Raw genomic sequence first — 115,343 nt, forward strand, 5'->3', positions numbered from 1 at the left:
CCAGGGTCGGGTTGCGGGTGCCGTTTTCCAGGCCGGACAGGGTCGCCTTGCCGACGCCGGCGCGTCGGGACAGGGCGGAGAGGGAGACGCCCCGCGCCTCCCGGAGTTCGCGGACCCGCCGGCCGACCTCGGCGCCCTCGCCGCCTCCGTCGACCGCCGGTCGGCGGCTTGTACGACGCGAATCCATCCGGCTATGGTGCATGACCGGAGCGTTCCGTTTGCGGAACGGCCTGGTCATGGGGAGGACCGTCGATGGAACGCCTGGCGCAACCGGTGCTGGCCGGTGTGGTGACCGCCCTCGTCGGCTTCGCCAGCTCTTTCGCGGTGGTGCTCGCCGGGCTGCGCGCCGTGGGCGCCACCGAGCGACAGGCCGCCTCCGGTCTCTTCGCCCTCTGTGTGGTGATGGGGCTGGTGGCGATCTGGTTGAGCCTGCGCCACCGGCTGCCGATCAGCGTCGCCTGGTCCACCCCGGGGGCCGCCCTGCTGGTGTCGACCGGGGCGGTCGAGGGCGGGTTCCCGGCGGCCGTGGGCGCGTTCCTGGTCTCGGCGCTGCTCATCGTGGCGGCGGGCCTGTTCCCGGCACTCGGGCGCTGGATCGCCGCCATCCCGCAGCCGATCGCCAGTGCCATGCTGGCCGGCGTACTCCTCAGCCTCTGCATCGCCCCGGTCCGGGCGCTGATCGACGTACCGCTGATGGCGGCGCCGGTGATCCTCACCTGGGCGCTGCTGACCCGGTTCGCCCGCCGGTGGGCGGTGCCCGCCGCGCTCGTCGTGGCCGTCGCCGCGATCGCGGTGTCCGGCCCGCCCGGCGGCCTGACCGGGGCGGCCCTGCTGCCGGTCCTCGAGTTCACCGCGCCGACCTGGAACGTGTCCGCCCTGGTCAGCGTCGCCCTGCCGCTCTTCGTCGTCACGATGGCCTCGCAGAACGTGCCCGGCATGGCGGTCCTGTCCAACTACGGCTACCGGGCGCCGCTGCGCCCGATCCTGGTCGGCACCGGGATCGCCAGCGGCCTGACGGCGCCCGCCGGTGGTCACGTCATCAACCTCGCCGCGATCACCGCCGCCCTGGTGGCCGGCCCGGACGCCCACCCCGACCGGGACCGCCGGTGGATCGCCGCGATGACGTCGGGCGTCGGCTACGTCGTACTCGGGCTGACGGCCGGGCTGGCCACGGCGTTCGTGCTGCTCTCCCCGCCGGTGCTGGTCGAGGCGGTGGCCGGGCTCGCGCTGCTGGGTGCGTTGGCCTCCGCCCTCGCCGCGGCGGTGGCCGCGCCCGAGGGGCGGGAGGCGGCGGCGGTGACCTTCGTGGTGACCGCGTCCGGCCTGTCGGTGCTGGGGATCGGGGCGGCGTTCTGGGGGCTGGTCGCCGGTGGGTTCATGCTGTTGCTGATGCGTAGCCGCAACCGCGTCGCCGCCGAGCCGCCCGCGCCGACGCCGACCACGACGCCGGAGCGCACCGAACCGCAGCCGCTCAGCGTCCGGACGTCAGCTGATCCGTCCTGACCTTGAGCAGTACGACGTCGCCGGTCACCTCGGCGATCTGGTCGGCCGCCACGTAGTGGTCGGGAGTGCCGTCGACGCGCAGGTATCCGGCCCGGAGCAGGCGGGCGGCGGCATCCGGCGGCACATCCGGCGCCGCCGGTGTCTCGACCTCGGACAGGCCCTCACCGGCGCCGTCCGGCGGCGCCTGCACCGTCACCGCGTTGGGGTCGCCGGGCCGGGACGCGGCGACCCGGCCGATCTCCGCCCCGGTCGCGTCGACGACGCGCATTCCGGACTCGACCTCGGCGAACGGCGGATCGACTGGTGCTCGCATGGCGCCTCGGTACCCCGGGCGGATGCCGCCAAACCCGGCGGCCGCGCCCGCCGGGCCATTCCCTTCACCGAGCCGTCCCGTTCACCAGGCGGTCGGGCGGGCGGAGAGTTCCCGCCAGGTGCCGGGACCGTCGAGCAGGGCGCGTACGGCGTCGAGGGCGTCGTCCTCGCTGTCGAACTCGTAGAAGCGGGAGACGCCCTCGGCGCCCCCCGCGCGCTGCTCCACGTGCCACCGGTCGCCGTCGGCGCGAAGGTAGACGTCACGCCGGGCAAGTCGTCCCCACTTGCCGTTCCACCAGTGCTTTCGCTGCTCCATGCGCGGACCCTATCGAACAGGTGTTCGACAATGGTCGGCGCCCCGGCGTCAGCGCTGGGCCGGCGGCTGCTCCCGGTTGATCAGGCGGTCGAGGGCGTCGCCGTCGCGGCCCGGCACCCGGCCGGCGGCGACCAGGGCGTCGCGGATCTCGGTGAGGAGCTTGACCTCCTCGCTCGGCGCCGCGGGCGGCGGCTCCTCGCCCCGCTTGCGCCGCTCGGCGAGCTTGTTCATCGGCATGACCACCAGGAAGTAGAGCACCGCGGCGGTGAGGAACAGGGTGATCGCCGCGTTGATGAACGCCGGCCAGTCGAACGGGATGCCCCGGAACTCGGGCGCGGTCTGTTCCAACCCGTCCCCGCCGGTGACCAGCAGGGTGACCACCCGGATCAGTGGTTCGAGGAACGACTTCGTGAACTGCGTCACCACCGCGGTGAACGCGGCGCCGATCACGATACCGACCGCAAGGTCGACGACATTGCCGCGCAGGATGAAGTCCTTGAAGCCCTTGAGCATTCCCAACCTCCGGGGAAGATTGCCGCTGTCGATCGACAACCTATGCCCGCAGTGGGGTCTCCAGGAAAGCACCCGCCTCGCGCGTCGCCCCTTCGGTGTCGCCGGCCCGGATCGCCTCGACCAGTGCGGAGTGGTCGACGTACCGGTCGGGGTGCAGCTCCGGCCCGATCGCCTCGGTCAGCGTGGCGCGCATCGCCGTACCGAACGAGGCGTACAGCTCGGCCAGCATCGTGTTGTGTGCCGCGGCCACGATCGTCGTGTGCAGGGCCGCGTCGGCGGCCACGAAGACCTCCGGCCGGCCGGACTCCCACGCGGCCTCCCGCGCCGTCAGCGCGGCGTCGAGTGCGGCAAGGTCTTCCGGCGTACGTCGTAGCGCCGCGAGCCGGGCCGCCTCGACCTCGAACGCCCGGCGTACCTCGACGGCCTCGGCGGCCCGGGCGGCCCGGACGACCTCCGGGGCCGCGGTGGGGGCCAGCCGGCGGGCGACCACACCGGACAGTTCGTCGGTCGAGGTGACGTAGGTCCCCGAGCCCTGCCGGCACTCCAGAACGCCGGCGTGCACGAGGGCCCGGACCGCCTCGCGGACCGTGTTGCGGCCCACGCCGAGCGACTCCACGAGCTGTGGCTCGGTCGGGATCTTGCTGCCGAGTGGCCACGCGCCGCTGGTCACCTGCTCGTTGAGCTGGTCGATGACCTGGCGGACGAGGGTCTGCCGGGCGCCGGCACGCGGCCCCGCCGGCGGCAGTGTCATCGGTTACAGCCTCGGCCGAAAATCATCCCATGATTGTATGGTCGCCGGTATGACCCCGCCACCCACCTCGCTCGCCGTGCCGGCCGCCCCTCGCGTGGAACCGCCGCCGACCGCCGTCGCCGGCCCGCCCGCCGACGGCAGCACCGGGAGCGGGCCGGCGGTCCGGGGCGGTCTGGTGATCCTGGTCGGCATCCTGCTCGTCGCGCTCAACCTGCGTACGGCGGTGACCAGCCTGGGCGCGCTCCTCGACGAGGTCCGGGTCGGACTCGGCGCGTCCGGGGCGATGGCCGGCCTGATCACCACCATGCCGGCGATCGCCTTCTCCGTCCTCGGCGCGACGACCCCGTGGCTGGTCCGCCGGATCTCGCCGGCCCGGCTGCTGGCCGTCGCGATGGCCGTCCTCGCCGCCGGGCAGGTGCTGCGGGTCCTCACCGGCAACCCGTACGCCTTCGTGGTGCTGACCGCCGTCGCGCTGGCCGGTGTCGCCATCGCCAACATCCTGTTGCCGATGCTGGTGAAGCAGTACTTCCCGGCCCGGGCCGGGCTGGTCACCGGGGCGTACTCGATGTCGCTGACCGTCGGCACCGCGACCGCGGCCGCGGCCGCCGTGCCGGTCGCGCACGCGTTCGGCTCCTGGCGGGTCGGGCTCGGCGCCTGGGCGCTCCTCGCCGCGGTCGCGCTTCTGCCCTGGCTGCCGGCCGCGTTGCGGCGTACCCGGCCACCGGCCGCGACCGGCGCGGCCCCCACCGGCCGGATCCGGCCGGCCCGGACCCGGCTCGGCTGGGCCATGGCGCTCTACTTCGGGGTGCAGTCGCTGGGCGGGTACGCGGCGATGGGCTGGCTGGCGCAGATGTTCCGGGACGCCGGCTACTCGGCGCAGTACGCCGGTCTGCTGCTGGCGCTGGTCACCGCCTTCGGTATCCCGGTGGCGCTGATCATGCCCTCGGTGGCCACCCGGCCGGGGGCGCTGCGACCGGCGGTCCTGCTGCTGTCGACGGCGATGGCGGCCGGCTACCTGGGGCTGGCGTTCCTGCCGTACGAGGGCGCCCTGCTCTGGGTGGCCCTGCTCGCCATCGGACACGGGGCGTTCCCGTTGGTGCTGGCGACGATCGGCCTGCGGGCACGGACGGCCGAGGGCACGGTCGCGCTGTCCGCGTTCGCGCAGAGCACCGGGTACGCCATCGCGGCGCTCGGCCCGCTGCTGGTCGGCATGCTCTACGCGGCGACCGGCGGCTGGCACCTGCCGATCGCACTTCTGCTGGTCGCGGTGGTCGTGCAGACGCTTGCCGGGCTGGCGCTGGCCCGGCCCCGCTTCCTGGAGGACGAGCCCGGCGCCGTGGCCGCCCGACCGCGGTGAGCGGCGGTCAGCCGGCGGCGGGCTTGGCGGTGCTGCCGTCGGCGACCGCCTCGGCCACCGTCGGATAGGTCTGGAGCACCTCGACCAGGCCACTGACCTCGAGGATGCGCAGCACGCCGCGCTGCGGCGCGGCCAGCCGCACCACCCCACCGGTCTCGTCGCAACTGTTCTTCGCCCGAACGAAGACCGACAGGCCGGTCGAATCGCAGAACGAGACCTCGGCGAGGTCGAAGACCAGCCGGTTACGGCCCTTGTCGAGCAGATCGGTGATCTGGTCCTGCAGTTGCGGCGCCGTCGCCATGTCGAGTTCGCCCGCGACCGACACGACGACCAGATTGCCCTGTTGCTCCGTGTGCACCGTCAACGACATCCGCGACCTCCCGCTTATCGTCCGAACGTTACTCCACGATCGGCCATCCGTCCCAGATGGGGCGGGGCGTCCGGCGGGGCGGAAGTGACCGGTGATCACGTCCGCAAAATCATTGATGTGTAGCAACTAACGCCGCAGGGTGCGGTGATAGAGTCCGCCCGGTCCGACCCGGCCGTTCGTCGGCGGGTGACCCAGGGAGCGAGGGAGGCACCGATGGCACTGGACGCGGACGCGAGTGGCCGGCTGGCCGCCCTGCTCACGCAGCACACCGAGCAGATCGTCAACCGCTGGACCGAACTGGTGTCCGCCTCGCTGCGCGGGCGGCAGAGCCGGGCCGAACTCCATCGGCAGGTGGAGGATCTGCACCGAGGCCTCCAGACCACGCTCGGCGCCGGCGGCGTCGACCTCGGCGCCGAATCCGCCGGCGAACTGCGGGCCGTGCTCGCCGACCTGTCCCGCAGCCGGGCCCGCCAGGGCTTCAGCGCCACGGAGACGGCGGTCAGCGTCTTCGCGCTGAAGGAGGTCCTGCTCGACCTGATCGACGTCCAGAACGCGGATCCGACCAACCTGCGGGACTACGTCGCGTTCGGCACCTTCGTCGACCAGATGGGGCTGTTCACCTTCGAGACGTACGCCAAGGCGCGCGAGGAACTGATCGCCGACCAGGCCGAACAGTTGCTCGAACTGTCCACCCCGGTCGTCAAGCTCTGGGAGGGCGTCGTCGCGGTACCGCTGGTCGGCACCCTCGACTCGGCCCGGGCCCAGGTGGTGATGGAGCGGCTGCTCCAGACGCTGGTCGACACCGGCTCGCCGTACGCGATCATCGACATCACCGGCGTTCCGGCCGTCGACACCCAGGTCGCCCAGCACATCCTCAAGACCGTCGTCGCCGCCCGGCTGATGGGCGCGGACTGCATCATCTCCGGCATCCGCCCGCAGATCGCCCAGACGATCGTGGCCCTGGGCATCGAGTTCGGCGACATCGCCACCAAGGCCACCCTCGCCGACGCCCTGCGACACGTGCTCCGGCTGACCGGGATCGAAGCCGGCCGCCGTGCGGCGCGGAAGGCACACTGACGTGGAACGCGTACCGGTTCTGAAGATCGGCGACATCCTGCTGGTCTCGATCCAGATCGACATGCAGGACCAGACCGCCGTCCAGCTCCAGGAAGACCTGGCCGAGCGGATCGTGCAGACCGGCTGCCACGGCGTGATCATCGACATCACCGCCCTGGACATCGTCGACTCGTTCGTCGGCCGGATGCTCGCCACGATCGCGTCGATCTCCAAGGTGCTCGACGCCGAGACGGTCGTGGTCGGTATGCGGCCCGCCGTGGCGATCACCCTCGTCGAGCTGGGCCTGTCGCTGAACGGGATCCGCACCGCGCTCAACGTCGAGCGCGGCATCGAACTGCTCGCCCGGTCCGACGACGAACTCGAGTACGACGACGAGGACATCGACTCGACCGAGGCCGAGCCGGTGGCGAAGTCGCCATGACCGCCGGGCTCGAGACCGGCCAGACCCAGACGCAGACGATCGCCGCGGACGAGGACGTCGTACGTGTCCGGCAGTTGGTGCGTACGGTCGCGGTGGCGGTCAAACTCTCCCTGGTCGACCAGACCAAGCTGGTCACCGCGGCGAGCGAACTCGCCCGCAACACCCTGGTCTACGGTGGCGGCGGCGCGGTGTCGGTCACCGTGGTCGACAACGGCCGCCGGCGTGGAATCCAGATCGCCTTCGCCGACGAGGGGCCGGGAATCACCGACCTCGACCTGGCACTGACCGACGGCTACACCACCGGCGGCGGGCTGGGCCTGGGCCTCAGCGGCGCCCGCCGGCTGGTCGACGAGTTCGACATCGAGACCGCGGTGGGCCGAGGCACCCGCGTCACGGTGACCAAATGGTCCCGCTGATCGGAGCAACCGTGGCGAACCCGGAGAGACTGGGCGACGAGGGTGTCTGGTTCCGCGTCGAGGAGGCCAGCAGCGCCAGCGCCGTACGGCGGGCCGCCGAACGGCTCGCCGGCCAGATCGGCCTCGGCGCCGGCCCTACCGCCGCGCTGGCCATCGCCGCCGCCGAACTGACCAGCAACCTGGTGAAGCACGCCGACGAGGGTGTGCTGCTGCTGCGCCCGGTACGCGCCGACGACGCCGCCGGGATCGAGATCATCGCGGTGGACTCCGGGCCGGGCATGGCCGACCTGGCCCACTCCGCCCGCGACGGCCACTCCACCGCCGGCACGCTCGGCATCGGCCTCGGTTCGATCGCCCGCCAGGCGAGCTGGTTCGACGCCCACAGCGTGCCCGGGCGCGGCACGGTACTCGCCGTACAGGTGTGGCCCGGGCCGGTGCCGACCCCCGCCTGGGCCGGTGGCGTCATCCGGCCGCTGACCGGCGAGACGGTCAGCGGAGACGGCTTCGCCGTCCGGGTCATACAGGGGCGGCACCAGCTCCTGGTCTGCGACGGGCTCGGGCACGGGCCGCTCGCCGCGGCCGCCACCGCCGCCGCGATCTCCGCCTTCCACACCGCACCGGCGGTGCCGCCGGCCGCGCTCGTCGAGCATCTGCACCGGGCGATCGGGCACACCCGTGGCGCCGCGGTCGCCGTCGCCGAACTCGACGCCCCGACCGCCGTCGTCCGCTACGCCGGGCTGGGCAACATCGCCGGTGTGGTCATCGACGGGAGCAGCCGCCGGGGGATGGTGTCGATGCCCGGCATCGCCGGTCACCAGCGCCGCGTCGTCCGTGAATACGAGTACCCGCTGCCGCCCACCGGGGTGGTGATCATGCACTCCGACGGGGTCGCCGACCGGTGGCGGGTGGACGACTATCCCGGCCTGCTCACCCGGGCCCCGCAGCTCATCGCCGCGACCATGCTGCGCGACGCCGGCGTACGGCGGGACGACGCCTGCGTACTCGTCGCCCGGACACCCTGATGAGCGGCCCGGACGCCTGGACGAACGGCCCGGACAGCGCGGGGTCGCCCGGGGCCGACGCCACGCTGATCCTGTCGATGACACTCCGGGTCGAGCAGGACATCTTCGTCGTACGTCAGCGCGGCCGTGAGGTGGCCGACGCCGTTGGATTCGAACACCAGGACCAGATCCGGATCGCCACCGCGCTCAGCGAGGTGGGCCGGCTCCTGTTGTCGTGCGGCAGTCCCGCCGACGTGGCATTCTTCGCCCAGACAGGAGATCTTCGACCGGTACTGCGGATCGAGGTGCGATCGGCCGCGACGGTACGGGTCGGCGACCTGCCCGGCGGGCACCTCGCCGCGGTCGGACGATTGGTGGACACGTTGGAGATGGACGACGACGAGACGACCGCGGTCGTACGGATGTCGCGCCGCTTCCCGACCACCGCGCCGCCGCCGACCCCGGAGCGGATCGCGGAGTTGCGTGCCGAACTCGAGGGCAGCCTGCCGGGGACCCCGCTCGACGAACTGGCCGTACAGAACGAGCAGTTGCTTGCCGCGCTCGAGCAGGTACGCACCCACCGCGACCACCTGGCCCGGCTCAACGAGGAACTGGAGGAGACCAACCGGGGCGTGATGGCGCTGTACGGGCAGCTCTCCGAAGAGCTGGAGGAGACCAACCGCGGCGTCGTCGCGCTCTACGCCGAACTGGACGAGAAGTCGTCGCAACTGCGGGCCGCCAGCGAGGCGAAGAGCCGGTTCCTGGCCAACGTCAGCCACGAACTGCGGGCACCGGTCACCGCGATCATCGGGCTCGGGCGGCTGATGGCCGATCCGGCCTCGGACCCGCTGACCCCGCAGCAGGCGACCCACGTGGAACTGATCCGGTCGTCGGCGGCAGACCTGCTGTCGCTCGTCAACGACCTGCTCGACCTCGCCAAGGCCGAGTCCGGCCGGATCGAGCCCAACTGGTCCGACATCGACCTGCGGATGGTGTTCGGCCAGTTGCGCGGCACCCTGCGGGCACTGACCACCCCGGACGTACGGCTGGAGGTCGAGGACCCGCCGGCACCGTCGGTCATCCGCTCCGACGAGGTGCTACTCACCCGCGTACTGCGGAATCTGCTGCACAATGGGCTGAAGTTCACCGAGCGTGGCGAGGTCCGGATGTGTGCCGAGACGGTGGCCGGCGGCTGGCGGGTGTCGGTCGTCGACACCGGCCCGGGCATCCCTGCCGAGCTGCACCAGCGGATCTTCGAGGAGTTCTACCAGGTGCCGGGCACTGCGAAGCCGGGAACAGGCCTCGGCCTGCCGTACGCGCGGCGGTTGGCGACCCTGCTCGGCGGATCGCTGGAGCTGACCAGCGAACCGGGGCACGGCAGCACCTTCACCCTCTTCCTGCCCACCGTCGGCGACGGGGCCTGACCGGTGGACACCGAAGCGGCGACCGTGCTGGTGGTCGACGACAGCGTCACCAAGCGCTACCTGCTGGTCAACTGGCTGACCCGGGCCGGCTACCAGGTCGTCGAGGCGGAAACCGGCGGCCAGGCGCTGGCCATGGTCGGCGAGCTACCGATCGACCTCGTCGTGCTCGACGTACGGCTGCCGGACATGAACGGGCTCGACGTCTGCGAGAAGATCAAGTCTGATCCGCGGCATGCCGCCCTGCCGGTCATCCACGTGTCCGCGCACGCCGTCGACGTCGCCGACCGGGCGCAGGGGCTGACCCGGGGCGCCGACGCCTATCTCGCCGAACCGATCGAGCCCGAGGAACTGGTCGCCACCGCCCAGGCGGTGCTGCGCTACTACCGGGCCCGGCAGCGGGCCGAACTGCTCGTCCGCCGGCTCAGCCTGCTCGCCGACACGACGCTCGCGGTCAACTCCGCGTCCACGCTGCTCCAACTGCTGGAGGCGGCCGCCGCCGGGGCCGCCCGGATCTACGGCTCGCCGGCACTGGTCGCCGCCGAGAGCGGCGACGGGGAATGCCTGGCCGCAGTCACCACCGGACCCGGCTCGGAGCCGTGGGTGCGTCCCTGGAAGGTTCAGGAACCGGACATCGCGGTCGGCTCCAGCGTGCGCGAGGAGCCGTGCGACCGGTGGGCGGTGCTGGACTGGCCGGAGGAGAAGGTGGCGGTCGCCTCGGCGCGGCTGCGGGCCGACCGACCCCCGCTGTACGTCGTGGTGCCGGCGAGCGGGCCGTTGCCCGGTGTGCCGGTGCTCGGCCAGCTGGCGCAGGCCGTCGCGGCCGCGGTCGAGGCGCAGCGGTCGTACGACGAGGAACACCGCATCGCGATCACCCTCCAGCGCAGCCTCCTGCCCCGCCACATCCCCGAGATCGCCGGCCTGGACCTCGCCGTACGGTACGAGCCGGCGAGCGCGCAGACCGAGATCGGTGGCGACTTCTACGAACTGGCGATGATCGGCGGGCAGTTGCTCGTCGCGATCGGCGACGTCGCCGGACACTCCCTGCACGCCGCCACGGTCATGGCCGAGGTACGGCACGCCGTCCGGGCGTACGCGGTGGAGGGACACCAGCCGGGGGCCGTCCTCGAACGCGTCGACGAGTTGCTACGTACCCTGCTGCCGGGCGAACTGGCCACGATCTGCCTGCTGCTGCTCGACCCGGAGACCGGGCGGATCCGGATGGCCAGCGCCGGTCACCTCCCGCCGCTGCTGGTGACCGACGGGGGCGTCGACTACCTGGAGCGGCGGGCGCCGCTGCTCGGCGTACGGGCCGGACGCCCCGACGACCTGGAGTTCACCCTGCCGCCCGGGGCGACCCTGGTGCTCTACACCGACGGGCTCGTCGAGCGGCGCGACGCCGACATCGACGAGGGGATGCGGGCGTTGGCGGCCTGCGCGACGACGGTCGAGCCGGACCTCGACCGGTTCTGCGACCGCCTGCTGGTCGAGCTGGCCGCTCCCGAGATCCACGACGACATCGCGGTCGTCGCCGTCCGCCGGCACTGACGTCACTCGGTACGGACCGTGACCCCGGGCGAATCCTTCGAGCTGTGCAGCCGGAGGCGGACGATCCGGGCGTCCGGCGGGATGTCGTAGACGAGCACGCCGGTGACCTGGTTGCCGGGATTCAGCGGGCCGGGGAGGACCTGCTGGTCGATGCTGGCGAGCGCGCCGGCACTACTGTCCGCGCCGAACTGCTTGTCCGTCGGACCGTACGCCTTCTGGAGGCTGTCGGAGAACGTGGCCGGGCGGTCGCCGACGTTGCGTACCACCAGGTCGACGAGGCAGAACTGGCCTGCGGCGCTCTGGCTGACGAACAGGTCGCCGATCCGCCCGATGCCGCATTCCAGGCCGGTCACCCGGAACTCCAGGTCGCCGTCGCGTACCGGCTGGTTGATGCCGACCGTACGCCCGCCACGGTCGCGCGCGTCGTCGTAGATGTCGCGTCCCCAGATCAGCGCGCTCACCACCACCCCGACACAGCAGCAGAGGAGTACGACGGCCACGATCGTGATGATCAGGGCGAGCCGGCCGCGGCGTTCCGGGGGCGGCTGGTGGGGTTGGCCGTACGGGGGTGGCAGGTCGGGGGGTGGGGGAAGGTCGGGCGGCGGGAGCGGGGGCGGGCCGCCGCCGAGTGGTGGTGCGGTGGCCGCGGTCTCCGGTGTGGACCAGTCCGGTGGCCGGTTCGGTCCGGCCGGACCGGGTACGGGCCCGGACGGGCTGCCGCCGGTCGGGCCGGGGCCGGGCTGGCCGGTCGCGGACGGGCCGGGCTGGCCGGGGGCGGGGCCGGACGGGGTGGTCGGCCCCGGCCCGTCGGCGGGCCGGGATTGGTCGCCTGGCCCGGGACGGCTGGCCTGCCCCGGGTCGGTCGGGTCGCTGCCGGCCGGATCGTGCCTGCTCATCGCGGTCCCCCGAATCGCGCGCTTTGCCCGATTCTAGGCTCAGGTGGTCCGGCTATCCCGTGAAACGGTTCCAAGGCGGCGGCACGGTCCACGCGGGCCGGACTGGACCGCGCGCCGGCCCGGCGGGCGCCCGCATAGTGGTGGGCATGCGACTGGTGACCCTCGACGAGATCAGAGCCGCGGCCACGTCGGTCGACGGCGTGACCCTGCGTACCCCGCTCGTGCCCTGCCGGTGGGACGACGGCCTGGCGCTGAAGGCCGAGAGCTTGCAGCCGGTCGGGTCGTTCAAGCTACGGGGCGCGACCCACGCCGTCGCCTCGCTGACCCCCGACGCCCGTGCCCGCGGGGTGGTCACCCACTCGTCCGGCAACCACGGCCAGGCCCTCGCCTATGCCGCCCGGGCCGCCGGGGCACCCTGCACCGTCGTCATCCCCGACGGCGCCCCGGCGATCAAGATCGACCAGGTGCGCGCCCTCGGCGCCACCGTGGTGATCGTCCCGCCGGCCGAGCGGCTCACCGAGGCCCGGCGGCTCGCGGCGGAGGGCGGGCTGACGCTCGTCCCGCCCTTCGACGACCGGTCGGTCATCGCCGGCCAGGGGACCGTCGGGCTGGAGATCCTCGAGCAGGCGCCCGACGTGGAGGTGGTGCTCGTGCCGGTCGGCGGCGGCGGGCTGGCCTCCGGGGTCGCCACCGCCGTCAAGGCGCTGGCCCCGCACGTCGCCGTGGTCGGCGTCGAACCCGAGTACGCGGCGGACGCCCGCGACTCGCTCGCCGCCGGCGAGGTCGTCGTCTGGGACCTCGCGGACACCTACCGGACCAGCGCCGACGGGCTGCGTACCAACCTGTCCGAACTCACCCTCGCCCACCTGAGCCGGCATCTCGACGGGATCGTGACCGTCACCGAGGACGAGATCCGGACGGCCAACGCCCGGCTGGTGCGCGAGGCGCGCCTGGTGGTGGAGCCGAGCGGGGCGGTGACCACGGCGGCCCGGATGTTCCGGGCGGACGAACTGCCCGGTGGCCGTACGGTCGCGGTGGTCAGCGGCGGCAACATCGACCCCGCTCTTCTGGCCACCCTGGCCACCCTCTGAACGCCCCGCGATCTTGCACTTGTCGCCCGACAAACAGGGCGAACGGGGGAGACAAGTGCAAGATCGCGGGGGAACCGTCAGGCCGGCGGGAGCAGGTGGTCGAGGATCCAGGCGTTGACGAACGCCTCTTCCTTCCACGCGTCGTAGCGGCCGCTCGGGCCGCCGTGACCGGCACCCATCTCGGTCTTCAGCAGGTAGGAGCCTTCCGGCGCGACCGCCCGCAGCCGGGCCACCCACTTGGCCGGCTCGTGGTAGAGCACCCGGGTGTCGTTGAGGCTGGTGACCGCCAGGATCGCCGGATAGTCCACCGCCGCCACGTTCTCGTACGGCGTGTAGGACTTCATGTAGGCGTAGACCTCCGGGTCCCGCAGCGGGTTGCCCCACTCCTCCCACTCGGTGACGGTGAGCGGCAGCGACGGGTCCAGGATGGTGTTGAGCGCGTCGACGAAGGGCACCTGCGCGACGATGCCGGCGAAGGCGTCCGGCGCCAGGTTGGCGATCGCGCCCATCAACAGCCCACCGGCCGAACCGCCCCGCGCCACCAGTCGGGCGCTCGACGTCCAGTCGCTCTTCACCAGGTGCCGGGCCGCCGCCACGAAGTCGGTGAAGGTGTTCTTCTTGGTCAGCATCTTGCCGTCCTCGTACCAGCGACGGCCCATCTCGCCGCCGCCGCGCACGTGCGCCACCGCGAAGATGACCCCACGGTCGAGCAACGACAGCCGGGCCACCGAGAACCACGGGTCCATGCTCGCCTCGTACGAGCCGTAGCCGTAGATCACGCACGGCGCGGACCCGTCGCGCGGGGTGCCGGCCCGGCAGACCAGCGAGACCGGGATCCGGGTGCCGTCGTCGGCGAGGGCCCACTCGCGGTGCTGCTCGTAGTCGGCCGGGTCGTACGGCCGCCCGTCCGGGCCCGGCAGCACCGGCTTGCGCCGGCGCAGGGTCAGCCGGCGGGTCACCAGGTCGTAGTCGTAGATCGAATCGGGGGAGACCAGCGAGGTGTACGACAGCCGGACGGAGTTGGTGTCGTATTCCGGGTTGGCGGACAGCCCGACGCTGTAGAGCGGCTCGGGGAAGTCGATGTCGAAGGTGTCGGTGCTGCCGATCGGCAGCACCCGCAGCCCGGTGAGGCCGTCCTTGCGCATCGAGACGACCAGGTGGTTGGCGAAGGCGTCGACCGACTCCAGCCGGGTGCCGGGGGAGTGCTCGATCATGGGCGCCCAGTCGCCGGGCGCGTCGGCCGAGGTGTAGGCCAGCGCGAAGTCCTCGGCGCCGTCGTTGTGCAGGATCAGGAACCGGTGCCCGTGGTGCTCGACGGAGTATTCGACGCCCTGCCGGCGCGGCGCGACGACGATCGGCTCGCCGGTCGGGTCGCTCGCCGGGATGACCCGTACCTCGCTGGTGAGCTTGCTGTGTACGTCGATGACGACGAACTTCTCCGAGCGGGTCAGTTCGATGCCGACCCAGAAGCGCTCGTCGGTCTCCTCGTAGACGACGACGTCGTCGGCGGCGGGACTGCCGACCGCGTGCCGCCAGACCCGGTGCGGCCGCCACGCGTCGTCGACGGTGATGTAGAACAGCGTGGAGCCGTCGGCCGACCAGGCGCTGCCGTAGAACGTGTCGGGCACCTCGTCGGGCAGCACCTCGCCGGTCCGCAGATCCTTGATCCGCAAGGTGAACCGCTCGTCGCCGGCGAAGTCCGTCGAGTATGCGAGCAGGTTGCCGTCGGGGCTGAGGTCGAAGGTGCCGAGCGCGAAGAAGTCGTGGCCTTCGGCGAGGGCGTTGCCGTCGACCAGGATCTCCTCGCCGTCGAGCGGCGCCCCGTCGTCGGGCATCGGCGGATCGGTTTCGCCGTCGCGGATCGCCCGGCGGCACTGGATGCCGTACTGCTGGCCCTCGACGGTGCGGGTGTAGTACCAGTACCCGCCCTTGCGGGTCGGCACCGACAGGTCGGTCTCCTGGGTGCGCTGCCTGATCTCGGCGAACAGCGTCTCGCGCAGGGCCGCCAGGTGGGCGGTGCTGGCCTCGGTGAACTCGTTCTCCGCCTTCAGGTAGGCGATCGTCTCCGGATCGTCCTTGCGGGCGAGCCAGGCGTATTCGTCGATGACGGTGTCGTCGTGGTGGGTGCGCTCGGTGGGCACCCGCTTGGCGACGGGGGCGGCGGTGGCGGGCGTCTCAGTCGTCACGACGGCCACGTTACCGCCCGCCGTCGCCACCACACGTGCCGCGCACGCGGGCCCCACGCGTTCGCCCCGGCGGACGCACGTCCGTTGCGACTCGTTCGAACATGTGTACGATCGGTGGTGGTTGATTCGGTCGTCCCGCCACCCACTCCCGGTCCACGTCACGTGCCACCGGTGTGCGGGCTGACGAGGCGTTGCGGGGGATGACGAGGCGTTACGGGGATGAGGTCACGATGACACCGGCGAGCGGTCCCGATCTGGTGCGGCGGTTGGGCGACATCTGCGGAGCCCGGTTCGCCCGGCCGGCCGGACCGGCCGATCTGGTGGCCGGTGCCCCGGCCCGGTGGGTGGCGGCACCCGGATCGGTCGACGACGTGGCCGCCGTGCTGCGGATCGCGGCGCAGGAAGACCTGTCCGTGGTCGCCCGCGGGGCCGGTTCGAAGATCGACTGGGGAGCGCCGGCCGCTCCGGTCGACATCGTCCTCGACACCGGCCGGCTCGCCGGCATCCGGCACGGCACCCCCGACGAACTGGTCGCCGAGATCGGCGCCGGCACCCCGCTGCGGGCGGTGCAGGCCGCACTCGACCGGGTCGGCCAGCGACTGCCGCTCGACCCGCCGTCACCCGGCGCGACGGTCGGCGGCGTGGTCGCCGCCGACGAGGCCGGCCCGCTGCGCCAACTGCACGGCACCCCGGCCGACCAGTTGGTCGGACTCAGCTATGTGGACGCGTCCGGCGCGGTCACCCGCTCGGAGGGCTGGTCGGCGGCGTGGACGCCGGGGCCCGACCCGGCCCGGCTGCTCTGCGGTTCCCTCGGCGCGCTCGGCGTCGTGGTGTCGGCCACCCTGCGGGTCCAGCCGACCCCGGCCAGCCGGGTCTGGGTGTCCCGTTCGGTCTGGACACCGCTGGAGATGCACGACGTGGTGCGCGACGTACGGGAGGCCGGGCTGGCGCCGGCCGCGATCGAGGTCGACCTGCGCCCGGCCACGCCCGCGCTCGGCGCCGGAAACCGGCCGGCCCACCCGCCGGCCGGCCCCGGCACCCTGTCGATGCTGGTCGAAGGCGGCCCCGCCGAGGTGGCCGAGCGGGTCGCCGAGTTGGTCGCGGTCGCCGGTGGGGACGCGCAGGCCTACGGTGGGCCGCCCGACTGGTGGCGGCGCTACCCGTTCGGTCCGGGCGACGTGGCGCTGCAACTCGACGTGCCGGTCGGCGACCTCCACGCCGCCATCTACGCGCTGCGCGACGCCGCCGGCTCCGCCGTGCCCGTACGCGGTTCGGCCGGGGTCGGGGTCGTGCACGCGGCCCTGCCCGGCCGGCTGCCGCCGGAACGGGTGAGCGCGATCCTGGCCGCGGTGCGCGGAGTGCTGCTCGGCCGGGGTGGCACCTGCGTGGTGGTCGCCGCGCCGACGCCGATCAGGGAAGCCGTCGACCTGTGGGGCGACCTGGCCACCCTGCCCCTGCTGCGACGGATCAAGCACCGCTTCGACCCGCACGCCCGGCTCGCCCCCGGCCGCTTCCCCGGCAGCCGCTGATCGGGAGGTTGCCGGCTAGCCGGGCGGCGGCGGGCTCGTCCCGTGCGCCGGGGCGCACCCGTCCCGCGGGGCCAGCAGGGTGTCGATCAACGTCCGGGCCAGCCATCTCTCGTATTCGGCGGCGCTCCAGTCGCAGATCCCGGTGAGGCGCTCGAAAACCTCGATCGAGGTCAGCGCGTAGATGTGGGCGGCCGCGCGGTCGACGGTCAGCCCCTCGCGGAGAGCGCCCACCTGGGACAGGTGGTCGGCCGGCCCCCGGCTGCCGACCAGCCTCTGCCGCTCGGTGTCGGTCAGCAACTCGTCGATGCCGGCGTCGCCCGGCCCGGCACCCGCGGCCGCCCGCAGCACGCGGTGCACCGCCCCGATCCGCTGGAAGATGGCCGTCGCCATGGCGGCATAGAGCTCCAGCTTCCGGCTCGGGTCGGGCTCGGCGATGATCGCGTGCACCTGCGGTCGGTCACTCTGTGGCACCGGCTGGGCGTCACCGGCCAGGGTGACGTCGTAGACGAGCCGGGCCAGGCCCGGCTTTCCGCCCGGGCAGGACGAGTACAGCGTCTGCACGGCCACGCCGGCGGCGCGGGCCACGTCCGCCATGGTCGTGCCGGCGTATCCGTGCTCCAGCATCAACTCGCGGGCCGCTTCGGCGATTCGCTGCCGGGTCGCGGCGGCCTGCTCCTGGCGCAGGTCGCTGGTGTAGCGCCGCTTCGTCTCCTTGCGCACCGCCCCATCCTGTCAAAGAGTTGATTAGATCTACCTCTAATGAAAGTATGTTGTTCCTGTTAATTGGTGGGTGGAGGGCGGAACCCGTGAGCCTGTTGGCCATCGCGCGCACCGCGGCGGCACTGCTACTCGGCCTGTTCGCAGGCGGCCTGATCTTCGCCGTGCTCGCCCCGTCCCTGCGCGAGCTGCCCGGACCCGCGTACGTCAGGTACTGGCAGGCACTCAACGGCGACTACGGCAGGGCCATGCCGGTGCTGCTGCTGACCTGCGTCGCCCTGCTGGTGGCGACCTCCGCCCTGTCCTACCGGCGCGGCGGGCTCACCTTCGTCCTGAGCCTCGCCGCCACCGGGTTGACGATCGGCGTCATCGTCCTGACCGTGACCTGGCTGGAACCGCTCAACGACATCGCGGACTCGTGGCACCCCGACGAGCCTCCCGGCACCTGGTCGGACCTGCGCGACCGCTGGTGGTCCCTGCATCTGGTCCGGACGGTGTTGGCGCTGGCGGCTTTCGCCTGTCTCCTGCTCGCGCAGGCCGTCGACCAGCCCCGGGCAGCGTCCGACGGCGCCGGCGTCAGCCCGAGGACCCACCCGCCGCGACCCGACGGCACTGAACCCGAATCCCGCGAACGGTCGAGGGTTTCGAATCATCCGGCCGACCGGCCGACGGATCAGGCGGTGCCGTCGTTGCGGATGACCAGGATCGCGATGTCGTCACGCGGCGACTCGACCGAGAAGCCGAGCGTCGCACTGCGCAGCCGGGCCGCCACCACGTCGGCGGAGTATCCGGCGAGCGGCCCGGCGGCGTCGCGCAGCCGTTCGGTGCCGAACAGTTCCCGGCCGCGCCGCCGCTCGGTCACCCCGTCGGTGTAGAACACCAGCGCGTCGCCGGGGCGCAGCGGCACTCCGACCGACGGCGAGGCGATCGTGTCGAGCAGCCCGAGGGCGGTGCCGCCGGTGCCGACGAACGAGGCCCGGCCGTCGGTGCGTACGAGCACCGGCCGGTCGTGACCGGCCAGGTGCAGCGACACGTCGAGCAGTCCGTCGCCGGCCCGGCCGACCGCCGCGAGGGCGAGCGTGCAGTAGCGTCCGCCGCCGCGCTCGACCAGGGTCTTGTTGAGCCGGGCCAGCGCCTCGGGCAGCGGCTTGCCGTCGCCGACGAGCACCCGGATGACGTCCCGGACGAGCCCGGTCACCGCAGCGGCCTGTACGCCCTTGCCGGACACGTCGCCGATGACCACCAGCCAGCGACCGTCGGGCAGCGGTACGACGTCGTAGAAGTCGCCGCCGACGGCGGCGGTGTCGCCGGTCGGGACGTATTCGGCGGCGAAGCCGATGCCCTCGACCACCGGCAGCACCGGCGGCAGCAGCGACTGTTGCAGGGTGTGCGCGATGCGGCGACGCTCGTCGTGGATCCGCGCGTTGTCGATGGCCAGCGCGGCCCGCCGGGCCACGTCTTCGAGGACGGCCACCTCGTCGGGGTCGTGCCGGTGCCGCTGGTGCCGGCCGACCGCGAGGGTGCCGAGCCGCTGGCCCCGGGCGATCAGCGGTACGGCGATCCCGTCCATCGGCGCGCCGAGCGGCACCTGCGAACCGGACCGCGACGCCTCGCGCAGCCGCCCGTGCAGCGAGTCGGAGCCGTTCTCCTTGAGCAGGTCGTGCAGTTGGGGCAGGACAGATTCGTCGGCGTGGCTGGCGGCCGCCAGGTGCAGCCGTCCCCACTCGTCGGTGGTGTGCACCGCGCACCACTGCCCCAGCCGCGGCACCACGAGCTGCGGGATGAGGGCCATGGTCAGCTCGACGTCGAGCGACTGGGCGAGCAGTTCGCTGGCCTCGGCGAGGAACGTCAACCAGGTCTGCCGGCGTACGTCGGCCCGGCGCAGCCGGTCGTTCTCCAGGTGCAGGGAGAGCCGTTCGGCGACGAGCGCGGCCAGCGGCCGGGCATACCCGGAGGGCGCGGCGTCGAGTTCCAGTTCGCCGGAGTACGGCCGGTTGACCGCGAGCGGGACGCGCACCAGGTCGTCCTCGGGACGCGGGTGCCGGCCGTACCGGGCGAGCAGTTGGGCGCCCGCGCCGTCGCCACGGTCGAGGCGGACCGCCCCACCGGCGGCACCGACCATCTCGGCGACTCGGGCGAGCAGCGCGCCGGCGAAGTCGGACAGCGTGTCGTCGGCGTAGGCGTCGGGGGCGACGTGCATCAGCGCGTTCATCGCGCCGGCGCTCGGGGCGTCGCTCGGTTCCGCGGCGGTGGTGATCGTCGGGGTGGGTGACGGGCCGGGATTGTGCCGGTGGTCGGCCGGCGGCGGATCGGCCGCCGGACCACCCTTGCGGTCGAGCCGGAACCACACGCCCTTGCCGGTCGGCAGGTGGGTGGTGCCCCACCGGCTGGAGAAGTGGTCGACGAGCAGCAGGCCACGTCCCCGCTCCGACACTTCGGATATGTCCGTATGGTCATTTTTCGGAGTGACCCGTACTGTTTCCAGGGGTCCGGCCGCGAAGTCGGTGACCGTCACGGTCAGCCCGGCGGGGTCGGCGACCACCTCGATGTCCAGTTCGGTCTTGGCGTGCATGACCGCGTTGGTCGAGAGTTCGGTGGTCAGCAGCAACGCCTCGTTGAGCAGTTCGTCGAGGTCGGCGTCGGCGAGCACCGATCGCACCACGGCCCGCGCGGCCGCCGGCGTACGCCGGTCGGCGGGGAGCCGAACCCTGCGGACGTGCTCGTCCGCGCCCATCGGGCCCTGTCCGGTCTCCGCTGACACCCCTGCATCCTCCACCGGCGGCCCCTGATCCTCCAAGCCGGGCACCCGACCGGGTACGCCCCAAGCATGGTCACGCTCGCACTCGGCGCCGCAAAGGAGCAATGATGAGGTACCGGCCGGCAAGAAACGGCCGGTGGACGTGCTGCCCTGTCCCAGAACTGAGCGAGGCGCGATGACGACGGCGAAACAGCAGGCCCCGGCCGCCGACCCGACCCGGTCCGAGGAAGCTGTCCTGCTCGACGAGTTGGCCGAGGCGCTGCGCAGGGTCCGCCGGGGCGAGCTGAAGACGAGGCTGCCCCGGCGCACCGGTGTCGGCAGCGAGGTCGTCGACGCCTTCAACGAGGTGGTCGGGCTGCAAGAGCGGCAGAACCTCGACGTACGGCGGATCAGCCGGATCGTCGGGCGGGACGGCCGGCTCACCGAGCGGCTGGACGAGGAGGGCTTCGACGGCGCGTGGGCAGACGGCCAGCGGGCGATCAACTCCCTGATCGACGACCTCGGTCGGCCGACCACCGAGATCGCCCGGGTCATCGTCGCGGTCGCCGACGGCGACCTCTCCCAGCACATGCACCTGGAGATCGACGGCCGGCCGCTGCGCGGCGAGTTCCTGCGCATCGGCCGCACCGTCAACACGATGGTCGACCAGCTCTCGTCGTTCGCCGACGAGGTGACCCGGGTGGCCCGCGAGGTGGGCACCGAGGGCGAGCTGGGCGGCCAGGCCGACGTACGCGGCGTCGCCGGCACGTGGAAGGACCTGACCGACTCGGTCAACACGATGGCCTCCAACCTGACCCACCAGGTGCGGTCGATCTCGCAGGTGGCGACCGCGGTGGCCCGGGGCGACCTGTCGCAGAAGATCACCGTGTCGGCGCGCGGCGAGGTCGCCGAGCTGGCCGACACGATGAACTCGCTGACCGACACGCTGCGGCTCTTCGCCGAGCAGGTGACCCGGGTGGCCCGCGAGGTGGGCACCGAGGGCAAGCTGGGCGGCCAGGCCGAGGTGCCCAACGTCGCCGGCACGTGGAAGGACCTCACCGACAGCGTCAACTCGATGGCGTCGAACCTGACCGCCCAGGTGCGGAACATCGCCCAGGTGTCGACGGCGGTGGCCAACGGCGACCTGTCGCAGAAGATCACCGTGGCCGCCCAGGGCGAGATCCTGGAACTCAAGGACACCGTCAACACGATGGTCGACCAGTTGTCGTCGTTCGCCGACGAGGTCACCCGGGTGGCCCGCGAGGTCGGTATCGAGGGCAAGCTCGGTGGTCAGGCCCAGGTGCGTGGCCTGTCCGGCACGTGGCGCGACCTCACCGAGAACGTCAACCAGCTCGCCGGCAACCTCACCTCACAGGTCCGGAACATCTCGCAGGTGTCGACAGCGGTGGCCAAGGGCGACCTGTCGCAGAAGATCACGGTCGACGCCCGGGGCGAGATCCTGGAGCTGAAGTCGACGGTGAACACGATGGTGGACCAGTTGTCGTCGTTCGCCGACGAGGTGACCCGGGTGGCCCGCGAGGTGGGCACCGAGGGCAAGCTCGGCGGCCAGGCCCAGGTCAAGGGCGTCTCCGGCACGTGGCGCGACCTCACGGACAACGTCAACTCGATGGCGTCGAACCTGACCTCGCAGGTGCGGAACATCGCCTCGGTCACCACGGCCGTCGCCAAGGGCGACCTGTCGCAGAAGATCACGGTCGACGCCCGGGGCGAGATCCTGGAGCTGAAGTCGACGGTGAACACGATGGTGGACCAGTTGTCGTCGTTCGCCGACGAGGTGACCCGGGTGGCCCGCGAGGTGGGCACCGAGGGCAAGCTCGGCGGTCAGGCCCAGGTGCGCGGTGTGGCCGGCACCTGGCGCGACCTCACGGACAACGTCAACTTCATGGCGTCGAACCTGACCGCCCAGGTCCGCAACATCGCCCAGGTCTCCACCGCGGTCGCGCGCGGCGACCTCTCGCAGAAGATCACCGTCGACGCGCAGGGCGAGATCCTGGAGCTGAAGTCGACGGTGAACACGATGGTGGACCAGTTGTCGTCGTTCGCCGACGAGGTGACCCGGGTGGCCCGCGAGGTCGGCATCGAGGGCAAGCTCGGTGGTCAGGCCCAGGTGCGCGGCGTCTCGGGCACCTGGCGAGACCTGACCGACAACGTCAACTCGATGGCGTCGAACCTGACCGCCCAGGTGCGGAACATCGCCTCGGTCACCACGGCGGTGGCCCGCGGCGACCTCGGTCAGAAGATCACCGTCGACGCGCAGGGCGAGATCCTGGAGCTGAAGTCGACCGTCAACACGATGGTGGACCAGTTGTCGTCGTTCGCCGACGAGGTGACCCGGGTCGGCCGCGAGGTCGGCATCGAGGGCAAGCTCGGCGGCCAGGCCCAGGTGCGTGGCGTCGCCGGCACCTGGCGTGACCTGACCGACAACGTCAACCAGCTCGCCTCCACCCTGACCACCCAGCTGCGGGCGATCTCCCAGGTTTCGACTGCGGTGACCCGCGGTGACCTGACCCAGCGAATCGCGGTCGAGGCGCAGGGCGAGGTCGCGGAGCTGAAGGACAACATCAACCAGATGATCGTCACGCTCCGCGAGACGACCAAGAAGAACGCCGAGCAGGGTTGGCTCGACTCCAACCTGGCCCGGATCGGCGGGCTGCTCCAGGGCCAGCGGGACCTCGGCGAGGTCTGCCGGATGATCATGACCGAGGTGACACCGCTCGTCGACGCGCAACTCGGCGCCTTCTTCCTCGCCGACAACGACGAGGCTGTCACCCGGCTGCGGCTGACCGCGTCGTACGGCTACGTCGCCCGCAACCACGACGTCACCTTCGGGCCCAGCGAAGGGCTCGTCGGCCAGGTCGCGGTGTCCCGGCGGATCATCCGGGTCGGCGCCACCGCGCCGGCCGGCCAGCTCACCCTGCGCTCCGGCCTGCTCGAAGCCACCCCACGCGACCTGGTCGTCCTGCCGGTCCTCTTCGAGGGCGAACTGCTCGGCGTCATCGAGTTCGCCTGCGTCGCCGCCTTCTCCGAACTGCACCTGACCTTCCTCGAACGGCTCGTCGCCACGATCGGGATCGCGCTCAACACGATCCAGGCCAACCGGCGTACGGAGGAACTGCTCGCCCAGTCCCAGCGACTGGCCCACGAGTTGCAGGAGCAGTCGGCGGAACTGCAGCGCACCAACGCCGAACTGGAGGACAAGGCGCAACTGCTGTCGGAGCAGAAGGGCAACATCGAGACCAAGAACCGCGAGATCGAGATGGCCCGGATCGGTCTGGAGGAGAAGGCCCAGCAGCTGTCCCGGGCGTCGGCGTACAAGTCGGAGTTCCTCGCCAACATGAGCCACGAGCTGCGTACGCCGCTGAACTCGCTGCTCCTGCTCGCCCGGCTGCTGGCCGACAACACCGAGCAGAACCTCAGCCCGAAGCAGATCGAGTTCGCCCGCACGATCCACAGCGCTGGGTCCGACCTGCTCTCCCTGATCGACGACATCCTCGACCTGTCGAAGATCGAGGCCGGCCGGATGGACGTCGAGCCGACCGAGGTCGGCTTCGCCGACATCCAGGCCTACGTCGAGCAGGCGTTCGCCCCGCAGGCCGAGGAGAAGAACCTCGAGTTCCAGGTGCAGATCACCCGGGACCTGCCGCCGGTGGTCGTCACCGACGCGCAGCGCCTCCAGCAGATCCTGCGCAACCTGCTCTCCAACGCGGTCAAGTTCACCGACACCGGGGCGGTACGGCTCCAGATCGGCCAGGCTCCGGAGGGGATGTACTTCGACGTACCGGCGCTGGCGACCGCCCGCCAGGTGGTGGCCTTCGCGGTGATCGACACCGGGATCGGGATCTCCGACGACAAGCTGTCGCTGATCTTCGAGGCGTTCCAGCAGGCCGACGGCACCACCAGCCGCCGGTACGGCGGAACCGGCCTGGGCCTGTCGATCAGCCGGGACATCGCCCAGTTGCTCGGCGGCACGATCGTCGTCTCGTCCGCGCCCGGGCAGGGGTCGACGTTCACGCTGTTCCTGCCGGACGTGCTCGCGCCGGACGCGGTGGTGACGCCGGGGCCGACCCCGCTGCCGCCGGCCCGCGTCAGCCCGTCGCTGGTGCTGCCGGCCGCCGAGGAGCTGCCGGCCGCGCCGGTCACCCGCCAGCTCGACGGCACCACCGTGCTGATCATCGACGACGACGTACGGAACGTCTTCGCCCTGACCAGCGCGCTCGAACTGCACGGGATGACGGTGCTCTATTCCGACAACGGCGCCGAAGGGGTACGCCTGCTCGCCGAGCATCCCGAGGTCGATATCGTGTTGATGGACGCGATGATGCCTGACCAGGACGGATACGAGACGACCAGGGCGATCCGGCGCAATCACCGGTTCGCGGACCTGCCGGTGGTGTTCCTGACCGCCAAGGCGATGCCGGGTGACCGGGAGTCCGCCCTGGCGGCCGGGGCCAGCGACTACATCACCAAACCCGTCGACCTCGACGACCTGATCGCCCTGATGGCGGACTGGGTCAACGGCGGGGGGCGGGAGGTAAAGGCGTGACCGTCCGGGCGTCCGGGACGGACGCGTACGCAGCCGGCACCACGACGAAGGGCCCCACCCAGTGACCGAAATGGCGAAAGCGCTGCTCGTCGACGACCGGAAGGACAATCTGCTCGCCCTGGAGGCGATCCTCCAGGGACTGCCGGTGCAGTCGGTCGCCGTCGAGAGCGGTGAGGCCGCCCTGAAGCGGCTGCTGGTCGACGACTTCGCGGTGATCCTGCTCGACGCCCAGATGCCCGACATGGACGGTTTCGAGACGGCGAGCCACATCAAGCGCCGGGAACGTACCCGGCACGTGCCGATCATCTTCCTGACCGCCGCCGACCGCGACGCGCAGCTCGCCCTGCGCGGCTACGCGGTCGGCGCGGTCGACTACCTCACCAAGCCGTTCGACCCGTGGGTGCTCCGGGCCAAGGTGTCGATTTTTGTCGACCTGTGGACCAAGAGCCGCCAGCTGGCGGCGCAGTCCGAGGCCGTACGCGCCCGCGAGGCGCAGTGGCGGTCGCTGACCGAGGCCGTCGACGCGGCAACGGCCCAACTGCGCTCCGACGACCCGTCGGCCCGCGAGCGCGCCGTCGAACTGCTGGAGCAGGCCCGCTGGGGAACCGGCGCCTGACGGCTCGCCGCACCGCGGAGCCGGCCGGGTGCCGTTTCCAGCGCTGTCGATGCGGGTAGTTGTCGGGGCATGTCGCAGCGTGAGACGTTCCCCGCGCCCGGTCACCTCGACCCGCTGTACCGGTTCCACACGCTTCCGCGGCCGAGCCCCGGCCGGCGGCGTACGGCGATCCTGCTGGCGCTGCTCAGCGGCCCGATCGCCGGTCTGCTCTGCGTGCTGCTGGCCCACTCGCTGCTGGCCGGCGCCAGCGGCTGGCTGCAGGCCGCCGTCTTCGTGGTGGTCGGGTTCGCCACCGGATCCGCGGTGCTCGGAGCGCTGGCCACGGTCGACGCCGGGGACCGCTGAGCGGCCGGGCGACCGCGCCAGCCGCGAAGACCGCGCCAGCACCGACGACGACGCCAGCCGCGACGACCGCGCCCGGATCAGCCGGCGGACTGCTCGTTTCGCACCATCAGCGCCGAACGCAGGCCGGTGATGTCGAGCACCCGCAGCAGGAAGTCGCCCACGTTGGTGAGGATCAGCGGGCTGCGTGAGTGGCTCGCCTTACGGCTGAGCACGACAAGGGTGCCCAGCCCCTGGGAGTCGCAGAACGTCACACCGGCCAGGTCCAGGACGATCCGGGCCGGTGGATCGATCAACAGTTCGTTCACCGTGCTCGACAGGCGTGCCGCGGTGAGCATGTCGATCTCGCCGACCAGGGTCACCACCGCCTCGTCGGCCGTACGCTGCACCGCGATCGACAGCTCCGGACGCTCCACAAGGCCACCTTATCGCGCTCTCGCCCACCCGGCCCGTCGACCGGACGGCGCCGGTGACCGGTGGGTTCCACCGGGTGACGTTGACTGCCCTCGGCAGGGGTGGCTGCCAGCCAGCGCCGCAGCGCTGTCAGAATGGCAGCACCGTGACCGAAACGCATACCGCCGGTGCCAGCCGATTCCCGGCTGACGCGCCCGCCTCCGAGGCCCTGTTCGACCGCGCCCGACGCATCATCCCGGGCGGGGTCAATTCTCCCGTGCGCGCCTTCCAGGCGGTCGGCGGCACGCCGAGGTTCATGGCCCGCGGCGCCGGCCCGTGGCTCTTCGACGCCGACGGCCGCCGCTACGTCGACCTGGTCAGCTCCTGGGGCCCACTGATCCTCGGGCACGCCCACCCGGAGGTGGTCGCCGCCGTGCAGGAGGCCGCCGCGCGGGGCACCAGCTTCGGCACCCCGACCGCCGGCGAGGTCGAGCTGGCGGCCGAGATCGTCGCCCGTACCCCGGTCGAGCAGGTCCGCCTGGTCAACTCCGGCACCGAGGCGACCATGTCGGCCATCCGGCTGGCCCGCGGCTTCACCGGGCGGTCCCGGATCGTGAAGTTCTCCGGCTGCTACCACGGCCACGTCGACGCGCTGCTCGCCGCCGCCGGCTCCGGCGTCGCCACCCTCGGCCTGCCCGACTCGCCCGGCGTCACCGGCGCCGCGGCCAGCGAGACGATCGTGCTGCCCTACAACGACCCGGCCGCGGTCGCGGCGGCGTTCGCGGCCGACGGCGAGCACATCGCGGCCGTCATCACCGAGGCGGCCCCGGGCAACATGGGCGTGGTCGCCCCCCGCGACGGCTTCAACCAGGAACTGGCCCGGATCGCGCACGAACACGGCGCGCTGCTGATCGTCGACGAGGTCATGACCGGCTTCCGGGTCTCCGCCGGCGGCTGGGCCGGGCTCGACCCGGTCGACGCCGACCTGTTCACGTTCGGCAAGGTCATGGGTGGCGGGCTGCCCGCCGCCGCCTTCGGCGGCCGGGCCGAGATCATGGCCCGGCTCGCCCCCGCCGGCCCGGTCTACCAGGCCGGCACGCTGTCCGGAAACCCGCTGGCCTGCGCCGCCGGCCTGGCCACCCTGCGGCTGGCCGACGCGGCGCTCTACACCCGGCTCGACGAACTGTCCGCCACCGTGGGCAAGCTCGCGTCTGACACGCTGGCCGCCGCCGGTGTCCCGCACCGGCTGTCGTACGCCGGCAACATGTTCTCGATCTTTTTCACCGAGGCCGACGTCGTCGACTACGACAGCGCGCGCACCCAGGACACCGCCGCGTTCCGGGCCTTTTTCCACGCGATGCTCTCGGCCGGGGTCTACCTGCCGCCGAGCGCGTTCGAGTCGTGGTTCGTCTCGGCGGCGTTGGACGACGCCGCACTGGAGCAGATCGCGGCGGCCCTTCCGGCTGCCGCCGACGCGGCCGCGGCCGCGCGGACGCACGGTGGTTGACAGGCGGGGGTGAACGGTGGCTGAGACGGTCGTCCATGTGCTGCGGCACGGTGAGGTATACAACCCGGAGAAGATCCTCTACGGGCGACTACCCGGCTACCGCCTGTCCGAACTGGGCACGCAGATGGCCAAGGCGGCCGCGCAGGCGCTGGCCGACCGGGACATCTCCTACGTCGTGGCGAGCCCGCTGGAACGGGCCCAGGACACCGCCGAACCCATCGCCGCGCAGTTCGGCCTCCAGGTCGCCGTCGACGAGCGGCTGATCGAGAGCGCGAACTGGTTCGAGGGCAAGCGGGTGTCGCCCGGCGACGGCTCCTTCCGTGACCCCCGCAACTGGTGGGTGCTGCGGGACCCGATGACGCCGTCGTGGGGTGAGGCGTACACCGTCATCGCCGAGCGTATGTTCGCCGCCGTGCACGCCGCCCGGGTCGCCGCCGAGGGCCGCGAAGCGGTCTGCGTCTCCCACCAGTTGCCGATCTGGACGCTGCGCCGGCACGTCGAGCGCAAGCGCCTGTGGCACGACCCGCGCAAGCGGCAGTGCGGGCTGGCCAGCCTCACGTCCTTCCACTTCGACGGGGCCAAGGTCGTCGGAATCGGCTACTCGGAGCCGGCCGCGCACCTGGTCGCCATGTCGCCAGGGGCCCGTACGGCCAAGGGCGCGTGACGGCCGTGCAGATCGCAGCCGCGAACGCGGCGACCAGGTCGAGTGCAGCCGCGAGCGCGGTGAAAAGGGCGGGTGCGAGCCGGCCCGGCCGCCTGGCGCTGCTGGTGGTCCTCTTCGCGGCCGTCGCGCTGGCCGGCTGCACCCGCGACAGTGGCCTGGAGCAGGACTGCGACACCACGCCGGACGGCGTGATCGAGTGTGCGCCGGAAAGCCGGCCGGGGCCCCCCGAAGTTGCCGGTGAGCTGCTCGACGGCGGCCGCTACGACCTCACCCAGGACCGGGGCCAGGTCGTGGTGGTCAACTTCTGGGGTTCGTGGTGCCCGCCGTGCCGGGCCGAGGCCGCCGACCTGGAAGCCACCTACCAGGCGACCAAGGACAGCGGGGTGCGCTTCATCGGCATCAACGTGCAGGACGCTCGCGACAAGGCCATCGCCTTCGAGGAGGGCCGGGTCAGCTACCCGAGCCTCTTCGACCCGGCGAGCCGGCTCGCGCTGGAGTTCGAGGTGCTGCCGCCCAACACCGTTCCGGCCACCGTGGTCCTCGACCGCGACGGCCGGATCGCGGTGGTGATCCGCAAGGCGGTACGGCAGGAGACGCTGGAACCGATCGTCGCCCGGATCGCCGCGGAACGGCCGCGGGACCGCTGATGGGTGAGACCTTCGCGGAGATCGCCCAGGGCGGCCCGTTGTTGCTGGCGATCGGCGCGGCCGCCCTGGCCGGCCTGGTCAGCTTCCTCTCCCCGTGCGTGCTTCCGCTGGTGCCGGGTTACCTGTCCTACGTGACCGGGCTGGCCGGCGCCGACCTCGACGCGCGGCGGCCGGCGCCGGCCGTTCCACCGACCGGCGAACCCGACGGCACCGGCGGCGGGGTCGCCGTGGCGACCCGTACGCCGACCGCGGTCCGGGGCCGGATGCTGGCCGGGACGCTGCTGTTCATCACCGGGTTCACCGTGGTCTTCACCGCCACCGCGATCCTGTTCGCCAGCATCGGGCGGGTGCTGTTCGAGTACGAGCGGGCCCTGGAGATCGCCGCCGGGCTGATCGTGATCGTGCTCGGCCTGGCCTTTCTCGGCCTCGTTCCGGGCATGCAGCGCGAGTTCCGCATCCGGCGGCTGCCGTCCGCCGGGCTGCTCGGCGCGCCGGTCTTCGGTGCGGTCTTCGCCCTTTCCTGGGTGCCCTGCGTCGGCCCGACCCTCGGCGCGGTGACGACGATGGCCGCGGTCAGCGGGCAGACCGACCGGGCGGTGGTGCTCGCGGTCGCGTACTGCCTGGGGCTGGGGTTGCCGTTCGTCGCGTTCGGGTTGTTCTTCCAGCGGCTGCTCGGGGTCTTCCGGGCGGTGCGGCGCAACAGCCGCTGGGTGACCCGGATCGGCGGCGCGCTGCTGATCGTCATCGGGCTGGCCCTGCTCACCGGCGGCTGGCAGGACTTCGTGATCTGGCTGCAGACCACCTTCAACGTCGGTGACGTGACGGTGGTGATCTGATGTCCGTCGTCGAGGACCGGGTCGCACCGCCCGCCGCCCCGCCGCCGCGCCGGCCCAACCGGGTGCTGGCCCTGCTGCGCAACTCGTGGCGGCAGCTCACCAGCATGCGTACCGCGCTGGTCCTGCTCTTCCTGCTCGCCGTCGCGGCGATCCCGGGTTCGATCCTGCCGCAGCGTGACGTCAACATCGAGAACGTCGAGGCGTACCGGCGGGCGAACCCCGACCTCTATCCGATCATCGACCGGCTCGGCGGGTTCGACGTCTTCGCGTCGCCGTGGTTCTCGGCGATCTACGTGCTGCTCTTCGTCTCGCTGATCGGCTGCATCGTGCCCCGCCTGCGCGACCACGTACGCGCCCTGCGGGCCGCGCCGCCCGCGGCGCCGCGCCGGCTCGACCGGCTGCCGCAGCACGCGGTCCTGGCCGCGCCGGCCGCCGACCCGGCGCGGATCGCCGCCGTGCTGCGCAAGCGCCGCTGGCGGGTGGTGGTCCGCGACGGTGAGGTGTCGGCGGAGAAGGGCTACCTCAAGGAAACCGGCAACCTGATCTTCCACTTCGCGCTGATCGGCGTGCTGTTCGGCGTCGCGTTCGGCTCCTGGTACGGCTGGCACGGCAACCGCCTGCTGGTCGCCGGTCCGGACACCGCCTTCTGCAACAACCTCCAGCAGTACGCCGAAACCGGGCTCGGCCCCCGGGTCGACGCCGCCGACCTGCCGCCGTTCTGCCTCGAACTGACCGACTTCGACGCCCGTTTCCTGGATACCGGCCAGCCGTCGTACTTCCAGGCCAGCGCGAAGGTCGACGAGGCCGGCGGTGAACCGCGCGACGTCGAGTTCTCGGTCAACTCGCCGCTACGTCTCGACGGCGCCAGCGCCTACCTGCTCGGCCACGGCTACGCCCCGGTGATCCGCTACACCGACCGGCTCGGCCGGGTGCAGACCTCGGTGGCGCCGTTCCTGACCACCGACGGCAACCTCACCGGCGAGGGTGTCGCCGCGTTCCCCGACGTCAACATCGACCCGGCGACCGGGGACCGTGACCCCGACCAGCAGATGGCCTTCGAGGGCATCTACCTGCCGACCGCTCCGGACGCGCCGCCGTACGTCCGCTCGGTGTTCCCGGCCGAGCGGTCGCCGGCGCTGATGCTGATCGCCTACCGGGGCAACCTGGGTCTCGACGCCGGCATCCCCAGCTCGGTCTACGTCCTCGACCAGCGTCAGGTGGAGGCCGGCAAGCTCAAGCAGATCGGCGAGGCGAAGCTGATGCGCCCCGGCGAGAGCTGGACGCTCGACGACGGTTCGACGGTCGAGTTCGTCGGCACCCGCGAGTTCATCACGCTGTCGGTCCGGTACGACCCGGGTGAGCGGATCGTGCTGGTCAGCTCGATCGTCATGCTCGCCGGCCTGATGATGTCGATCTTCGGGAAGCGTCGCCGGATCTGGTTCCGGACCGGGCCGGCGCGGCCCGCCACGCCGGCCGTGGCCGGTACGGAGCCCCCCGCGACCGCTTCCACGACGGGCGGTAGTAGCTTGATGGAGGCCGGTGGGTTGCCGCGCACCGACTACTCCGGGTTCGCCGACGAGTTCAAGCAACTCGTGGCGGCGGTCGAGCGCAGCGAAGGGAAAAGCTGATGGCCGCTCTGTCCGACCAGCTTCTGGTGGTCTCGATCATGGCCTACCTGGTCGCCATGATCTGTCACGCCGTCGAGTTCGCGTTCGGCGACCGCAGCCTGGTGGGTCGGGCCGCCGTCCGGCCGGCCCGCGAACCGGCCCTGGTCGGTGCCGGTGCCGGCGGCGACCAGCCGGCCTTCGAGCCACCGGCCGTCGACGAACCGGCCGCCGACCGGCTCGACCCGCCGTCGTCCGGCCGGGCCGCGCTCGCCGGTCGCATCGCCGTCGTCCTCACCGTCGTCGCCGCCGTACTGCACCTCGGCACCCTGGTCACCCGGGGCATCGCGGCCGAGCGCATGCCGTGGGGCAACATGTACGAGTTCGTGCTCGCGGTCACCTTCGTGGGCATCGCCGCCTGGCTCGGCCTGCTGCTGCGCCGGCCCGGCCTGCGGCACCTCGGCCTGTTCATGACCCTCGTCATGGTGCTCCTGCTCGGCGTGACCGGCCTGGTCATCTACACCCCGGTCGGCCCGCTGGTCCCGGCACTGGACTCCTACTGGTTCTACGTGCACATCTCGGCGATCGGGCTCGCCTCCGGCGCGTTCGTGCTCGGCATCGTGCCGGCGGTGCTCTACCTGCTGCGCAACGGCTACGACCAGGGCAAGCGCGGCTTCCCGTACAGCCTCGCCGAGCGGGTGCCGGCCGCCGACGTACTCGAACGGCTCACCTTCCGGATCCACGCCTTCGCCTTCCCGCTGTGGACGATGGGTGTCATCGGCGGGGCGATCTGGGCCGAGGCGTCGTGGGGCCGCTACTGGGGCTGGGACCCCAAGGAGACCTGGTCGTTCATCTCCTGGGTGATCTACGCCGGCTACCTGCACGCCCGGGCCACCCCGAGCGTGAAGCGGAAGGTCGCCACCTGGATCGCGATCATCGGCTTCCTCAGCATGCTGATGAACCTCTTCGGCGTGAACCTGTTCTTCGAGGGCCTGCACTCGTACGCCTGACCGGGTCGGGCCAACCGACCCCGCGGCCGTACGTCGACCGGAAGGAAAGTCTGCGAAGCATGGCGGCACGTGGGTTCCCGTACCAGGACCTGAAGGACTTTCTCGCGGCGCTGGAGAGCGCCGGTGAGCTGCGCCGGGTGGGCGTACCGGTCGATCCGACGCTGGAGATCAGCGAGATCGTCACCCGTACGGTCCGGGCCGACGGCCCGGCGCTGCTCTTCGAGCGGCCCACCCGGGGCGAGATGCCGGTCGCGATCAACCTCTTCGGCACCGAGAAGCGGATGTCGATGGCGCTCGGCGTCGACGATCTGAACGAGGTCGGCGCCCGGATCGGCGCGATGATCAAGCCGGAGCTGCCGGTCGGCTGGTCCGGCATCCGCGAAGGACTCGGCAAGGTGCTGCAACTCAAGTCGCTGCCGCCGAGAAAGGTCAAGACCGCCCCCTGCCAGCAGGTCGTCTACAAGGGCAAGGACGTCGACCTGAACCGGCTGCCGGGCCTGCAGGTGTGGCCCGGCGACGGCGGCATCTTCCACAACTACGGGCTGACCCACACCAAGCACCCGGAGAGCGGCAAGCGCAACCTCGGCCTCTACCGGCTCCAGCAGCACTCGCACAACACGCTCGGCATGCACTGGCAGATCCACAAGGACTCCACCGCGCACCACGCCGTCGCCGAGCGGCGCGGCGAGCGGCTGCCGGTCGCCATCGCGATCGGCGCCGACCCGGTCGTCTGCTACTCGGCGTCGGCGCCACTCCCCGGTGACATCGACGAATACCTGTTCGCCGGCTACCTGCGCGGCGAGCGGGTCGAGATGGTCGACTGCCTCACCGTCCCGATCCAGGTGCCGGCGCACGCCCAGATCGTGCTGGAGGGCTACATCGAGCCGGGCGAGCGGCTGCCGGAGGGCCCCTTCGGCGACCACACCGGTTTCTACACGCCGGTCGAGCCGTTCCCGGTGATGCACGTCGAGTGCATGACGATGCAGCGCGACCCCGTCTACCACTCGATCGTCACCTCCCAGCCGCCGCAGGAGGACCACGGCCTGGGCAAGGCCACCGAGCGGATCTTCCAGCCGCTGCTCAAGCTGCTGATCCCGGACATCGTCGACTACGACCTGCCCGCCGCCGGCGTCTTCCACAACTGCGCGATCGTCTCGATCCGCAAGCGCTACCCGAAGCACGCCCAGAAGGTCATGAACGCGATCTGGGGCGCCCACCTGATGTCGCTGACCAAGCTGATCATCGTCGTCGACGAGGACTGCGACGTCCACGACTACAACGAGGTCGCCTTCCGGGCCTTCGGCAACGTCGACTACTCCCGCGACCTGCTGCTCACCGAAGGCCCCGTCGACCACCTCGACCACTCGTCCTACCAGCAGTTCTGGGGCGGCAAGGCGGGTGTCGACGCGACCCGCAAGCTGCCGACCGAGGGTTACACCCGGGGCTGGCCGGAGCGGATGACGATGTCGCCGGAGGTGACCTCGCTGGTCGACAAGCGCTGGAAGGAATACGGCATCTCGTGACCACCACCGCCCCCGCACCCGGTCGGGTGAAGGCGTTCCTGCGGCTGGTCGCCATCGAACACTCGGTCTTCGCGCTCCCGTTCGCCTTCCTCTCCGCACTGACCGCCATGCAGGTCGACGGCGGCCGGATCCGCTGGCTCGACCTGTTGCTGATCACGATCGCGATGGTCGGGGCGCGTACCTTCGCCATGGCCGCCAACCGGATCATCGACCGGCGGATCGACGCCCGGAACCCGCGTACGGCGGGCCGGGAACTGGTGACCGGGGCGGTGAGCGTCCGGACGGCCTGGACCGGCGCGGGCGTCGCGATCGTCGTCTTCCTGGCCGCGGCGGCGGCGCTCAACCCGCTCTGCCTGGCACTCGCGCCGCTCGCCGTGGTGCCGCTGGTCGTCTACCCGTACGGCAAGCGGTTCACCGACTGGCCGCACGCGATCCTGGCGGTCGCGCAGGCGGTCGGACCCGTCGGCGCCTGGCTCGCCGTCACCGGCACGTTCGAGGGCTCGGGGCCGGCCTGGCTGCTCGGTGCGGCCGTCGGGCTGTGGATCGGCGGCTTCGACCTGATCTACGCCTGCCAGGACACCGCGGTCGACCGGGAGATCGGGGTCCGGTCGGTGCCGGCCCGGTACGGCATCGGCTGGGCGCTGCACGCCTCCACCGTCGCCCACGTGGTGACGTTCGCGCTCTTCGTCTGGTTCGGTGCGCTGGTCGGCTTCGGCTGGCCGTGGTGGATCGGGCTGGTGCTGACGGCGGCCGCCTTCGCCTACCAGCACGTGGTGGTCACGCCGACCGACCTGTCCCGGGTCAACCGCGCCTTCTTCACCGCCAACGGCTTCGTCGGCATCGCGCTCTTCTTCTTCGCGCTGCTCGACCTGGTCGTGCGGCTCGGCCTGCGCCCCTGACGGGGACGGGCCGGCCGGGCCCGCATCCCTGATGGGGTCGGGTCGGTCGGGCCGGTGTCAGCCGGCCTTGGGGTCCGGGGCGCACGGGGCCGGCTTGCCGGCATCGTGCCCCCGGTAGCGGGCCGACTCCAGCGACCAGTCGATGGTGCCGCGCACCGAGTTGGCCACCCCGTCGAGATACTCCGCCAGCGGCCCGTCGACCGCCCGGCCGAACCGTGGCAGTGCCGCCCGCAGCTCGGTGAACCGGCGCATCGTCGTGCGCCACCGCGTCTCCACCGCCCCGATCGCCTCGGCCACCGGCAGCCGCTCCTCGGCGGCCACCGCCAGCACCAGATTGTGGCCGCCGGCCACCGCCGTGTCGTGCTCGAGCGAGACCACGTCGTTGAACCAGGACAGCAGGTCGTTGGCGGTGGTGGCGATCTCGTGCACCAGCGGGTGCCGGTGGATCCGGTCCGGCAGCGCCGAGCCGGTCGCAAACTCGATCAAGGTGTACGAGACGTACGCCGCGGACGTGGCCCGGCGCAGTTCGACGTATTCGGCGATCCCGGGACGGCGGCCGGTGGCCTTGTTGGCGGCCTCGACCAGCACCCCGTCGAGATGATGGGCGACCGCGTCGACGAACCGGCTCCGGGCCGTCGCCGTCAGCCGTCCGTACGGCTCCCGCCAGGCGTCGACCAGCATCCGGCGCAGCGGTCCGGTGAACAGCGCGCCGGGGCCGGGCGGGGTGGCGGCCCCGGTCCGCAGCACCGTCAGGATCTCGTCGCGTACGGCCCGCAGGTGCTGCTGACCGGGCACCGCCGGTCCGTCCCAGGCGTCGTCGATCAGAAAGAACCAGGTGAACAGCGCGGTCAGGGTGCGCAGGTCGGCGGCCGTCGCCGTCGGGTAGAGACGGCCGGCGTAGCGGGCGAAGCCGCCGGAGGCCAGCCGTCGGGCACCGGTCTCGTCCAGGGGCAGGCCGGTGCCGCGCACCCAGTCGACCAGCCAGCGCTGAACCTCCTCGGCGTACGGGGAGATTCGTGGCGGGATCGGGCACGCCGCGTACATCGGTCGTGCATGATCGATACTCAATGCCCTGCCCTTCGCGCGTACCTGCCCGCTGTCTCGTCACGACCGTCCGGCATCGCACGCCCGATGGGAAGACCGGCATCGGGGGCGAATAGCCGGGTGGGTCGGTGATCAGCCGGCCGTCGTCTCACGAGAGGCTAAACGCTATGCGAAGGCCGTGGGTGATCGGTGTCTCAGGCGCGTCCGGTACGCCGTACGCGGCGGCCGTGCTGCGCGCGCTTCTCGACGCGGGTGAGGCCGTCGATCTGGTGGTCTCCCGGGCCGCCCGGCTCACGATCCTCGACGAGACCGGGCTGCCGTTCCGGGACGGGCGCTGGAAGGACGACCTGGCCCGGTGGCTGGGACGCGACCTGGCCACCGCCGACATCGTGCACTGGGCGGCCGGCGACCTGGCGGCCGGCCCGAGCAGCGGGTCCTATGCGGTGCGGGGCATGGCGGTGGTGCCGGCGAGCACGGCGGCCTGCGCCGGCATCGCGATCGGCCTGTCCAAGGACCTGCTGCAGCGGGCGGCGGAGGTCAATCTCAAGGAGCGCCGACCGGTGGTCGTGGTGCCCCGGGAGACGCCGGTGACCCGCAGCCACCTCGAACACCTGATCACCCTGTACGACGCCGGCGCGGTGGTGCTGCCGGCCAGCCCGGGGTTCTACGGTGCGGGCGCGGCGGCCTCCGCCGGGCAACTGGTCGACTTCGTGGCCGGCAAGGTGCTGGACGCGCTCGGTGTGGAGCACACCCTCTTCCGGCGCTGGGCGGGTGAGTTGGGTGCCGCCCGGGCCGAGGGCTCCTGAGCACCGGCCGGGTCGGTCAGTGCATGCCCATGTTGCCGGCGCCGGCCGGGCCGCCGCCGGGCGGGTTCGCCGGGCCGGCGTTACGGGGCCGGTTCTCGGGGCCCTCTTCGAGTTCGTCGAGGACGCCCTCACCCTCCAGCAGGGCCCGGACCTCCGACTCGCGGAAGCGCCGGTGTCCGCCGGGCGTGCGGATGCTGCCGATCCGGCCGGCCGCGGCCCATCGGGTCACGGTTTTCGGGTCGACGCGGAAAAGCGCAGCCACCTCGCCCGGCGTCAGCAGACGGTCTCCAGTGTCCACGGCCCCCTCCTCGCGTCGACAGAGTCTCCGGGCAGCTCACGCCACCCCCGCGGGGCGTGGGCCGGAGCCTTTGATAGGGACGTACGGTCATTAGAGCACCGCTAGCGTGCCGTGTCCGGGAAACGCGGAAAACGCACTGTGTGGGAAGTTAGCAGGTAGTATTTGCGAACTAAGTTTGTTTTGGTCGATTTCTTTCGACCGGATGTCTCGGACCGCGGGTGCTCCGATTAGGGTCTGATGCCGTGGACGCCATTGATCTGAGCCTGGTCGAACTGCTGCGGGGCAATGCCCGGCTCTCGTTCGCCGAACTCGCCCGACAGGTGGGGCTGTCGGCGCCGGCGGTGCACGAGCGGATCGGCAAGCTGGAGGCCAGTGGCGTGATCCGCGGCTACCGGGCCGACGTCGAGCCGGAGGCGGTCGGGCTGGGGGTGACCGCACTCATCGGGGTCGTCGAGGACTCCGGCGGCGACACCGACGACCTGCTCGCGGCGTTCCGTGCCATTCCGGCGATCGAGTCGTGCTATTTCCTGGCCGGTGTCGAGTCATTCCTGTTGAAGGCGCGGGTCGGCACCATCGCCGAACTGGAGCAACTGATCGTCCGGGTGAATCGGACGCCGGGCGTCGCGTCCACCCGTACCGCGATCGCGCTGTCGACCAAGTGGGAGAACCGCCCCCAGCCAATCCCCGGCGAGCGCTGATCATGGAGAAGTTGGCGGACAATCGGCGCGAAGCGGGCGCGGCTTGTCCTTGATCGACGGGAGAGTGGGGGCGGTGGCCGGCCCTGTTACCGTCGGCGGATGGAACACCTGGACCGATGCGACGCCGCCGACCGGGCCTGGGTCACCGAAGCGGTCGCGATGGTCGAGGCCGACGCCAACCGCTCCGCCGACACCCACCTGCTGCCGTTCCCGCTGCCCCGCGAGTGGGGCGTCGACCTCTACCTGAAGGACGAGTCCGTCCACCCGACCGGCTCGCTCAAGCACCGGCTGGCCAGGTCGCTGTTCCTCTACGGCCTGTGCAACGGCTGGATCGGGCCGCGTACCACGATCGTCGAAGCGTCGTCGGGCTCGACCGCCGTGTCGGAGGCGTACTTCGCCCGGATGCTCGGGCTGCAGTTCATCGCGGTGATGCCGGCGTCGACATCACCGGAGAAGATCGCGCTGATCGAGTTCCAGGGCGGCAAGTGCCACCTGGTCGCCGATCCCGCCGCCGTGGTGGTCGAGGCCCGCTGGCTGGCGGACGACCTCGGCGGCCACTTCATGGACCAGTTCACCTATGCCGAACGGGCCACCGACTGGCGCGGCAACAACAACATCGCCGAATCGATCTTCACCCAGTTGGCCCTGGAGCGGCACCCCGTACCCGCCTGGATCGTGATCGGCGCCGGCACCGGCGGCACCAGCGCGACCATCGGCCGGTACGTCCGCTACCAGCGGCACCCCACCAAGATCTGCGTCGTCGACCCGGAGAACTCCGCCTTCTACCCGGCGTGGCAGGCGGCGGACTGGACGGTCCGGACCGGCCGCGGCTCCCGCATCGAGGGGATCGGCCGGCCCACGGTCGAGGCGTCGTTCCAGCCGTCGGTCGTCGACCGGATGGTGAGCGTGCCGGACGCGGCATCGCTCGCCGCGATGCGGGCCGCCTGTACCGTCCTCGGCCGCCGGGTCGGCGGATCGACGGGCACCAACCTCTGGGGTGCGTTCGGACTGATCGCCGGGATGCGCGCCGCCGGGGAGACCGGCTCGGTGGTGACCCTGCTCTGCGACGGCGGCGAACGGTACGCCGACACCTACTACGCCGACGACTGGGTCGCCGCGCAGGGACTCGACCTGGCGCCGTACCGGGCGACGGTCGAGCGCTTCCTGGCCACCGGCACCTGGCCGTCCTGACCCGCGCCGGCGCGGCGCGGCCCGGCCGGGCTGTGTGGGGCCGGCCGTCTCAGGGACGGCTGGCCAGGCCCGGATAGCGGGTCACGTACCCGTCCGCGTCGACGTCGATCTCGGCAGTGAACCCCTCGCTCTCGAAGCGCACCCGGCCACCACCGAGCGCCGTGTACGACTGCTCGGCCGGGATCACCTCCAGACCCGGCAGCAGCACCCAGGCCACGGTGACCTCGTACGTGGTGCCGGGGGCCGCGGTCAGCAGGCCTAGCCGCCGGATCGGCAACGTGTTGAACAGCGGATTTCCGCTGACGTCGACGTCGAGCGCCGACTCGAGACTGTCCGGGTCCTCGGTGCCGGGCAGCCCTGCGCCCGGGTGGCCACCGGCCCGCAACACCGAGTCGAGATCGCCCTGCTCACCCGTTGCCGCCCGCCACCGTCCGGCCGCCCGCTCCAGCCGCAGCGTACGCCGCCAGCCGCTGCCCTCGACGGTCAGTTCCAGCCGGCCGGTCCGCCACGCCTCGTCGGTCGACAGCTCGTATTGGCAGGTGTAGGCGATCGGATCGACCGCCAACGCCACCCCTTTGACGGCCAGGCCACGCCGGTCGTCGACCAGGGCGTGTTCGGCGCCCGGCACGTCGGTACGGGTCCAGTACAGCGACTTCGGCATCGTCGACATGGACCGGACGTTACCGCCGTCCGCCGCCGCCCGTACGCCGGACACGGCGCGGGCCGGCGGTGTCGACACCGCCGGCCCGTCGGACGTGTGGGATCAGTGGGTACGGCTCGGACGGCCGAACCGGCGGTCGCCCTGCCGGCGGTCGTCGCGCGGCCGGTCGTCCCGGTACGGCCGGTCGTCGCGCGGGCGACCGTCGTGGGGACGGTCGTCCCGGGGGCGGCCGTCGTGCCGGAACCCGCCACGTCGGTCGGTGGCCCGCCAGTCGCTGCCCCGCTCGGCGCGGCCCGCGCCGTCACCGAACCGGCGTTCGCCGCCCGGCCGGTCCGAGGCGGGCCGGTCGCCGCCGCGGAAGCGCCGCTCGCCCTCGGGGCGGTCGCCGAACCGGCGGTAGCCACCGGCCGGCCGGTCACCACGGGAACGCTCGGGCCGGCGCGGCGCCGGCTCGTCGACCACGGGTACGCCACTGGGCTCGCGCGCCCCGGTCAGCTCCGCCAGTGCCGGCTCACCGGCGCGGGTACGGGTCTCGACCGGCTCGACGCCCGCCTTGGTCAGCATCGCCAGCGTCGTCCGCCGCTGCTTGGGCAGCACCAGCGTGACCACCGCACCGGACTCGCCGGCCCGGGCGGTGCGCCCGGCCCGGTGCAGGTAGTCCTTCGGGTCCTTCGGCGGGTCGACGTGCACGACCAGCGAGACGCCGTCGACGTGGATGCCACGGGCCGCCACGTCGGTGGCGACCAGCACGTTCATCCGGCCCTCTTTGAACTCGGCGAGCGTACGGGTGCGTACCCGCTGGGTCTTGCCGCCGTGCAGGGCGCCGGCCCGTACGCCGACCGCGGCGAGCTGGCCGACGAGCCGGTCCACCCCCATCTGTGTGCGGGCGAACATCATGGTCCGGCCGGCGCGGGCGGCGATCGACGCGGCAACGGCGAACTTGTCGTGCGGCGGGATCAGCAGCAGGTGATGGTCCATCGTGGACACCGCAGCGGTGGGCGGCGCGGTCGAGTGGGTGACCGGGTCGGTCATGAAGCGCTTGACCAGCGCGTCGACGTCGCCGTCCAGGGTGGCCGAGAACAGCAGCCGCTGGGCGTGGGCCGGGGTCTTGGCCAGCAGTTCGGTCACCTCGGGCAGGAAGCCCATGTCGGCCATCTGGTCGGCCTCGTCGAGCACGGTGATCTCGACCTCGTCGAGGTTGCAGACCCCGCGCGAGATCAGGTCACCGAGCCGGCCGGGCGTGGCCACGACGATCTCCACGCCCCGACGCAGCGAGTCGATCTGGCGGTCGTACGGCACCCCGCCGACGGCGGTCTTCAGGAACACCCCGAGAGCCCGGCCGAGCGGCATCAACGCGTCGTTGACCTGCATCGCCAGCTCACGGGTCGGCACCAGGACGAGGGCCCGGGGGTGCAGCGGCCGGGCCCGGCCGCCGGCGGCGACCCGGGCCAGCATCGGCAGGCCGAAGGCCAGGGTCTTGCCCGAGCCGGTCTGACCACGGCCGAGCACGTCCCGGCCGGCGAGCGCGTCGGGAACGGTCGCCTGCTGGATTTCGAACGGGGTGGTGATGCCCTCCCGGTGCAGCGCGCGCACGAGCGGCTCGGGCAGGCCGAGTGCGGCGAAGTCGCGGATCTGCGTCGGGGTGCCGGCGGAAGTGGTCTCGACCGGCTCGACCGGGGTTTCGAAGACGGATGGAAACGTGCTGGGATCAGCGAAGACTGTCAAGAAAACCTCTCAGAGCGGGGCGCTTCTTCGCGAATGGCCCGCCACGGCTGTCAGAGTGCCGTTGAACTGCCCGCAAGATCGCCCATGGACATGCTCGTGGGCATGCCAGGTCAGTAATCGTCAACAAGTGTACGACCAGTTGCCGCACCGTGCCGCGCGGCGCTCCCAGGGGTGGGCTGGCTCACCCGGAGAGCATCGCCCGGTCACGGTCAGCCGACCAGAAGCCCGTCGAAGAGGGTGCCGAAGATGTCACCGGCCCCGAGCGCCACGATCAGCCCGACGGCGATCAGGATCCCCAACCCGATCACCAGTACGACGACGACCTTCGCGGTGTTGCCCCTCGTGACCGGCTCGTCCAGCCGCCCCTGAGCGAGGATGTGGCCGGTGAGCGACCCGGTCTGCTCGATCGACTGGCCGCCGGGAACCGCGACCGTCATCTGGCCGGCGCCCGGACCGTCGCCGCCGTACACCGTGCCGCCGGCCCGCTGCCCACGGGCCCACTGGCCGTACTCCGGCGAGGTGGGCACCTCGGTCCTGGGGGCGGGACCGGCCGGCGCACCGCTGGTCGGTGCCGGGCCGCCGGGCGGGCCGCCCGCCCCGGGTACGCCGTACGGCGTGCCAACGGCCGGCAGGTGCGGCGGGGCGGTCGCACCGTACGGCGCACCGCTCGTGGGTGGCGGGCCGTGGGGTGCGCCACCGGTCGGCGGGCCGTACGGCCCGCCGCTTGTCGGAGTGCCGACCGGCGGGGCGGTGAAGGGGGCGGCGGCCGGTGGCCCGCTCGTCGGTGTGGTCGGCGGAAGCGTGTACGCCGGCAGTGACGGCGGTGGCGGGTAGACCGCTGCCGGCGGTGCGGCGGCCCGGCTGGCCGGATCGGGCGGGCTGGCGGCCCGGCGGTTCGGGTCGGTCGGGTTGGTCGGCGCGGGCCAGGCCGGCAACGCCGGGGCAGGTACGACCACCGGCGGCGACGCGGGCCCGGCACCTGGCGTCGGCCACGCCGGCGTGCCACCCGCGGCGGCGGCCGGCGGGGGTGGGAAGGGCGGGGCCGGGTTGGGACCCGGCTGCGGTGTCGGGGGCGTGGGTGGGATGGGACCGGGTTCCGGTGCGGGTGGGACGGGCCCCGGGACCGGACCGGGTGGAACGGGCCCCGGCCCCGGCGGGACCGGCCCCGGCAGCGGGCCGGGCGGCGGTGCCGGCACCGGTGGCGTGGGCGCCGGGCCGGGGTGCTCGGGATCCGGCCGGGGCGGCGGGGACGGCTGGGACGGTTCGCCGGGGGTGGACGGTTGCGCCGGATCGTGGGGCCGGGCCGGCGGATCGGTGCGGTCGGGGGCCGCCCGGTAGACCCCCGCCCTGGCCCGGTTGGTCGCGACGGCCGCCTCGACCTCCGCGGCGCTGACGCGTTGCAGGCCCGGAACGGAGACCCGGGCGCGCGCGGCGTCACCGGACTCCGGTGCCCGCTGCGCCGGCACGAGCGGCGGAGCCGAGCTGAACGAGCTCTCGAACGGCGGCGTGCCCGATCCGGTCGCCGTCGCGGGTGCCGCCGATGCGGCCGCCGGCGCCGGACCGGTTGCCGGTGGTGTTTCCGCCGGGTTCGCCGACTCGGACCAGCCGCTGGCGAACGCCGACCACGGCGAGTCGGCTTCGGGGGCTTTCGGCTGCCGGCGCTGCAACGGTGGCAGAGCCGACGGGCCGGCCTCCGGAGCCGCTGGGGCCGGGTCGGCCGCCGGCGGGGTGCTGGCCGCGGCCGGCTGTGGCGGCAGGCTCGCTCCCGTCGGCGGGGCGGCGGGCTCGGCCCGGCTTTCGGCGGCGGCCGGCCGCAGGTCGCCGGCACGGTAGGTGCGTCCGGGCTGGACCGGTGTGGCCAGCCGGGCGACCTCTTCGGCCGACGCGGCGGTGCCGGCCGAGACGGTGGCCCGCCCGACGACGGCCCGGCCGGCGGACCGCTCGACCATCGGCCGTTCGGCGGTCGCGGGTACGGGTTCTGCGGGCTGGGGCGTCGCCACCGGAGCCGCCGGAGCGGAGGTGACGGGCGGCGCGGAGACAGCGGGGGGTGCGGAGACAACGGGGGGTGCGGAAGCGACCGGTGGCGCGGAAGTGACGGGCGGTGCGGGAATGACCGGTGGCGCGGTAACGACGGGCGGTGCGGAAGTGACGGGGGGTGCGGAGACCGGGGGCACTGCGGCGACGGGCGGCGTGGATACCGCCGGCGGACCCGAAACCGGTGGCGGCACGGCGGTGACCTGCGACGGGACCGGCTCCGGTGCGGCGAGGCCCGGCCACAGCGCGCCCGTCGGGGGCGGCGGTGGCGGCTCGTACAGGTCGGGCAGCTCTTCGGCCGGTGCGTCGGGCAGCGCGGTGCCGACCGGCGGCGGTGGGGGCAGGGGCGGCAGGTCGGCGGCTGGTGTGGCCGCCGGTTGCTCAGGGGCGTCGGCCGCCGCCGGGCGGGGCCGGTCCGCGTACGGCGGAACCCGCTCTTCGTCCATCAGTGCCTCCCGCGCCCACGCCCTGCCCAGCTCCAGACGCCGGCAGCAGAGCGAACCTCACCGTCCACCGTGCCACATCACGGCGAACGAGCACAGCCGGAGTGCGACGGACCTGTCAGCGACCCGACGTCGAACTCGGCGTCGGCGAGCCGCCGGACGGCGCCGCGCTGACCCGCTGGCTCGCCGAAGCGGTCGCCGAGGCGCTGCCGCTGGCCGAGGCGCTGGTGCTCGCCGACGCGGACGTTCCCGCGCTGGCCGAGGCCGAGGTGCCGGCGGTCGGCTCCGGGTTGGTAGTCGGTCCCGGGTGGGTCGTCGGCTCGGCGGGCTCGGTCGGGCTGGGCGGCGTGGACGGGCTCGGCGTGGTCGGGTTCGGCGTCGGGGTGGTCGGACCCGGGGTCGGGGTGGTCGGACCCGGGGTCGGGGTGGTCGGCCGTGGCGTCGGCGTGGTCGGACCCGGGGTGGGCGTCGTCGGGCGCGGAGTCGGACTCGGCGACGTCGGGGGCTTGTTCGGTGCCGGCAGCGCGTCGAAGACCCGGGTGGCGCCGAAGAAGCGCGACCACCAGACGGTCGAGACCTTGACCACGTCGCCGGTGGTCGGCGAATGGACCATCTTGCCGCCGCCGATGTACATGCCGACGTGGTGGATGTCCTGCCACCTGTTGCTGCTGGAGAAGAAGAGCATGTCGCCGGGGAGGAGCTGGGTGCGGGCCACCGGCTTGTTACGGGTGCCGTAGTACTGGTCCTTGGCGACCCGGTTCAGCGTGTGGCCGACCGACCGGTAGGCGGCCCACATCAGCCCGGAGCAGTCGAAGCGGTGCGGCCCCTCGGCCGCCCACTCGTACGGCTTGCCGCGCTGGGCCAGGGCGTAGTTCACGGCGCCGACCGCCTTGGGGTTGGCGACCTTGCCCGCGACGCTTCCGCTGCCGTCGTAGCCGGGTGCGAGCTGCTGCTCCTGGGCGTCCCGCTGCTGTTCGGCGAGCAGGACCTGGGCCTGGTTCTGCTGCATCAACGACTGCAGCGTGGATTCCTGCTGGCGGTGGGTCGTCGCGAGGGTGTTGTATTGCCCGACCAGGCCCTGCGCGACGGTGTTGGCGGCCAGGTAGGCCTGATTGGCGGCCTGCTCGGCGGCGCGGGCGCGGGCGACCTCGCGGGCCGCGGCGCCGGTGTCGGCGCCGGTCTGGGCGCCCTTCTGGATCCGGGAGAGCGCGCCGAGGCCGTGCAGGTCGGTGCCGAAGGTGCCGGGCGGCATGGCGGCCGCGTCCTTGAGCGCGTCGGTCGCGCTCTGGTCGGCCAGCCCCTCGGCCCTGGCGAGGTCTTCGCGGGCGGTGCGCAGGGTGGCTTCGGCATTGGTCAGCGTGGTGGTCGCGGCGTCCCGGTCGATCTGGAGCTTGAGGAGCTGGTCGCTGATCCGGCCGTATTCGATCTGCTTGGCCATGATGTCGGCGGCCAGCGGACCGTTGACGGTCGGCACCGTCGGGGTGCCCGTGCCGCCGCTCGGGGTCGTGGTGCCGGGCAGTTGGAAGGGGCCGGTCGGCAGCGGCCGGCTGCCGCTGTCCGGGATCGTCGTCGGCAGGGGCGGATCGGCGTACGCGGGTGCGGCGAGCGCCATCGTCGCGGCGGCGGCGAGAAGAGCGGACCAGGCCACCGGTCGCAGAACGAAGCTGATCGTGCCGTCCTGTCGGCGGTGCCGCCTGGAGTTCTTCTTGGCCATCCCTGCCCCGTCCGGTGGGTAACCGCCCCGCTGGTAGCGGGGCGAGGTGTGACGCCGCGCGGTCGTGGCGTCCCAATTTTTCTTACCGCACCGGCGCCACTCCTGTCGATTGGGTCACGGGTAACAGGTACCTGAGAAGTTGGTGAAGTGGGTCGCTGCTCACCGGCCGACGGTCGGCGGATCCCCCGTCGGGACGTAGGCTCTGACCGGGAAGTTGGCCGGAAGGGGCGTTGCGGGCATGGATGTCGGACGAAAGCGCGAGCTGGAGGAGAAGGTCTACGCGGGGGAGCGACTGACCCGCGAGGACGGCGAGGCGCTCTACGACAGCGACGACCTGGCCTGGCTCGGCCGGCTGGCGCACCACCGACGTACGGAGTTGAACGGCGATCGGGTGATGTTCAACGTCAACCGGCACCTCAACCTGACGAACGTCTGCAGTGCCTCCTGCGCCTATTGCTCTTTCCAGCGCAAACCGGGCGAGAAGGATGCGTACACGATGCGTATCGAGGAGGCGGTCCGCAAGGCCAAGGAGATGGAGGACGAGCAGCTCACCGAGCTGCACATCGTCAACGGCCTGCACCCGACCCTGCCCTGGCGCTACTACCCGAAGGTGCTGCGCGAGCTGAAGGCCGCCCTGCCGAAGGTCAAGCTCAAGGCGTTCACGGCGACCGAGGTCCAGTGGTTCGAGAAGATCAGCGGCCTGCCGGCCAGCGAGATCCTCGACGAGTTGATGGACGCCGGGCTGGAGTCGCTGACCGGTGGCGGTGCCGAGATCTTCGACTGGGAGGTCCGGCAGCACATCGTCGACCACGCCTGCCACTGGGAGGACTGGTCGCGGATCCACCGGCTGGCCCACGAGAAGGGGCTGCGTACGCCGTCGACGATGCTCTACGGCCACATCGAGGAGCCGCGCCACCGGGTCGACCACGTGCTGCGGCTGCGTGAGCTGCAGGACGAGACGGGCGGCTTCACGGTCTTCATCCCGTTGCGCTACCAGCACGACTTCGTCGACTCCGCCGATGGCAAGATCCGCAACCGGATCCAGGCCCGTACGACGATGGCGTCCCCGGCCGAGTCGCTGAAGACCTTCGCCGTGTCCCGGCTGATGCTCGACAACATCCCGCACCTCAAATGCTTCTGGGTGATGCACGGCCTGTCGGTGGCCCAGTTGTCGCTCAACTTCGGCGTCGACGACCTGGACGGTTCGGTGGTCGAATACAAGATCACCCACGACGCCGACTCGTACGGCACGCCCAACACCATGCACCGCGACGACCTGCTGCACCTGATCTGGGACGCCGGCTTCCGGCCGGTCGAGCGGGACACCCGCTACAACGTGGTCCACGAGTACGACGCCCCGCCGTCGCTCGCCGAACGGCGGGCCGAGCCGCAGCAGGTCTGGGCCTGACGCACCGTCCCACCCGCCCGTGACCTGCCGGTCCGGGCGGGTGACCGGACGCCGCCCCGGCCCGGCTACCCTCGACTGGTCATGAGTGAGCGAATCGGTCGGCCCAGGCTCGTCCGTGACGGCTGCGGGCGGCCGTCATGACCGAGGAGAAGACCACCTATCCCCGGCGGGACGCCGAGGGCCGCATAGAGCATCTACCCGACCTGCTCGGGGTGGCCCTGGCGGGCCTGGTCATCGGCGTGCTCGCGCTGGTGGTCTTCGACGCCGGGTTCGCGCTGATGGGGCTGGGCGAGTTCGGTCGGGCCAACGGCTGGCTGGCGATCATCCTGCCGGCGTGGATCTTCGTCGAGGAGTTCCGGGCATGGTCGTACGGGCCGGCCCGGATCGCGGCGGCCCTGGTCGCCGCCGCCGTGTCGATCACCGCCGGGCTGCTGGCCGCCGGCCTCGCCGAGGAGTTGCCGGCACTGGCGTCGGGTTCGCTCGCGGCCGGGGTGTTCGCGCTGGTCTACTCGTTGATCTGGTTCTACGGCATCCGGTGGCTGGCCCACCGGGTCGGCTGATCGAAGTTGTCATGAGCGGGCGCGAGGCGAGGAGTTGTCATGAGTGAGCGTGGCGAGCGAATCGGCTGGCGCAGGGTGACTCATGGCAAATGTGAGCGAGGCGAGGAGTTGTCATGAGTGAGCGTGGCGAGCGAATCGACTGGCGCAGGGTGACTCATGGCAAATGTGAGCGAAGCGAGGAGTGGTCATGAGTCCCGGGGTTAAGTACACGCTGGGCCGGCTCGGGTTGTTCCTGGCGGTCGCGCTGGTGCTGTGGCCGGTTCCCCTGAACCTCTTCGTCAAGCTCATGCTGGCGGTGATCATCTCGGCGGCGCTGGCCTTCTTCCTGCTGCGCGGGCTGCGCGACCAGATGGCGGAGCAGTTGTCCGACAGCGTCACCCGGCGTCGTACCGAGAAGGAGAAGTTGCGTTCGGCGCTGGCCGGTGACGACCAGGCGGCCGGCAGCACGTCCGCGACCGGCGACGCCTCGACCGACGACGCGGCCGCCGGCAAGCGGTCGCCGGACGCGGACCGCTGACGTACGGCGGGTCCGGCGCGGGCATCGTCGACCGCGCCGGACCCACCGGGCTCACCAGTTGGTCGAGCCGGCGACCTTCGGCCAGGGCTTCCACCAGGGCTTGATCAGGTAGGCGATGCCGCCGGAGCCGCCGGAGACGCCACCGCTGGCGTTGATCCGCTTGGTGCGCAGCCAGATCTGCTCGAACTGCTCGCGCTGGTAGACGTTGCGTACCTCCGCGTTCGTCGACGACGCGGGGTCGTTGACGATCACGTCGCCGTCGGCGGTGAAGCCGACGATGGTGAACAGGTGGCCCGACGTGCCGTAGTTGGAGCCGTCGAGTTCGTTCGCGAGGAACGACTGCGAGGTGACCACCGGCAGGCCCGCCTTGATGAAGTGTTCGACCTCGTCGAGGGAGTGCAGCCGGGTGACCCGGGCGTCGATGCCGGGGAAGGTCGCCGCGTACGCGGTGTTGAACGGCCAGTTGCCGGCGCCGCCGTACGCGTAGTCCCAGGTCATCCGGGCGGCGTGGGCGACCTGCGGGTCGGTGTAGCCGGGCGTGATCCAGGACATGTCCGAGGTGGACGGTCCGCGGCCGTGGTATTCCAGCACCATCGTGGTGGACGTGGGGCTGCACCAGACCTGCCCGCCGCCACCCCACTCCGGGTAGTTGCCCCGGTGGATCATCTGCGACCGGGGTGGCACGGCGAGTTCCCGGCCCCAGGCGATGCCGCCGGCGCTCGGCGTGACGGTGAACCGGTCGGGAACGTACGAGCTCATCGCGCCGAGCATGAACACCCGCGGCGACTGCCACTGGCCCGGCGCCCGGTAGAGGGTCAGCCGGAACTGGTAGGCGGTCAGCATCACGCCGTTCGCGACGTCGTCGATCGAGAACGTGTCGGTCCAGATCGTCGACCAGGGGTCGCCCTGGCGGTTGACGCTGGTCCGCTTGATGTCCTCGTCGCCGGAGGCCCAGCGGCCCATCACGTACCAGGGGGTCTGGTTTCCGGTGTTGTAGGTGCCCTGCAGTTCGATCTGGATCCAGGTGCCCTCGGGGGTGACGGCGTTCCAGGACGGAACGAGTTCGCTGGCCGCGAAGCCGACCTGGGTCACCGGTGAGGTCCAGGTGGAGTATTTCCAGGTCCGGGTCTCGCCGCTGTGCGGATCGGCGTATTCGGTGGTGCCGGCGGGGTTGAGCATCGTGATGCCGGTGCGCGGGCCGGGCAGGGCGACGGTGCCGCGGTGGGTGCCGCCGCGCCAGTCGCGGAAGCTGGACCACTCCTGGTAGGTGATCTGCTCGTCGTGGCTGGTGGGGGGCCCGGTGGCCAGCGCGGGGGCGGCCGGGACGAGGAGGGCGGACGCGGTGACGCCGGCGACGGCGACCGCGCGGAGACGTGGTCTGACCATGAGGGCTCCGCATTTTGTCGGGGGTCGATATCTGCCCGCCACTATCCCGCTTGGAGAGATTTTTCGCCAGACCCCAATGGTCGGAAAGTCTTTGCCGGCGTGACGATCACTCTGGCATGGAACGGAGAGTGAGTCATGTTGATATGACCATGTGAAGGGTGGTGCAGTGATGCATCGACAAGCGGGATCCTCCGCACTCTCAGGAGGTTTGTATGCCGTTGCGCACCCCCGGATCGACCCGGCGGGCCACCACCCTCGCCACCGCCCTCGCGGTCGGCCTGTTCGCGGTGGTCAGCCCGGTGTCGGCCGATCCCCGACCCGATGCCGCCACCGGCGGCACCACCGAATACCGGGTCACCGGCCCGCACGACCTCGCCGACCGCAACGCGGTCGCGCGTACCGGCGCCTCGATCGACTACGTCGAGCACGGCCGGCTCCACGTGTCGGCCACCCCCGCCGAGGCCGAGGCCATCGCCGCCCTCGGCTTCAAGCTCGAAGCCGTACCGGCACCACCCGCGCGGGGCACCGGGGCCAGCACCAACGCCTTCCCGCCGGCCGACTCCAACTACCACGACTACGCCGAACTCATCGCCGTCGTGAACAAGGTGGTCGCCGACCACCCGACCATCGCCCGCAAGAGCAGCATCGGTACCTCGTACGAGGGCCGGGACCTGCCGGTGATCAAGATCTCCGACAACGTCGCCACCGACGAGAACGAGCCGGAGATCCTCTTCAACTCCCAGCAGCACGCCCGCGAGCACCTGACCGTCGAGATGGCGATCTACCTGCTCAACCTCTTCACCGACAACTACGGCACCGACTCGCGGATCACCAACATCGTCAACAGCCGGGAGATCTGGATCGTCCCGACCGTCAACCCCGACGGCAGCGAGTACGACATCGCCACCGGCTCCTACCGCTCGTGGCGCAAGAACCGCCAACCCAACAGCGGATCCTCGTACGTCGGCACCGACCTCAACCGCAACTGGGGCTACAACTGGGGCTGCTGCGGCGGCTCGTCCGGCTCCACGTCGTCGGACACCTACCGCGGCCCGTCCGCGTTCTCCGCGCCCGAGACCGCGGCCCTGCGCAACTTCGTCAACAGCCGGGTCGTCGGCGGCGTCCAGCAACTCAAGGCCAACATCGACTTCCACACCTACTCGGAACTCGTCCTCTGGCCGTTCGGCTACACCACCGCCAACACCGCACCCGGCCTCAACGCCGACCAGCAGGCCGTCTTCCAGACCATCGGCCAGCAGATGGCGGCCACCAACGGCTACACCCCCGAACAGTCGTCCGACCTCTACATCACCGACGGCGACAGCATCGACTGGATGTGGGGACAGCACGGCATCTGGGCGTACACCTTCGAGATGTACCCCGGCTCGGCCGGCGGCGGCGGCTTCTACCCGCCCGACGAGGTCATCCCCGCCCAGACCTCCCGTAACCGGGAAGCGGTGCTGATCCTCGCCGAGTACGCCGACTGCCCGTACCGGGCCACCGGCAAGCAGGACCAGTACTGCGGCGGAGGCGGCGGCACCACGGTCTGGTCCGACACCTTCGAGACCGCGACCGGCTGGACCATCAACCCGGACGGCACCGACACCGCCACCTCCGGGCAGTGGGAACGCGGCACGGCCCAGCCGACCAACTCCTCCGGCGCCAAGCAGCTCGCCCCGTTCGCCGGCAGCAACGACCTCGTCACCGGACGGCTCGCCGGCACCGCCGCCGGTGACTACGACATCGACGGCGGGGTGACCAGCGCCCGGTCCCCGGCGATCACGCTGCCCGCCAGCGGGACGCTGAGCCTGCGGCTCAACTGGTACCTGGCGCACGGCTCCAACTCGTCGTCGGCCGACTACTTCCGGATCAGCGTCGTGCACAACGGCGGCACCACCCAACTCCTCAACGTCAACGGGGCGGCCAGCAACCGCAACGGCACCTGGACGGCGGCCAACCTCAACCTGACCCCGTACGCCGGACAGTCGGTGCGGATCCTGGTCCAGGCCGCCGACGCCTCCGGCGCCAGCCTCGTCGAGGCGGCGGTCGACAACGTGACTGTTACTGCTTCATGAGGAGGTGGTGCCGGAGGGCTTCGCCCGCCGGCACCACCTCAGGTCAAAACCCGGACGGGCAGGGCGGGCATACCCCGCCCACCCAGCCCTTGGGGAGTTCGCGCGGGCAAAGGGCGCCCGCGCGAACTCCCTCTGGCCTTGTCACCCTGGTCGGGATCGGCTTTGCCTTGTCACCGTGGTCGGGATCGGTTTTGCCTTGTCACTGTGGTTGGGATCGGCTTCGGCCTTGTCACTGTGGTTGGGATCGGCTTTGGCCTTGTCAGCGTGGTTGGGGCCGGTCTTGGCTTGTCAGCGTGGTCGGGATCGGTTTTTGGGTGGTTGCCCTGGTCGTGGGTGGGTTTCCGGTCTGTGGGGGTGAGTTGCTGGACACGGTTCTGGGGCGGGTCAAGGGGTTTGCGCTACCGTGCTAGCGACCGTCCGCAGCGAAGCCGGTGTGATTCCGGCGCTGTCCCGCAACTGTGATGCCCCCTACGCGGGGACGAGCCAGGTCGCCTGCGCCGGTCGCGAACCGCGCTCTCGAGGAAGGGTGCCTCGCGGGCGGGGCGCCCAACGAACCCTGTCGGCGATGCAACACAACCTCGACCGACAGGAGGAACGATGTCCAGACGTACCCGGATGTTGGCCACGGCGTTCGCCGCCGCGGTCGCCGTGACCCTCGGCGCCTGCGCCGGCGGCTCCGGTGCCGACGAGCCCGCCGGCCAGCCGAGCGAAAGCGCCACCTACCCGGTCACCGTAGGCACCGTCACCCTCGACCAGCGGCCGGAGAAGATCGTCTCGCTGTCGCCCTCGGCCACCGAGATGCTCTACGGGATCGGCGCCGGGTCGCAGGTGACCGCCGTCGACGACAACTCGAACTACCCGCCCGAGGTACCCAAGAGCGAACTGTCCGGATTCAACCCCAACGCCGAGGCGATCGCCGCCGAGGCGCCCGACCTGGTGGTGCTCTCCAACGACACCAACAAGATCGTGGACCAGCTCACCCGGCTCCAGATTCCGGTGTACGTCGCGGCGGCCGCGACCACCCTCGACGACACGTACCGGCAGATCCGCGAACTCGGCACGCTCACCGGACACCCGGACGCCGCCGACGACCTGGCCACCCGGATCGCCGACGAGATCGCCAAGCTGGTCAAGGACGTACCGCAGCGGTCGGAGAAGCTGACCTACTACTACGAGCTCGACCCGACCTACTACACGGTGACCAGCAAGACCTTCATCGGCTCGCTGTTCGGCCTCGTCGGTCTGGACAACGTCGCCGATCCGGCCGACCCGGACGGCGCCAACGGCGGCTACCCGCAGCTCGGCCTCGAAGCGCTCTTCAGCGCCGACCCCGACTTCGTCTTCCTCGCCGACGTCAAGTGCTGCCAGCAGTCGGCCGAGACGGTCAAGGCGCGGCCCGGCTGGGCCGACCTGACCGCGGTCAAGAACAACCAGATCGTCGCCCTCGACGACGACATCGCGTCCCGCTGGGGCCCGCGCGTCGTCGACCTCGTACGCGCCATCGTCGACGCGGTCAGCAAGGTCCCCGCGTGACGTTGCGCCCTCCGGCGGATTCCGCCCGGCCCGCGACCGCGGGCCGGGCGAAGTCCATTCGGATGGGGCGCGCCGGCCCCGACCGGGCATCGGGTGTGGCCCGGCCCGGCTCCCCGGCATCCGGCCCGCGCCCGGCGGGGCTGCGTCCGGGCTGGCTGATCGCCGGGTTCGGCGCCGTGCTGGTCGCCGCCGTCGCCGGCCTCGCGCTCGGGCCGATCAGCCTGCCCCCGCTGAGCGTCGCCGCCGAACTGCTCAACCTCATTCCGGGTGTCGACATCGACAGTGGACTGACCGCCCGGGAAGCCGCCATCGTCACCGAACTCCGGCTGCCCCGGGTCGTCCTCGGCCTGCTCGTCGGCGGCATGCTCGCCCTCGCCGGCGGCTGCTACCAGGGTGTGTTCCGCAACCCGCTGGCCGATCCGCACCTGCTGGGCGTCGCGGCCGGCGCCGGCCTCGCCGTCACCGCCGTCATCGCGCTGCGCCCCGCCACGGCCGGCGACGCCACCGCCGGCCTGCCGGTCACCGTGCCGCTCGCCGCCTTCGTCGGCGCCGTCGGCGCGGTCCTGCTCACCTACCTGCTCGGTGTCGCGGGCGGCCGCGACCGTAGCCCGGCCACCCTGATCCTCGCCGGCGTCGCCGTCTCCGCGTTCCTCGCCGCCGGCCAGACCTACCTGCTCCAGCAGAACGTCGACAACATCCGCGAGGTCTACTCCTGGCTGCTCGGCCGGGTCGCCACCGCCGGCTGGCACGACGTGCTCATCGTGCTGCCGTACGCCGCCGTCACCGCGGCGATCGTGCTCCTGCACCGGCGCGAACTCGACGTACTGTCGGTCGGCGACGAGGAGGCCGCCAGCCTCGGCCTGCACCCGCAGCGCTCCCGCTACCTGCTGCTCGCCGCCGCCTCGCTGGGCACCGCCGCCGCCGTCTCGGTCTCCGGTCTGATCGGCTTCGTCGGGATCATCGTCCCGCACGCCGTACGGCTGCTCGCCGGCACCAGCTACCGGGCCATCCTGCCGCTGTCGATGCTCTTCGGCGGCGCCTTCCTCGCGCTGACCGACCTGGTGGCCCGTACCGCCGCCGCCCCCGCCGAGATCCCGATCGGGGTGGTCACCGCGTTCTTCGGCGCGCCGTTCTTCGTGCTCGTCCTGCGCCGTGCCAAGCGGGTGTCGGTGTGACGGCGGGTGTGCCGGCGCCGCCGCCGGGACCGGCCGCCGTCGAGGTGGCCGGGCTCTGCGTCGACCTCTCCGGAAACCGGATCGTCGACCACGTCGACCTCACCGTCCACGCCGGCGAATGGGTCACCGTCATCGGCCCCAACGGGGCCGGCAAGTCGACCCTGCTGCGCGCCGTCGGCGGCCTGCTGCCCGCCACCGGCGCCATCTCCCTCTTCGGTACGCCGGCCGGCGCGCTCCGCCGCCGGGACCGGGCCCGGATCGTCGCGACCGTGGTGCAGATGCCGGCCGTACCGCCGGGCATGACCGTCTTCGACTACACGCTGCTCGGCCGTACGCCGTACATCGCGCCGCTCGGGCGGGAGTCGGCCGCCGACCTGGCGGCGGTCCGGGACGTACTCGGGCAACTTGATCTCGACCGGTTCGCCGACCGGCAGCTCGCCACCCTGTCCGGCGGTGAGCGCCAGCGGGTCTTCCTGGCCCGGGCGCTGGCCCAGGGGGCCACCCTGCTGCTGCTCGACGAACCGACCAGCGCGCTCGACATCGGGCACCAGCAGGAGGTGCTCGAACTCGTCGACCAGCTTCGCCGCGACCACGGTCTCACCGTGCTCGCCACCATGCACGACCTGTCGCTGGCCGGCGAGTACGCCGACCGGATGGTGCTGCTCGCCGACGGCCGGGTCGTCGCGGCCGGTCCACCGCAGGACGTGCTCACCGAGGAGTTGCTCGCCACCCACTACCGGGCCCGGGTACGGGTCATCCTCGGCGACCACGGTCCCCTGGTCGTACCGGTCCGACCGCGGATCGTGGCACGCGCAGATGGCGGCGCGGGCGCCGATCAAGGGGATGCTTCCGGCATTTCGGTCGGCCTGGGCCACCACAAGACCTAGATCGACGAGAACCGGGGTGCCCGCCACGGCGGGCACCCCGGATTCCGACGGCGAACGGTCAGTTCGTTGCCGGTGTGAGCTTCGGTGCCGCGTCCGTCGCCGGGGTGAACAGCCGTACCGGCTGCTCCGACCGCAGCGTGGCCGGGCCGGCGGAGTCCGCGCCACACAGGGCGGTGATCAGTGTTTCCACCAGTGCCTGCGAGATCGGATCCGGCTGGCCGGGCAGTTGATAGTGCGTCATGTTCTGCATCAACGTGAACTGCCTGGTCCCGTCCGGGGAGTGCAGTGAGATCGCGTTGTGGCCGAACACCTGCCCGTCGTGACCCCACACCGTGCCGCACGGCAGCGCATTGCTGTAGAGGCCCAGGCCGTAGCCACCTGCCTCGGGGAACTCCGGGACGAACGGAACCGTCTTCTGCATCTCGGCGAGTTCCGCCGGACGCAGCAACTTGCCGGTGAGCAGAGCCCGGTAGAACTTGTTCAGGTCACTGGTGGTCGAGACCAGGTCACCGACCATCCAGCCCCACGACATGTTGAAGACGCTGAAGTCCCGCAGTTCGGTCTCGGTCCACGGGACGTACGCCTTCGCGTGCGGCAGCAGGATGCGTGGCGTCCGGCCCGGGAAGTACGTCTGCCACAGCCCGGTCGGCCAGATCACCCGACGGCTGATCTCCAGCGCGGCCGGCAGCCTGGTGATCTTTTCCAGGATCAGCCCGGCGAGGATGTAGTTGGTGTTCGAGTAGCTGAAGCGCTCGCCTGGTGCGTTCGTCGCCGGCATGTCCAGGCCGACGCGGGCCAGCTCACGGGGCTGGAACGTCTTGCTCTGGGCCGCCACGAGCTGCTCGGGTGTGGCGAAGATGGCGTTGGTGTAGTTGCCGATGCCGCTGGTGTGGTTGAGCAGCATCCGTACCGTGACGCCCTCGCGCCCGAGGTCGGGCAGGTAACGGCCGACCGGCGCGTCGAGGTCGAGCCGGCCCTCGCCGACGAGCTGGAGCAGCGCGACGGCGGTGAACGTCTTGGTGATGCTGCCCACCCGGTGCTGGTAGGTGGGGCGGATCTTGCGGTTGGTGTCGATGTCGGCGACCCCGCTGGCCCGCGACCAGCGGCCGTTGCCGTCCCGGACCTCCGCGAACGTGCCGACCATGCCGGCCGCGGTGATCCGGTCCAGCCCGGCCTGCAGGTCGTCGGCCGGCGCGGCCACGGCCGGCGAGCCGGTGGCGACGAGCACCACACTCAGGGTCGCCGCGCACGCCGCGGCGAAGATCTTCCGGTACGGATTTCCCACATGTCCTCCCCAGTGGACGACGGATCCGACATCATCCATCTTTCCGTTACCCGGGGCGGCGCGACTCCTACCACCTATCGATCATTCGGTCCTACCCAGGTGGGAGAACGCTCGGTTCCGACCGGCGAGGCCCTGGGTCAGGCGACCTTGAGTTGCTCGTCGCCGAAATCGGCGATCAGCTTGAGCGTGCCGCCGAGTGCGGCGATGTAGCGACCCAGCACTTCCTGGGTGGAGACGTTTCCGGCCTCGATCTGCGACACCCGTGCGACGGAGACTCCCATGCGAGAAGCAACCTGCTCCTGGGTCATCCCACGGTGTTTCCGCAACTCGGCGAGTCGCCAGCCGCGAGCCTGGTCAAGCATCTCGCCGACCGCCGCATCGAAGGCCCTCTGCCCGCCGGTCATCAGGATCTCCCACTCCACTGGCCACCCCCGTAGTTAAGGATATTATTAACTTGCGTGGGTCTGGTCGGCAACCGCGTCGTGGACCGGCCGGGTTGCTGAAAAGGACTAACCAGGACGCGAACCAGGTCGTAGAGTGGTTCGCTCGTGCGTGGCGTCGCCGCGCCGGGCACTGCCGGTACCGCTGGCGCGGGGGGCCGGGCGGCCCAGGTCAAGACATCGACCCGGGAGGTGCCGAACCCGATGCCGTCCACCGATCTCGACAGTCAGCTCGCCGACGAGCGGGCTCACCTGGCCACGTCCCGCACCGCGTTGCACGCGATGCGGCTGCGGGCCGAGCAGCTTTACGCCAGTGGCGCGTCGATCGCCGGGGACCCGTTCGCCGCCGAGACGCTCGGCATCGCACTGGCCCGGCGGGTCGCCGAACTCGCCGACGACCCGAACACCCCGCTGTTCTTCGGCCGCCTGGACTTCGCCCCGGAGCGGCGTCCGGACGCCGGCTCCGGGGACCGGCCGGACCTCGCCCCGGAAGACGCGGCCACGACCGGCCGGTTCCACATCGGGCGCAGGCATGTCACCGACCCGCTCGGCGAACCTCTCGTACTCGACTGGCGGGCGCCGGTCAGCCGGGCGTTCTACCGGGCCAGTGCCCGCGAGCCGCAGGGCGTACGGGTCCGGCGCCGGTTCGGGTTCGCCGGTGGCGAGTTGACCAGCTTCGAGGACGAGCGGCTGGACCGGGGCGAGGAGCTGGGCACCACGAGCCGCATCCTGATCGAGGAGATCGAGCGGCCGCGCGTCGGCCCGATGCGTGACATCGTCGCCACCATCCAGCCGGAGCAGGACGAACTGGTCCGGGCCGACCTCGACACGTCGATCTGCGTGCAGGGGGCGCCGGGCACCGGGAAGACCGCCGTGGGGCTGCACCGGGCGGCGTACCTGCTGTATCTGCACCGCGAACGGCTGCGCAGGTCCGGTGTGCTGATCGTGGGGCCGAACCAGGCGTTCCTCGGCTACATCGCCGCCGTCCTGCCGGCGCTCGGCGAGCTGGAGGTGAAGCAGTCGACGATCGACGACCTGATCGCCCGGGTGCCGGTACGCGGCACCGACCCGGTGGAGACCGAGGTGGTCAAGCACGATCCGCGGATGGCGACCGTGCTGCACCGGGCGCTGTGGGCGCGGCTGAGCCGCCCGGCCGGGCCGATCCAGATCTCCGACGGCGCCTACCGGTGGCGGATCGACGAGGGGGTGCTGCGCCGGCTCGTCGACGACGTACGGCGGGAGGAGTTGCCGTACACGCTGGGCCGGGAGCGGGTCCGGGCCCGTACGGTGGCGCTCCTGCAACGGCAGGCCGAGTCGCGCAGCGGTGAGTCGCCACCGGAGTCCTGGCAGCGCCGGATGGGCAAGGCCCGGCCGGTGGTGGAGTTCCTCGACGCCTGCTGGCCGGCGGTGACCCCGGAGACGCTGGTCTTCGACCTGCTCACCGACCCACAGTTGCTCGCCGCGGCGGCCGACGGGGTGCTCACCGCCGAGGAGCGGGCCGCGCTGGTCTGGCCGAAGCCGCCGCGTACGGTCCGCGGCGCTAAGTGGAGTACGGCCGACCTGGTGCTCCTCGACGAGGCCGCCGGGCTGCTCGAACGCCAGTCGAGCGTCAGCCACATCGTGCTCGACGAGGCGCAGGACCTTTCCCCGATGCACTGCCGGGCCATCGCCCGGCGTACCTCGCACGGCTCGATCACCCTGCTCGGCGACCTGGCCCAGGGCACCGCGCCGTGGGCCGCCGCCGACTGGGCCGAGTCGCTGCGACACCTCGGCAAGCCCGAGGCCGCGGTCATTCCGCTGACGACCGGTTTCCGGGTGCCGGAGGCGGTGGTCGCGTTGGCCAACCGGCTGTTGCCGGCCCTGGAGGTCGACGTGCCGCCGGCGGTGTCGCTGCGCCGGGACGGCGAGTTGGCCGTACGCGCCGTGGCCGACTTGCCGGCCGCCGTCGTCGCCGAGGTGCGGGCCGCGACCGCGTACCCGGGTTCGGTGGGCCTGATCGCGGCCGACCGGCAGATCCCGGCGCTGCGGGCGGCGCTGGACGCGGCCGGGCTGAAGACCGCCGACCTGGACGACCCGGACGACGGCGCGGTCACGGTGGTGCCCGCCACGCTGGCGAAGGGCCTGGAGTACGACCACGTCGTCGTCGCCGAACCGGCCGCGATCGTGGCCGCCGAGCCGCGCGGCCTGCACCGGCTCTACGTCTGCCTGACCCGGGCCGTCTCCCGGCTGAGTGTGCTGCACACCGAGCCGCTGCCGACCGTGCTGACCGGCTAGGCCGAGCCCGACCCAGGACATGCGGCCCCGAGGCCGCGTATCACGCGGCCGACGTACTACAAACTGTTTGTACTACAAGCGGCTTGTACTACAAACAGTTTGTAGTACGTTGGGTCGGTGCAGATCGTGGGTCGAGGTGCCGAGTTGGCGGAGCTGGCGGCAGCTTGGGACCGTGCCAAAGCTGGTGAACCCCAGTTGGCGGTGGTCTGGGGGCGCCGCCGGGTCGGCAAGACCTACCTCCTGACCCATTTCGCGCAGGGCAAGCGCTCCGTCTATTTCACGGCGACCCGGCAGGACGCCGACGAACGGCAACTTCGCCGGTTCGCCGAGGCCGTACGCGAGCAACTCGGCGGCGAGGTGGCGGATCTGGCACCGTCGACCTTTCCCAGTTGGGAAGCGGCGTTGCGATTCCTCGCGGGGTTGGCCCGTATCGAGCCGCTGTTGATCGTCCTCGACGAAGCGCCTCGGCTCACCGGAGGGCATGCCGACTTCGCCGACACCGTTTCCGCTGTCTGGGAGAATCACGTCCGGGACCAACGGTTGATGCTGGTGCTGTCGGGTTCAGCGGTGGCGCTGATGGAGCAGATGCTGGGCCCTCAGGGCGGCCTGCACCGTCGAGCTGGCGTCGAGCGTCGAATGGATCCCTTTCCCGTGCTCGACGCACGGGCATTCCAGCCGGACCTGCCCCCGGCAGATTTCCTCCAGGCGTATGCCGCCTGTGGCGGCTATCCGCTGCATCTCATGCGATGGTCGGCGGAACGGTCCACCGAGGAGAATCTTCAGGAGATGGCTTTCACACCGGGTGGGCTTCTTCTCCGTGACGCGCCGGACATCCTCTCTGAGGATCTTGACTGGCGAGGTGGTTACGAACGGGTTCTCACGGCCATGGCTGGCGGTGCTCGGCGGCGGTCAAGGATCGCTGGCCGCGCGCAGCAGCGCATCGACTACACCCTGGACCGCTTGCGCCGTGCGGGATACGTCCAGGTGATCCGGGCGCTCGGCACCAGTGGCTCGACCGATCCACTCTATGAGATCGCCGACGACTACCTCGCCTACTGGTTCGCCGTACTGCGGGACGACGCCGATCTGATCGACGGCGGCCAGGGAGCCGCCGTTCGGCAACGTACGTGGGGGCGCTGGCAGACGCACGTCGCCCGGGTTTTCGAGTCGGCGGCGCGCGAACATGCTCAGCGTTTGGTGGCCAACGGAACACTGCCCGGCGATACCATCATCGGCCGGTGGTGGAAAGACGAAACCGTTGAGATCGACGTACTCGGACTCACCGGGGATCAGCCGGCTTTGGTCGGTGAATGCCGCTGGCAGACCAAACCGTTGACGCAGCGAGATCTTGCTGATCTCCGGCGGCGGGCGGCGCATCTGCCGTCGCCGGGGCAGGCAGGACTGATCTTCGCGTTCTGGGCGCGGGGCAGTGCGGACGAGAGTCTTGCCGCACATCCCGAAGTACGTACCTTCACTCCCGCCGACATCTTGGGGACCGGCTGAGGGCGGTGGCCCGACCGGACCGTTCGGTTCGTCGTGGCCTCGGTCGCGGCGTACGGGGTGGGCGCGGGATCATTTCACGATGAGCGACGGTGACGACGAGCAGCGCCGGCTGACGATCAGTGATCCCAAGGTGATGCGGGCGCTGGCACATCCGGCCCGCCTGGAGATCATGGAGCACCTGAGCAGCACCGGGTCGGACGTGACCGCCACCGAGGTCGCCGAGCTGGTCGGCCTGTCGCCCAGCGCCACCAGCTACCACCTGCGTGAGCTGGCGAAGTTCGGGCTGGTGGAGCACGCGCCGAGCCGGGGCGACGCCCGGGAACGGGTGTGGCGGGCGACGATGCGGGGTTGGTCGATCGACGCGGGTCACGACGCCGAGGCGCAGGCGGCCGAACAGACCCTGGTGAACGTCTTCCTGGAGCGGGATCTCGGGCGGTTACGGGACTGGGTGCGGCGGTCGCACGACGAGCCGGCCGAGTGGTACGACGCCGCGGTGATCGCCGGACCGGTCCTGCTGCTCACTGCCGAGGAGTTGCGGGAGGTCAACGCGAAGGTGTTCGAACTGCTGGCGCCGTACCGGCGGCGCGAGCGGCAGGCCGACCCGCCGGCCGGCAGCCGGCCGGTGGTTGTCCACTACGCGACGGTGCCAATGGACTGACACCGCTTGCCCTCGACAGATGTGAAGGATTATTTTCGAAGTATGTCCTTCACGTCTGCGGGCGCGGCTGCCCCCGAACCAACCTCGCGCTGGTCCGACGTCTACCTCGCGGCCGTGGCGCGGGGCGTCTCGACCTGCGGCGACTTCCTCGCCGCCACCGCGCTCGTGCTCGCCCTCCAGGGCTCCGGCGCGGGCGGGTTCGCCGTCGCCGCACTGCTGCTGGCCAAGACCATCCCGATGGCGGCGCTCGCCCCGGTCGCCGGCCGGATCGCCGACCGGGTCGACAGCCGTACGGTGCTGGTGATCGCCGGCCTCGGTCAGGCGGTGACCTGCGCGGCACTGGCCTTCGTCAGCCATCCGGTCGCGGTGATCGCCCTGGTGACGCTGCTCTCCGTCGGGCTCGCCGTCACCCAGCCGACCCTCGCCGCGCTGGTGCCGGCGATGGTCCGCAAGGAGGACCTGCCCCGGGCCGGCGCGGTCAACCAGACCGCCGCCACTGCCGGCATGATGGCCGGGCCCGCCCTGGCCGGGGTGCTCGTCGGCCAGTTCGGCGCCACCATCCCGCTGCTGATCGACGCGGTCAGCTACCTCGCCCTGGTGGCGGCCGGGCTGCTGCTGCGTACCCGGCGGGGTGGTGCCGCGGCGACCGCCGGCACCGGCGACGGCGGGCGACCGGCCGCGACCTGGTCGTTGTGGCACGACCCGTTGCTGCGGGCGATGGTGATCGCGATCGCCGCCGTGGTCGGCGCCGTCGGCGCGATCAACGTCGCGCACGTCTTCCTGGTACGGGAGACGCTCGGCGCCTCCGAGACCGTCTTCGGGATCATCGAGGCGGTGGAGATGGCCGGCATGCTCGTCGGTGCCTGGCTGTTCGCCCGGCTGGCCCGGCGCACCGCCGACGACCGGTTCCTGGTGTGGGGAGTGCTGGTCCAACTCGGCGTGGTGTGCCTGCTGCTGCCGGTCGCCGCGGTGGTCGCCACGGCCCTGTGGCTGATCCCGCTCTGGGTGCTGGCGGGTCTGTTCAACGGCGGCATGAACGTCTTCAGCGGGGTCGCGATGGCCAACCGGGTGCCGGCCGAAAGTCGGGGCCGGGCGTTCGCCACCTTCGGCGGCACCATCCAGGCGGCCGGGATGTTCGGGTTCTTCGCCGGCGGCGTGCTGGTCGAGCAGGTGCCGATCCGGCCACTGTTCGCCGCTGCCGGGCTGGCCGGGGTCGCGGTCGTCCTCGCGCTGGTGCCGTCGACCGTCCGGGCGACCCGGGCGGTGCGGCTCGACGCCGCCCCTACGGACCACCGGGTGGCGGCCGGGGAGGGGGCCGAGGCTGCGCCGTCCGCCACAACCGGGCAGGTCGCCCGGCCGGTGGCCACCGCGGCCGGATACGGTGGCAACCATGAGTGATCTTCGGAGGCCCAGGGTCGGGCACATCCAGTTCCTCAACTGCCTGCCGATCTACTGGGGGCTGATGCGGTCCGGCGCCCTGATCGACGTCGACCTGCACAAGGACACCCCGGAACGGCTCAGCGCCGCCCTGGTCGAAGGTGACCTCGACATCGGCCCGATCACCGTCGTCGAATACCTGCGTCACGCGCAGGACCTGGTGCTGCTGCCCGATCTCGCGGTCGGCAGCGACGGGCCGGTGCTGTCGGTCAACGTCGTCTCGACCCGCCCGCTCGCCGACCTCGACGGCGCGAAGGTCGCCCTCGGCTCCACCTCGCGGACCGGTGTGATGCTCGCCCGGATGCTGATCGGGGAGCGGTACGGCGCCCACCCCGAATACTTCACCTGCCCGCCGGACCTGACCCAGATGCTGCTGGAGGCCGACGCCGGTGTGCTGATCGGCGACGCGGCGCTGCGGGCCCTCTACGAGGCGCCCCGGCAGGGCCTCACCGTCACCGACCTCGGGCAGGAGTGGCGGGACTGGACCGGCCTGCCGATGGTTTTCGCCGTCTGGGCGGCCCGGCGCGACTTCGCCGCCGGCCATCCCGGCCTGGTGAAGGAGGTGCACGAGGCGTTCCTGCGCTCGCGCGACCTGTGTCTCGCCGAACTCGACGAGGTCGCCGAGTCCGCCGCCCGCTGGGAGCCGTACGACGCCGCGACGCTGGCGTCGTACTTCCGGTCGCTGGACTTCTCGCTCGGCGACCGCCAGGTGGCCGGGCTGCGGGAGTTCGCCCGGCGGGCCGCCACCCTGGGGGCCGTGCCGGCACTGCCCGACGAGGGGCCGGTCTTCTTCACCAACTGAGCCGGTCGGCCGGCGCCGGGTCGCTGACCCGGTGCCGGGTCAGTCCGCCCGAAGTTGCTCGCCGACCTGCTTGCAGATCTTGGCGCCGTGGCTCTGGCCGAGCTGGATGGGATACGCGGTCAGCACCCCGGCCGTCCAGCCGTCGCCGATCGCCAGGCAGTTCACGTGGTATTCCTCTTCGGCCTGCCGATCGACCCAGCCGTTCTTGATCGCGATGGTCTTGCGGATCTCGGTGGGGAACGCGGCCCGGATGCCGAAGTCGCCGGTGCCGCGTACCAGGCGCATCTCGTCGAGCAGCCACTTGGTCCACTTCGAGCCGGCGGCCCGGCCGTCGGTGATGCAGACACCCATGCGGGCGGTGTCCCGCGCCGACAGCTGGGTACGGCTCCACGCGCCGTCCTCGGCCGGTTCGCTGTCGGTCAGGCCGCAGATCTCGATCAACCGCTTGATCGAGGTGGCCCGCCCCAGCTCGTCGTAGACGATCTGGGTCGCCTCGTTGTCGCTGTCGCGGATCATTGCCGTCAGTTGCGCCATCCGGCTCTCGCCCGGTGTCTCGCCCTTCTCGGCGGCCCGGCGCAGGTAGTCCGCCGCGACCCACGACTTGATCATCGAGGCGGTCGTGCTGGTCTCGGTCATGTTCTCCGAGCCGTACACGGCTCCGGTCCGTTGGTCGATCATCGACCACGACCACCAACCGGTCGTCTCGATCACGACGTCGGTGGGTCGTACGTCCAGTGGCGGCGGTTCGGGGCTGGCGGACGGGGTGGCGGGTGACGTGGTGACCGGGCTGCCGGGACCGTGCCAGCTCGGGGCGGCGTCGGCGCGCAGCGGCGAGTCGGGCAGGAGCAGCAGGCCGGTCGCCAGCACCCCGAGGAGCGCGGTCGCGACACCGACGGCCCGCCACGGGGACTTCGGCCGGCGTGGGCGGGTCGGGTCGCCGGGTGCGGTGGTGGCTTCGGGCGATGTGGAAGATTCCGGCACCGGTCAGCCTTCGACGAGTGGTTGTGGGATCTTGAGCGCCGCGCCCGGTACCGGGACCACGAGCTGGCTGGTGACGTTGCGGCAGACGTTCGCCCCGTAGTCGAGGCCGTGCCCGCCGGGATAGCGCATGAGCACGGCGAGCACCCATTCGTCGGCGGTGGCGAGGCAGTTGAGGTGCCACAGCCCGTCGGCGTGGATCAGCGTCCAGCCGTTCTTCATGCCGACCGAACCGTTCTCGACGATCTCGTCGGGCAGGCCGTCGATGATCCCCCAGCGCCCGCCGCCCCGGGTGGGGAGCTGATCCTGCCTGGCGGTCGTGCCGCGCACCTGGGCCATCTCGTCGAGCACCCACTGGGTCCACCGCGGGCCGGCGGCGGTGCCGTCCGCGACACACTCGCCGAGGCGTACCGCGTCCCGGGCCGAGATCTCGGTGTAGCTCCACCAGACGATGGTGGCGCCGGGTGGGATCACCGGCCGGGTCTCGGTCAACCCGCACATCTCGATCATCCGCCGGAGGGAGGCCGGGCCGCCGGCCAGGCGGTAGAGCATGTTGGTGGCCGGATCGTCGCTGTCCCGGATCGCGGCGCTGGCCGCATCGAGCAGAACCTGGTCGGGCTCGGCCCCGCTCTCGGTCGCGAGCCGGAGTACGTCGGCGGCGAACCAGATCTTGATCATCGATTCGGCCGAGTTGGTCGCCGTCACGTTGTCCGACCCGGTGATGTTGCCGGTCGCCCGGTCGAGCAGGGCCCACGAGAGGAAGCCGTCGATCTGCACGTCGACCGGCCCCGCGGCCAGGGTCAACGGGGCGGGTGCCGGTGGCGCGATGGTCGCGGGCGCGCTGGCGTCCGCGCCCGACGTGCCGGTGAGGCGGGCGGACGCGGTGGGGATCAGCAGTACGCCGGTGAGAACCAGCACGGCGGCGGCGAGGATCAGGACCACGCGAGGACGCATGAGGGGTTGGCTCCAGGGGTCGGGGCCGTTGGTGCGGTACGGCGAACCAGGGCTTGTGTTACAGGCCGTGACCGTGCGCCACCGGTGTTGCCGGATTGGTCGTGACCCTGCCGGGGGGTGGTAGGGCCGGCGCCTGCGGTCGAGGCCGGAGGGGTGGACGTGCAGAGCCTACGTCGGCAACCAGGGGCTGGCCGAGGCCGAGTTTCTTAAGCCTCGATGAAGTGCGTCGGCATTAAACCCTTTTGGGGCAAGAGATCCAGAAAATTGGTCCCGATGTGATCCGCTTCATTCCTCCACAGTGGATTGCGGCGTCACGGGCGGTCCACGATCCGCTACCGAGGGTTGTCGGAGTCTCGGCCGTGTGACACCGCGTTGCCCGAAGTCGTTGCAGCTGTAACACTTGCTGGGTGTACGGCAACGACTTTCCCGGCCCCGGCCAGGGGCCGACAGCGGGACTGCTCGGCGAGGTCGAGGCGGCCGAGGCGGCGCTACGGGATGCCGCCCGGCGGGACCTCCACGCGGGCCGGGGCGACGCTCCGGACCCGGCGGGCGCCGACGAGGCGACCATGCACGACTACTTCACCTCGGTGATCGCGGCCGACCAGAAGATCGAGCCGCGGGACTGGATGCCCGACTCCTACCGGAAGACGCTGATCAGGCAGATCGCCCAGCACGCCCACTCCGAGATCATCGGGATGCAGCCGGAGGGCAACTGGATCAGCCGCGCCCCCTCCCTCAAGCGCAAGGCGATCCTGCTGGCCAAGGTCCAGGACGAGGCCGGGCACGGGCTCTACCTCTACGCGGCCGCGGAGACGCTCGGGATCAACCGGGACGAACTGGTCGAGATGCTGATCGAGGGCCGGCAGAAGTACAGCTCGATCTTCAACTACCCCACCCTGTCGTGGGCGGACGTGGGGGCGATCGGCTGGCTCGTCGACGGCGCGGCCATCGTCAACCAGGTGCCGCTGTGCCGCTGCTCGTACGGGCCGTACGCCCGCGCCATGATCCGCATCTGCAAGGAAGAGTCGTTCCACCAGCGGCAGGGCTTCGAGATCCTGCACGTACTCGCGCACGGCACGCCCGCCCAGAAGGCGATGGCGCAGGATGCCATCGACCGCTGGTGGTATCCCTCGCTGGCGATGTTCGGCCCGCCGGACACCGACTCGCCACACACCGCCCAGTCCATGGCCTGGAAGATCAAGCGCTTCTCCAACGACGAACTGCGCCAGCGGTTCGTCGACATGTGCGTGCAGCAGGCCGGCGTACTCGGCCTCACCCTGCCCGATCCCGACCTGCGCTGGAGCGACGAACGGCAGGCGCACGACTACACCCAGCCCGACTACGCCGAGCTGATGCGGGTGATCAAGGGGGACGGGCCGTGCAACCGGGACCGGATCGCCCACCGGCGCCGGGCGCACGCCGACGGGGCCTGGGTCCGCGACGCGGCGGCGGCCTACGCCGCCAAACAGGCCGAACGCCAACGGGTACGGGAGATGGCCGCATGACCGAGCGGAGCGAGGCCGGTTGGCCGTTGTGGGAGGTCTTCGTACGTGCCCGGCGCGGGCTGTCGCACACCCACGTCGGCAGCCTGCACGCGCCCGACGCGTCGATGGCCCTGCGTAACGCCCGTGATCTCTACACCCGGCGGCAGGAGGGGGTGTCGATCTGGGTGGTGCCGGCGAGCACCATCACCGCGTCCAGCCCCGACGAGAAGGACGCCTTCTTCGACCCCGCCGCCGACAAGGTCTACCGCCATCCCACCTTCTACGACGTACCCGACGGGGTGGACCACCTGTGAAGCCCTCCGTCGACCACGTGCTGGCCATCGCCGACGACGCGCTGATCGCCGCGCAGCGGCTCGGTGAGTGGTACGCCGCCGCCCCGGAGATGGAAGAGGACGTGGCGCTGGCCAACATCGCCCTCGACCAGCTCGGTGCCGCCCGGCTGCTGCTGACGTACGCCGGGGAGCTGGAGGGGGCGGGCCGCGACGAGGACGCGCTCGCCTTCCTGCGCGACGACCGGGAGTTCCGCAACTGCCTGCTGGTCGAGCTACCGGACGCCGACTTCGCGGTCACGATCGTCAAACTGTTGTTCCTGTCGGCCTGGCAACTGCCGCTGTACGCCGCACTCGCCGAGGGCGACGACGAGCGGCTCGCCGCGATCGGCGCCAAGGCACGCAAGGAGTCGGCCTACCACCTCGACCACAGTTCACAGTGGACGATACGGCTGGGGGACGGCACCGAGGAGTCGCACCGCCGGGTCCAGGCGGCCGTCGACGAACTGTGGCCGTACACGCACGAGCTGTTCGCCGCCGATCCGGCCGCCCCGGTCGATCCGGCCAACCTGCGGGGCGCCTGGCTGTCCACGATCGAGGGTGTGCTGACCGAGGCGACGTTGCGCCGTCCGGCCGACGGCTGGGGACCGGCCGGTGGGCGGACCGGTGTGCACACCGAGCACCTGTCCTACCTGCTGGCCGAGATGCAGGTGCTGCACCGCGCCCATCCGGGGGCGAGCTGGTGACCGCCTTACCCGCCACCACCGGCCGCACCGCCACCACCCCTGACGCGGGAGCCGGCCCGGACGTCCGGGCCGCCGTCGCCGCGGTCGTCGACCCGGAGATCCGGGTGGTCACCATCGCCGAACTCGGCATCCTGCGTGACGTCAGCACCGACCCGGCGACCGGGCGGGTCACGGTGACCATCACCCCGACGTACACCGGCTGCCCGGCCATGGACGTGATCCGCGCCGACATCCGCCGGGCGATGGCCGCCGCCGGCCACCCGGACGGTGAGGTACGTACCGTCTTCGCGCCGCCGTGGAGCACCGACTGGATCACCGTCGGGGGACGGGCCAAGCTCGCCGCCGCCGGCATCGCCCCGCCCGGCCCGGCCCGGCCGGCGGGGCCGGTCGCGGTGCCGCTGGCCGTACGGTGCCCGCACTGCGGTGCGCTCGACACCGAGCAGATCAGCCGGTTCGGCTCCACCGCCTGCAAGGCGCTCTGGCGGTGCCGGTCCTGCCGGGAACCCTTCGACCAGGTGAAGGCGCTGTGAGCCGAGCGAACGGATTGGTTCAGTGGTGAGCGAGCGGAGCGAGGTGGCGGCGTGAGCGTGACGATCAGTAGGCCGGCGCGGCGCCGGCCGACCTTCCATCCGCTGCCCGTCGGGGCCGTCGACCGGCTCACCGACGAGGCGGTGGCGATCACCTTCGACGTGCCGCCGGAGCTGCGCCCGCTCTTCGCCTTCCGGGCCGGCCAGCACCTGACCGTACGCCGGGTCGAGGACGGCGCCGACGTGCGGCGGTCGTACTCGATCTGCTCCACGCCCGCCGACCTGGCCGACCACGGCCGGCTGCGGATCGGGGTCAAGGAGATCCCGGGGGGTGCGTTCTCCAGCTTCGCCAGCCGCGCGCTGCGGGCCGGTGACACCATCGACGTGATGCCGCCGCTCGGGCATTTCACCACCGACTTCGATCCGGGCCGGGTCCGGCACTACGGCGCGGTCGCCGCCGGTTCCGGCATCACCCCGGTCCTGTCCCTGGTCGCGACCGCCCTGGCGGTCGAGCCCGGCAGCCGGTTCACCCTGGTGTACGGCAACCGGCACGCCCGGACCGTGATGTTCGCCGAGGAACTGGCCGACCTGAAGGACCGTTATCCGGCCCGGCTGCACCTGGTGCACGTGCTGTCCCGTGAGCCCGGCGAGTCGCCGCTGCTGTCCGGTCGGATCGACGACGACCGGCTGAACCGGCTGCTCGACTCGGTCGTGCCGGTCGAGCGGATCGACGAGTGGTTCCTGTGCGGACCGTACGGCCTGGTCACCGGGGCCACGACGGTGCTGGCCGGGCGGGGGGTGCCGGCGCGGTCGGTGCACTCGGAGTTGTTCCACGTCGACGAGGTGCCGGCGCCACCGGCCCGGCCGGCCGGCACCGAGGGGGGCACCGAGGTGACGATCGTGCTCGACGGGCGGGCGTCGAGCCTGCGGATGGGGGCCGACGAACGGGTCCTCGACGCCGCGCTGCGGGTCCGGGGCGAGCTGCCGTACGCGTGCAAGGGTGGGGTCTGCTCGACCTGCCGGGCGAAGGTCGTCGAGGGCGAGGTGTCGATGGCGCGCAACTACGCGCTGGAGCCCGACGAGGTTGCCGCCGGTTACGTTCTCACCTGCCAGTCGAGTCCTATGACCGACCGCCTCGTCGTCGACTACGACGCCTGACCGGCCGGCCGGCCGTCCGGCGGTCGGGCGGCCCGGTCCGGGGAGCACGGGTCACATCGGCGGGCGCTGGATGCCGGTGGGGGGCGGTGCCGACGTAGGCTCGGACCTGTGACTGAGAGCCGGGAGATCGAGAGCATCCTGCAGCGCGGCGCCGACGGTGGGCGGATCACGCCCGAGGAGGCGTTGCTGCTCTACACCGACGCGCCGTTCCACGCGCTCGGTGAGGCGGCCGACGCGGTGCGCCGGCGCCGCTACCCGGACAACATCGTCACCTACCTGATCGACCGCAACATCAACTACACGAACGTCTGCGTGACGGCGTGCAAGTTCTGCGCCTTCTACCGGGCACCGAAGCATGCCGAGGGCTGGACCCACCCGACCGAGGAGATCCTGCGCCGCTGCGCCGAGGCCGTCGAGTTGGGCGCGACGCAGGTGATGCTCCAGGGCGGCCACCACCCGGACTACGGCGTGGAGTACTACGAGGAGCTGTTCTCCTCGGTCAAGACCGCCTACCCGCAGTTGGCGATCCACTCGATCGGGCCGAGTGAGATCCTGCACATGGCTAAGGTGTCGGGGGTGTCGCTGGAGGAGGCGATCACCCGGATCAAGGCGGCGGGCCTCGACTCGATCGCCGGTGCCGGCGCCGAGATGCTGCCCGACCGGCCCCGTAAGGCGATCGCGCCGCTGAAGGAGTCCGGCGCCCGCTGGCTCGAGGTGATGGAGTTGGCGCACACGCTGGGTGTCGAGTCGACCGCGACGATGATGATGGGCACCGGTGAGACCAACGCCGAGCGGATCGAGCACATGCGGATGATCCGTGACGTGCAGGACCGTACGAAGGGTTTCCGGGCCTTCATCCCGTGGACCTACCAGCCGGAGAACAACCACCTCAAGGGCCGCACCCAGGCGACCACCCTGGAATACCTGCGGCTGATCGCGGTGGCCCGGCTCTTCTTCGAGACCGTGCCGCACCTGCAGGCGTCGTGGCTGACCACCGGCAAGGACGTCGGCCAGCTCGCCCTCCACATGGGCGTCGACGACCTCGGTTCGATCATGCTGGAGGAGAACGTCATCTCGTCGGCGGGTGCCCGGCACCGGTCGAACCTGCACGAGTTGATCTGGATGATCCGGTCGGCCGGTCGTGTCCCGGCGCAGCGGGACACCCTCTACAACCACCTCGCGGTGCACCGTACGCCGGCCGAAGATCCGTCGGACAAGCGCGTAGTGTCGCATTTCTCGTCGATCGCGTTGCCCGGTGGCGGTGTGAAGACGCTGCCTTTGGTTGACGCCCAGTAATGGGAGAATGATCTCTCGGTCATATTCGAGATCGGCCATTCGGGTGGTAGTTGGCCGGCGATTCGGTAGATCATTCGAGCTGCCCTGGTGAATCGCCGGCGGATCTCTCGTGGCAATAGTCATCAATTTGGACATTCTTTTAAGTCTGTCTTAGATGCCCTGGTCATCGCCACTGGATCACGGGGTAGCGCCGGCCGACGGTGACCACTAACGTCCCCGGTCGTATCTTCCCTACCGCCATGGGGGCACCCCAACATGATCTTCCGAAACCGCGCTCTCGCGCGTGTCGGTGCAGGCGCTTTCGGCCTCGTCGCGGTGGGCGCCTTCGCCACGCCCGCCTTCGCTGACGACACGGCCGACGTCGAGGTCAAGCTCAGTGGCACCACCATCGCCGCCGGCGCGTCCGGCAAGGCCGCGTTCGCGTCGCTGATCAACAACAGCAAGACGACCACCGCCACCGGTCTGACCATCACGGTCGACTTCTCCGACCTCGACACCAACCTCGTCGACGTCGTGCACTTCGGTGGCGGCTGCAACGAGCCGGTGGACAACCAGCTCATCTGCGGCATCACCCCGGACGAGCTGAAGCCGGGCGAGGACTTCGACGTCCCGGTCGCCCTGGTCCGCAAGAACACCGAATCGTCGGAGTCGGCGGGCTCGATCACCATCTCGGTCGAGACCGAGACCACCGACCCCAACCTGAAGAACAACACCGTCACCGCGCCGGTGACCATCGGCGGCAACGGCCCCGACCTCTATGTCTGGGCCGCCGACGTACCGGTCAACCAGGACGGCACCACCGGTACGCTCCAGCCCGGCGAGACCGGTGCGCTGGTGATCGAGGTCGGCAACCAGGGCGACCGGGCCGCCGGCGGCTTCACGGTGACCGCGACCCTGCCCGAGAACGCCACCTTCGACAGCGTGATCGTCGAGCAGTTCCCGGACGACTTCGCCGGCTGCGAGTTCACCGCCTCCGAGGCGGTCTGCGACTGGCGGGACCTGCCGCTCATCCCGGTCGACCAGGACGAGTCCACCGAGGACGACGTCTTCTCCGCGTACACCTTCGCCCTGCCGGTGAAGGTCGCCGACGACGCCGAGGCCGGTGTCAACCTGACCGGCGGCCTCGCCGTGGTCGAGGGCTACCAGATGTCGGAGCGGATGCTGGCCCGCCGCGCCCCGCAGGCGGTCGAACTGCCGCAGGGCGTCGAGGGCGTGCTCGCCAAGGACGCCGACTGGACCGACAACTCCGACGAGTTCACCGTGTTCGTCAAGGCCGCCGACGGTAACGGCGGCGGTGGCGGACTGCCGGTGACCGGTGTGCAGGCCGGCCTCCTGAGCGGCATCGGCCTGGCCGTGGTCGCCGCCGGTGGCGCGATGTTCCTGATCTCCCGCCGTCGCCGCGTGGTCCTGGTGACCCCCGGCGACGAGAAGCCGACCGCCTGACGGTCGTACATAGATAGCAGGGCGTCACGGGCGGGGTGGGCAACCACCTCGCCCGTGGCTGTTGACTCTCCACCTCCCCCTCCCTGGTAACGCCCCGATTCCCGGAGGACCCATGCACCCCCGCATCCCGCGTGCCGCCGCCGGTCTGGCCGCGGCGCTCGTGGCCGCCACGCTCGCCGCCACGCCGGCCGCCGCGGCCCCGGAAGACACCTCGTCAGCCGACCTCAACCTCGCCGTCAGCGGCGAGCGGGTGGTCAGCTACGCCACGGTGAAACAGTTCTTCGTACGGCTGTCGAACGACGGACCCGACGCCGCGCAGGGCGTGAAGGTCACCATCGACGCCGGCAACATCGACCAGAACGTGCTGTTCTTCGGCCTGCCGTCCGGGCCGGGTTGCGAGGAGGACGGGCCGACCAAGGTCACCTGCGAACTCGGTGAGCTGGCCAACGGTACGACGGTGACGGACTTCCCGGCCCTGTTCGCCGCCACCCCGAAGCACAAGGGTTCCGCGGGCTCGTTCACCGTCACGGTGAACGCGGTGACCGCCGACCCGAACGCGGCGAACAACACCCAGACCGTCAACGTCGAGGCGGTTCCCCGCGGCCTCGACCTGACGGCGGTCGCCCGGGACGTCTACGCCGACTACGCCGACAACACCCCGGTGGCTCCCGGCGGGACCGGCGACCTGCACTGGGCGCTGTACAACGCGGGCCGGGACACGGTGCAGGGCGTGACCTTCGAGATCGCGCTGCCGCCGTACGTGACGTTCGCCGACCAGCGGCCCGGCTGCAAGTACAACGACGAGAACACCGTCGCGTCGTGCCGGCGCGACGCCCGCATCGTGGCGCCCGGCGAGATCTTCATGATGGTCCGGCCGATGAAGGTCAAGGTGGCCGCCGACGCTCCCGGGCCGGTCGGACTCTCCGGCGGCTGGGTCGTCGGCTACGCCAACGGCAAGGCCAGCCCGAACGTGCGGCCGCTGGCCGCCCGGTCCGCCGACCAGGACACCGTGGTCGAGGCGGCCGACGAGAAGGTACGCCGCGACGTCGACCCGTCCGACAACGCCGTGCAGTTCGCCGTGGTCACCGGCCGCAACCCGGTCGACCTGTCGGTCACCAGCACGCCGGCGACCGGCGCGGTCGGCGACACCGTGGAGGTCGAGTTCGAGGCGACGAACAAGGGTCCGGCGACCAGCAGCCCGCTGTTCGAGGTACGGGCCCCGGAGGGCACCACGGCACTGCTGCCCGAGGAGGGCATCGTTCCGTCGTGCGTCGAGAAGGACGGCGGCCTGGTCTGCGGGCTCGACGGTGAACTGGGGGTCGGGGAGACGACGTCCTTCGCGCTGAAGTTCCGCATCGACGCGGAGCAGGTCGGCACCGACGGGCAGATCACGGTCGGCAACACCTTCGCTTCGCCGGAGTCGGCACCGGAGGACAACGTCGCGCCGATCAGCATCACCGCGTCCGGCGCGGGTCCGGGTGAAGGTCCGGGCGGCGGTTCGGGCGGTGGCGGCGGGCTGCCGGTGACCGGTGTGCAGGCGACCGTGCTCGGCGGCGCCGGCCTGCTGGTCGCCGTGGTGGGCGGCGTGCTGCTCGTGCTCGCCCGGCGGCGCCGGGTGGTCCTGGTCACCCCGACCGAGGACAAGTAGGGCGTACGCCCACTCAGGACGGTACTCACGGGCGCCGGCGGTCTGACCGCCGGCGCCCGCGGCCGTACCGGGGCGGCTGTCGGGTCCGGTCACGGTGCTGGCAGAGTTGACCCGTGTCCCGCGCTCAGCTAGACAAGCAGCCGCACGAGGTCGCCGCGATGTTCGACGGCGTCGCCTCGAGATACGACCTGACCAACACCGTCCTCTCGTTCGGCCAGGACCGCGGCTGGCGCCGGGCCACCCGGTCGGCGCTCGGGCTGCGTCCCGGCGACCGGGTGCTCGACCTCGGCGCCGGCACCGGGGTGTCGACCGAGGAACTGGCCCGCTCCGGCGCGTACGCGGTGGGTGTCGACCTGTCGCTCGGCATGCTGCTGGCCGGTCGCCGGGTACGCCCCGACGTGCCGCTGCTGGCCGGTGACGCGCTGCGGCTGCCGTTCGCCGACGCGACCTTCGACGCGGTGACCATCTCGTTCGCGCTGCGCAACATGGTCGACACCGGTGCCGCCCTGCGTGAACTGGCCCGGGTGACCCGGCCGGGCGGCCGGCTCGTGGTGTGCGAGTTCAGTCACCCGACGAGCCGGGCGTTCCGCACCGTCTACCTGTCGTACCTGATGCGGTCGCTGCCGGCGGTGGCCCGCGCGGTGTCCAGCAACCCGGACGCCTACGTCTACCTCGCCGAGTCGATCCGGGCGTGGCCGGACCAGGCCGGACTCTCGGCCCGGATCATGGACTCGGGCTGGGCGAAGGTGGCCTGGCGCAACCTCAGCGGGGGCGTGGTGGCGCTGCACCGGGCGACCCGGGTCTGACCTCGGGAAGCAGCGTAGCGGAGCGGTTTGGGTACGTTGCGTGACCATTGCTGGTCGATTTCTGGCGGATGCCCGTTCAGGGCTGTCACCTCGCTTGGTTAGGTATGCCTAACCAGTAAGGGGCGTACAGCTCGGTCTTAGACTCTCCCGGGATCAGGCTTGTGAAGAGTTTCACGAGCGGTCGGGAGGGAGGCGCAGATGGCCACGACTCAGCACGACGCGGACGTCATCGTCGTCGGTGCCGGACCGGGCGGTTCGACGACGGCCTACCACCTCGCCCGCCACGGGCTGCGGGTGCTGCTGCTGGAGAAGACCGAGTTCCCGCGCGAGAAGGTCTGCGGCGACGGGCTGACCCCGCGGGCCGTCAAGCAGCTCGTGAAGATGGGCATCGACACCTCGCCCGAGGCCGGCTGGCTGCACAACCGCGGGCTGCGGGTCATCGGTGGCGGCGTACGCCTCGAACTCGACTGGCCCGACCTGGCCAGCTTCCCCAACTACGGCCTGGTCCGCACCCGCCTCGACTTCGACGACCTGCTCGCCCGGCAGGCCGTCGGCGCGGGCGTCGAACTGCGCACCAACGTCAACGTCCTCGCCCCGGTGCTCGACGACGCCGGGCGCGCGGTCGGCGTGACCGCGGAGTCCGGCCCCGACAAGGCGCCGGTCACCTTCCACGCCCCGCTGATCGTCGCCGCCGACGGCGTGTCCGGCCGGTTCCCGCTGGCGATGGGCCTCGCCAAGCGCGAGGACCGACCGATCGGTGTCGCGGTCCGCCGCTACTACCGCTCGCCGCTGCGGCACGACGACAACTACCTCGAATCCTGGCTGGAGCTGCGCAGCAAGGAGAACCCCGACAAGCTGCTGCCCGGCTACGGCTGGATCTTCGGTATGGGCGACGGCCGGGTCAACGTCGGGCTCGGCGTGCTCAACTCCTCCTCGGCGTTCGGCAAGACCAACTACCGCCGGCTGCTGACCGACTGGCTCGCCAACACCCCGGAAGACTGGGGGATGACCGACGAGGCCAACGCCGACGGCCCGATCCTCGGCGCGGCGCTGCCGATGGGCTTCAACCGGGTGCCGCACTACACCCGCGGCGTCCTGCTGGTCGGCGACTCGGGCGGCATGGTCAACCCGTTCAACGGCGAGGGCATCGCCTACGCGATGGAGTCCGGCGAACTGGCCGCCGAGGTCGCCGTCCAGGCGCTGGCCCGCTCCGCCGGCCCCGAGCGGGAGCGGGCGCTCGCCTTCTACCCGACCGAGCTGAAGAGCCGCTACGGCGGCTACTACCGCCTCGGCGGCATCTTCGTGAAGCTGATCGGCCGGCCCGAGATCATGAAGATGGCCACCCGGCACGGCATGCCGCACCCGCTACTGATGCGATTCGTGCTGAAGCTGCTCGCCAACCTGACCGATCCACGTGGCGGCGACGCCATGGACCGGGTCATCAACGCCATGACCAGGGTCGCTCCCGCCGTGTGACCCGCGATCACGGCCCCCGGCCGGAACAGCTGTAACAAGTACGAATAGTGTGAAATCCGATCAGGCAAAAGTGAGGACGGCAGGAGGAGACGATGTCACTCTCCGTGTGGGTGCCAATCGTGGGTCTGCTGACCCTCGGTGCCCTCTTCGCACTCTTCTCCGTGGGCATCGCTCCGATCGTCGGCCCCAAGCGGTTCAACCGGGCCAAGCTCGAGGCGTACGAGTGCGGCATCGAGCCGTCCCCACAGCCGGTCGGTGGTGGACGGTTCCCGATCAAGTTCTACCTGACCGCGATGCTGTTCATCATCTTCGACATCGAGATCATCTTTCTCTTCCCGTGGGCCGTGCACTTCGACGCGCTCGGCCTGTTCGGGTTCGTCGAGATGGTCCTGTTCATCGGCATGGTCTCCATCGCGTACGCCTACGAGTGGCGGCGCGGCGGCCTGGACTGGAACTGAGGTTCGCCATGGGTATCGAGGAGAAGCTGCCGAGCGGCATCCTGCTCACGTCGGTGGAGAAGCTTTCCAACTGGGCGCGTAAGTCGTCCTTCTGGGGCGCCACCTTCGGTCTTGCCTGCTGCGCCATCGAGATGATGGCCGCCGGCGGCCCTCACTACGACCTGGGCCGCTGGGGCATGGAGGTCTTCCGGGCCTCGCCCCGGCAGGCCGACCTGATGATCGTCGCCGGCCGGGTGAGCCAGAAGATGGCCCCGGTCGTACGGCAGATCTACGACCAGATGCCGGAGCCGCGTTCGGTCATCTCGATGGGCGTGTGCGCCTCCTCCGGCGGCATGTTCAACAACTACGCGCTCGTGCAGGGCGTCGACCACATCATCCCGGTGGACATGTACCTGCCCGGCTGCCCGCCGCGCCCGGAGATGCTGATCGACGCCATCCTCAAGATGCGCGAGAAGGTGATGGCCCAGCCGCTCGGCCCGAACGGCCGCAAGATGCTGGCCGCCCGCGAGGCGCGTGGGGACGTACCGGTCGTGGCGCCCGGCGCCATGCCGTCGTCGTACCGCTCCGACAAGGCCCGGCGGGCCGAGTGGGAGCAGGCGGTCCGCGAGGGCCGTGAGGAACAGCTCCGCATCGAGAACTGGATGAAGGCGCAGAACCACATCCGCGGGGGTGCCCGTTGAGCGAGCCCAACAAGACCAGCGAGGTGCCCGGCGGCGGCGTACCGGTGGCGGCGCCACCGGTCGGCGCGACCAGCGGCGCCCCGGCCGAGTTCCCGCCGGCCAGCGGTGCCGGCCGCGGCATGTTCGGCATCCACGGCTCCGGTGACACCTCGGGCTTCGGCGGCCTGGTCCGCCGCAAGGTCGGGATCATCGACAGCCCCCGGCCGTACGGCGGCTACTTCGACGAGGTCCGCGACGCCCTCGAAGAGGCGTACCCGGGGTTCGCCGACGCGATCGAGAAGGTCGTCGTCGACCGGAACGAACTGACCCTCCACGTACGCCCGGAGCGGATCGTCGAGGTCTGCCAGGTGATGCGCGACGACGAGGCGCTGCGGTTCGAGCTGCTCTCGTCTCTGTCGGGGGTGGACTACCTCGGCTCCGACGAGCGTCGGCTGCACGTCGTCTACCAGCTGACCTCGATGACCTACCGCCGGATCGTGCGGCTGGAGGTCGCGGTGACGGCCGAGCACCCGCACGTGCCGAGTGTCTGCTCCGTCTACCCGACCGCCAACTGGCAGGAGCGGGAGGCGTACGACATGTTCGGGGTCCTCTTCGACGGCCACCCGGGACTCACCCGGATCCTGATGCCGGACGACTGGGAGGGGCACCCCCAGCGCAAGGACTACCCGCTCGGCGGCGTGCCGGTGGAGTACAAGGGCGCCGAGATTCCCCCTCCGGACGAGCGGAGGTCCTACCAGTGATCGACCGTAACGAGGTGGCGGTATGAGCACTCCCGGTTACGCGACCGAGCGGGAGACCACCGAGGGCAAGGTGTTCAACGTCACCGGCGGCGACTGGGACACCGTCGTCGAGGGCGTCGACCCGCTCAGCGACGAGCGGATCGTGGTCAACCTGGGTCCCCAGCACCCGTCGACGCACGGCGTGCTCCGGCTGGTGCTGGAGCTGGAGGGCGAGACGGTCACCGAGGTTCGGCCGATCGTCGGCTACCTGCACACCGGTATCGAGAAGAACCTCGAATACCGCAACTGGGTGCAGGGCACGACCTTCGTGACCCGGATGGACTACCTGGCCCCGATCTTCAACGAGACCGCGTACTCGCTGGCGGTGGAGAAGCTGCTCGGCATCGAGGAGCAGATCACCGAGCGGGCCACCACCATCCGCGTGCTGATGATGGAGCTCAACCGGATCTCCTCGCACATGGTCTGGTTCGCCACGACCGGCATGGAGCTGGGTGCGATCTCGCTGATGCTCTACGGCTTCCGCGAGCGCGAGTACGTCCTGGACATCTTCGAGCTCTGCTCCGGCCTGCGGATGAACATGGCCTACGTACGGCCGGGCGGCGTCGCCCAGGACGTGCCGGACGAGGCGATCAAGAAGATCGACGAGTTGCTCGACTACCTGCCCAAGCGCCTCGCCGAATACGAGGCGATGCTGAGCGACAACGTCATCTGGAAGGGACGCACCCAGAACGTCGGCGTCCTCGACGTGACCGGTTGCCTCGCGATGGGTGTCACCGGTCCGGTGCTGCGCTCCGCGGGCCTGGCCTGGGACCTGCGCAAGACGATGCCGTACTGCGGCTACGAGACGTACGACTTCAACGTCCCGACCGCGACCAGCGCCGACGTGTGGGGCCGCTACCAGGTACGGCTGGCCGAGACCCGCGAGTCGATGAAGATCATTCGGCAGGCGGTCGACCGGCTCCGGCCGGGCCCGATCATGGTCGCCGACAAGAAGATCGCCTGGCCGGCGCAGCTCGCGATCGGCGTCGACGGCATGGGCAACTCGCTGGAGCACGTCGCCAAGATCATGGGTCAGTCGATGGAGTCGCTGATCCACCACTTCAAGCTGGTGACGGAGGGCTTCCGGGTGCCGCCCGGACAGGTCTACGTCCCGATCGAAGGGCCCCGCGGTGAGCTGGGAGCACATGCCGTCTCCGACGGAGGCACCCGGCCCTACCGGGTGCACTTCCGGGAGCCGAGCTTCGTCAACCTCCAGGCGATCCCGGCCATGTCCGAGGGCGCACTGCTGGCCGACGTGATCGCGGGCGGCGCTTCGCTGGACCCGGTGATGGGTGGGTGTGACCGATGAGTGTGCCGTTCGACGAGCAGACCCGGGCCCGGGCCGCTGAGATCATCAGCCGCTACCCGGCCGACCGGTCCCGCTCCGCACTGCTGCCGCTGCTGCACCTGGTGCAGTCCGAGGAGGGCTACGTCTCCCCGGCCGGCGTCGAGTTCTGTGCCGAGGTGCTCGGCATCAACAAGGCGCAGGTCGGCGCGGTGGCGACGTTCTACACCATGTACAAGCGCCGGCCGACCGGCGACTACCTGGTGAGCGTCTGCACCAACACCATGTGCGACGTGCTCGGTGGCCAGAAGGTCTTCGACACCCTCAGCGAACTGCTCGAGGTCGGGCACGACCAGACCACCGCCGACGGCACCATCACCCTGGAGCACGCGGAGTGCCTCGCCGCCTGCGACTACGGGCCGGTCATGACCGTCAACTACGACTTCTTCGACAAGGTCGACCCCGACGTCGCCACCGGCATCGTCGAGGAACTGCGGGCCGGCAAGCAGCCGATGCCGACCCGGGGTGCGCGGCTCTGCACGCTCAAGGAGATGTCGCTCCAGCTCGCCGGCTTCGCCGACACCCGCGAGGGTGCGGTCGCCGACGGCCCGGCCGGCGACGCGACGCTGCGCGGTCTGCGGCTGGCCCAGGAGCACGGCATCGCGGTCCGCGACTTCGACCCGAACACGCCGATCCGGAGCAAGGACGCCGGCGACAAGCCGGCGCCCCCGACCACCCGGCCCGCCGCCGCGACCGCCACCACCGCCCCGGACGTGAAGGCGCCCGACGGCAAGTCGCCCCAGGTGCGTACGGCCGAGACCCGGTCGCCGGACGCCGCGACGCCGGTTCCCGACGCGCCGGGCACGACGCCCCCGGTCGACGGCACCCCGCCGGCGCCCGGGGACGCGAAGGCAGCCGAGGCGGCCGGTGTCGCCAGCAACAAGCCGGCCAGCGACGCCAAGCCGGCCGGCGACGACGGCGGAGCCCGGCAGGCCAATCTCGAGGGATCGAAGGAAGCGGAGGCCGAGAAGTGACCACGCCTCGGCGGGAGACGCTGGAGAAGCTGACCCCGGTCCTGACCAAGCGCTGGCTGTCGCCGGACGCCTGGCGGCTCGACGTCTACGAGCGGCTCGACGGGTACGCCGCGCTGCGCAAGGCGATCAAGGCCGACCCGGACGACCTGATCCAACTGATCAAGGACTCGGGGCTGCGCGGCCGCGGCGGCGCCGGCTTCCCGACCGGTCTGAAGTGGGGCTTCATCCCGCAGAACGACGGCAAGCCGCACTACCTCGTGGTCAACGCCGACGAGGGCGAGCCGGGCACCTGCAAGGACCTGCCCCTGATGACCCACGACCCGCACTCGCTGATCGAGGGCGTCATCATCGCCTCGTACGCGATCCGGGCCAACCGCGCCTACATCTACATCCGCGGCGAGGCGGTGCACGCCGCCCGCCGGCTGCGCCACGCGGTCGCCGAGGCGCACAAGGCGGGCTACCTCGGCCGCAACATCCTCGGCTCCGGCTTCGACCTGGAACTGGTCGTGCACAGCGGCGCCGGCGCGTACATCTGCGGCGAGGAGACCGCGCTCCTCGACTCGCTGGAGGGCTTCCGTGGCCAGCCCCGGCTGCGCCCGCCCTTCCCGGCGACCCACGGCCTCTACGCCAGCCCGACGGTGGTCAACAACGTCGGCACCATCGCCAGCGTGCCGTACATCGTGCTCGGCGGCAGTGCCTGGTGGAAGTCGATGGGCACCGAGAAGTCGTCCGGCCCGATGATCTACTCGCTGTCCGGCCGGATCGCCAACCCCGGCCAGTACGAGTGCTCGATGGGCATCACGCTGCGCGAGCTGATCGAGCTGGCCGGCGGCATGCAGCCCGGGCACAACCTGCGGTTCTGGACGCCGGGTGGCTCCTCCACCCCGCTGCTCACCGCGGACCACCTCGACGTGCCCCTCGACTTCGAGGGGGTGTCCGCCGCCGGCTCGATCCTCGGCACGACGGCGACGCAGATCTTCTCCGACCAGGACTGCCCGGTCTACGCGACGTACCGGTGGCTGGAGTTCTACCACCACGAGTCGTGCGGCAAGTGCACCCCGTGCCGCGAGGGCAACTACTGGATGGTGCGGGTCTACCGCCGGATCCTGGCCGGCCAGGGCACCCACGAAGACCTGGACACCCTGCTCGACACCTGCGACAACATCCTGGGCCGCTCCTTCTGCGGTCTCGGTGACGGCGCCACCAGCTCGGTGACCTCGTCGCTGCAGTACTTCAAGCAGGACTACCTCGACTACATCGAAGGCCGCCGGGCGCCGAGGTTGTCCGAGAAGACTCTGGTCGGAGCGCACTAATGACTGACGTAGCCAAGGCCGCGGACACCGTCACGCTCACCATCGACGGCATCGAGGTGACGGCCCCCAAGGGTGCGCTGCTCATCCGGGTCGCCGAGCAGATGGGCATCGAGATCCCACGGTTCTGCGACCACCCGCTGCTGGCTCCCGCCGGGGCCTGCCGGCAGTGTCTGGTCGACGTGGAGGGCCAGCGCAAGCCGGTCGCCTCCTGCACCCAGACGGTCGCCGAGGGCATGGTCGTCCGTACCCAGCTCACCTCTCCGGTCGCCAAGAAGGCACAGGAGGGGATCATGGAGCTGCTCCTGGTCAACCACCCGCTCGACTGCCCGATGTGCGACAAGGGCGGCGAGTGCCCGCTGCAGAACCAGGCGATGTCGACCGGACGCACAGAGTCGCGGTTCCACGAGCACAAGCGCGAGTACGAGAAGCCGATCAACATCTCGTCGCAGGTCCTGCTCGACCGCGAGCGGTGTGTGCTCTGCCAGCGCTGCACCCGCTTCTCCGAGGAGATCGCGGGCGACAAGTTCATCGACCTGATGGGCCGCTCCTCGGCCGAGGAGATCAACGTCTACCGGGACGACTACTACGGCGCCGAGCCCACGGACGACGAGTCCGGCGACGTGCCGTTCAACTCGTACTTCTCCGGCAACACCGTGCAGATCTGCCCGGTCGGCGCGCTGACCGGAGCCCAGTACCGCTTCCGGGCCCGCCCGTTCGACCTGGTCTCGACGCCGAGCGTGTGCGAGCACTGCTCCGCCGGCTGCGCCCAGCGCACCGACTGGCGGCGCGGCAAGGTGCTGCGCCGGCTCGCCGGTGACGACGCGGCGGTGAACGAGGAGTGGAACTGCGACAAGGGTCGGTGGGGCTTCCAGTACGCCAACGCCTTCGACCGGCTCACCACCCCGCTCGTCCGGGACGCCAAGACCGGCGAACTGCGCGAGGCGGCGTGGAGCGAGGCGTTCGCGGTCGCCGCCGAGGGGCTGCGTGCCGCCCGCGACGGTGGCCGGGGGGTCGGCGTGCTGACCGGTGGCCGGCTGACCGTCGAGGACGCGTACGCCTACGCCAAGTTCGCCCGGATCGCGCTCAACACCAACGACATCGACTTCCGGGCCCGGCCGCTGTCGGCCGAGGAGACCGAGTTCCTCGCCTCCTCGGTGGTCGGCACCAACGCCGTCACGTATGCCGACGTCGAGAAGGCGCCGGCGGTCGTGATCGTCGGGCTGGAGCCGGAGGAGGAGTGCCCGATTCTCTTCCTGCGGCTGCGCAAGGCGTACACCAAGCGCAAGCTGCTGGTGCACGCGCTGGCGCCGTACGTCACCCGCGGGCTGGCGAAGATCGGCGCGACGGTCACCGCCACGGTTCCGGGCGACGAGGCGCGGCTGCTGGCCGAGGACCCGAAGGTCGCCGACGCGCTGCGCCACGAGGGTGCCGTGCTGCTGGTCGGTGAGCGGCTCGCCACCGTACCCGGCGGGTTGTCGGCCGCCGCCGCGCTGGCGGCCCGTACCGGGGCGAAGCTGGCCTGGGTGCCGCGTCGCGCCGGGGACCGGGGCGCGGTCGACGCCGGCTGCCTGCCCAACCTGCTGCCCGGCGCCCGCCCGGTCGCCGACCCGGCCGCCCGTTCGGAGCTGGCCGGTCTCTGGGACCTCGCCGCCGGCGTCCTGCCCAGCCGGCCCGGCCGCGACACCGACGGGATCGTCGCCGCCGCGGCCGCGGGCGAACTCGGCGCGCTCCTCGTCGCCGGGGTCGACCCCGCCGACCTGGCCGACCCGCGGCTGGCCGAGGAAGCCCTCGACAAGGTGCCGTTCCTGGTCAGCCTGGAGCTGCGCAAGAGCGCGGTCAGCCGCCGCGCCGACGTGGTGTTCCCGGTCGCGCCGGTGGTCGAGAAGGCCGGCAGCTTCGTCGACTGGGAAGGCCGGCTGCGCACCTTCGAGGCGGTCCTCAACACCGCGGCGATGACCGACGCCCGGGTGCTCGACGCGCTCGCCGCCCAGCTCGACGTGACGCTGGGAACCGGCGATGTCAACAGCGTCCGCCGGGAGCTGGGTTCCCTGCCGGCCACCTCGACCGCCCCGGCCGAGGTACCGACCGTCGCCCCGGCCGCGCTGCCGGCGGTCGGCGCCGGCGAGGCCGTGCTCGCCACCTGGCACCACCTGGTCGACCTGGGCAGCCTGCTCGACGGCGACGAGGTGCTGGCCGGTACGGCCCGGGTGCCGGTGGTCCGGATCGGCAAGGCGGTCGCCGAGGCGCTCGGGGTCGCCGACGGCGACGCGGTCACGGTCGGCACCGACCGTGGCGCGCTGACCCTGCCGGCCGAGATCACCGAGATGCCGGACGGTGTGGTCTGGCTGCCGACCAACTCGCCCGGCGCGACCGTACGGCGCAGCCTCGGCGCGGCGTCGGGCGCGGTCGTACGGGTCTCCGCCGGCGCCGGCGGACCTCTCCTGGCGCAGCAGAGCACTGAGGGAGCCGTTCAGTGATCACCACCTATCTGGCGCAGAGTCCGACACTCGAAGACTTCGGCAAGGACGTCTGGTGGCTCGTCCTGCTCAAGATCGTCGCAGTGTTCGTGATGCTGCTCCTGCTGACCCTCTTCACGATCAACTACGAGCGCAAGGTCGTGGCCCGGATGGCGGTCCGGCCGGGCCCCAACCAGGTCGGGCCGAACGGCTGGTTCCAGTCGCTCACCGACGGCCTGAAGCTGCCGTTCAAGGAAGAGATCATCCCGAAGACGGCCGACAAGGTCGTCTACTTCCTCGCGCCGGTGATCTCGGCCACCTGCGCGTTCACCGCGTTCGCCGTCATTCCCTTCGGCCCGATGGTGTCGATCTTCGGCCAGCGGACCCCGCTCCAGCTGACCGACACGCCCGTCTCGGTCCTGCTGGTGCTCGCCTGCGCCTCCATCGGCGTCTACGGCATCGTGCTCGCCGGTTGGGCGTCCGGCTCGACCTACCCGCTGCTCGGCGGCCTCCGGTCGACCGCTCAGGTGATCTCGTACGAGGTGGCGATGGGGCTGTCCATCGTCGCGGTCTTCATGACCGCCGGCACGATGTCGACCTCCGAGATCATCCGGGCGCAGGAGCACGGCAACCCGATCAACCTGTTCGGCCTCGAGGTGACCGCGCCCGGCTGGTACGCCGTACTGCTCGCGCCGAGCTTCGTCATCTACGCCATCTCGGCGGTCGGTGAGACCAACCGGGCCCCGTTCGACCTGCCCGAGGCCGAGTCCGAGCTGGTCGGCGGCTTCCACACCGAATACTCGTCGTTCAAGTTCGCGATGTTCTTCCTCGCCGAGTACATCAACATGATCACGGTGTCGGCGCTGTGCACCACGCTGTTCCTCGGTGGCTGGCGGGCCCCGTGGCCGATCAGCTTCTGGGAGGGTGCCAACTCCGGCTGGTGGCCGATGCTGTGGTTCCTCGGCAAGGTGCTGCTCCTGCTCTTCGGCTTCATCTGGCTGCGGGCCACGCTGCCCCGGCTGCGCTACGACCAGTTCATGCGCTTCGGCTGGAAGATCCTGATCCCGGTCAGCCTGCTCTGGATCTTCGCTCTGGCCGGCATCAAGATCTTGCAGAGGCAGGAGGGTGGCCCCGCCCAGTACCTGATCATCGGCAGCGTTGTCGTGGTCGTGCTGCTGCTGGCGCTGCTCTGGCCGTCCGGCAAGAAGGAACCCACCGTCTCGCTCGAGGAACAGATCGCCGCCCGCCCCAAGGGCAGCTTCCCGTTGCCGCCGATGGATCTACAGGTCCCGCCGAGCCCGCGGGCCCGGCGCGACGTCGCCGAGCGGCAGCCCGCGCTGACCGGCGCCCGCGGCGACACCGCGGCCACCGGCGAAACCGGACCGGGCGCCACCGACCAGTCCAGCCCCAACGGCCCGGCCGACAAGGAGGTGTGAGATGGCCTTCGGATCCATCAAGGGCTTCGGGGTGACCTTCTCCCACATGTTCCGGAAGGTCATCACCACCGACTACCCGTTCAAGCCGCCGGTCTCGGCACCGCGCTACCACGGCCGGCACATCCTCAACCGGCACCCGGACGGGCTGGAGAAGTGCATCGGCTGCGAGCTGTGCGCCTGGGCCTGCCCGGCCGACGCGATCTACGTCGAGGGCGGCGACAACACCGAGGAGCAGCGCTTCTCGCCGGGTGAGCGCTACGCCAGCATCTACCAGATCAACTACGCCCGCTGCATCTTCTGCGGGCTGTGCATCGAGGCGTGCCCGACCCGGTCGCTGACGATGAGCAACGAATACGAGTTGGCGCGCGACTCGCGCCAGGATCTGATCTTCACCAAGGAACAGCTCCTGGCGCCGCTCCTGCCCGGCATGGAGCAGCCGCCGCACCCGATGCGTCTCGGCGACTCGGAGAAGGACTACTACGTCGGCGCGCTGACCAACCCCGGCACCTCGGCGGGCGCCGAACGGGCGCCCTGGTCGGAGTCGGGCACGGTCGACGGGTCCGGAGCGACTGGAGAGGTCAAATGACGAGCGCACAGGTGGTGCTCGCGGCGTCCGGCGGAGTGTCCACCGGTGAGCAGATCGCGTTCTGGGTGCTGGCACCGCTGGCGCTGGTCGGGGCATTCGGCATGGTGCTGGCCCGCAACGCCGTCCACTCGGCGCTGTGGCTGGTCGTCACCATGCTCTGCCTGGGTGCGTTCTACGTCATCCAGTCCGGGCCGTTCATCGGCATGGTGCAGATCATCGTCTACACCGGCGCGATCATGATGCTGTTCCTCTTCGTGCTGATGCTCGTCGGCCGGGACTCGTCCGACTCGCTGATCGAGACGCTGCGCGGGCAGCGGCTGGCCGCGGTCGGGCTCGGCATCGGGTTCGCCGCGCTCGTCGGTGCCGGCCTCGCCCGCGGACTCGGCAGCGTGCAGGCGGTCGGCCTCGACGAGGCGAACGCGAACGGCAACGTACAGGGCATCGCCGCCCTGCTCTTCACCGACTACGTCGTCGTCTTCGAACTTTCCGGCGGGCTGTTGATCGTCGCGACGGTCGGCGCGATGGTGCTGGCGCACATCGAGCGGCGCAAGGGCGAGCGGCTCACCCAGGTCGAGCGGATGAAGGCCCGCTTCGCCCCCGGCAACGACCCGGGCCCGAAGCCCGGTCCCGGTGTCTTCGCCACGTCGTCGTCGGTCACCACCCCGGCCCGGCTGCCCGACGGGACGCTCAGCGAGCGGAGCATCCCGCGGATCCTGCCGGTGCGCGAGCTGAGCTCCTCCGAAACCGCACCGAAGGGGACCGAGAAGTGAGCTTCTTCGACGTCTCGCCGAACCACTACCTGATCCTGTCGGCGGTGCTGTTCACCATCGGCGCGGTGGGGGTGCTGATCCGGCGCAACGCCATCGTCCTGTTCATGTGTGTCGAGCTCATGCTCAACGCCGCCAATCTGAGCCTGGTCACGTTCAGCCGGATCAACGGCGACCTCAACGGCCAGATCATGGCGTTCTTCGTGATGGTGGTCGCCGCCGCCGAGGTCGTGGTCGGGTTGGCCATCATCATGTCGATCTTCCGTACCCGACGCTCGGCGAGCGTCGACGACGCGAACCTGCTGAAGTACTAAAGGGGCCCTCGAGTGGACGAGACTGTGGAGTACGCCCAAGCCACGGGGCTGTTGAGCAGCGTGTGGCTGCTGGTGGCCATCCCGCTGGCGAGCGCGGCGATCCTCCTGCTGCTCGGCCGCCGGGCCGACCGGTGGGGGCATTGGCTCGGTGTGGCGAGCGTCGGCGCCGCCTTCGTGCTGGGGCTGACCTATTTCTTCCAGCTCCGCGGCCTGGACAACAAGTCGGTCGAGCTGAGCCTGTGGGACTTCATCGCGGTCGGCAGCTTCAACGTCGACTTCGGTCTGCTCTTCGACCCGCTGTCCGCGGTGTTCGTACTGCTGATCACCGGCGTCGGCTTCCTGATCCACATCTACGCGGTCGGGTACATGTCGCACGACGAGGGACGGCGGCGGTTCTTCGCCTTCTTCAACCTCTTCGTCGCCGCGATGCTGCTGCTGGTGCTCGGCAACAACTACGTGATGCTGTACGTCGGTTGGGAAGGCGTCGGTGTCGCGTCGTACCTGCTGATCTCGTTCTGGTACGACCGGCCGTCGGCGGCCACCGCCGGCAAGAAGGCGTTCCTGATGAACCGGGTCGGTGACGCCGGTCTGGCCATCGCCATCTTCATCATGTTCGCCACCCTCGGCACCACCCAGTACGACGAGGTCTTCAACGGCGTCAGCGCCCTGGCCGCCGGCACCGTCCTGGTGATGGGCCTGCTGCTCCTGCTCGGCGCGACCGGAAAGTCCGGCCAGTTCCCGCTCCAGGCCTGGCTCCCGGACGCGATGGAGGGCCCGACCCCGGTGTCGGCGCTCATCCACGCCGCCACCATGGTCACCGCCGGCGTCTACCTGATCGCCCGCTCGAACCCGATCTTCTCGGCCAACACCACCCTCCAGACGGTGGTGGTCAGCATCGGTGCGCTCACCCTGCTGATCGGCTGCATCATCGGCTGCGCCAAGGACGACATCAAGCGGGTCCTGGCCTGGTCGACGGTCTCCCAGATCGGCTACATGTTCCTCGGTGTCGGGCTCGGCGGCGCGGCGTACGCGCTGGCGATCATCCACCTGCTCGCGCACGGCTTCTTCAAGGCCGGCCTCTTCCTCGGTGCCGGCTCGGTCATGCACGGGATGCACGACCAGACCGACATCCGGCGCTTCGGCGGGCTGTGGAAGTACATGAAGATCACCTGGGCGACCTTCGGGCTGGCCTGGCTGGCGATCATCGGCCTCCCGCCGCTGTCCGGCTACTTCTCCAAGGAGCCGATCATCGCGGCGGCGTTCGACCGCGGCGACTGGACATCCTGGCTCTTCGGCGGCGCCGCGCTGCTCGGTGCCGGCCTCACCGCCTTCTACATGACCCGCCTGTTCGTGCTCACCTTTCACGGGCCGAAGCGCTGGACCGACGAGATCGAGCACCCGCACGAGTCCCCGCCGGTCATGACGGTCCCGCTGGTGCTGCTCGCCGTCGGCTCGGTCGGTGCCGGTGCGCTCCTCGCGTCGTCGGTGCCGGACTGGCTGACCCCGGTCCTCGGCAGCGACCACGGCGAGTCGCACGGAGTGCTCTCGCACGCCGTCATCAACATCCTGTCCCTCGTGGTCACGGTGCTCGGTGTCGGCCTGGCGTGGATGCTCTTCCGCAACGGCACCGCCCTGCAGGAGCAGCCTGCCGGCCCGCTGGTCAGCGCCGCCCGCCGCAACCTCTACGCCGACGCCTTCAACGAGGTCGTCTTCGAGAAGCCGGGCATCTTCCTCACCCGTGCCCTGGTCTACTTCGACAACAAGGGCATCGACGGTGCGGTCAACGGCCTCGCCGCCGCCATCGGCGGCGGATCGGGCCGCCTGCGCCGGCTCCAGACCGGCTTCGTTCGGTCGTACGCGATGTCGATGCTCGCCGGCGCCGTGGTCGTCGTCGCGGCGTTCCTCGCGCTGCAGTTGGGGTGGTTGGCGTGACGTACCAGGTACAGCCCGCCAGTGTCGGCGGACCTTGCGTTCACAACGGAGGTAAGGCCGAATAATGTCCGCTGACTTCCCCTTCCTCTCGGTGCTGACAGCGGCGCCGCTGGTCGGCGCCCTGGTGGTGGCGCTCATGCCACGCAGCCGGCCGGAGCTCGCCAAGCGGGTGGCCCTCGGCTGGTCGCTGGCCGTGCTCGTGCTCGCCGTGTTCATGTGGGTGTCGTTCGAGGTGGGCGGCGACCGGCTCCAGTTCCGGGAGTCGTACGCCTGGATCCCCAACTGGGGCGTCAACTTCACCTTCGCCGCCGACGGCATCGCGCTGGTGATGCTCGCGCTGATCGCCCTGCTCGTGCCGCTGGTGATCCTGGCGAGCTGGCACGACGCCGACAAGTCGAAGCGGTCGGTGCCGGTCTACTTCGCGCTGCTGCTCCTGCTCGAGTGCACGATGATCGGCGTCTTCGCCGCCGCCGACGTCTTCCTGTTCTACGTGTTCTTCGAGGTCATGCTGGTGCCGATGTACTTCCTCATCGGCAGCTTCGGTGGGCACCAGCGGCAGTACGCGGCGGTGAAGTTCTTCCTCTACTCGCTGGTCGGCGGCCTCTTCATGCTCGCCGCGGTGATCGGCCTGTGGGTGGTCGGCGGGCGCACCTTCGACTGGGAGAGCCTGACCCAGATCGACATGACGACCGGCACCGAACGGTGGCTGTTCCTCGGCTTCTTCATCGCGTTCGCGATCAAGGCACCGTTCTTCCCGTTCCACACCTGGCTGCCGGACGCCGGTGGCGCCGCCCCGGCCGGTGCCGCCGCGCTGCTCGTCGGCGTGCTCGACAAGGTCGGCACCTTCGGCATCCTGCGCTACTGCCTGCCGCTGTTCCCCGAGGCGTCGAAGTGGTTCGCGCCGTACGCCCTGACCCTCGCGGTGATCGGCATCATCTACGCGGCACTGCTCGCGATCGGGCAGAACGACCTCAAGCGGCTGGTCTCCTACACGTCGATCGCCCACTTCGGCTTCATCGGGGTCGGCATCTTCGCGTTCACCACCCAGGCCGGCACCGGCGCGGTGCTCTACATGGTCAACCACGGCCTCGCCACCGGCCTGCTCTTCCTGGTCGTCGGCATGCTGGTCGCCCGGCGCGGGTCGGCGCTGGTCAGCGACTTCGGCGGCGCGGGCAAACTGGTGCCGGTGCTTGCCGGGGTGCTGTTCTTCGCCGGTCTGGCCTCGCTGGCGCTGCCCGGCACCGCACCGTTCGTGTCGGAGTTCCTGGTGTTGATCGGCACGTTCACGGTCAACAAGCCGGTCGCCATCATCGCCACGGCCGGCATCATCCTCGCCGCCGCGTACGTGCTGTGGATGGTGCAACGAACGACGCAGGGCACCCTCAATCCGGCACTGTCCGGGGTGGAGGGGATGCGCCGTGACCTGAACCTGCGGGAGAAGGTCGTCGTGACGCCTCTGATCCTTCTCCTGCTGCTGCTCGGCTTCTACCCGAAGCCGGTCACCGACGTCATCAACCCCGCCATCCAGGCGACGATGCAGGATGTCGGCAAGACCGACCCGGCGCCGACGGTGGCCACTGTTCAGGAGGCCGGCCGGTGAGCGCGAGGAGTGCAGCGAAGCGGAGCCCCGCAGTCGCGAACGAAAGGTCGACTCCGGTGAGCGCGAGGAGCGCAGCGAAGCGGAGCACCGCAGTCGCGAACGAAAGGTGTGACCGGTGAATCAGCTCAAGCTCCCAGATATCGACTATGGAGCGATCGCACCGATCCTGGTCCTGTTCGCGGGTGCGTGCCTCAGCGTGCTGCTCGAGGCGTTCCTCCCGCGTAAGCACCGGCACCGGGTGCAGTTCGGGGTCGGGCTGCTCGCGCTCGTCGGCGCGCTGGTCATGGTGATCGTCGGCTTCGACACCCGTACCGTCACCGCGGGCGGGGCGCTGGCCATCGACGGGCCGACCCTGTTCCTGCAGGGCGCGATCATCATCCTCGCGCTGATGGCGCTGCTGTTGATGGCCGAGCGCTCGCTGGACCAAGGCGGCCCGTTCGTCGCCCAGGCGGCGATCCCCGCCGGCTCGGAGGCCGACCGCCGCCAGGCCGCCCGGGAGGGTGGGGCCACCGAGGTCTACCCGCTGGCGCTGTTCGCCATCGCCGGCATGATGGTCTTCGTCGCCGCGAACGACCTGCTGACGATGTTCATCGCGCTCGAGGTCTTCTCGCTGCCGCTCTACCTGCTGTGTGCGCTCGCCCGCCGGCGGCGGCTGCTCAGCCAGGAGGCCGCGCTCAAGTACTTCATGCTCGGCGCGTACGCCTCCGGGTTCTTCCTGTTCGGCATCGCGCTGATCTACGGCTTCACCGCCGGTGTGGCCACCGGTCCGGACGGCACGTCGGGCGGCGTCGACTTCGCCACCGTGCACGCCGCGGTGAGCAGTTCGACCGCGAGCCCGGTGCTGCTCTTCGCCGGTGTCGCGATGGTCGCCATCGGCCTGCTGTTCAAGGCCGCCGCCGCCCCGTTCCACGTGTGGACGCCGGACGTCTACCAGGGCGCCCCGACCTCGATCACCGCGTTCATGGCCGCCTGCACCAAGGTCGCGGCCTTCGGTGGTCTGCTGCGGGTGCTGTACGTGGCGCTCGAAGGGATCTCCTGGGACTACACCCCGGTTCTGGGCGCGATCGCGATCCTGACCATGCTGGTCGGCGCGGTGCTCGCGGTGACCCAGACCGACCTCAAGCGGCTGCTCGCCTACTCGTCGGTGGCCAACGCCGGTTACCTGCTGGTCGGGGTGCTCGCGCTGTCGAAGGACGGGCTGTCGAGCACGATGTTCTACCTGGTCGCGTACGGCTTCACGGTCATCGCCGCGTTCGGCCTGCTGACCCTGGTCCGCGACGCCGACGGGGAGGCGACCCACCTGTCCCGCTGGGCGGGGCTCGGCCGGCGTTCGCCGCTGCTCGCCGGTGCGTTCACGTTCATCCTGCTGGCCTTCGCCGGTATCCCGCTCACCAGCGGCTTCACCAGCAAGTTCGCGGTGTTCGGGGCGGCCCTCGACGGCGGCCAGAGCTGGCTGGTGATCGCGGGGGTGCTGACCAGCATGATCCTCGCGTTCCCCTACCTGCGGGTCGTGGTGATGATGTGGCTGTCCGAGCCGGGCGAGTCGACGCCGACCGTGTCGATCCCCGGTGCGTTCACCGCCGCCGCGTTGATGATCGGCGTGGTCGCGACCCTGGTGCTCGGCATCGCGCCGGCACCGTTGCTCGACCTGACCAACAGCGCCGCCGAATTCGTGCAATGACGCCGTTCCGGCCCGATCGTCGCAGCCAGCAGCCCCGCACCAGGCCCAACTCGATGCATGTGGCATCGTTGGGGGCGTGGTGAGGACGGTTGGCGGACGATCGGGCACGGCCGGCGGCGGGGCGCTGACCTCGATCGGGGTCGACTTCGCCGACCCGGTGGTCGAGGCTTCGGTCCTCCGTACGTTGGCGACGGTCGAGTCCGAGTTGCGGGCCAGTGTCGAGAGCGCCGATCCGTTCGTCACGGAGGCTGCCAGTCACCTCGTCGAGGCCGGCGGCAAGCGCTTCCGCCCGCTGCTGGTGTCGCTCGGGGCGCATTTCGGTGACCCCGACGCCCCGCTGGTGGTGCCGGCGGCGCTGGTGATGGAGCTGACCCACCTGGCGACGCTCTACCACGACGACGTGATGGACGAGGCGTCCGTGCGCCGGGGCGCGCCCAGCGCGAACTCCCGGTGGACCAACTCGGTCGCCATCCTGGTCGGTGACTACCTCTTCGCCCGGGCGTCGGCCATCGCGGCCGGGCTGGGCACCGAGGCCGTCCAGCTCCAGGCGCACACCTTCGCCCGGCTGGTGCACGGGCAGATCGCCGAGACCACCGGTCCGCGGGACGGCGTCGACCCGGTGGCCCACCACCTGCACGTGATCGCGGAGAAGACCGGCTCGTTGATCGCGACGTCCGCGCGGTTCGGCGGGATGTTCGGCACCGCGCAGCCGGCATACGTCGAGGCTCTGGCCGGCTACGGCGAGACGATCGGGGTCGCGTTCCAGCTCTCCGACGACCTGCTCGACATCGCGTCGGAGTCCGCCCAGTCGGGTAAGACCCCCGGCACCGACCTGCGGGAGGGCGTGCCGACGCTGCCGGTGCTCTACGCGTTGGGCTCCGACGACCGTGACGCCGCCTCGGTGCGGCTGCGCGAGATTCTCAGCGCCGGTGCGGTGACCGACGACGACCTGCACGCCGAGGCGCTGGGGCTGCTGCGCGAGTCGCCGGCGCTCAAGCGGGCGCGGGAGACGGTGCGGACGTACGCCGAGGAGGCGCGGACCCGGCTGATGGCGTTGCCCGACGGTTCGCCGCGCCGGGCACTCGAATCGCTCTGCGATTTCATCGCTGATCGCACCAGCTAGGTTTTCGTGATCTCGTCCGGCGATCAGCCGGTCGGCGCGGAACTGTCGGATGCCCAGGAAAATCGTCTCTTCATTCGTGTGACGATTGAACGGGCAAATGGGGCCAATGGCATGAGCGATGGCCTGGCCGATTCGCTGGCCGTACGGCCCATGTGCTCGGCCGGGGATCTCTGTATGGCCGGCCGCGCCATTGTCCGGGGGTGTGCCGAAGCGGTGCCGCGTCGGCGTCGACACGCTTCCTGTAGGTCGGAAACTCGCAGCTCACAGTGGCTTTATGTGGTCCGTGTGAGAGTCGCGGAACGGGTCGTCGCGGGCCGATTTTCGGCGCCGTGACTCGGCCGCTTGCCCGATCTTGCGGTACGTGGGTGCGGCCTCGTGCGGCGCGTTGGATGAATCCTGAGGCGGGGAAGCGGGCTCGGCATGTCGGCCGTACGAACCGTACGTATCGGATGCACTACCTAAAGTCTCTTTACATCCGGGTTGCTCGATCCGAATGGGCATTCCGCAGGACTGGTCTTTTTCATATGGTGTAACTCCTTGGCTAGCGGAGGTGGTTGTGCGCGACCCCCTGGCAGAACCGTCAGATCTGATTCGTAGCGTCTCGCGTGCGCTGCGTGTGCTGGAGGCGGTCGGGCGTGCCCCCAAGGGCCTGACCGTCAAACAGATCGCGAGGCGCTGCGAGCTGACCGTGGCCACCACCTACCACCTGGTGCGCACGCTCGCCTACGAGGGCTATGTGATCAGGCGTGAGGACGGCACCTACATCGTCGGCCTCGAAGTCGCCGACCGTTACCGCGAGCTGGTGACCGCCTTCCGCGGACCGGCGACCGTCGGCGAGGTGCTGCGGCGCACCGCCCTCGACAGTGGCTACAGCCACTACCTCGGTCGGTTCGTCGGCGGTCAGGTGGCGATCACCGCCGGTGCCGAGGGTGCCCGGTCGCCGTACCTCGAAGACCTGGTGCCCGGGTTCGACGAGGGGGCGCACGCGACCGCGCTCGGCAAGGCCCTGCTCGCCACCCTCAGCGTCGACCAGCGGTTCCGCTACCTCCGTGAGTACGGCATGCGACCGTTCACGCCCAACACCCTGGTCGCGGTCGACGCGATCGAGGCCGACCTCGCGGCCGGTGACCGTCGGGGCATGCAGTTGGAGATGGGGCAGTTCCGCCAGGGCGTCGCCTGCGCGGCGGTGCTGGTCACCCCCGACAAGGACATGGAACGCCGCGTGGTGCTCGCCTGCGCGCTGCCGGCCGCGGAGATGATGACCTCCGCGCGGGTGGTCCGGACCCGCCTGCTGGCCGCCGCCCGGTCGATCGCCGACGCCATCAACAGCGACACCTGACGCAGCACGGCGCCCCGCACACCGGCGGTGTACGGGGCGCCGTGGAATGCGTGGTCAGCTACCGATCGGGCCCCCGTCGAGCCGCCAGGTGACCACCACGCCCGGCTTGGCGAAGTCGCCGTCCGGCCAGTTCGACGCCGGCTCCTCCAGCGAGGCGCCGGAGATCTCACCCGGGTGCTGGACGGCCACGAACACCGACTGGTTGTCGGTGGTGATGAACGGGCCGCAGGTCTCCGCGCCGAGCGGCACGGTCAGGAACTGCTTGAGGTGACCCCGCTCCGGGCCCTCGATCGCCGTGGCGAAGAGGCCGTCGTTGCTGCCCAGCGCGTTGCCGTCGGTCGAGATCCAGAGGTTGCCGGCGCCGTCGAACGCCACGTTGTCCGGGCAGGAGATCGGCGACACCTTCGACTTGTCGTACCCGGCGAAGTAGGTCGACGGGTCGGCCGGGTCGCCGCAGACGATCGGGATCGACCAGGTGAAGGTCTCCGACGTGTTGTCGCCGCGGTCCTCCACCATCTCCACGATGTGGCCGTGCCGGTTGGCGTTGCGCGGGTTCGCCTCGTCGGCCTTCGGGTTGCTGCCCACACCCCGGTTGGTGTTGTTGGTCAGCGCCACGTAGATCTTGCCGGTCAGCAGGCTCGGCTCCACGTCCTCCGGCCGGTCCATCTTGGTCGCGCCGACCGCGTCACCGGCGAGCCGGGTGAAGGTCAGCACCTCGGCCGCGGTCATCCCCGGCACGTACGACGTGTTGCCCCGGACCAGCTTGATCCACGTACCGGTGCCGTTGAAGGCCCCGTCCGACGGCAGCGTGCCCGAGCCGTCGATCTCGTCGGCGCTGGTGGAGTCCAGCTTCGCCACGTAGAGCGTGCCCGACTCCAGCAGGGTCAGGTTGTGCTTACGCGCCACCGTCGAGTTGTCGTCGATGAACTTCTTGTCCGACACGAACTTGTAGAGGTAGTCGAACCGCTCGTCGTCACCCATGTACGCGACCACGTGGCCGTTCTTGGCCACGATGACGTTCGCGCCCTCGTGCTTGAACCGGCCCAGCGCCGTGTGCTTGCGCTGACCACCCTTGAGGTCGTACGGGTCGACCTCGACGATCCAGCCGAAGCGGTTGGCCTCGTTCGGGTGCCGGGTCAGGTCGAAGCGCTCGTCGACCCGGTCCCACTTGCGGCTGTCGCTCGGGTAGCGGGCGGTGGTGCTGATGCCGTACCGGGCCAGCTTCGGCTTGACCTCGTCGGCCACCCCGTCGCCACCGACGAAGTACTGGTTGAAGTTCTCCTCGCCGGAGAGCACGGTGCCCCACGGGGTGACGCCACCGGCACAGTTGTTCAGCGTGCCGATCGCGGTCCGGCCCTTCGGGTCCGCCGCCGTCTTGAGCAGGTCGGAGCCGGCCGCCGGGCCGGTGAAGGCGAAGGGCGTCTCCAGCGCCGTCAGTCGCCGGTTGTACGGCCGCTTGCCCTTGGTCGCCACCTCCCACTCGCCGGTCTGCTCGACCCGCGCCAGCTCGATCACGGTCATGCCGTGCGCCGCGATCGCGACCCTGATCTGCTCCAGCGTCATCGCGTCGAAGGTGGTGAACCCGGGGAACATCAGGTTCTCGTTGGTGTACTCGTGGTTGACCACCAGCAGGGCGTGCTTGTTGTGCTGGTGCAGCGGCAGGATCGCGACGAAGTCGTTGTTGTAGCCGAACTGCACCGACTGCTTGGCCGCCGTCTGGTCGTTGACGTCGAACGCGGGCGCGCCGGGCACCACCGGGTCGCCCCAGCGGATGACGACCGAGTGGTCGTAGCCGTTGGGCACGACGAACGTGTCCAGCCGGTTCGGCGGGATCGGCTTGAAGGTGAGCGCACCGTTGCCGGACTTCGGCCGGCTCGGGGTCAGCGCCGCCAGGTCCGGCCCGGGCGGCGTGGCGGCGGCCGGGGACGCGCCCAGCAGCGCGCCACCGGCCGCACCACCGACGCCCAGCACGAGGGCGCCGACGGCGCTGGCCCGTACGACGCCCCGGCGCGACATGCCGGAGTTCACCACATCCGTGAAGTAGGGGTTGTCCGATTCGTTGGGCACCGGGTGGTCACAGGCGTTTCCGCAGCGGTAGAGACAGGTCATGGCGCTGCGGCTGCCGTGGACAGCCTGGCCGAGCAGCGGCAGGAGCCGGCGTCGGTCACTCATGGAAATGGGCCTCCTAGCTGGTCGGGACACATCCCGTCGGGGGTGGGGCCTGGTCGGGACGGGGATGCGTGCGTGCCGGACGCTAGGAGCACGCCGTGAGCGGGGACCGGCCGCTCGGTGAACCACGGATGAACACCTGCGTCGACGCGCCGACCCGACCGTCGGGCGCACGATGAACCGCTGGTAGCGGGCTTGCGTGCACTATTACGGAGGACCTTTCCGCGAGCGAGCCGAGGGGGAGCGATCACCGACCGGGACGCCCAACTGCTGCGCGCGCTGCACGATGAACACGCCGACGCGCTGCTCGCGCACGCCCTGCGACTCACCGGCGGTGACCGGCAGCGGGCCGAGGACCTCGTCCAGGAGACGCTGCTGCGCGCCTGGCGGCATCCGGAGGCGCTCGACCCCAGCCGCGGCCCGGTCCGCGGCTGGCTGTTCACCACCGCCCGCAACCTCGCCATCGACGCGTGGCGGCGACGAACCGCCCGCGGCGGTGAGGTGGTGACCGACGACGTGCCGGAGCCGCCACCGACCGTCGACGAAGCCGACCGGGCCGTCGAGGCATGGACGGTCGCCGAGGCCCTCGCCCGCCTCTCACCGGCCCACCGGGAAGTGCTCGTTGAGTGCTTCTACGAGGGGCGCTCGGTGAACGAGGCGGCCGCCCGGCTGGGCATCCCCCCGGGCACGGTCAAGTCCCGCACCCACTACGCACTGCGTTCGTTGCGGCTGGTACTCGAAGAGATGGGAGTGACCCGGTGAGCGGCCACGGCGGGCGGCACCCGGTACGGGCCCACGGGGTGGTGACATGAGCTGCGAGTTCGCGCACGACGACGGCGCGTACGTGCTGGGGGCGATGTCACCCGCCGAACGGGAGCGCTACGAACACCACCTCGCCGGCTGCCCGGCCTGCCGGGAGGCGGTCGGCGAGATCGCCGTACTGCCGGGGCTGCTCGGCCGCCTCGACCAGGCCGGCCTGGACCGGGTCGCCGGCCCGCCGTCCACCGGACCGCAGGTCACGGACCTGCTCGCCGGAGCCGCCACGATGCGCCGCCGGGACCGGTTGCGCAGGCGCTGGCGGTACGCCGGCGTCGCCCTCGTCGCCGGCTGCCTCGCCCTCTTCGTCGGCCTCGGCGTCGGCTCGCTGCGCACAGTCGGGCCGGACGGCACCGACTTCGAGATCCGTACGGTGACCATGGCGCCGGTCGCGGGATCGGTGCCGGTGACCGCCGAGATCGGCCTGAACGGCGCGACCTGGGGCACCGAGGTGATCATGCGGTGCTCGTACGCCGAGACCGAGGACTACGCGAAGGCGTACACGTTCCGGCTCGTCGCGTACGGGCCGGACGGTGCGTCGGAGCAGGTCGGCTCGTGGAAGGCGGCGCCAGGCGACGACGTCACGTTCACCGGGGCCACCCGGTTCTCCGCAGAGGAACTGGTCCGGATCGAGCTGACGAGGTACGACGGCACGCCGCTGCTGGCGTACGACGTACCGTAGCTCCGGCCCGCCCGGCGCGGCCGGTGCCGGCGTGGCCGGTCAGTGTGGCGCGGTCGGGTCAGTGTGGCGCGGTCGTGGCGACCGGCTCGTCGGTCGCGGCGGCCCGCGCCCGCTCCTGCCGGCGACGGCGGGCGTTGCGCAGACCGTCGAAGGTGAAGAGCACCAGGGCACACCACACCAGGGCGAACCCGCCGATCCGGGCCGGCGGCATCGGCTCGTGGAAGACCAGGACGCCGATCGCGAACTGGAGGATCGGCGCGATGTACTGGAGGATCCCCAGCGCGGTCAGCGGCAGCCGGTTGGCGGCCCCGGCGAAGAGCAGCAACGGGATCGCGGTGGCCGCACCGGCGAGCACCAGCAACGTCGTGTGGGTCACCGAGACATGGCCGAACGCCGCCGTACCCTGCCAGCTCAGCCAGGCCAGGTAGGTCACGGCGGGCAGGGCGAGCACCGCCGACTCGACGAACATCCCCTCCGCGGCCGGCAGCGCCAGCCGTTTCTTCGTCAGGCTGTACGCGGCGAACGACAGGGCCAGGATCAGTGCGACGTACGGCAGTCGGCCGTAGTCGTACGTCAGCACCGCCACGGCGACCGTGCCGAGCCCGAGCGCCACCCACTGCGCCACCCGCAGCCGTTCACCGAGCACGGTCACGCCGAGCAGCACGACGACCAGCGGGGTGATGAAATAGCCGAGCGACGTCTCCACGACCCGCGCGCTGTTGACCCCGTAGATGTACGTGCCCCAGTTGACCGCGATCAACGCGGCGGCGAGCAGGACACCGGCGACCGCGGCCGGCCGTCGCAGCAGGGGCAGCACGAATGACCAGTTGCGGAGTACGGCCAGCACCAGCGCGACGAACAGGACCGACCAGACGACCCGGTGGGCCAGGATCTCCACCGGACCGGCCGGCCGCAACAGCTTGATGTAGAGCGGGAAGAAGCCCCAGAGCAGGTACGCCCCGAGGCCGTACAGGTAGCCACGGCGCATCTCGGTCATGCGTCCACTCCGCTGCGCTTCGTGGCCGCATGACTTGGGCTGAGCTTGTCGATGCCCTCGCTCCGCTCGGTCATGCGCCCACCTCGCTCCGCTCGGTCATGCCCCTCACCGTAAGGGGTCGAACGGATTCTGAACCTTGCAGGTGACTGCCGTCACCCCTGGTCGCGCTGGTCGAGTTGCATCCAGCGGGCTGGCTCGACCAGCGCCTCGAAACCCAGCTTGGCGTAGACCCCGTGCGCGTCGGCGGTGGCCAGCAGGATCCGGCGTACGCCCCGGGCGGCGAGCTCGTCACGAGCCGTCGAAACCAGCCACGTACCGAGGCCATGCCCGCGCTCGGCGCGGTCGACGAACACGTCGCACAGCCAGGCGAAGGTGGCGCCGTCGGTCACCACCCGGGCGAACGCGACCTGGGCCCCGTCGGTCGTCCGGTAGGCGGCGAAAACCGTCGATCCCATGATCGAGCGGGCGACCAGGGCCCGGGACCGGCCCTTGGCCCAGTAGGACTCGGTGGACAGCCACCGGTGGACCCGGTCGATGTCGATCCGGCGGGGATCGTCGGAAAGCTCGTAACCATCGCCCCGGGTGATCGTAAGCACGCCCCGACGCTAGTCGTCACCGGGCGGGCCGGCGCGAGCCGATTACCGGATTGTGGCCCCGGTCGCGGTCCCCGCCGGCCGTCGCATCACCGGCGCTGGTCGGAGGTCAGTCGCGGTCCAGGATCAGCCCGAGGACCCAGGTGACCACGCCGACGAGGAGCGCGCCGAGCACGGCCGAGGGCCAGAACCCGTCGACGTGGAACGGCAGCCCCAGTTGGCCGGCGATCCAACTGGTGAACAGGAAGAGCAACCCGTTCACCACGAGCGCGATGAGGCCGAGGGTGAGCAGGTAGAAGGCGCAGCCCACGGTCTTGATGACCGGTTGCAGGACGGCGTTGACCAGGCCGAAGATGACCGAGACCAGCAGCAGTGCACCCACCGCCTCGCCGATCGACTCGGTGTAGAGATGGATGCCGGGGATCAGCAGCGTGGCGAGCCAGAAGGCCAGGGCGGTGCTGGCCAGCCGGATCACGATGCCTTTCAGGAGAGACATGCGCAGGATCGTGCCACGTCGTCGATCTTTGTCGGGATCCGCGTCCGGTCGGTCCCGCCAGGTCGCGGGTTCACCGCCCGGCCGGCGGGCCGATCAGATCGGCCTCGACCGGGTGCGGTGACAGCGGCCCGCCTTCGGCCGGGCTCGGCCCGCCTTCGGCCGGGATCGATGACAGCAGTCCGGTTTCGATCGAGGTCGGGGACAGCAGTGCCCAACGCAGCCGGTTCCGGCTGACGACCCCGATCATGTCGGCCCGGATCCGGGGCAGCCAGTCCGCCGACGTACCCAGGCCCAGCGTTGATCCGACCAGGGCTGCCCCGTCCGGCGGTAGCCGTTGGAGCAGGACGAGATCGGCGCCGGCCAGTGTGCCGGCGTCCGCTGCGGCGACCTCGTCGCGGACCACCAGACTGGTCGTCCACGGTCCGTTCACCGCCGCGGCGTCGACCGGACCGCTGTCGACCACGACCAGGACCGGGCGCAGCGGTGCCGCCGGTGGGCCGGTGACCGGCTGCCCCGGCGCGACCAGCGTCAGCAGCCCGTCGCGGGCGCCCATCCCGCGTACGAACGGTTCCCACGTCCCGGGCCGGTCGGTCCGCACGACGACCCGGGCGCCCAGCGCCAGCACGCGCAGGGTGATCAGTTGTGCCACGGTGACCCCGCCGACCAGCATCGCCAGGGTCGGTTCGGCCCGGAAGACGCGGACGACCAGCGGGGCACCGTGACGGTCCGCACCCAGCACCAGCCCGGCGCCGCCGACCGGTGGGGCGAGGGCGGCGAGGACGGCGGACGCCACCGGTGTACCGGGCCGGCCCGGGCCGAAGCCGCCCAGTGGCAGCGTCGCGGCAAAGCCCGGCAACTGCTCGCCGTCGAGCCGGTCGGCCCGTGCCCCGGCGGCGGCGAGCAGTTGGTGCAGCAGCCGGGCCGCCGTGGACAGTTCGGTGGCGGAGTTCGCGGCGAGCCGTACGGCAAGCTCGGCCGGGACCGCGTCGGAGCCGGCGGTGGGGCGCGGCCCGGTGGCGACCGAGACGGTGGTCGCCGCCACCGGCAGGCCCAGCAGGGCGGGCACCAGCCGGCGGGCGGCCGGTTCGTCCGGGGCGGGCCAGCGGCGCAGCCGGAACGTCGCCTGCACCAGCTCGCCGGTCGACACCGCCGGCCAGGTCTCGTGTGCCGGTGCGGTGCCGTCGAGGTGGGCCAGTTCGGCGAGTACGCGCGGCACCGCCTCGGCGGGCAGCGGCCGGGCCGGCGTCGGGGCGAGCCGCCGCCGGAGCCGGCGGATCTGGCTGGACAGGGTGCGTCGCAGGTCGTCGTCGGACCAGCCCGCGGTGCGCGGCACCCGTATCGCGAGGACCGTCCGCGCCGCGCCGGGCACCCGGCCGCCGGTGAGTCGCCGGTAGGACGCCGCCGGCCCGTCCGGTCCGGCCCTTGCCGGCGGTGACACGGTGACCAGCACCTGGATCCGGACCGGCGGGGCGTCGCCGCCGGCCGGCGGCAACAGGGTCACCAGGTCGGGCACCGGCCGGGGCGGAGCGGCGAGCAGGGATGCCGGATCCTCCAGGACGAGGACGGCGGTGAGCCCGACGGTGTCGGCGACGAGCCCGATGCGGTCGCCGTCGAGGTCGGTGGCGACCACCTGGGCCCCCGGGGCGACCAGCCCCAGCAGGTCGCCCGGCCGGGGCGGGCTGCCGGTGGCGTGCCTCCGGGTCGCGTAGCGGGCGGCGACCAGGAGCCATTCGTACGCCCAGCGGCCGTCGACCCGTATCCAGGCGACGAGGGTGAGTGCGGCGCCGGCCAGCACGGCACCGGTGAGCGCCACCGGGCCGCTCCCCGCCGCGGCGACGGCCAAGGCGATTGCCGCCTGCACCGCGACCACCTGCCCGGCGCGTACGCCCAGCCGGTGCCTCCGGCCGGCGGGTGTGCGGACGGGCCCGCCGCCCGCGACGGTCATGGTCACCGCGATGGCCTCCCGTGCGTCGGTATCCGTGGCCCGCACTCCGATGTGGACGGGGGCGGTCGGTAGTGGCTTGGTGGCCTATCGTATTGGCCGGACCGAGCGGGAGGGGCCCGATGTCGTCGCGGCAGGACCAACTGCACTCGCACCAGTTCGCGGTCCAGCGGGTCGTTGCGGCGCTCGTCATGCGGGAGACCGATCCGGCACAGTCGCCGTTCCGGAGGGTCGCCGGCGCGACGCTGGCCAGTGTCCTCATCGCACTGATCGCGCTGGGCGGGATGGCCGTGTACGGCGTACTCGCCGGCGGGAGCGGCGCCAACTGGCGCGATCCGGCCGCGGTGATCGTGGAGAAGGAATCCGGCGCCCGCTACGTCTTCCGCGAGGAGCGGCTGCACCTGGTCCTCAACTACGCCTCCGCACTGCTCATCGTCGGTTCGGCCGAGCCGAAGACGGTCCTCGTCTCGCGCCGGTCGATCGAGGGAGTGCCGCGCGGGACGCCACTTGGGATCGCCGGCGCCCCGGATTCGCTGCCCGCCGCCGACCGGCTGTCGGCGGCGCCGTGGACCGTCTGCTCGATGCCGACCGGTGCGGGCGGGGGACGGGTGGCCCGGTCGACGCTGCTGGTCGGGGCCGAACCGGCGGGCGGTGTGCCGCTGGAGGAGCGTGCGGTGCTCGGCCGGCACCCGGACGGTTCGCTGCACCTGGTCCGGCGTGACCGGCGGCACCTCGTGCGTGACGAGATGCTGGTGCTGACCGCCCTCGGCTGGACCGGCGTCCGACCCGTACCCCTGGCGCCGGCCCTGCTCAACGCCCTGCCGGTCGGGGCGGACCTCGGGCGCATCCGGATCGTCGATCATGGACAGTCGGCCGGTGAAGTGCCCGGCGCCCGAATCGGCGAGGTGTTCGTGATCGCCAGCCAGGACGGTGGCCGGCAGTACGCGGTCGCCGGCCGCGGCGGCCTCGCCGGCATCACCCAGGTCCAGGCCGACCTGCTGCTCACCGCCTCCGGACAGAACCGGCCGACCGAACTGTCCCAGGGACGGTTCGCCAGCCTTCCGCGGATACCCGACCTGGTGCCCACCGGCGACGCGGCGCCACCGGCCACCACGCCCCGGTTGGCTGACGCCGGCAGCGGCGCCGTCTGCGGCGCGGTGCGCGACGAGACCGGCGGAACCCACGTACGTGTCGGCGTCCCCGCTCCGGACGTGGACGAAGCCGTACGCACCAGCGGCCGGTCGGAGCGCGGGGGCGCACTCGCCGACCACGTGCTGGTGGTGCCCGGCCGGGGCGCGGTCGTCGAGGCCACGGCGGCGCCGGGCGCGTCCGGCGGAGCGATCTCCGTTGTCACCGACCTCGGCCGCCGGCACGTTGTGTCCGGTTCGGACACTCTGGCCATGCTCGGCTTCGGCGCGGTGCGCCCGCAGCGACTGCCGGCGAATCTGGTCGCGCTGGTGCCGGCCGGGGCACCGCTCGATCCCGAGGCGGCGAGCGCGGCCGCCGCGCGTTAGCGGGTCGATTCCAGGGTTATCCACAGGCCAGCGGTGAGGGGTACCGCCTCCGCTTCCGTCCGGCTACCGTCAGCGACGAACCGATTCGGCCGCGTCGGTCCACTCTGGATCGCGCGGGACGTGCTGGATGTTCGGGAACGGGGGAAACGGGTGACGCAGACACAGGCAGAGGCCGCGGTGATGCGACAGACCGCGGACAGGTTCGAGCAGGTCGAGGAGTCACTACGCAGCATGCTCAACGGGCTGAAGGCAGACCTGGAGGTGCTGCAGACCGCCTGGCAGGGTGCCGGCGGACGCTCCTTCGAGCAGGTCAAGCAGCAGTGGGCGCAGAACCAGGAAGCCCTCCAGCGGGCTCTGCGGGAGACCGCCGCCGGCATCCGTACCGCGGGCCAGCGATACGAGGCCGCCGACGCCGAGGCGGCGGGCCGGATCGCCAACACCAACCGCGGCCTGACCCTGCCGCTCTGACCGGAGGTAGCCCCGATGCGCAACGATGACGTGCTGGTGGTCAGGTTCGGCCAGATGCAGCAGGCCAGCGCCGACATCCAGAAGGCGCTCAACACCCTGGGCGCACAACTCGACCAGCTCGAACGTGACGCCGCTCCGCTGGTCGCCAAGTGGGACGGCGAGGCGAGCCAGGCCTACCGGATGCGCCAGGACCGGTGGCGGGCGTCGTCCGCGGAGCTGCAGGCGATGCTCAGGGAGATCAAGGTGGCCCTGGACGACTCCGCCGCCGACTACCTGGCAACCGATCGTCGGGCGGCCGAACTCTTCAGCTAGCCGCTGACCCGGTCCGCCCGCTGGCCCCGTCAGTCCGGCGGGCGGACCGTCGGCTCCGGTGCGTGGCCGGGCCGGTCAGGTGGGTGGCCGGCTGGCTGGCCAGGATGATGACCGGTCAGGAGGGGGGGCCCGGCCGGGCGCCAGCGCCGCCGGAGGCCGCGGGGCAGCACCACCGACAACAGCACCGCCGTGATCGCCGCCGCCGCGCCCGCTCCGGCGAACAGCACCGCCCGGTCCCGGGCCCGGTCGCGCCGCTCCCGCTGCCCGGCGGTAGCCGGATCCACCACGGCCCCCGGCAGGGCGGCCGAGGACTGCTCCCACGCGACCGCGCCGGTCTCGGTGACCGCACGGTGGGGGTTGACGACTCCGGCCCCGTAGCCGTCGGTGCCGCCGGCCGGTGCCGGGTCGGCCGTGGCGACGATCCGCCCGGCCACCTCGGCCGCCGACAGGTCCGGCCGGTACTCCCGAATCAGTGCGGCGGTGGCTGCGACGAACGGTGCGGCGTAGCTTGTGCCGTCCTGCCGCCGGTGGCCGCGTTCCGGCGCTGCGGCGAGCACCCCGGCGCCCGGCGCGACCACGTCGACGTAGGCGCCGGTCTGGGAGAACGGGGCGCGGCTCCCGTCGGCCGCGATCGCGCCCACCCCGAGCACCCCGTCGTAGGCGGCCGGATAGGGGAGCGGGTCACCGTCGTCGTGCAGGTTGCCGGCGGCGGCGACCAGCACCACGTCCCGGGCGGCCGCGTAGGCGACCGCGGCGCGTACGGCGGGATCGTCGCGGTAGAGCACGACGGACAGGTTCAGCACGTCGGCACCATGATCCGCCGCCCACCGGATGGCGGCGGCGAACTGCCCGCCGTCGACCGTGCGACCCGACTCCTCACCGTGGACGATCTGCTGCTCGCTGATGCGTACCGGCAGGATCGCCGCACCGGGAGCCAGGCCGCGAAACGGTGTGCCGTCGTGGGCGGCGGCCGCGATGATGCTGGCGACGGCCGTCCCGTGCCCCACGCAGTCGCGTCCGCCGTCACCGCCGGCGTCGAGTCGGTCGACGCCGCGCAGTACCCGGTCCGCGAGCTGCGGATGATCGCGATCGACGCCGGAGTCGATGACCGCGACGATCACACCCGCTCCGGTGGCCAGCGGCGCGAGGCGTTCGTGCCCGAATCGCTGTTGTGCCCACGGCACCTCCGTCGCCACCGGGCCGGCGGGCGGGGCGGTGCAGGCCGGTGCCGCGACCGCGGCCGGTGGCGGCCCGGCGATGAGGACGAGGGCCGCCCCGACGGCCGTGCCGGTCAGTGCGAATCGGGCTGGGTGGCCGGGCATGACAAGACCTTTCGATTCGTGTCGGGTCCGGCACCGGATGTTATCGACGGACCCTCGACCGTGGTATCCGTCGCAGGCCATGCATCCTGATCTTGTTCCTACCTTGTAGGTTGTACGCGATGCCTGTGGCCTCTTCGCTGGAAGGGAGGTGGCCGTGACCGAATGGGAGCCGGCCACCGAGGCCGAGGCCGCCATGCGGGACGCTTTGCGCGCGAATGACCAGGAACTTTACTTCCGGATCCTCGCACGCACCGAGCTCCTGCTGCCGGTCTCCGCCGACGCACTGGCCGGCCGTACGACGATGGGGTGGGGCACCTGGAGCACGGGTGGACGGACCCACGTCCTCGCCTTCTCCTCCAGTGACGCACTCCAGGCGTGCCTGGCCGACAACGCGAGTTCGGCCCGCCGGGTGCCTTACCACGAGTTGGCCAAGAACTGGCCCAATCTTGAATGGTGGCTGGCCGTAAATCCCGGCCTGCCGATCGAGGGATACCTCCCGGCCTGGTTCGTCTCCCAACTGGCGAGGGGCGACGTCCGGTTGCCGGGCCGGACCATCGGCGCCCGGTCCCGACTGGAGCGGGTGGAGCAGGCGGCCCGGGCTCGTGCCACCGCCTCCGTACCGCGTCCCGCCGACCCGGCCTCCCAGGTGCCTCCCGGCGGATCGTCCGGCCAGCCGCCGTCCACGGCCGATGCGCCGGTGTCGCCGCCGGGCGGCTGGCCCGGCGTGCCCGGGCCGGTGTCGGGTGTTCCGACCTCCGGCGGCCCGACGTCGGGGGTGCCGACCTCCGGTGTGCCGACCTCGGGCGTCCCGGTCTCCCCGGCCGCCGCCGCATCGGGGCCGGGTTCGGCCCCGGCCGGCCCGCCGACCCCTGTCTCACCTGTCCAGGTCGGACCCTCGACAGGGCAGCCCCCGGTCGCGCCGCTGCCCCGACCGACCGCATCCGGGCCGGTCCCGCCCGGGGCGGTCCCTCCGGCCCCGGGTTCCGCGGCCCCAGTCTCTGCGGCACCCGTGTCACCGGCGCAGGCCGGTGCCCCGGTCTCCCCGGCTCCGGTGTCGGCGGGACCGGTGACACCGACCAGACCGGGGAGCGGTGCCCCGTCGTCATCCTTCTTCGAAAAGCCCGCCCGGCCGCCGCGCGACGGATTCGCCAACCCGCCCCGGCCCGCGCCCCTGGGGGGTGACCGGCGTCCGGGGCCCGGCGCCTGGTCCTCGACAGCAGGCAACAGCCCTTCGGCCCCCTCCGCCGGTGGCCAACCTCCCGGTGACCGCCCTTCTGGTGACCGGCCCGCAGCACAGGCCGGCGACGACTGGTCGACACCCCACCAGGGCGGGCCGGTCTCCCACCCGGCGTCCACGTCGTCCGGTGGTTGGCTGCCCCAGTCGGAGCAGCAGAGAGTCGACACCGGACCCGGATCCGTCCTTTCCGGACGGCCGGCCGGAGGCGACACCGCCGCCCCGGAGGCACCGGCCGCCACCCCGCAGGCGCACGCCAGCCGGCCGGCGGCCGGCGGCTGGCTGCCCCAGACCACATCGGAGTCTGCCACCGCACGGCCGGCGGCCGAACCGGCGTCGGCCGGCTGGCTCACCGAACGGGCGGCGACTGTCGAACGTCCGAGCGTGCCGGCCAGCTCGGGGACCGGTGCGAACCCCACCCCCTGGGACGCTGCCGAAGCCGCGTCCGGCGCCGCCAGCGCCGTCGCGACGACCGGGAACGCCGCCGCGCCGCCGTCGGGAACCATCACGACCGGCACGGGCACCGGGTTCCCTACCGGTAACGAAACCCCCACCGATGCCTTCGCCGCCCGGCGGTGGGACGACACCACGCCGGCCGGCCCGGCCACGCCCGGGCCCGAGCGGCAGTCCGATCCACCGCGATCCCAGCCGTCGGCGGTCGCGCCGGAGCCCGAACCCACCCCACCCGTGGTCGACCCTGCCCTCCGGGACTTCGTCGCGGCCAACTCCGTCGAGGAGAGCCTGGCCGAGGCCGCCCGAGCCGGAAACACCGACTCGTTCCTGTCGACCCTCCTGCTCGCGAAGGTGCTCCTGCCCACCGCGCCCGACTCGGCCGCGGGATCGAAGCCGGGCCAGGACGGCTTCACCTGGCACACCGAAAGCCTCGACGACGAGGACTACATCGTCGTCTTCACATCCCCGGAGCGTCTGGCCGAGCATTCCACCGATCCGATCGAGACGGTGGAGGTCAAGTTCATCCAGCTCATCCGACGTTGGCCGGACGATGCCTGGTCGTTCGCGGTCAACCTGGGATCGCCGATCGGGGCCAAGCTGCCCGGTGCCCAGATCATCGCTCTCGCGAGCTGGGCGGCCGACGTCGGACTCGGCACCGACGAGGGCGAGCCGGCCGAGGTGCCGGCGGCCGAGGAATCCGCGCCCCGTTCGACGTATGCGCCGGCACGGCAGGATCCCGGCAGCCCGACGATGATGCAGAAGACGATCGCCCCGAGCCAGGTCGCCTACTACCTCGACCGAGGCTACGACCGGGTCTCCGGCTTCGTGCACCGGGCGAACGAGATCGCCCACCTGACGTCGCCGGCCCGGCTGCACGCCGCGCTCGGGCTCGGCTATCAGGGATCGCCGTTCACCCGGGACATGGACGAGGTCTACGTGCTGCGGTGGCCGGCCTATCGGCCGAGCCTCTACCGCATCCCGTACGGCGGGCAGACGGAGTCGGCCATGCGGGCGATGGAGGGCTGGGTCATCGAGCGTGCGCCCTTCCGGGGCAACGGGTTCGCCCCGGGCGAGAGCAGCGACGTGATCGCCGAGTTCAAGGTGGACAGCATCCGTCTTCCACACGGCGCACAGATCTGGCGGATCGGCGCCGACGACGGCGAGACCCTGGTCGCGACCCTGGACAGTGACGCCCCTGCCTGGAAGAAGACCGGGGAGAGCTGATGCGTGACGGTTACGTCGCCCGCTGGGAGGGCCGGGAATATGAGGCCAGCCCCGACGGCGACCGGGTCCGGATCTACCAGCCCGAGGCCGGCGACGGCTTCGAAGAGGTGCGCCCGGGACGCTTCGTACGCGTCGTGCCGGCCTCGGAGGTCGAGGATCTCGCATACGTACGCACCACCTGCGAGTGGAAGGGACAGCCGTTCATCGTGCTGGCCCAGCACGACAGTTGGCTGCGGGTCGAATACACCGGCGGACGCTCACCGGTCGCCGAGTCGATGGGGCTGGAAGCCTTCGATTTCGGCGTGTATCAGGGCTGGGCGCCGGCCAACGAAGTCGTCGAACTACGCGAATACCGGGCCTGACCGCGCCGGTCGGGCGGTGCCCTTACCCGGCCGCCGCGTGTGGTGCTTCGGTGTAGCGGCGTGGGCGCCACCAGGACCGTCTGGTCAGCGTCGCGCGTATGGCCGCGACCAGCAGATCCGGGCGCCGGTAGAGGTCGTCGTCGCTGACGTAGCGGATGGTCCAGCCCTGCCTGGTGAGCCAGTCGTGTCGACGCGGGTCGAGCCGTGAACCCCGGCGGTCCAGGTGCGCGATGCCGTCGTATTCGATCCCGACCCGCTGCCGCTGGTAGCCGAGATCCGTCCGATGCCGCTCCACGCCCCACTCGTCGGAGACGCCCAGTCGTGGGGTGGGTGCCGGCAGCCGGCCGTCGTGCAGCACGAGCCGCAGATGGGTCTCCTGCCGGCATTCGGCCAGCGGGCTGGCGATGGCCGCCAGCTCCCGGGCCTGCCGGATGCCGCGCAGCCGGTCGTGCCGGAGGAGCTCGGCCCCCAGCGTCTCGGCGGTGACCGCCCCGGACCGCAGCGCCGCGTCGAGTACGGCGAGCGCGTCCGGACGGGGCAGGGTGCGGGCAAGATCGACGGCTGTCCGGGGTGCCGGCAGGCAGGGCAGCCCGCAGACCTCGGTCAGTTCGCCGAACGGCAGCTTCGACTCGTGTGCCGTGACACCGCGCCGTTGCGGCACGGGGGTGCCGCTGGGGACGGCCACATGGACGGCGCGGACCGGCACCACGCCGAACCCGTGCAGTTGGGCGGCGGTGTGGTACGCCGCCACGGCGGCCGGCGGCGCCACCCGCAGCGTGCCCCGTACGACGTCGAGAAGGTCGGGCCGGGCCTGCGGATCCGGTCGGGCCTGATGCAGGTGCCCGGTGCTCGCCGTCCACCGGACGGCCGCCGGCCGCGGCAGTGACCGTGCCGGGTGGGGACGGTGCTCGGCGCGCAGGAGGCGGGGCAGTGCGGCGGCGGCGTCGTAGAGGTCGGTCATGTCGTGACGATCGCGCCTGTCGGGTGTTCTGGGAAGCCCGATCCCGCTCGCCTGTGGATAACCACCTGCCCTGTGGACAACGCCCAGATCGCCGCCCGGTGTGCTAAGGCCGGCAGCCTCTCAGGACTTGACCCACCGCAGGACCTCGCCGAGCACCAGGTCGGGGGACTCGACATGCGGGAAGTGCCCGACCCCGTCGAGCAGGCGCCACTCGTAGGGTGCGATGACGTACCGGCCGGAGCCCTGTGCGGTGCGGGGCAGCGACGCCGTGTCGAGTGCACCGTGCAGTTGCAGCGTCGGGGTCACCAGCGGCTTCTGCATCAGCCGCACGAACCGGTAGCCGTGCAGCCGCAGCACGGAACGGAAGGCCCACCGGTAACCCTCCAGGGCGCAGAACGACGCCTGCGGGATGCGGATCGCCTCCCGGCACCGGTCGGCGTACGCCTCGAACGACGGGCCGTTCACCCAGTCCGGACCACCCCAGTCCCGCAGGAACCCGCGCACCATCGCGGCGTTGTTCCTGGTCAGCACGTGCTCGTAGCGAGGGATCTGGAACCTCAGCGTCGGTGTGGCCGCCGCGAACTGGCCCCGGGGGTCGGCGAAGATGGCCGCCCGCAGGCGCAGCGGATGCGGTGCACCGAGCACCACCAGGCGGTGCACCATCTTCGGGTGGAAGCTCGCCGCCGTCCAGCCCACCATGCCACCGAACCCGGCACCGACGATGCTCGCCCGACGCTCGCCCAGCGCCCGGATCACGCCGGTGACGTCGGCCGCCATCGTGTAGCCGTCGTATCCCCGGGGCGGCTTGTCGCTGGCGCCGTACCCGCGCAGATCGACCGCGACCGCCCGGAATCCCGCATCGGCCACGGCGGGCAACAGGTGGTGCCAGGCGTACCAGAACTCCGGAAAGCCATGCAGAAAGAGGACGAGGGGTCCGGTGCCGGCCTCGACCACGTGGAACCGGGTGCCGTTGGCACCGATGAACCGATGGGTCCACGGACCGTCGTCCAACACACACGACTCGTCGACGGCCGGGGTCATGCCGGCCCGCCGCTCAAGCTCGCTCACGGTGCTCCCTCGCTTCGCTCGGCCCCACCGTGTTCTCGACTGAGCCCGATGGTTCGCTCGCTACGCTCGCTCACGGCGCCAGCCTAGGGCCTGATCAGCGGGTTACGTTCGATCGCGGCCCGGCTCGGCGAATACGGGTTCTCCCCGGCGGCCGGCGGCGGTTACGGTGCTCGAATGACCGTCGACCCCGCCACGACGTACGCCGACCTTCCGGTGCCGGTCGTCAGCGTCCAGGGCACGCCCGCCGAGTGCGGTGCCGCCTACGGGCGGGCCGCCCGTGCGCTCGTCGCCGCCAACCTCGACCTCTACCTGCGCCGGTTCCGTGAGCAGGCCGGTCTCGACGCCGCCGCGGTTCGTGTCGCCGGTGCCGGGTTCCGGCGTACGACGCTCGACCACCACCCGCGGGTCGCCGAGATGCTCGACGGCGTCGCCGAGGGGGCGGGCGCCTCGGTCGAGGAGATCTACGCGCTGAACGCGCGTACCGAACTGATCTACGGCGTACGCCCCGACGGTGGTGACGGAGGCTGCACCGCGGTTGGTGTGCTGGGTACGCACACCGCCACCGGCAGCCTGCTGATCGGGCAGAACTGGGACTGGCATCCGGCCCAGCGGGAGGCCACGGTGCTGCTGGCGACCCGGGACGAGCGGGGCCACGCGGTCGTGACGCTGGCCGAGGCGGGCATGCTGGCGAAGGCCGGGCTCAATTCGGCCGGCGTGGGGGTCTGCATCAACATGCTGGGTTGCGACCGTGACGGGCTGCCCCGTGGCGGCGGAGCACCCGGTGTGCCCTACCACGTGCTGCTCCGTTCGGTGCTGGAGGCCGACAGCCTGGCCTGGGCGTTGCGGGCGGCCTGCCGCAGCCCGCGCAACGCCTCCATCAACATGGTGCTCGGCCAGGCCGGTGACCACGGCGGTGAACTGATCGACCTGGAACTCGCACCGGGCGAGGCGGGCTGGCTGCATCCGGTGGACGGCCTGGTGACCCACGCCAACCACTTCGAGACCGGGCTGCCGGTCTTCGACACGATCAAGGAGTGGGGCGGCTCGTCGTTGTTCCGGTCGGCGCGTGCCCGGCGCCTGCTCGCCGACGCGGCGGCTACTCGGAAGGTGGGCGCCGACGACCTGATCGGGGTCTTCCGCGACCACGCGAGTTTCCCGCTGGGCATCTGCCGGCACGTCGACGAGCGGGACGCGCCGCTCGACCGTTCGGAGACGGTCTATTCGGTGCTGCTCGACCTCGACGGGCGGCGGTTCGGGCTGGCGGCCGGGCCGCCGTGCGGGCACGACTACACCTGGCTCGACCTGGCCGCGCTGCTGCCGGCGGACTGACGGCGACTGCCGGCCGGGGCGCGGGGTCAGCGCACCGGCATCACTTCGACGATGCTGTGGTGCTCGCCGGGACCGCAGTTGATCCGGAGCAGGAGCGGTTCGACCTTGACCCGGACGAACGTGCCCTCCTGCAACCGGACACCTTCGGAGCTGTGCAGGGCGTACAGCTTGCCGTCGTCGTTCTGCACCCCGAAGCACGGTCCGTTGCCGCCGCGGACGACCAGCCCGGTGACGATCGAGTCCGGTAGCTGGTCGGTCGGTTTCTGCGGTGGCCCGCTCGGCGGCCGCAGCGTCGGGAGGTCGGTGCTGGACAGCGGTGGTGGGCTGGTCCGGCCGGAGGGCGCGACGCCGGACGGGGAGCCTTGCGGTGTCGGTTCGGGTGACGGCGGTGACGCCGCGGCCGCCGGGGGCGGCGACTGATCGGTCACGGAGCCTCCGTCCGGATCGTTCGCGCAACCTGCCGCCACCAGCGCGAACAGGGTCAGTCCAGCGGCGAGCGGGGCAGCGGTGCGACGCATCGTGGACACACTACTTGGACTCGGCGGACCGCCGTACGGTTCCCGGTCGGGCCGGCTCGGAAAACGGGGCGGCGCCCGGGAAGGAGAACCTTCCCGGGCGCCGCCGGTGGACCGAGGTGGGTCAGGAGATACGGATCTTCATCGAAGTGCCGTTCTCTTCCACGACCCGGATCTTGACACCGGTCGCCGGGAGCTTGACGCCGTGGTTCGGCAGCTCGTCGTAGAAGTACTTCTTGGTGTCGTCGAACAGCGGGGCCGCGGCCTGGCCACGGATGTACTGCGGCTGGCTGTTCAGGTGCAGCGTGAAGGAGTCGGCCTTCCGCAGGCTGAACGTCGCGTCGTAGACCTGGACCCGGGCCCGCCACGGCTGGCCGGTCAGGTTGTAGATCGGCCGCGGGTGGGCGTCGATGTAGAGGTTACGACCCTCACCCGGGTGGGCGAAGGTGTCGTTGTCGGCCCACCGGGTGTTCCAGTACGAGATCAGGAGACCTTCCTGGTACGCGTAGTGGTCGACGTAGTCCGGCCGGGTGTTGGCGTAGCCGAAGAAGTACGGGCCGGTTTCGAGGTACTTGTCGTAACCGGTGTACGTCCGGTGGCCGGCGATGTAGAAGTTGTCGAACAGGCGGGTGTCGCTCTCGCTGACGATCGCCCACTCGCCACCCAGGGTCCAGCCCGGGGCACCGCTCTCGGCGCCCTCGGTGGACAGCGTCGCGCCGTCGGCGGTCACGGTGATCGCGTCACCGAAGAAGCCACCGTCGGCCACCGCGGCGTCGGTCACGTAGCGGAACCGGAACGGAACGACCTTGCCGGCACCCTCGTTCAGCGGGATGTTGATGTTCGCCCACTCGCCGCCGGAACTGCCGTCGAGCGCCGGCCGGCTGCCGCCGTCGGTGCCGCCCGGCGTGCCGTTGACCGTGAACGGCAGGGCCGTCCAGGTCGAGCCACCGTCGAACGAGGCCTCGAAGTAGAGGTAGTCGTAGCCCGCCTCGATGTCGTAGCGGCCCTTGAGCGACACGGACGCGGACGTCTTGCCGGTCAGGTCGATCGAGGTCGCCAGCGAGTCGTTGCGGTCGTTCTCGTTGCCCGAGAAGAACTGCTTCGTGCCCTCGAACGGTGCGCCGAGGTCGAAGGAGTATTCCCGCTGCGGGAGCACCACGACGACGGACTGCGCCTTGTTCGTGTTGTAGGCCTGTGGGCCGAGTTCCAGCGTGCGCTTCTGGCCGGCCACCACGACCTCGTAGTCGAGCCAGCCGAGCTGGAGCTTGTTCCACGCGCCGAGGTCACCGCCGCGCTCGCCGATGCCGCCGTCGCCCGGGGCGCCGAGACGGCTCTGCGCCATCAGCGTCCAGTGCTCGTTGTTGTTGTCGCCGCCGCTGAGGACGTTGTAGTCGTCCGGCAGGCCGAGGTCGTGCGCGTATTCGTGGTAGAAGACGCTGCGGCCACCGTTTTCCGGCTGGATCGTGTAGTCGCCGATCCAGATCCCGGTGCTGCCGATCTGGGTGCCGCCGAGCGGGTTCGTCGCCGGGCCGTCGAGGCCGACGAGGTTGTTGTACGCGTACCAGCGGTGGCTCCAGATGGCGTCCTCGCCCTGCCAGGGGTCACCGTCGGCGGCGTCGCCACCGGCGTGGACGATCTGGAAGTGGTCGATGTAGCCGTCGGGCTCGTTGAAGTCGCCGTCGCCGTCGAAGTCGTAACGGTCCCACTTGTCGAACTCGCGCATGTCCGCGGCGATCTGCGCGTCGGTGCGGCCGGCGGCCTTCTGGTCGGCGACCCACTGGTTGGCGGCGTCCTTGACCAGCGCCCAGACGTTGGAGCAGACGTTGCTGCCGCACAGGTCGCGGCCGTAGCGGGCCTCGTTGTAGTTGACCTTGACCCAGTCGGTCACGGTGCCTTCGACGCTGTAGCGGCCGGAGGACTGCGCCTCGAAGTACTGCTTGACCGACTCGGTGCCCGCGCCCTCGCCGAAGTAGAGG

The 115,343-nt window shown here is 71.4% G+C and carries 102 protein-coding genes, 2 pseudogenes and 1 riboswitch (2 of these 105 only partly in view); of the genes and pseudogenes, 72 read left to right on the forward strand and 32 right to left on the reverse strand.

Annotated elements, in window-relative coordinates:
* Positions 1-187, reverse strand: partial view of a helix-turn-helix domain-containing protein gene (locus tag QCD66_RS01095; protein ID WP_375735575.1) — the 5' end (the start) only. Its footprint begins 395 nt before the window's first position; only the first 187 of its 582 coding nucleotides appear in the window; the start codon lies at positions 185-187; the stop codon falls past the left edge of the window.
* 65 nt (positions 188-252) lie between these two features.
* Here QCD66_RS01095 and QCD66_RS01100 point away from each other — a divergent pair, with 65 nt between their 5' ends.
* A complete protein-coding gene (locus QCD66_RS01100) occupies positions 253-1,503 on the forward strand; it encodes a benzoate/H(+) symporter BenE family transporter (protein ID WP_375735576.1) in 1,251 nt (416 codons plus the stop codon).
* On the opposite strand, the gene QCD66_RS01105 is transcribed toward QCD66_RS01100, so the two are convergent.
* From QCD66_RS01105 to QCD66_RS01120, 4 genes are all read right to left on the reverse strand, one after another.
* Complete coding sequence (locus QCD66_RS01105; protein ID WP_375735577.1) at positions 1,472-1,816, reverse strand: hypothetical protein; 345 nt, start codon at positions 1,814-1,816, stop codon at positions 1,472-1,474. The two genes, QCD66_RS01100 and QCD66_RS01105, sit on opposite strands and share 32 nt — an antisense overlap.
* An 81-nt stretch (positions 1,817-1,897) precedes the next feature.
* Entirely contained in the window at positions 1,898-2,131 is a 234-nt protein-coding gene (locus QCD66_RS01110) for a hypothetical protein (protein WP_364214900.1), read from the reverse strand.
* 48 nt (positions 2,132-2,179) lie between these two features.
* Positions 2,180-2,644, reverse strand: coding sequence for a large conductance mechanosensitive channel protein MscL (gene mscL, locus QCD66_RS01115; RefSeq protein ID WP_375735578.1), 465 nt, complete (start codon positions 2,642-2,644; stop codon positions 2,180-2,182).
* 40 nt (positions 2,645-2,684) lie between these two features.
* Positions 2,685-3,395 (reverse strand): FCD domain-containing protein, encoded by a 711-nt coding sequence (locus tag QCD66_RS01120; RefSeq protein WP_364214894.1) that lies wholly within the window; start codon positions 3,393-3,395, stop codon positions 2,685-2,687.
* Between the two features lie 49 nt (positions 3,396-3,444).
* On the opposite strand from QCD66_RS01120, the gene QCD66_RS01125 reads away from it, so the two are divergent.
* The gene (locus tag QCD66_RS01125; protein WP_375735579.1) at positions 3,445-4,752 is read left to right on the forward strand and encodes an MFS transporter; all 1,308 of its coding nucleotides are present in this window, start codon (positions 3,445-3,447) and stop codon (positions 4,750-4,752) included.
* A 7-nt stretch (positions 4,753-4,759) separates the two neighbouring features.
* Here the strand turns inward: QCD66_RS01125 and QCD66_RS01130 are convergent, their stop codons facing one another.
* Positions 4,760-5,122, reverse strand: a complete 363-nt coding sequence (locus tag QCD66_RS01130) for an STAS domain-containing protein (RefSeq protein WP_357540567.1) — start codon at positions 5,120-5,122, stop codon at positions 4,760-4,762.
* A 213-nt stretch (positions 5,123-5,335) separates the two neighbouring features.
* On the opposite strand from QCD66_RS01130, the gene QCD66_RS01135 reads away from it, so the two are divergent.
* From QCD66_RS01135 to QCD66_RS01160, 6 genes are all read left to right on the forward strand, one after another.
* Entirely contained in the window at positions 5,336-6,199 is an 864-nt protein-coding gene (locus QCD66_RS01135) for an STAS domain-containing protein (protein ID WP_375735580.1), read from the forward strand.
* A 1-nt stretch (position 6,200) separates the two neighbouring features.
* Positions 6,201-6,620, forward strand: coding sequence for an STAS domain-containing protein (locus tag QCD66_RS01140; protein WP_357540571.1), 420 nt, complete (start codon positions 6,201-6,203; stop codon positions 6,618-6,620).
* Positions 6,617-7,036 carry an ATP-binding protein gene (locus QCD66_RS01145; protein WP_364214884.1) on the forward strand — a complete coding sequence of 140 codons (420 nt, stop codon included), beginning with the start codon at positions 6,617-6,619 and terminating at the stop codon, positions 7,034-7,036. The genes QCD66_RS01140 and QCD66_RS01145 overlap by 4 nt, the downstream gene beginning before the upstream one ends.
* Positions 7,024-8,058: an ATP-binding SpoIIE family protein phosphatase gene (locus tag QCD66_RS01150; protein ID WP_364214881.1), complete on the forward strand. Its 1,035-nt coding sequence runs from the start codon at positions 7,024-7,026 to the stop codon at positions 8,056-8,058. The genes QCD66_RS01145 and QCD66_RS01150 overlap by 13 nt, the downstream gene beginning before the upstream one ends.
* A gap of 77 nt (positions 8,059-8,135) precedes the next feature.
* Entirely contained in the window at positions 8,136-9,461 is a 1,326-nt protein-coding gene (locus tag QCD66_RS01155) for an ATP-binding protein (RefSeq protein ID WP_375735586.1), read from the forward strand.
* Positions 9,462-9,464: 3 nt separating this feature from the next.
* The gene (locus QCD66_RS01160; RefSeq protein ID WP_375735581.1) at positions 9,465-11,006 is read left to right on the forward strand and encodes a SpoIIE family protein phosphatase; all 1,542 of its coding nucleotides are present in this window, start codon (positions 9,465-9,467) and stop codon (positions 11,004-11,006) included.
* A 2-nt stretch (positions 11,007-11,008) separates the two neighbouring features.
* Here the strand turns inward: QCD66_RS01160 and QCD66_RS01165 are convergent, their stop codons facing one another.
* Positions 11,009-11,902, reverse strand: coding sequence for a DUF4352 domain-containing protein (locus tag QCD66_RS01165; RefSeq protein WP_364214872.1), 894 nt, complete (start codon positions 11,900-11,902; stop codon positions 11,009-11,011).
* A gap of 146 nt (positions 11,903-12,048) precedes the next feature.
* Between QCD66_RS01165 and QCD66_RS01170 the strand changes: the two genes are divergently transcribed.
* Complete coding sequence (locus QCD66_RS01170) at positions 12,049-12,993, forward strand: threonine/serine dehydratase (protein ID WP_364214869.1); 945 nt, start codon at positions 12,049-12,051, stop codon at positions 12,991-12,993.
* Between the two features lie 77 nt (positions 12,994-13,070).
* On the opposite strand, the gene QCD66_RS01175 is transcribed toward QCD66_RS01170, so the two are convergent.
* Positions 13,071-15,179, reverse strand: a complete 2,109-nt coding sequence (locus QCD66_RS01175; protein ID WP_364214866.1) for a S9 family peptidase — start codon at positions 15,177-15,179, stop codon at positions 13,071-13,073.
* A 230-nt stretch (positions 15,180-15,409) separates the two neighbouring features.
* On the opposite strand from QCD66_RS01175, the gene QCD66_RS01180 reads away from it, so the two are divergent.
* Positions 15,410-16,708 carry an FAD-binding oxidoreductase gene (locus QCD66_RS01180; protein ID WP_364214863.1) on the forward strand — a complete coding sequence of 433 codons (1,299 nt, stop codon included), beginning with the start codon at positions 15,410-15,412 and terminating at the stop codon, positions 16,706-16,708.
* A gap of 15 nt (positions 16,709-16,723) precedes the next feature.
* Here QCD66_RS01180 and QCD66_RS01185 read toward each other — a convergent pair whose 3' ends face one another.
* Positions 16,724-17,428 carry a TetR/AcrR family transcriptional regulator gene (locus QCD66_RS01185; RefSeq protein WP_375735582.1) on the reverse strand — a complete coding sequence of 235 codons (705 nt, stop codon included), beginning with the start codon at positions 17,426-17,428 and terminating at the stop codon, positions 16,724-16,726.
* A 245-nt stretch (positions 17,429-17,673) separates the two neighbouring features.
* Between QCD66_RS01185 and QCD66_RS01190 the strand changes: the two are divergent.
* Positions 17,674-17,934, forward strand: a pseudogene (locus QCD66_RS01190) (DUF1772 domain-containing protein); the annotation flags it as partial.
* A gap of 164 nt (positions 17,935-18,098) precedes the next feature.
* Here QCD66_RS01190 and QCD66_RS01195 read toward each other — a convergent pair.
* Positions 18,099-20,159 carry a SpoIIE family protein phosphatase gene (locus tag QCD66_RS01195; protein WP_364214979.1) on the reverse strand — a complete coding sequence of 687 codons (2,061 nt, stop codon included), beginning with the start codon at positions 20,157-20,159 and terminating at the stop codon, positions 18,099-18,101.
* 199 nt (positions 20,160-20,358) lie between these two features.
* Between QCD66_RS01195 and QCD66_RS01200 the strand changes: the two genes are divergently transcribed.
* The 3 genes from QCD66_RS01200 (at position 20,359) to QCD66_RS01210 (ending at position 25,687) form a co-directional block, all read left to right on the forward strand.
* Positions 20,359-24,726: a HAMP domain-containing protein gene (locus QCD66_RS01200; RefSeq protein WP_407566969.1), complete on the forward strand. Its 4,368-nt coding sequence runs from the start codon at positions 20,359-20,361 to the stop codon at positions 24,724-24,726.
* Between the two features lie 61 nt (positions 24,727-24,787).
* Complete coding sequence (locus QCD66_RS01205; RefSeq protein ID WP_357540595.1) at positions 24,788-25,342, forward strand: response regulator; 555 nt, start codon at positions 24,788-24,790, stop codon at positions 25,340-25,342.
* 69 nt (positions 25,343-25,411) lie between these two features.
* Positions 25,412-25,687 carry a hypothetical protein gene (locus QCD66_RS01210; protein WP_364214847.1) on the forward strand — a complete coding sequence of 92 codons (276 nt, stop codon included), beginning with the start codon at positions 25,412-25,414 and terminating at the stop codon, positions 25,685-25,687.
* Positions 25,688-25,764: 77 nt separating this feature from the next.
* Here QCD66_RS01210 and QCD66_RS01215 read toward each other — a convergent pair whose 3' ends face one another.
* Positions 25,765-26,100 carry an STAS domain-containing protein gene (locus QCD66_RS01215; protein ID WP_357540599.1) on the reverse strand — a complete coding sequence of 112 codons (336 nt, stop codon included), beginning with the start codon at positions 26,098-26,100 and terminating at the stop codon, positions 25,765-25,767.
* A 143-nt stretch (positions 26,101-26,243) separates the two neighbouring features.
* Between QCD66_RS01215 and hemL the strand changes: the two genes are divergently transcribed.
* The 8 genes from hemL to mqnP all read left to right on the forward strand — a co-directional run bounded on the left by hemL (position 26,244) and on the right by mqnP (position 34,767).
* Positions 26,244-27,584, forward strand: a complete 1,341-nt coding sequence (hemL, locus tag QCD66_RS01220; protein WP_375735584.1) for a glutamate-1-semialdehyde 2,1-aminomutase — start codon at positions 26,244-26,246, stop codon at positions 27,582-27,584.
* 16 nt (positions 27,585-27,600) lie between these two features.
* On the forward strand, positions 27,601-28,248 hold the full coding sequence (locus QCD66_RS01225) for a histidine phosphatase family protein (RefSeq protein ID WP_364214840.1): 648 nt from the start codon (positions 27,601-27,603) through the stop codon (positions 28,246-28,248).
* Positions 28,249-28,340: 92 nt separating this feature from the next.
* Positions 28,341-28,895, forward strand: a complete 555-nt coding sequence (locus tag QCD66_RS01230; RefSeq protein WP_375735587.1) for a TlpA family protein disulfide reductase — start codon at positions 28,341-28,343, stop codon at positions 28,893-28,895.
* The gene (locus QCD66_RS01235) at positions 28,895-29,731 is read left to right on the forward strand and encodes a cytochrome c biogenesis protein CcdA (RefSeq protein ID WP_364214837.1); all 837 of its coding nucleotides are present in this window, start codon (positions 28,895-28,897) and stop codon (positions 29,729-29,731) included. The genes QCD66_RS01230 and QCD66_RS01235 overlap by 1 nt, the downstream gene beginning before the upstream one ends.
* Positions 29,731-31,359 carry a cytochrome c biogenesis protein ResB gene (locus QCD66_RS01240; RefSeq protein WP_364214834.1) on the forward strand — a complete coding sequence of 543 codons (1,629 nt, stop codon included), beginning with the start codon at positions 29,731-29,733 and terminating at the stop codon, positions 31,357-31,359. Before QCD66_RS01235 ends, QCD66_RS01240 begins: the two co-directional genes overlap by 1 nt.
* Positions 31,359-32,345 carry a c-type cytochrome biogenesis protein CcsB gene (gene ccsB / locus QCD66_RS01245; RefSeq protein WP_364214832.1) on the forward strand — a complete coding sequence of 329 codons (987 nt, stop codon included), beginning with the start codon at positions 31,359-31,361 and terminating at the stop codon, positions 32,343-32,345. Before QCD66_RS01240 ends, ccsB begins: the two co-directional genes overlap by 1 nt.
* Positions 32,346-32,404: 59 nt before the next feature.
* Positions 32,405-33,868, forward strand: a complete 1,464-nt coding sequence (locus QCD66_RS01250; RefSeq protein ID WP_375736951.1) for a menaquinone biosynthesis decarboxylase — start codon at positions 32,405-32,407, stop codon at positions 33,866-33,868.
* Positions 33,865-34,767 carry a menaquinone biosynthesis prenyltransferase MqnP gene (mqnP, locus tag QCD66_RS01255; protein ID WP_375736950.1) on the forward strand — a complete coding sequence of 301 codons (903 nt, stop codon included), beginning with the start codon at positions 33,865-33,867 and terminating at the stop codon, positions 34,765-34,767. The genes QCD66_RS01250 and mqnP overlap by 4 nt, the downstream gene beginning before the upstream one ends.
* 57 nt (positions 34,768-34,824) lie before the next feature.
* Here the strand turns inward: mqnP and QCD66_RS01260 are convergent, their stop codons facing one another.
* On the reverse strand, positions 34,825-35,811 hold the full coding sequence (locus tag QCD66_RS01260) for a terpene synthase family protein (protein ID WP_364214826.1): 987 nt from the start codon (positions 35,809-35,811) through the stop codon (positions 34,825-34,827).
* Between the two features lie 167 nt (positions 35,812-35,978).
* Here QCD66_RS01260 and QCD66_RS01265 point away from each other — a divergent pair, with 167 nt between their 5' ends.
* Complete coding sequence (locus QCD66_RS01265; RefSeq protein WP_375736949.1) at positions 35,979-36,617, forward strand: UbiX family flavin prenyltransferase; 639 nt, start codon at positions 35,979-35,981, stop codon at positions 36,615-36,617.
* 16 nt (positions 36,618-36,633) lie between these two features.
* On the opposite strand, the gene QCD66_RS01270 is transcribed toward QCD66_RS01265, so the two are convergent.
* Positions 36,634-36,915 carry a BldC family transcriptional regulator gene (locus tag QCD66_RS01270; protein WP_357540617.1) on the reverse strand — a complete coding sequence of 94 codons (282 nt, stop codon included), beginning with the start codon at positions 36,913-36,915 and terminating at the stop codon, positions 36,634-36,636.
* 242 nt (positions 36,916-37,157) lie between these two features.
* On the opposite strand from QCD66_RS01270, the gene QCD66_RS01275 reads away from it, so the two are divergent.
* Both QCD66_RS01275 and QCD66_RS01280 read left to right on the forward strand, forming a co-directional pair.
* The gene (locus QCD66_RS01275; RefSeq protein ID WP_357540619.1) at positions 37,158-37,613 is read left to right on the forward strand and encodes an Lrp/AsnC family transcriptional regulator; all 456 of its coding nucleotides are present in this window, start codon (positions 37,158-37,160) and stop codon (positions 37,611-37,613) included.
* A gap of 99 nt (positions 37,614-37,712) precedes the next feature.
* Complete coding sequence (locus QCD66_RS01280) at positions 37,713-38,804, forward strand: PLP-dependent cysteine synthase family protein (protein WP_375736947.1); 1,092 nt, start codon at positions 37,713-37,715, stop codon at positions 38,802-38,804.
* 49 nt (positions 38,805-38,853) lie between these two features.
* On the opposite strand, the gene QCD66_RS01285 is transcribed toward QCD66_RS01280, so the two are convergent.
* The 4 genes from QCD66_RS01285 to QCD66_RS01300 form a co-directional block, all read right to left on the reverse strand.
* A complete protein-coding gene (locus QCD66_RS01285) occupies positions 38,854-39,474 on the reverse strand; it encodes a putative glycolipid-binding domain-containing protein (RefSeq protein ID WP_375736946.1) in 621 nt (206 codons plus the stop codon).
* A 93-nt stretch (positions 39,475-39,567) separates the two neighbouring features.
* Positions 39,568-41,097: a DEAD/DEAH box helicase gene (locus tag QCD66_RS01290; protein ID WP_407567227.1), complete on the reverse strand. Its 1,530-nt coding sequence runs from the start codon at positions 41,095-41,097 to the stop codon at positions 39,568-39,570.
* 302 nt (positions 41,098-41,399) lie between these two features.
* On the reverse strand, positions 41,400-43,190 hold the full coding sequence (locus tag QCD66_RS01295; RefSeq protein WP_375733897.1) for a hypothetical protein: 1,791 nt from the start codon (positions 43,188-43,190) through the stop codon (positions 41,400-41,402).
* Between the two features lie 595 nt (positions 43,191-43,785).
* A complete protein-coding gene (locus QCD66_RS01300) occupies positions 43,786-45,381 on the reverse strand; it encodes a C40 family peptidase (RefSeq protein ID WP_407566970.1) in 1,596 nt (531 codons plus the stop codon).
* A gap of 238 nt (positions 45,382-45,619) precedes the next feature.
* Here QCD66_RS01300 and mqnE point away from each other — a divergent pair, with 238 nt between their 5' ends.
* From mqnE to QCD66_RS01315, 3 genes are all read left to right on the forward strand, one after another.
* Positions 45,620-46,789, forward strand: a complete 1,170-nt coding sequence (gene mqnE / locus QCD66_RS01305) for an aminofutalosine synthase MqnE (protein WP_364214809.1) — start codon at positions 45,620-45,622, stop codon at positions 46,787-46,789.
* A 137-nt stretch (positions 46,790-46,926) separates the two neighbouring features.
* Positions 46,927-47,349, forward strand: a complete 423-nt coding sequence (locus tag QCD66_RS01310; protein WP_357540629.1) for a hypothetical protein — start codon at positions 46,927-46,929, stop codon at positions 47,347-47,349.
* A gap of 187 nt (positions 47,350-47,536) precedes the next feature.
* On the forward strand, positions 47,537-47,866 hold the full coding sequence (locus QCD66_RS01315) for a DUF4229 domain-containing protein (RefSeq protein ID WP_364214806.1): 330 nt from the start codon (positions 47,537-47,539) through the stop codon (positions 47,864-47,866).
* A 51-nt stretch (positions 47,867-47,917) separates the two neighbouring features.
* On the opposite strand, the gene QCD66_RS01320 is transcribed toward QCD66_RS01315, so the two are convergent.
* Complete coding sequence (locus QCD66_RS01320) at positions 47,918-49,252, reverse strand: C39 family peptidase (protein ID WP_364214803.1); 1,335 nt, start codon at positions 49,250-49,252, stop codon at positions 47,918-47,920.
* A gap of 212 nt (positions 49,253-49,464) precedes the next feature.
* Between QCD66_RS01320 and QCD66_RS01325 the strand changes: the two genes are divergently transcribed.
* The 4 genes from QCD66_RS01325 (at position 49,465) to QCD66_RS01340 (ending at position 54,922) form a co-directional block, all read left to right on the forward strand.
* Positions 49,465-51,327 (forward strand): M14 family zinc carboxypeptidase, encoded by a 1,863-nt coding sequence (locus QCD66_RS01325; RefSeq protein ID WP_364214800.1) that lies wholly within the window; start codon positions 49,465-49,467, stop codon positions 51,325-51,327.
* A 427-nt stretch (positions 51,328-51,754) separates the two neighbouring features.
* Positions 51,755-51,815, forward strand: a riboswitch (cobalamin riboswitch).
* A gap of 109 nt (positions 51,816-51,924) precedes the next feature.
* Entirely contained in the window at positions 51,925-52,860 is a 936-nt protein-coding gene (locus QCD66_RS01330; protein WP_364214797.1) for an ABC transporter substrate-binding protein, read from the forward strand.
* A 62-nt stretch (positions 52,861-52,922) separates the two neighbouring features.
* On the forward strand, positions 52,923-54,035 hold the full coding sequence (locus QCD66_RS01335; RefSeq protein WP_364214967.1) for an iron ABC transporter permease: 1,113 nt from the start codon (positions 52,923-52,925) through the stop codon (positions 54,033-54,035).
* Entirely contained in the window at positions 54,032-54,922 is an 891-nt protein-coding gene (locus tag QCD66_RS01340; RefSeq protein WP_375733899.1) for an ABC transporter ATP-binding protein, read from the forward strand. Before QCD66_RS01335 ends, QCD66_RS01340 begins: the two co-directional genes overlap by 4 nt.
* Positions 54,923-54,980: 58 nt before the next feature.
* Here the strand turns inward: QCD66_RS01340 and QCD66_RS01345 are convergent, their stop codons facing one another.
* Together QCD66_RS01345 and QCD66_RS01350 are read right to left on the reverse strand one after the other, a co-directional pair.
* Positions 54,981-56,207, reverse strand: a complete 1,227-nt coding sequence (locus tag QCD66_RS01345; protein WP_375733900.1) for a serine hydrolase domain-containing protein — start codon at positions 56,205-56,207, stop codon at positions 54,981-54,983.
* A 137-nt stretch (positions 56,208-56,344) separates the two neighbouring features.
* Positions 56,345-56,611 carry a helix-turn-helix domain-containing protein gene (locus QCD66_RS01350; protein WP_375733922.1) on the reverse strand — a complete coding sequence of 89 codons (267 nt, stop codon included), beginning with the start codon at positions 56,609-56,611 and terminating at the stop codon, positions 56,345-56,347.
* Between the two features lie 240 nt (positions 56,612-56,851).
* Between QCD66_RS01350 and QCD66_RS01355 the strand changes: the two genes are divergently transcribed.
* The 5 genes from QCD66_RS01355 to QCD66_RS01375 all read left to right on the forward strand — a co-directional run bounded on the left by QCD66_RS01355 (position 56,852) and on the right by QCD66_RS01375 (position 63,321).
* A complete protein-coding gene (locus QCD66_RS01355) occupies positions 56,852-58,921 on the forward strand; it encodes a HelD family protein (RefSeq protein ID WP_375733901.1) in 2,070 nt (689 codons plus the stop codon).
* Between the two features lie 117 nt (positions 58,922-59,038).
* The gene (locus tag QCD66_RS01360; protein WP_375733902.1) at positions 59,039-60,424 is read left to right on the forward strand and encodes an ATP-binding protein; all 1,386 of its coding nucleotides are present in this window, start codon (positions 59,039-59,041) and stop codon (positions 60,422-60,424) included.
* A gap of 79 nt (positions 60,425-60,503) precedes the next feature.
* Positions 60,504-61,082 carry a winged helix-turn-helix domain-containing protein gene (locus QCD66_RS01365; RefSeq protein ID WP_364214786.1) on the forward strand — a complete coding sequence of 193 codons (579 nt, stop codon included), beginning with the start codon at positions 60,504-60,506 and terminating at the stop codon, positions 61,080-61,082.
* A gap of 42 nt (positions 61,083-61,124) precedes the next feature.
* Positions 61,125-62,480: an MFS transporter gene (locus QCD66_RS01370; protein WP_375733903.1), complete on the forward strand. Its 1,356-nt coding sequence runs from the start codon at positions 61,125-61,127 to the stop codon at positions 62,478-62,480.
* On the forward strand, positions 62,473-63,321 hold the full coding sequence (locus tag QCD66_RS01375) for a menaquinone biosynthesis protein (protein ID WP_364214780.1): 849 nt from the start codon (positions 62,473-62,475) through the stop codon (positions 63,319-63,321). The genes QCD66_RS01370 and QCD66_RS01375 overlap by 8 nt, the downstream gene beginning before the upstream one ends.
* A gap of 39 nt (positions 63,322-63,360) precedes the next feature.
* Here QCD66_RS01375 and QCD66_RS01380 read toward each other — a convergent pair whose 3' ends face one another.
* A complete protein-coding gene (locus tag QCD66_RS01380) occupies positions 63,361-64,188 on the reverse strand; it encodes a serine hydrolase (protein ID WP_375733923.1) in 828 nt (275 codons plus the stop codon).
* A gap of 117 nt (positions 64,189-64,305) precedes the next feature.
* Positions 64,306-65,253 (reverse strand): serine hydrolase, encoded by a 948-nt coding sequence (locus QCD66_RS01385; RefSeq protein WP_375733904.1) that lies wholly within the window; start codon positions 65,251-65,253, stop codon positions 64,306-64,308.
* Positions 65,254-65,660: 407 nt separating this feature from the next.
* Here QCD66_RS01385 and paaA point away from each other — a divergent pair, with 407 nt between their 5' ends.
* From paaA to QCD66_RS01515, 26 genes are all read left to right on the forward strand, one after another.
* Complete coding sequence (gene paaA, locus QCD66_RS01390; RefSeq protein ID WP_375733905.1) at positions 65,661-66,758, forward strand: 1,2-phenylacetyl-CoA epoxidase subunit PaaA; 1,098 nt, start codon at positions 65,661-65,663, stop codon at positions 66,756-66,758.
* Positions 66,755-67,051 (forward strand): 1,2-phenylacetyl-CoA epoxidase subunit PaaB, encoded by a 297-nt coding sequence (paaB, locus tag QCD66_RS01395; protein ID WP_364214771.1) that lies wholly within the window; start codon positions 66,755-66,757, stop codon positions 67,049-67,051. Before paaA ends, paaB begins: the two co-directional genes overlap by 4 nt.
* Positions 67,048-67,773: a 1,2-phenylacetyl-CoA epoxidase subunit PaaC gene (gene paaC, locus QCD66_RS01400; RefSeq protein ID WP_364214768.1), complete on the forward strand. Its 726-nt coding sequence runs from the start codon at positions 67,048-67,050 to the stop codon at positions 67,771-67,773. Before paaB ends, paaC begins: the two co-directional genes overlap by 4 nt.
* Entirely contained in the window at positions 67,770-68,303 is a 534-nt protein-coding gene (paaD, locus tag QCD66_RS01405) for a 1,2-phenylacetyl-CoA epoxidase subunit PaaD (protein ID WP_375733906.1), read from the forward strand. Before paaC ends, paaD begins: the two co-directional genes overlap by 4 nt.
* A 51-nt stretch (positions 68,304-68,354) precedes the next feature.
* Positions 68,355-69,458 (forward strand): 1,2-phenylacetyl-CoA epoxidase subunit PaaE, encoded by a 1,104-nt coding sequence (paaE, locus tag QCD66_RS01410; protein WP_364214762.1) that lies wholly within the window; start codon positions 68,355-68,357, stop codon positions 69,456-69,458.
* Between the two features lie 108 nt (positions 69,459-69,566).
* Positions 69,567-70,754, forward strand: coding sequence for a cyclic dehypoxanthinyl futalosine synthase (gene mqnC, locus QCD66_RS01415; RefSeq protein ID WP_375733907.1), 1,188 nt, complete (start codon positions 69,567-69,569; stop codon positions 70,752-70,754).
* Positions 70,755-71,069: 315 nt separating this feature from the next.
* Positions 71,070-72,197: a hypothetical protein gene (locus tag QCD66_RS01420; RefSeq protein WP_375733908.1), complete on the forward strand. Its 1,128-nt coding sequence runs from the start codon at positions 71,070-71,072 to the stop codon at positions 72,195-72,197.
* A gap of 112 nt (positions 72,198-72,309) precedes the next feature.
* On the forward strand, positions 72,310-73,845 hold the full coding sequence (locus QCD66_RS01425) for a hypothetical protein (RefSeq protein ID WP_375733909.1): 1,536 nt from the start codon (positions 72,310-72,312) through the stop codon (positions 73,843-73,845).
* Between the two features lie 113 nt (positions 73,846-73,958).
* Positions 73,959-74,651 (forward strand): demethylmenaquinone methyltransferase, encoded by a 693-nt coding sequence (locus QCD66_RS01430; protein ID WP_357540675.1) that lies wholly within the window; start codon positions 73,959-73,961, stop codon positions 74,649-74,651.
* A gap of 198 nt (positions 74,652-74,849) precedes the next feature.
* Positions 74,850-76,127, forward strand: a complete 1,278-nt coding sequence (locus tag QCD66_RS01435; protein ID WP_364214750.1) for a geranylgeranyl reductase family protein — start codon at positions 74,850-74,852, stop codon at positions 76,125-76,127.
* Between the two features lie 92 nt (positions 76,128-76,219).
* Complete coding sequence (locus QCD66_RS01440) at positions 76,220-76,585, forward strand: NADH-quinone oxidoreductase subunit A (RefSeq protein ID WP_364214747.1); 366 nt, start codon at positions 76,220-76,222, stop codon at positions 76,583-76,585.
* 8 nt (positions 76,586-76,593) lie between these two features.
* Positions 76,594-77,265: an NADH-quinone oxidoreductase subunit B family protein gene (locus QCD66_RS01445; protein ID WP_212824486.1), complete on the forward strand. Its 672-nt coding sequence runs from the start codon at positions 76,594-76,596 to the stop codon at positions 77,263-77,265.
* Between the two features lie 23 nt (positions 77,266-77,288).
* Positions 77,289-78,005 carry an NADH-quinone oxidoreductase subunit C gene (locus QCD66_RS01450; protein ID WP_364214958.1) on the forward strand — a complete coding sequence of 239 codons (717 nt, stop codon included), beginning with the start codon at positions 77,289-77,291 and terminating at the stop codon, positions 78,003-78,005.
* Positions 78,006-78,027: 22 nt separating this feature from the next.
* Positions 78,028-79,353 carry an NADH-quinone oxidoreductase subunit D gene (locus tag QCD66_RS01455; protein ID WP_357516503.1) on the forward strand — a complete coding sequence of 442 codons (1,326 nt, stop codon included), beginning with the start codon at positions 78,028-78,030 and terminating at the stop codon, positions 79,351-79,353.
* On the forward strand, positions 79,350-80,363 hold the full coding sequence (nuoE, locus tag QCD66_RS01460; RefSeq protein WP_364214743.1) for an NADH-quinone oxidoreductase subunit NuoE: 1,014 nt from the start codon (positions 79,350-79,352) through the stop codon (positions 80,361-80,363). The genes QCD66_RS01455 and nuoE overlap by 4 nt, the downstream gene beginning before the upstream one ends.
* Positions 80,360-81,676, forward strand: a complete 1,317-nt coding sequence (gene nuoF / locus QCD66_RS01465; RefSeq protein ID WP_357540681.1) for an NADH-quinone oxidoreductase subunit NuoF — start codon at positions 80,360-80,362, stop codon at positions 81,674-81,676. The genes nuoE and nuoF overlap by 4 nt, the downstream gene beginning before the upstream one ends.
* On the forward strand, positions 81,676-84,153 hold the full coding sequence (locus tag QCD66_RS01470) for an NADH-quinone oxidoreductase subunit G (protein ID WP_375733910.1): 2,478 nt from the start codon (positions 81,676-81,678) through the stop codon (positions 84,151-84,153). The genes nuoF and QCD66_RS01470 overlap by 1 nt, the downstream gene beginning before the upstream one ends.
* Positions 84,150-85,568, forward strand: coding sequence for an NADH-quinone oxidoreductase subunit NuoH (gene nuoH / locus QCD66_RS01475; RefSeq protein WP_375733911.1), 1,419 nt, complete (start codon positions 84,150-84,152; stop codon positions 85,566-85,568). The genes QCD66_RS01470 and nuoH overlap by 4 nt, the downstream gene beginning before the upstream one ends.
* A gap of 1 nt (position 85,569) precedes the next feature.
* Complete coding sequence (gene nuoI / locus QCD66_RS01480) at positions 85,570-86,154, forward strand: NADH-quinone oxidoreductase subunit NuoI (protein ID WP_357516493.1); 585 nt, start codon at positions 85,570-85,572, stop codon at positions 86,152-86,154.
* Positions 86,151-86,924: an NADH-quinone oxidoreductase subunit J gene (locus QCD66_RS01485; protein WP_375733912.1), complete on the forward strand. Its 774-nt coding sequence runs from the start codon at positions 86,151-86,153 to the stop codon at positions 86,922-86,924. Before nuoI ends, QCD66_RS01485 begins: the two co-directional genes overlap by 4 nt.
* Positions 86,921-87,235 (forward strand): NADH-quinone oxidoreductase subunit NuoK, encoded by a 315-nt coding sequence (nuoK, locus tag QCD66_RS01490; protein ID WP_212824468.1) that lies wholly within the window; start codon positions 86,921-86,923, stop codon positions 87,233-87,235. Before QCD66_RS01485 ends, nuoK begins: the two co-directional genes overlap by 4 nt.
* A 12-nt stretch (positions 87,236-87,247) precedes the next feature.
* Positions 87,248-89,167 (forward strand): NADH-quinone oxidoreductase subunit L, encoded by a 1,920-nt coding sequence (gene nuoL, locus QCD66_RS01495; RefSeq protein ID WP_375733913.1) that lies wholly within the window; start codon positions 87,248-87,250, stop codon positions 89,165-89,167.
* 64 nt (positions 89,168-89,231) lie between these two features.
* Entirely contained in the window at positions 89,232-90,767 is a 1,536-nt protein-coding gene (locus tag QCD66_RS01500; protein WP_364214722.1) for an NADH-quinone oxidoreductase subunit M, read from the forward strand.
* A 115-nt stretch (positions 90,768-90,882) separates the two neighbouring features.
* Positions 90,883-92,448, forward strand: coding sequence for an NADH-quinone oxidoreductase subunit NuoN (gene nuoN, locus QCD66_RS01505; protein WP_375733914.1), 1,566 nt, complete (start codon positions 90,883-90,885; stop codon positions 92,446-92,448).
* Between the two features lie 64 nt (positions 92,449-92,512).
* Positions 92,513-93,571, forward strand: coding sequence for a polyprenyl synthetase family protein (locus tag QCD66_RS01510; RefSeq protein WP_375733924.1), 1,059 nt, complete (start codon positions 92,513-92,515; stop codon positions 93,569-93,571).
* A 556-nt stretch (positions 93,572-94,127) separates the two neighbouring features.
* Positions 94,128-94,910, forward strand: coding sequence for a helix-turn-helix domain-containing protein (locus QCD66_RS01515; RefSeq protein ID WP_357540695.1), 783 nt, complete (start codon positions 94,128-94,130; stop codon positions 94,908-94,910).
* Positions 94,911-94,964: 54 nt separating this feature from the next.
* On the opposite strand, the gene QCD66_RS01520 is transcribed toward QCD66_RS01515, so the two are convergent.
* Positions 94,965-97,082: a PhoX family phosphatase gene (locus QCD66_RS01520; RefSeq protein WP_364214715.1), complete on the reverse strand. Its 2,118-nt coding sequence runs from the start codon at positions 97,080-97,082 to the stop codon at positions 94,965-94,967.
* Positions 97,083-97,325: 243 nt separating this feature from the next.
* Between QCD66_RS01520 and QCD66_RS01525 the strand changes: the two genes are divergently transcribed.
* Positions 97,326-97,841, forward strand: coding sequence for a sigma-70 family RNA polymerase sigma factor (locus QCD66_RS01525; RefSeq protein WP_364214952.1), 516 nt, complete (start codon positions 97,326-97,328; stop codon positions 97,839-97,841).
* 46 nt (positions 97,842-97,887) lie between these two features.
* Positions 97,888-98,577, forward strand: coding sequence for a zf-HC2 domain-containing protein (locus QCD66_RS01530; RefSeq protein ID WP_364214712.1), 690 nt, complete (start codon positions 97,888-97,890; stop codon positions 98,575-98,577).
* Between the two features lie 58 nt (positions 98,578-98,635).
* On the opposite strand, the gene rarD is transcribed toward QCD66_RS01530, so the two are convergent.
* The 4 genes from rarD to eccE form a co-directional block, all read right to left on the reverse strand.
* On the reverse strand, positions 98,636-99,574 hold the full coding sequence (gene rarD / locus QCD66_RS01535; protein ID WP_364214709.1) for an EamA family transporter RarD: 939 nt from the start codon (positions 99,572-99,574) through the stop codon (positions 98,636-98,638).
* A 152-nt stretch (positions 99,575-99,726) separates the two neighbouring features.
* Positions 99,727-100,170, reverse strand: coding sequence for a GNAT family N-acetyltransferase (locus QCD66_RS01540; protein WP_375733915.1), 444 nt, complete (start codon positions 100,168-100,170; stop codon positions 99,727-99,729).
* Positions 100,171-100,276: 106 nt separating this feature from the next.
* Positions 100,277-100,663 carry a phage holin family protein gene (locus QCD66_RS01545; protein WP_357538167.1) on the reverse strand — a complete coding sequence of 129 codons (387 nt, stop codon included), beginning with the start codon at positions 100,661-100,663 and terminating at the stop codon, positions 100,277-100,279.
* A 70-nt stretch (positions 100,664-100,733) separates the two neighbouring features.
* Positions 100,734-102,608: a type VII secretion protein EccE gene (gene eccE, locus QCD66_RS01550; RefSeq protein WP_375733925.1), complete on the reverse strand. Its 1,875-nt coding sequence runs from the start codon at positions 102,606-102,608 to the stop codon at positions 100,734-100,736.
* Between the two features lie 119 nt (positions 102,609-102,727).
* Between eccE and eccB the strand changes: the two genes are divergently transcribed.
* The 3 genes from eccB to QCD66_RS01565 all read left to right on the forward strand — a co-directional run bounded on the left by eccB (position 102,728) and on the right by QCD66_RS01565 (position 104,899).
* Positions 102,728-104,119, forward strand: a complete 1,392-nt coding sequence (eccB, locus tag QCD66_RS01555; RefSeq protein WP_375733916.1) for a type VII secretion protein EccB — start codon at positions 102,728-102,730, stop codon at positions 104,117-104,119.
* 150 nt (positions 104,120-104,269) lie between these two features.
* The gene (locus QCD66_RS01560; RefSeq protein ID WP_364214694.1) at positions 104,270-104,587 is read left to right on the forward strand and encodes a WXG100 family type VII secretion target; all 318 of its coding nucleotides are present in this window, start codon (positions 104,270-104,272) and stop codon (positions 104,585-104,587) included.
* 15 nt (positions 104,588-104,602) lie between these two features.
* Entirely contained in the window at positions 104,603-104,899 is a 297-nt protein-coding gene (locus QCD66_RS01565) for a WXG100 family type VII secretion target (protein ID WP_375733917.1), read from the forward strand.
* 29 nt (positions 104,900-104,928) lie between these two features.
* On the opposite strand, the gene mycP is transcribed toward QCD66_RS01565, so the two are convergent.
* Positions 104,929-106,221 (reverse strand): type VII secretion-associated serine protease mycosin, encoded by a 1,293-nt coding sequence (gene mycP / locus QCD66_RS01570; RefSeq protein WP_375733918.1) that lies wholly within the window; start codon positions 106,219-106,221, stop codon positions 104,929-104,931.
* A 154-nt stretch (positions 106,222-106,375) separates the two neighbouring features.
* Between mycP and QCD66_RS01575 the strand changes: the two are divergent.
* The 3 genes and pseudogenes from QCD66_RS01575 to QCD66_RS01585 all read left to right on the forward strand — a co-directional run.
* Positions 106,376-106,808: pseudogene (locus QCD66_RS01575) on the forward strand (SseB family protein); the annotation flags it as partial.
* A gap of 1,031 nt (positions 106,809-107,839) precedes the next feature.
* The gene (locus QCD66_RS01580) at positions 107,840-109,132 is read left to right on the forward strand and encodes an SseB family protein (protein ID WP_407567228.1); all 1,293 of its coding nucleotides are present in this window, start codon (positions 107,840-107,842) and stop codon (positions 109,130-109,132) included.
* On the forward strand, positions 109,129-109,494 hold the full coding sequence (locus tag QCD66_RS01585; RefSeq protein WP_357538469.1) for a hypothetical protein: 366 nt from the start codon (positions 109,129-109,131) through the stop codon (positions 109,492-109,494). The genes QCD66_RS01580 and QCD66_RS01585 overlap by 4 nt, the downstream gene beginning before the upstream one ends.
* A 22-nt stretch (positions 109,495-109,516) precedes the next feature.
* Here QCD66_RS01585 and QCD66_RS01590 read toward each other — a convergent pair whose 3' ends face one another.
* Together QCD66_RS01590 and QCD66_RS01595 are read right to left on the reverse strand one after the other, a co-directional pair.
* On the reverse strand, positions 109,517-110,455 hold the full coding sequence (locus QCD66_RS01590; RefSeq protein WP_364214684.1) for a DUF559 domain-containing protein: 939 nt from the start codon (positions 110,453-110,455) through the stop codon (positions 109,517-109,519).
* Positions 110,456-110,575: 120 nt separating this feature from the next.
* Positions 110,576-111,496 carry an alpha/beta fold hydrolase gene (locus QCD66_RS01595; RefSeq protein WP_375733926.1) on the reverse strand — a complete coding sequence of 307 codons (921 nt, stop codon included), beginning with the start codon at positions 111,494-111,496 and terminating at the stop codon, positions 110,576-110,578.
* 201 nt (positions 111,497-111,697) lie between these two features.
* On the opposite strand from QCD66_RS01595, the gene QCD66_RS01600 reads away from it, so the two are divergent.
* A complete protein-coding gene (locus QCD66_RS01600) occupies positions 111,698-112,852 on the forward strand; it encodes a C45 family peptidase (RefSeq protein ID WP_357538177.1) in 1,155 nt (384 codons plus the stop codon).
* A gap of 26 nt (positions 112,853-112,878) precedes the next feature.
* Here QCD66_RS01600 and QCD66_RS01605 read toward each other — a convergent pair whose 3' ends face one another.
* Together QCD66_RS01605 and QCD66_RS01610 are read right to left on the reverse strand one after the other, a co-directional pair.
* Complete coding sequence (locus tag QCD66_RS01605) at positions 112,879-113,280, reverse strand: hypothetical protein (protein ID WP_364214678.1); 402 nt, start codon at positions 113,278-113,280, stop codon at positions 112,879-112,881.
* Between the two features lie 211 nt (positions 113,281-113,491).
* Positions 113,492-115,343, reverse strand: partial view of an immune inhibitor A domain-containing protein gene (locus tag QCD66_RS01610; protein ID WP_364214942.1) — the 3' portion only. 545 nt of this gene lie beyond the right edge of the window; 1,852 of the gene's 2,397 nt are visible here — the last part of the coding sequence; its start codon lies off the right edge, out of view — the gene reads right to left on this strand; the stop codon is at positions 113,492-113,494.

This window comes from Polymorphospora sp. A560, assembly GCF_045781765.1.
Lineage (GTDB): Bacteria > Actinomycetota > Actinomycetes > Mycobacteriales > Micromonosporaceae > Polymorphospora > Polymorphospora lycopeni.

Coding starts and splice junctions, on each gene's coding strand:
- QCD66_RS01100 (WP_375735576.1), top strand. CDS start 253: ATGGAACGCCTGGCGCAACCGGTGCTGGCCGGTGTGGTGACCGCCCTC.
- QCD66_RS01105 (WP_375735577.1), bottom strand. CDS start 1,816: ATGCGAGCACCAGTCGATCCGCCGTTCGCCGAGGTCGAGTCCGGAATG.
- QCD66_RS01110 (WP_364214900.1), bottom strand. CDS start 2,131: ATGGAGCAGCGAAAGCACTGGTGGAACGGCAAGTGGGGACGACTTGCC.
- mscL (WP_375735578.1), bottom strand. CDS start 2,644: ATGCTCAAGGGCTTCAAGGACTTCATCCTGCGCGGCAATGTCGTCGAC.
- QCD66_RS01120 (WP_364214894.1), bottom strand. CDS start 3,395: ATGACACTGCCGCCGGCGGGGCCGCGTGCCGGCGCCCGGCAGACCCTC.
- QCD66_RS01125 (WP_375735579.1), top strand. CDS start 3,445: ATGACCCCGCCACCCACCTCGCTCGCCGTGCCGGCCGCCCCTCGCGTG.
- QCD66_RS01130 (WP_357540567.1), bottom strand. CDS start 5,122: ATGTCGTTGACGGTGCACACGGAGCAACAGGGCAATCTGGTCGTCGTG.
- QCD66_RS01135 (WP_375735580.1), top strand. CDS start 5,336: ATGGCACTGGACGCGGACGCGAGTGGCCGGCTGGCCGCCCTGCTCACG.
- QCD66_RS01145 (WP_364214884.1), top strand. CDS start 6,617: ATGACCGCCGGGCTCGAGACCGGCCAGACCCAGACGCAGACGATCGCC.
- QCD66_RS01150 (WP_364214881.1), top strand. CDS start 7,024: ATGGTCCCGCTGATCGGAGCAACCGTGGCGAACCCGGAGAGACTGGGC.
- QCD66_RS01155 (WP_375735586.1), top strand. CDS start 8,136: ATGACACTCCGGGTCGAGCAGGACATCTTCGTCGTACGTCAGCGCGGC.
- QCD66_RS01165 (WP_364214872.1), bottom strand. CDS start 11,902: ATGAGCAGGCACGATCCGGCCGGCAGCGACCCGACCGACCCGGGGCAG.
- QCD66_RS01170 (WP_364214869.1), top strand. CDS start 12,049: ATGCGACTGGTGACCCTCGACGAGATCAGAGCCGCGGCCACGTCGGTC.
- QCD66_RS01180 (WP_364214863.1), top strand. CDS start 15,410: ATGACACCGGCGAGCGGTCCCGATCTGGTGCGGCGGTTGGGCGACATC.
- QCD66_RS01195 (WP_364214979.1), bottom strand. CDS start 20,159: ATGGGCGCGGACGAGCACGTCCGCAGGGTTCGGCTCCCCGCCGACCGG.
- QCD66_RS01200 (WP_407566969.1), top strand. CDS start 20,359: ATGACGACGGCGAAACAGCAGGCCCCGGCCGCCGACCCGACCCGGTCC.
- QCD66_RS01210 (WP_364214847.1), top strand. CDS start 25,412: ATGTCGCAGCGTGAGACGTTCCCCGCGCCCGGTCACCTCGACCCGCTG.
- QCD66_RS01235 (WP_364214837.1), top strand. CDS start 28,895: ATGGGTGAGACCTTCGCGGAGATCGCCCAGGGCGGCCCGTTGTTGCTG.
- QCD66_RS01240 (WP_364214834.1), top strand. CDS start 29,731: ATGTCCGTCGTCGAGGACCGGGTCGCACCGCCCGCCGCCCCGCCGCCG.
- ccsB (WP_364214832.1), top strand. CDS start 31,359: ATGGCCGCTCTGTCCGACCAGCTTCTGGTGGTCTCGATCATGGCCTAC.
- QCD66_RS01250 (WP_375736951.1), top strand. CDS start 32,405: ATGGCGGCACGTGGGTTCCCGTACCAGGACCTGAAGGACTTTCTCGCG.
- QCD66_RS01260 (WP_364214826.1), bottom strand. CDS start 35,811: ATGTACGCGGCGTGCCCGATCCCGCCACGAATCTCCCCGTACGCCGAG.
- QCD66_RS01265 (WP_375736949.1), top strand. CDS start 35,979: ATGCGAAGGCCGTGGGTGATCGGTGTCTCAGGCGCGTCCGGTACGCCG.
- QCD66_RS01280 (WP_375736947.1), top strand. CDS start 37,713: ATGGAACACCTGGACCGATGCGACGCCGCCGACCGGGCCTGGGTCACC.
- QCD66_RS01285 (WP_375736946.1), bottom strand. CDS start 39,474: ATGTCGACGATGCCGAAGTCGCTGTACTGGACCCGTACCGACGTGCCG.
- QCD66_RS01300 (WP_407566970.1), bottom strand. CDS start 45,381: ATGGCCAAGAAGAACTCCAGGCGGCACCGCCGACAGGACGGCACGATC.
- mqnE (WP_364214809.1), top strand. CDS start 45,620: ATGGATGTCGGACGAAAGCGCGAGCTGGAGGAGAAGGTCTACGCGGGG.
- QCD66_RS01310 (WP_357540629.1), top strand. CDS start 46,927: ATGACCGAGGAGAAGACCACCTATCCCCGGCGGGACGCCGAGGGCCGC.
- QCD66_RS01315 (WP_364214806.1), top strand. CDS start 47,537: ATGAGTCCCGGGGTTAAGTACACGCTGGGCCGGCTCGGGTTGTTCCTG.
- QCD66_RS01320 (WP_364214803.1), bottom strand. CDS start 49,252: ATGGTCAGACCACGTCTCCGCGCGGTCGCCGTCGCCGGCGTCACCGCG.
- QCD66_RS01325 (WP_364214800.1), top strand. CDS start 49,465: ATGCCGTTGCGCACCCCCGGATCGACCCGGCGGGCCACCACCCTCGCC.
- QCD66_RS01330 (WP_364214797.1), top strand. CDS start 51,925: ATGTCCAGACGTACCCGGATGTTGGCCACGGCGTTCGCCGCCGCGGTC.
- QCD66_RS01335 (WP_364214967.1), top strand. CDS start 52,923: ATGGGGCGCGCCGGCCCCGACCGGGCATCGGGTGTGGCCCGGCCCGGC.
- QCD66_RS01350 (WP_375733922.1), bottom strand. CDS start 56,611: ATGACCGGCGGGCAGAGGGCCTTCGATGCGGCGGTCGGCGAGATGCTT.
- QCD66_RS01355 (WP_375733901.1), top strand. CDS start 56,852: ATGCCGTCCACCGATCTCGACAGTCAGCTCGCCGACGAGCGGGCTCAC.
- QCD66_RS01365 (WP_364214786.1), top strand. CDS start 60,504: ATGAGCGACGGTGACGACGAGCAGCGCCGGCTGACGATCAGTGATCCC.
- QCD66_RS01370 (WP_375733903.1), top strand. CDS start 61,125: ATGTCCTTCACGTCTGCGGGCGCGGCTGCCCCCGAACCAACCTCGCGC.
- QCD66_RS01375 (WP_364214780.1), top strand. CDS start 62,473: ATGAGTGATCTTCGGAGGCCCAGGGTCGGGCACATCCAGTTCCTCAAC.
- QCD66_RS01385 (WP_375733904.1), bottom strand. CDS start 65,253: ATGCGTCCTCGCGTGGTCCTGATCCTCGCCGCCGCCGTGCTGGTTCTC.
- paaB (WP_364214771.1), top strand. CDS start 66,755: ATGACCGAGCGGAGCGAGGCCGGTTGGCCGTTGTGGGAGGTCTTCGTA.
- QCD66_RS01425 (WP_375733909.1), top strand. CDS start 72,310: ATGCACCCCCGCATCCCGCGTGCCGCCGCCGGTCTGGCCGCGGCGCTC.
- QCD66_RS01435 (WP_364214750.1), top strand. CDS start 74,850: ATGGCCACGACTCAGCACGACGCGGACGTCATCGTCGTCGGTGCCGGA.
- QCD66_RS01440 (WP_364214747.1), top strand. CDS start 76,220: ATGTCACTCTCCGTGTGGGTGCCAATCGTGGGTCTGCTGACCCTCGGT.
- QCD66_RS01445 (WP_212824486.1), top strand. CDS start 76,594: ATGGGTATCGAGGAGAAGCTGCCGAGCGGCATCCTGCTCACGTCGGTG.
- QCD66_RS01455 (WP_357516503.1), top strand. CDS start 78,028: ATGAGCACTCCCGGTTACGCGACCGAGCGGGAGACCACCGAGGGCAAG.
- nuoE (WP_364214743.1), top strand. CDS start 79,350: ATGAGTGTGCCGTTCGACGAGCAGACCCGGGCCCGGGCCGCTGAGATC.
- QCD66_RS01470 (WP_375733910.1), top strand. CDS start 81,676: ATGACTGACGTAGCCAAGGCCGCGGACACCGTCACGCTCACCATCGAC.
- nuoI (WP_357516493.1), top strand. CDS start 85,570: ATGGCCTTCGGATCCATCAAGGGCTTCGGGGTGACCTTCTCCCACATG.
- QCD66_RS01485 (WP_375733912.1), top strand. CDS start 86,151: ATGACGAGCGCACAGGTGGTGCTCGCGGCGTCCGGCGGAGTGTCCACC.
- QCD66_RS01500 (WP_364214722.1), top strand. CDS start 89,232: ATGTCCGCTGACTTCCCCTTCCTCTCGGTGCTGACAGCGGCGCCGCTG.
- QCD66_RS01520 (WP_364214715.1), bottom strand. CDS start 97,082: ATGAGTGACCGACGCCGGCTCCTGCCGCTGCTCGGCCAGGCTGTCCAC.
- QCD66_RS01530 (WP_364214712.1), top strand. CDS start 97,888: ATGAGCTGCGAGTTCGCGCACGACGACGGCGCGTACGTGCTGGGGGCG.
- rarD (WP_364214709.1), bottom strand. CDS start 99,574: ATGACCGAGATGCGCCGTGGCTACCTGTACGGCCTCGGGGCGTACCTG.
- QCD66_RS01545 (WP_357538167.1), bottom strand. CDS start 100,663: ATGTCTCTCCTGAAAGGCATCGTGATCCGGCTGGCCAGCACCGCCCTG.
- eccE (WP_375733925.1), bottom strand. CDS start 102,608: ATGACCGTCGCGGGCGGCGGGCCCGTCCGCACACCCGCCGGCCGGAGG.
- eccB (WP_375733916.1), top strand. CDS start 102,728: ATGTCGTCGCGGCAGGACCAACTGCACTCGCACCAGTTCGCGGTCCAG.
- QCD66_RS01565 (WP_375733917.1), top strand. CDS start 104,603: ATGCGCAACGATGACGTGCTGGTGGTCAGGTTCGGCCAGATGCAGCAG.
- mycP (WP_375733918.1), bottom strand. CDS start 106,221: ATGCCCGGCCACCCAGCCCGATTCGCACTGACCGGCACGGCCGTCGGG.
- QCD66_RS01590 (WP_364214684.1), bottom strand. CDS start 110,455: ATGACCGACCTCTACGACGCCGCCGCCGCACTGCCCCGCCTCCTGCGC.
- QCD66_RS01595 (WP_375733926.1), bottom strand. CDS start 111,496: ATGACCCCGGCCGTCGACGAGTCGTGTGTGTTGGACGACGGTCCGTGG.
- QCD66_RS01600 (WP_357538177.1), top strand. CDS start 111,698: ATGACCGTCGACCCCGCCACGACGTACGCCGACCTTCCGGTGCCGGTC.